The organism is Nocardioides salsibiostraticola (genome assembly GCF_054783655.1).
The window spans coordinates 513,103-628,445 of the sequence record NZ_BAAGQD010000026.1 but is presented as its reverse complement, the minus strand read 5'-3'; the positions used below and the strand labels follow the sequence as shown (position 1 = coordinate 628,445).

General features: G+C 68.7%; 98 protein-coding genes and 1 tRNA gene (2 of these 99 only partly in view). 49 read left to right on the top strand and 50 right to left on the bottom strand.

The window, feature by feature from the left end:
* From ACYVLV_RS17340 to ACYVLV_RS17325, 4 genes are all read left to right on the top strand, one after another.
* Window positions 1–2,452, top strand: the 3' portion of a protein-coding gene (locus ACYVLV_RS17340) for a hypothetical protein (RefSeq protein WP_460811973.1). The gene continues 149 nt to the left of window position 1, outside the view; the window shows 2,452 of its 2,601 coding nt (coding positions 150–2,601); the start codon falls outside the window, past its left edge; its stop codon occupies window positions 2,450–2,452.
* 186 nt (window positions 2,453–2,638) lie between these two features.
* Window positions 2,639–6,040, top strand: a complete 3,402-nt coding sequence (locus tag ACYVLV_RS17335; protein ID WP_460811971.1) for a (Fe-S)-binding protein — start codon at window positions 2,639–2,641, stop codon at window positions 6,038–6,040.
* A 125-nt stretch (window positions 6,041–6,165) separates the two neighbouring features.
* Complete coding sequence (locus tag ACYVLV_RS17330; protein WP_460811969.1) at window positions 6,166–7,092, top strand: type IV toxin-antitoxin system AbiEi family antitoxin domain-containing protein; 927 nt, start codon at window positions 6,166–6,168, stop codon at window positions 7,090–7,092.
* A 110-nt stretch (window positions 7,093–7,202) separates the two neighbouring features.
* Entirely contained in the window at window positions 7,203–8,408 is a 1,206-nt protein-coding gene (locus tag ACYVLV_RS17325) for a phosphotransferase (protein ID WP_460811967.1), read from the top strand.
* Window positions 8,409–8,426: 18 nt separating this feature from the next.
* On the opposite strand, the gene ACYVLV_RS17320 is transcribed toward ACYVLV_RS17325, so the two are convergent.
* Entirely contained in the window at window positions 8,427–9,581 is a 1,155-nt protein-coding gene (locus ACYVLV_RS17320; RefSeq protein WP_460811964.1) for a GNAT family N-acetyltransferase, read from the bottom strand.
* 258 nt (window positions 9,582–9,839) lie between these two features.
* On the opposite strand from ACYVLV_RS17320, the gene ACYVLV_RS17315 reads away from it, so the two are divergent.
* Complete coding sequence (locus tag ACYVLV_RS17315) at window positions 9,840–11,060, top strand: phosphotransferase (protein WP_460811962.1); 1,221 nt, start codon at window positions 9,840–9,842, stop codon at window positions 11,058–11,060.
* Here ACYVLV_RS17315 and ACYVLV_RS17310 read toward each other — a convergent pair.
* From ACYVLV_RS17310 to dcd, 12 genes are all read right to left on the bottom strand, one after another.
* Entirely contained in the window at window positions 11,041–12,195 is a 1,155-nt protein-coding gene (locus ACYVLV_RS17310; protein ID WP_460811960.1) for a GNAT family N-acetyltransferase, read from the bottom strand. The genes ACYVLV_RS17315 and ACYVLV_RS17310 overlap by 20 nt on opposite strands.
* Before the next feature lie 138 nt (window positions 12,196–12,333).
* The gene (locus tag ACYVLV_RS17305; protein ID WP_460811958.1) at window positions 12,334–13,452 is read right to left on the bottom strand and encodes a glycosyltransferase; all 1,119 of its coding nucleotides are present in this window, start codon (window positions 13,450–13,452) and stop codon (window positions 12,334–12,336) included.
* Window positions 13,445–14,896 carry a hypothetical protein gene (locus tag ACYVLV_RS17300; RefSeq protein ID WP_460811956.1) on the bottom strand — a complete coding sequence of 484 codons (1,452 nt, stop codon included), beginning with the start codon at window positions 14,894–14,896 and terminating at the stop codon, window positions 13,445–13,447. The genes ACYVLV_RS17305 and ACYVLV_RS17300 overlap by 8 nt, the downstream gene beginning before the upstream one ends.
* A 6-nt stretch (window positions 14,897–14,902) precedes the next feature.
* Window positions 14,903–15,994: a beta-galactosidase gene (locus ACYVLV_RS17295; protein ID WP_460811954.1), complete on the bottom strand. Its 1,092-nt coding sequence runs from the start codon at window positions 15,992–15,994 to the stop codon at window positions 14,903–14,905.
* A 215-nt stretch (window positions 15,995–16,209) separates the two neighbouring features.
* Window positions 16,210–17,043: a polysaccharide deacetylase family protein gene (locus ACYVLV_RS17290; RefSeq protein ID WP_460811952.1), complete on the bottom strand. Its 834-nt coding sequence runs from the start codon at window positions 17,041–17,043 to the stop codon at window positions 16,210–16,212.
* Window positions 17,040–18,185 carry a glycosyltransferase family 4 protein gene (locus tag ACYVLV_RS17285; RefSeq protein ID WP_460811950.1) on the bottom strand — a complete coding sequence of 382 codons (1,146 nt, stop codon included), beginning with the start codon at window positions 18,183–18,185 and terminating at the stop codon, window positions 17,040–17,042. The genes ACYVLV_RS17290 and ACYVLV_RS17285 overlap by 4 nt, the downstream gene beginning before the upstream one ends.
* Entirely contained in the window at window positions 18,182–19,315 is a 1,134-nt protein-coding gene (locus tag ACYVLV_RS17280) for a glycosyltransferase family 4 protein (RefSeq protein WP_460811947.1), read from the bottom strand. The genes ACYVLV_RS17285 and ACYVLV_RS17280 overlap by 4 nt, the downstream gene beginning before the upstream one ends.
* Window positions 19,312–20,853, bottom strand: coding sequence for a flippase (locus ACYVLV_RS17275; RefSeq protein ID WP_460811943.1), 1,542 nt, complete (start codon window positions 20,851–20,853; stop codon window positions 19,312–19,314). Before ACYVLV_RS17275 ends, ACYVLV_RS17280 begins: the two co-directional genes overlap by 4 nt.
* A complete protein-coding gene (locus tag ACYVLV_RS17270; RefSeq protein WP_460811940.1) occupies window positions 20,847–21,803 on the bottom strand; it encodes a glycosyltransferase family 4 protein in 957 nt (318 codons plus the stop codon). The genes ACYVLV_RS17275 and ACYVLV_RS17270 overlap by 7 nt, the downstream gene beginning before the upstream one ends.
* Window positions 21,800–23,182, bottom strand: a complete 1,383-nt coding sequence (locus ACYVLV_RS17265; protein ID WP_460811936.1) for a hypothetical protein — start codon at window positions 23,180–23,182, stop codon at window positions 21,800–21,802. The genes ACYVLV_RS17270 and ACYVLV_RS17265 overlap by 4 nt, the downstream gene beginning before the upstream one ends.
* Before the next feature lie 163 nt (window positions 23,183–23,345).
* The gene (locus ACYVLV_RS17260; RefSeq protein WP_460811932.1) at window positions 23,346–24,851 is read right to left on the bottom strand and encodes a sugar transferase; all 1,506 of its coding nucleotides are present in this window, start codon (window positions 24,849–24,851) and stop codon (window positions 23,346–23,348) included.
* 260 nt (window positions 24,852–25,111) lie between these two features.
* Complete coding sequence (gene dcd / locus ACYVLV_RS17255; protein WP_460811929.1) at window positions 25,112–25,687, bottom strand: dCTP deaminase; 576 nt, start codon at window positions 25,685–25,687, stop codon at window positions 25,112–25,114.
* A 122-nt stretch (window positions 25,688–25,809) separates the two neighbouring features.
* Between dcd and ACYVLV_RS17250 the strand changes: the two genes are divergently transcribed.
* Window positions 25,810–26,571 (top strand): SGNH/GDSL hydrolase family protein, encoded by a 762-nt coding sequence (locus ACYVLV_RS17250; protein ID WP_460811926.1) that lies wholly within the window; start codon window positions 25,810–25,812, stop codon window positions 26,569–26,571.
* Between the two features lie 25 nt (window positions 26,572–26,596).
* Here ACYVLV_RS17250 and ACYVLV_RS17245 read toward each other — a convergent pair whose 3' ends face one another.
* A complete protein-coding gene (locus tag ACYVLV_RS17245) occupies window positions 26,597–27,271 on the bottom strand; it encodes an LmeA family phospholipid-binding protein (RefSeq protein WP_460811923.1) in 675 nt (224 codons plus the stop codon).
* A gap of 83 nt (window positions 27,272–27,354) precedes the next feature.
* Here ACYVLV_RS17245 and ACYVLV_RS17240 point away from each other — a divergent pair.
* Both ACYVLV_RS17240 and ACYVLV_RS17235 read left to right on the top strand, forming a co-directional pair.
* Window positions 27,355–27,427: transfer RNA gene (locus ACYVLV_RS17240), tRNA-Gly, on the top strand.
* Window positions 27,428–27,443: 16 nt separating this feature from the next.
* Window positions 27,444–28,094: a DUF2461 domain-containing protein gene (locus ACYVLV_RS17235; protein ID WP_460811919.1), complete on the top strand. Its 651-nt coding sequence runs from the start codon at window positions 27,444–27,446 to the stop codon at window positions 28,092–28,094.
* 25 nt (window positions 28,095–28,119) lie between these two features.
* On the opposite strand, the gene ACYVLV_RS17230 is transcribed toward ACYVLV_RS17235, so the two are convergent.
* A complete protein-coding gene (locus tag ACYVLV_RS17230; RefSeq protein WP_460811917.1) occupies window positions 28,120–28,572 on the bottom strand; it encodes a nuclear transport factor 2 family protein in 453 nt (150 codons plus the stop codon).
* 224 nt (window positions 28,573–28,796) lie between these two features.
* Between ACYVLV_RS17230 and ACYVLV_RS17225 the strand changes: the two genes are divergently transcribed.
* Window positions 28,797–29,483: a hypothetical protein gene (locus ACYVLV_RS17225; RefSeq protein WP_460811914.1), complete on the top strand. Its 687-nt coding sequence runs from the start codon at window positions 28,797–28,799 to the stop codon at window positions 29,481–29,483.
* A 106-nt stretch (window positions 29,484–29,589) separates the two neighbouring features.
* Here the strand turns inward: ACYVLV_RS17225 and ACYVLV_RS17220 are convergent, their stop codons facing one another.
* On the bottom strand, window positions 29,590–30,093 hold the full coding sequence (locus tag ACYVLV_RS17220) for an RrF2 family transcriptional regulator (RefSeq protein ID WP_460811911.1): 504 nt from the start codon (window positions 30,091–30,093) through the stop codon (window positions 29,590–29,592).
* A 223-nt stretch (window positions 30,094–30,316) separates the two neighbouring features.
* Between ACYVLV_RS17220 and ACYVLV_RS17215 the strand changes: the two genes are divergently transcribed.
* Window positions 30,317–32,203, top strand: coding sequence for an acyl-CoA dehydrogenase (locus ACYVLV_RS17215; RefSeq protein ID WP_460811908.1), 1,887 nt, complete (start codon window positions 30,317–30,319; stop codon window positions 32,201–32,203).
* An 89-nt stretch (window positions 32,204–32,292) separates the two neighbouring features.
* On the opposite strand, the gene ACYVLV_RS17210 is transcribed toward ACYVLV_RS17215, so the two are convergent.
* A complete protein-coding gene (locus tag ACYVLV_RS17210; RefSeq protein ID WP_460811906.1) occupies window positions 32,293–33,183 on the bottom strand; it encodes a LysR family transcriptional regulator ArgP in 891 nt (296 codons plus the stop codon).
* A 69-nt stretch (window positions 33,184–33,252) separates the two neighbouring features.
* Between ACYVLV_RS17210 and ACYVLV_RS17205 the strand changes: the two genes are divergently transcribed.
* From ACYVLV_RS17205 to ACYVLV_RS17195, 3 genes are all read left to right on the top strand, one after another.
* A complete protein-coding gene (locus ACYVLV_RS17205; RefSeq protein WP_460811902.1) occupies window positions 33,253–33,852 on the top strand; it encodes a LysE/ArgO family amino acid transporter in 600 nt (199 codons plus the stop codon).
* Window positions 33,853–33,920: 68 nt separating this feature from the next.
* On the top strand, window positions 33,921–34,736 hold the full coding sequence (locus tag ACYVLV_RS17200; RefSeq protein ID WP_460811899.1) for a maleylpyruvate isomerase family mycothiol-dependent enzyme: 816 nt from the start codon (window positions 33,921–33,923) through the stop codon (window positions 34,734–34,736).
* Window positions 34,737–34,803: 67 nt separating this feature from the next.
* Window positions 34,804–35,745, top strand: coding sequence for an oxidoreductase (locus ACYVLV_RS17195; RefSeq protein WP_460811897.1), 942 nt, complete (start codon window positions 34,804–34,806; stop codon window positions 35,743–35,745).
* 40 nt (window positions 35,746–35,785) lie between these two features.
* Here the strand turns inward: ACYVLV_RS17195 and ACYVLV_RS17190 are convergent, their stop codons facing one another.
* The 6 genes from ACYVLV_RS17190 to ACYVLV_RS17165 all read right to left on the bottom strand — a co-directional run bounded on the left by ACYVLV_RS17190 (window position 35,786) and on the right by ACYVLV_RS17165 (window position 44,356).
* Complete coding sequence (locus ACYVLV_RS17190; RefSeq protein WP_460811895.1) at window positions 35,786–37,414, bottom strand: hypothetical protein; 1,629 nt, start codon at window positions 37,412–37,414, stop codon at window positions 35,786–35,788.
* Between the two features lie 8 nt (window positions 37,415–37,422).
* On the bottom strand, window positions 37,423–38,217 hold the full coding sequence (locus ACYVLV_RS17185) for a crotonase/enoyl-CoA hydratase family protein (protein ID WP_460811893.1): 795 nt from the start codon (window positions 38,215–38,217) through the stop codon (window positions 37,423–37,425).
* A 106-nt stretch (window positions 38,218–38,323) separates the two neighbouring features.
* Entirely contained in the window at window positions 38,324–40,768 is a 2,445-nt protein-coding gene (locus tag ACYVLV_RS17180; RefSeq protein ID WP_460811891.1) for a DUF6351 family protein, read from the bottom strand.
* A gap of 61 nt (window positions 40,769–40,829) precedes the next feature.
* The gene (locus tag ACYVLV_RS17175) at window positions 40,830–41,810 is read right to left on the bottom strand and encodes a YihY/virulence factor BrkB family protein (protein WP_460811889.1); all 981 of its coding nucleotides are present in this window, start codon (window positions 41,808–41,810) and stop codon (window positions 40,830–40,832) included.
* A 118-nt stretch (window positions 41,811–41,928) separates the two neighbouring features.
* The gene (locus tag ACYVLV_RS17170) at window positions 41,929–43,149 is read right to left on the bottom strand and encodes a fatty acid desaturase family protein (RefSeq protein ID WP_460811887.1); all 1,221 of its coding nucleotides are present in this window, start codon (window positions 43,147–43,149) and stop codon (window positions 41,929–41,931) included.
* Between the two features lie 70 nt (window positions 43,150–43,219).
* Window positions 43,220–44,356 (bottom strand): ferredoxin reductase, encoded by a 1,137-nt coding sequence (locus tag ACYVLV_RS17165; protein WP_460811885.1) that lies wholly within the window; start codon window positions 44,354–44,356, stop codon window positions 43,220–43,222.
* A gap of 84 nt (window positions 44,357–44,440) precedes the next feature.
* Here ACYVLV_RS17165 and ACYVLV_RS17160 point away from each other — a divergent pair, with 84 nt between their 5' ends.
* From ACYVLV_RS17160 to ACYVLV_RS17150, 3 genes are read left to right on the top strand one after another with little or no spacing between them, the layout of a single operon-like run.
* Window positions 44,441–45,637 carry a PucR family transcriptional regulator gene (locus tag ACYVLV_RS17160; protein ID WP_460811883.1) on the top strand — a complete coding sequence of 399 codons (1,197 nt, stop codon included), beginning with the start codon at window positions 44,441–44,443 and terminating at the stop codon, window positions 45,635–45,637.
* A gap of 58 nt (window positions 45,638–45,695) precedes the next feature.
* Entirely contained in the window at window positions 45,696–46,604 is a 909-nt protein-coding gene (locus ACYVLV_RS17155; RefSeq protein WP_460811881.1) for an SGNH/GDSL hydrolase family protein, read from the top strand.
* A 48-nt stretch (window positions 46,605–46,652) separates the two neighbouring features.
* Window positions 46,653–47,576, top strand: coding sequence for an SGNH/GDSL hydrolase family protein (locus tag ACYVLV_RS17150; protein ID WP_460811879.1), 924 nt, complete (start codon window positions 46,653–46,655; stop codon window positions 47,574–47,576).
* 53 nt (window positions 47,577–47,629) lie between these two features.
* On the opposite strand, the gene ACYVLV_RS17145 is transcribed toward ACYVLV_RS17150, so the two are convergent.
* From ACYVLV_RS17145 to ACYVLV_RS17135, 3 genes are all read right to left on the bottom strand, one after another.
* Complete coding sequence (locus ACYVLV_RS17145) at window positions 47,630–49,201, bottom strand: amidohydrolase (protein ID WP_460811877.1); 1,572 nt, start codon at window positions 49,199–49,201, stop codon at window positions 47,630–47,632.
* 182 nt (window positions 49,202–49,383) lie between these two features.
* Window positions 49,384–51,657, bottom strand: coding sequence for a beta strand repeat-containing protein (locus ACYVLV_RS17140; RefSeq protein WP_460811875.1), 2,274 nt, complete (start codon window positions 51,655–51,657; stop codon window positions 49,384–49,386).
* Window positions 51,658–51,828: 171 nt separating this feature from the next.
* Window positions 51,829–53,511: a hypothetical protein gene (locus tag ACYVLV_RS17135; RefSeq protein ID WP_460811873.1), complete on the bottom strand. Its 1,683-nt coding sequence runs from the start codon at window positions 53,509–53,511 to the stop codon at window positions 51,829–51,831.
* Window positions 53,512–53,790: 279 nt separating this feature from the next.
* On the opposite strand from ACYVLV_RS17135, the gene ACYVLV_RS17130 reads away from it, so the two are divergent.
* From ACYVLV_RS17130 to ACYVLV_RS17120, 3 genes are all read left to right on the top strand, one after another.
* The gene (locus tag ACYVLV_RS17130; protein WP_460811871.1) at window positions 53,791–54,369 is read left to right on the top strand and encodes a sigma-70 family RNA polymerase sigma factor; all 579 of its coding nucleotides are present in this window, start codon (window positions 53,791–53,793) and stop codon (window positions 54,367–54,369) included.
* Window positions 54,366–55,094: a zf-HC2 domain-containing protein gene (locus tag ACYVLV_RS17125; RefSeq protein ID WP_460811869.1), complete on the top strand. Its 729-nt coding sequence runs from the start codon at window positions 54,366–54,368 to the stop codon at window positions 55,092–55,094. Before ACYVLV_RS17130 ends, ACYVLV_RS17125 begins: the two co-directional genes overlap by 4 nt.
* A 113-nt stretch (window positions 55,095–55,207) precedes the next feature.
* Window positions 55,208–56,566: a M1 family metallopeptidase gene (locus ACYVLV_RS17120; RefSeq protein ID WP_460811866.1), complete on the top strand. Its 1,359-nt coding sequence runs from the start codon at window positions 55,208–55,210 to the stop codon at window positions 56,564–56,566.
* A 57-nt stretch (window positions 56,567–56,623) separates the two neighbouring features.
* Here the strand turns inward: ACYVLV_RS17120 and ACYVLV_RS17115 are convergent, their stop codons facing one another.
* A complete protein-coding gene (locus ACYVLV_RS17115) occupies window positions 56,624–57,139 on the bottom strand; it encodes an HTH domain-containing protein (protein WP_460811864.1) in 516 nt (171 codons plus the stop codon).
* A gap of 61 nt (window positions 57,140–57,200) precedes the next feature.
* On the opposite strand from ACYVLV_RS17115, the gene ACYVLV_RS17110 reads away from it, so the two are divergent.
* The 5 genes from ACYVLV_RS17110 to ACYVLV_RS17090 all read left to right on the top strand — a co-directional run bounded on the left by ACYVLV_RS17110 (window position 57,201) and on the right by ACYVLV_RS17090 (window position 62,051).
* Window positions 57,201–57,617 (top strand): DUF6855 family protein, encoded by a 417-nt coding sequence (locus ACYVLV_RS17110; protein ID WP_460811862.1) that lies wholly within the window; start codon window positions 57,201–57,203, stop codon window positions 57,615–57,617.
* Between the two features lie 78 nt (window positions 57,618–57,695).
* Window positions 57,696–59,171, top strand: a complete 1,476-nt coding sequence (locus tag ACYVLV_RS17105; protein WP_460811859.1) for a carboxyl transferase domain-containing protein — start codon at window positions 57,696–57,698, stop codon at window positions 59,169–59,171.
* 29 nt (window positions 59,172–59,200) lie between these two features.
* Entirely contained in the window at window positions 59,201–59,653 is a 453-nt protein-coding gene (locus tag ACYVLV_RS17100; protein ID WP_460811857.1) for a hypothetical protein, read from the top strand.
* A 9-nt stretch (window positions 59,654–59,662) separates the two neighbouring features.
* Complete coding sequence (locus ACYVLV_RS17095) at window positions 59,663–60,640, top strand: exonuclease/endonuclease/phosphatase family protein (RefSeq protein ID WP_460811855.1); 978 nt, start codon at window positions 59,663–59,665, stop codon at window positions 60,638–60,640.
* A 61-nt stretch (window positions 60,641–60,701) separates the two neighbouring features.
* Window positions 60,702–62,051, top strand: a complete 1,350-nt coding sequence (locus ACYVLV_RS17090) for an HNH endonuclease (protein ID WP_460811852.1) — start codon at window positions 60,702–60,704, stop codon at window positions 62,049–62,051.
* Window positions 62,052–62,106: 55 nt separating this feature from the next.
* Here the strand turns inward: ACYVLV_RS17090 and ACYVLV_RS17085 are convergent, their stop codons facing one another.
* Complete coding sequence (locus ACYVLV_RS17085) at window positions 62,107–63,390, bottom strand: serine/threonine-protein kinase (RefSeq protein ID WP_460811850.1); 1,284 nt, start codon at window positions 63,388–63,390, stop codon at window positions 62,107–62,109.
* 120 nt (window positions 63,391–63,510) lie between these two features.
* Here ACYVLV_RS17085 and ACYVLV_RS17080 point away from each other — a divergent pair, with 120 nt between their 5' ends.
* The 5 genes from ACYVLV_RS17080 to ACYVLV_RS17060 all read left to right on the top strand — a co-directional run bounded on the left by ACYVLV_RS17080 (window position 63,511) and on the right by ACYVLV_RS17060 (window position 69,980).
* A complete protein-coding gene (locus ACYVLV_RS17080) occupies window positions 63,511–66,360 on the top strand; it encodes an alpha/beta fold hydrolase (protein WP_460811848.1) in 2,850 nt (949 codons plus the stop codon).
* Window positions 66,357–67,214, top strand: coding sequence for an ABC transporter permease (locus ACYVLV_RS17075; protein WP_460811846.1), 858 nt, complete (start codon window positions 66,357–66,359; stop codon window positions 67,212–67,214). The genes ACYVLV_RS17080 and ACYVLV_RS17075 overlap by 4 nt, the downstream gene beginning before the upstream one ends.
* 89 nt (window positions 67,215–67,303) lie before the next feature.
* Complete coding sequence (locus ACYVLV_RS17070; protein WP_460811843.1) at window positions 67,304–67,600, top strand: hypothetical protein; 297 nt, start codon at window positions 67,304–67,306, stop codon at window positions 67,598–67,600.
* A complete protein-coding gene (locus ACYVLV_RS17065; RefSeq protein WP_460811840.1) occupies window positions 67,597–69,312 on the top strand; it encodes a WXG100 family type VII secretion target in 1,716 nt (571 codons plus the stop codon). Before ACYVLV_RS17070 ends, ACYVLV_RS17065 begins: the two co-directional genes overlap by 4 nt.
* Complete coding sequence (locus ACYVLV_RS17060; protein WP_460811835.1) at window positions 69,309–69,980, top strand: hypothetical protein; 672 nt, start codon at window positions 69,309–69,311, stop codon at window positions 69,978–69,980. The genes ACYVLV_RS17065 and ACYVLV_RS17060 overlap by 4 nt, the downstream gene beginning before the upstream one ends.
* Before the next feature lies 1 nt (window position 69,981).
* Here the strand turns inward: ACYVLV_RS17060 and ACYVLV_RS17055 are convergent, their stop codons facing one another.
* The 3 genes from ACYVLV_RS17055 to ACYVLV_RS17045 are packed head-to-tail and all read right to left on the bottom strand — an operon-like array spanning window position 69,982 to window position 71,498.
* Entirely contained in the window at window positions 69,982–70,287 is a 306-nt protein-coding gene (locus ACYVLV_RS17055) for an AzlD domain-containing protein (protein ID WP_460811832.1), read from the bottom strand.
* Window positions 70,284–70,958, bottom strand: a complete 675-nt coding sequence (locus tag ACYVLV_RS17050) for an AzlC family ABC transporter permease (RefSeq protein ID WP_460811829.1) — start codon at window positions 70,956–70,958, stop codon at window positions 70,284–70,286. The genes ACYVLV_RS17055 and ACYVLV_RS17050 overlap by 4 nt, the downstream gene beginning before the upstream one ends.
* Before the next feature lie 51 nt (window positions 70,959–71,009).
* A complete protein-coding gene (locus ACYVLV_RS17045; RefSeq protein WP_460811827.1) occupies window positions 71,010–71,498 on the bottom strand; it encodes a hypothetical protein in 489 nt (162 codons plus the stop codon).
* Window positions 71,499–71,801: 303 nt separating this feature from the next.
* Between ACYVLV_RS17045 and ACYVLV_RS17040 the strand changes: the two genes are divergently transcribed.
* Window positions 71,802–72,197 (top strand): hypothetical protein, encoded by a 396-nt coding sequence (locus ACYVLV_RS17040; protein ID WP_460811825.1) that lies wholly within the window; start codon window positions 71,802–71,804, stop codon window positions 72,195–72,197.
* Entirely contained in the window at window positions 72,197–73,507 is a 1,311-nt protein-coding gene (locus ACYVLV_RS17035) for a hypothetical protein (RefSeq protein WP_460811822.1), read from the top strand. Before ACYVLV_RS17040 ends, ACYVLV_RS17035 begins: the two co-directional genes overlap by 1 nt.
* Before the next feature lie 14 nt (window positions 73,508–73,521).
* Here ACYVLV_RS17035 and ACYVLV_RS17030 read toward each other — a convergent pair whose 3' ends face one another.
* The 3 genes from ACYVLV_RS17030 to pdhA are packed head-to-tail and all read right to left on the bottom strand — an operon-like array spanning window position 73,522 to window position 77,115.
* The gene (locus ACYVLV_RS17030; RefSeq protein WP_460811819.1) at window positions 73,522–74,970 is read right to left on the bottom strand and encodes a dihydrolipoamide acetyltransferase family protein; all 1,449 of its coding nucleotides are present in this window, start codon (window positions 74,968–74,970) and stop codon (window positions 73,522–73,524) included.
* Window positions 74,971–75,019: 49 nt separating this feature from the next.
* Window positions 75,020–76,003, bottom strand: coding sequence for an alpha-ketoacid dehydrogenase subunit beta (locus ACYVLV_RS17025; protein WP_460811817.1), 984 nt, complete (start codon window positions 76,001–76,003; stop codon window positions 75,020–75,022).
* Complete coding sequence (gene pdhA, locus ACYVLV_RS17020; protein WP_460812243.1) at window positions 76,000–77,115, bottom strand: pyruvate dehydrogenase (acetyl-transferring) E1 component subunit alpha; 1,116 nt, start codon at window positions 77,113–77,115, stop codon at window positions 76,000–76,002. Before pdhA ends, ACYVLV_RS17025 begins: the two co-directional genes overlap by 4 nt.
* 265 nt (window positions 77,116–77,380) lie before the next feature.
* Here pdhA and ACYVLV_RS17015 point away from each other — a divergent pair, with 265 nt between their 5' ends.
* From ACYVLV_RS17015 to ACYVLV_RS17005, 3 genes are all read left to right on the top strand, one after another.
* On the top strand, window positions 77,381–77,827 hold the full coding sequence (locus ACYVLV_RS17015) for an SRPBCC family protein (RefSeq protein WP_460811814.1): 447 nt from the start codon (window positions 77,381–77,383) through the stop codon (window positions 77,825–77,827).
* A gap of 128 nt (window positions 77,828–77,955) precedes the next feature.
* The gene (locus tag ACYVLV_RS17010; protein ID WP_460811812.1) at window positions 77,956–78,168 is read left to right on the top strand and encodes a hypervirulence associated TUDOR domain-containing protein; all 213 of its coding nucleotides are present in this window, start codon (window positions 77,956–77,958) and stop codon (window positions 78,166–78,168) included.
* A 110-nt stretch (window positions 78,169–78,278) separates the two neighbouring features.
* Window positions 78,279–79,412 (top strand): family 43 glycosylhydrolase, encoded by a 1,134-nt coding sequence (locus ACYVLV_RS17005; RefSeq protein ID WP_460811810.1) that lies wholly within the window; start codon window positions 78,279–78,281, stop codon window positions 79,410–79,412.
* An 86-nt stretch (window positions 79,413–79,498) separates the two neighbouring features.
* Here ACYVLV_RS17005 and ACYVLV_RS17000 read toward each other — a convergent pair whose 3' ends face one another.
* From ACYVLV_RS17000 to ACYVLV_RS16975, 6 genes are all read right to left on the bottom strand, one after another.
* On the bottom strand, window positions 79,499–80,614 hold the full coding sequence (locus tag ACYVLV_RS17000; RefSeq protein ID WP_460811807.1) for a hypothetical protein: 1,116 nt from the start codon (window positions 80,612–80,614) through the stop codon (window positions 79,499–79,501).
* A gap of 134 nt (window positions 80,615–80,748) precedes the next feature.
* Entirely contained in the window at window positions 80,749–81,723 is a 975-nt protein-coding gene (locus ACYVLV_RS16995; protein WP_460811804.1) for a glutathione S-transferase C-terminal domain-containing protein, read from the bottom strand.
* A 109-nt stretch (window positions 81,724–81,832) separates the two neighbouring features.
* Entirely contained in the window at window positions 81,833–82,852 is a 1,020-nt protein-coding gene (locus ACYVLV_RS16990; protein WP_460811800.1) for a zinc-binding metallopeptidase family protein, read from the bottom strand.
* 53 nt (window positions 82,853–82,905) lie between these two features.
* Window positions 82,906–83,784 carry a transglutaminase family protein gene (locus ACYVLV_RS16985; RefSeq protein WP_460811798.1) on the bottom strand — a complete coding sequence of 293 codons (879 nt, stop codon included), beginning with the start codon at window positions 83,782–83,784 and terminating at the stop codon, window positions 82,906–82,908.
* Window positions 83,781–86,315, bottom strand: coding sequence for a circularly permuted type 2 ATP-grasp protein (locus ACYVLV_RS16980; RefSeq protein ID WP_460811796.1), 2,535 nt, complete (start codon window positions 86,313–86,315; stop codon window positions 83,781–83,783). Before ACYVLV_RS16980 ends, ACYVLV_RS16985 begins: the two co-directional genes overlap by 4 nt.
* A 79-nt stretch (window positions 86,316–86,394) precedes the next feature.
* On the bottom strand, window positions 86,395–89,691 hold the full coding sequence (locus ACYVLV_RS16975) for a transglutaminase family protein (RefSeq protein ID WP_460811793.1): 3,297 nt from the start codon (window positions 89,689–89,691) through the stop codon (window positions 86,395–86,397).
* Window positions 89,692–89,920: 229 nt separating this feature from the next.
* Here ACYVLV_RS16975 and ACYVLV_RS16970 point away from each other — a divergent pair, with 229 nt between their 5' ends.
* The gene (locus tag ACYVLV_RS16970; protein WP_460811791.1) at window positions 89,921–90,088 is read left to right on the top strand and encodes a hypothetical protein; all 168 of its coding nucleotides are present in this window, start codon (window positions 89,921–89,923) and stop codon (window positions 90,086–90,088) included.
* A 4-nt stretch (window positions 90,089–90,092) separates the two neighbouring features.
* On the opposite strand, the gene hisC is transcribed toward ACYVLV_RS16970, so the two are convergent.
* Window positions 90,093–91,202 carry a histidinol-phosphate transaminase gene (gene hisC, locus ACYVLV_RS16965; protein WP_460811788.1) on the bottom strand — a complete coding sequence of 370 codons (1,110 nt, stop codon included), beginning with the start codon at window positions 91,200–91,202 and terminating at the stop codon, window positions 90,093–90,095.
* Between the two features lie 27 nt (window positions 91,203–91,229).
* Window positions 91,230–91,784, bottom strand: a complete 555-nt coding sequence (locus ACYVLV_RS16960; protein WP_460811784.1) for a VanZ family protein — start codon at window positions 91,782–91,784, stop codon at window positions 91,230–91,232.
* A 132-nt stretch (window positions 91,785–91,916) separates the two neighbouring features.
* Here ACYVLV_RS16960 and ACYVLV_RS16955 point away from each other — a divergent pair, with 132 nt between their 5' ends.
* From ACYVLV_RS16955 to ACYVLV_RS16925, 7 genes are all read left to right on the top strand, one after another.
* Window positions 91,917–92,603: a GntR family transcriptional regulator gene (locus ACYVLV_RS16955; RefSeq protein ID WP_460811782.1), complete on the top strand. Its 687-nt coding sequence runs from the start codon at window positions 91,917–91,919 to the stop codon at window positions 92,601–92,603.
* Between the two features lie 45 nt (window positions 92,604–92,648).
* Entirely contained in the window at window positions 92,649–93,041 is a 393-nt protein-coding gene (locus tag ACYVLV_RS16950) for a phage holin family protein (RefSeq protein ID WP_460811780.1), read from the top strand.
* Entirely contained in the window at window positions 93,038–93,595 is a 558-nt protein-coding gene (locus ACYVLV_RS16945) for a low molecular weight protein-tyrosine-phosphatase (protein ID WP_460811777.1), read from the top strand. Before ACYVLV_RS16950 ends, ACYVLV_RS16945 begins: the two co-directional genes overlap by 4 nt.
* Window positions 93,596–93,663: 68 nt before the next feature.
* Window positions 93,664–94,524, top strand: a complete 861-nt coding sequence (locus tag ACYVLV_RS16940; RefSeq protein ID WP_460811775.1) for a fructosamine kinase family protein — start codon at window positions 93,664–93,666, stop codon at window positions 94,522–94,524.
* A 69-nt stretch (window positions 94,525–94,593) separates the two neighbouring features.
* On the top strand, window positions 94,594–95,298 hold the full coding sequence (locus tag ACYVLV_RS16935) for a response regulator transcription factor (RefSeq protein WP_460811773.1): 705 nt from the start codon (window positions 94,594–94,596) through the stop codon (window positions 95,296–95,298).
* Window positions 95,295–96,755: a sensor histidine kinase gene (locus ACYVLV_RS16930; RefSeq protein WP_460811770.1), complete on the top strand. Its 1,461-nt coding sequence runs from the start codon at window positions 95,295–95,297 to the stop codon at window positions 96,753–96,755. Before ACYVLV_RS16935 ends, ACYVLV_RS16930 begins: the two co-directional genes overlap by 4 nt.
* Complete coding sequence (locus ACYVLV_RS16925; RefSeq protein WP_460811768.1) at window positions 96,748–97,329, top strand: DUF3558 family protein; 582 nt, start codon at window positions 96,748–96,750, stop codon at window positions 97,327–97,329. Before ACYVLV_RS16930 ends, ACYVLV_RS16925 begins: the two co-directional genes overlap by 8 nt.
* Here the strand turns inward: ACYVLV_RS16925 and ACYVLV_RS16920 are convergent.
* From ACYVLV_RS16920 to ACYVLV_RS16895, 6 genes are all read right to left on the bottom strand, one after another.
* Window positions 97,326–98,591 (bottom strand): anthranilate synthase component I family protein, encoded by a 1,266-nt coding sequence (locus tag ACYVLV_RS16920; RefSeq protein WP_460811764.1) that lies wholly within the window; start codon window positions 98,589–98,591, stop codon window positions 97,326–97,328. The two genes, ACYVLV_RS16925 and ACYVLV_RS16920, sit on opposite strands and share 4 nt — an antisense overlap.
* Complete coding sequence (locus tag ACYVLV_RS16915; RefSeq protein ID WP_460811760.1) at window positions 98,588–99,211, bottom strand: anthranilate synthase component II; 624 nt, start codon at window positions 99,209–99,211, stop codon at window positions 98,588–98,590. Before ACYVLV_RS16915 ends, ACYVLV_RS16920 begins: the two co-directional genes overlap by 4 nt.
* A 17-nt stretch (window positions 99,212–99,228) precedes the next feature.
* Window positions 99,229–101,190, bottom strand: coding sequence for an anthranilate synthase family protein (locus ACYVLV_RS16910; protein WP_460811758.1), 1,962 nt, complete (start codon window positions 101,188–101,190; stop codon window positions 99,229–99,231).
* Between the two features lie 140 nt (window positions 101,191–101,330).
* Window positions 101,331–102,782 (bottom strand): aromatic amino acid lyase, encoded by a 1,452-nt coding sequence (locus tag ACYVLV_RS16905; protein ID WP_460811756.1) that lies wholly within the window; start codon window positions 102,780–102,782, stop codon window positions 101,331–101,333.
* A 153-nt stretch (window positions 102,783–102,935) separates the two neighbouring features.
* Window positions 102,936–105,134 (bottom strand): HelD family protein, encoded by a 2,199-nt coding sequence (locus tag ACYVLV_RS16900; RefSeq protein WP_460811754.1) that lies wholly within the window; start codon window positions 105,132–105,134, stop codon window positions 102,936–102,938.
* A 133-nt stretch (window positions 105,135–105,267) separates the two neighbouring features.
* Window positions 105,268–106,089 (bottom strand): enoyl-CoA hydratase family protein, encoded by an 822-nt coding sequence (locus tag ACYVLV_RS16895; RefSeq protein WP_460811752.1) that lies wholly within the window; start codon window positions 106,087–106,089, stop codon window positions 105,268–105,270.
* A gap of 96 nt (window positions 106,090–106,185) precedes the next feature.
* Between ACYVLV_RS16895 and ACYVLV_RS16890 the strand changes: the two genes are divergently transcribed.
* The 7 genes from ACYVLV_RS16890 (at window position 106,186) to ACYVLV_RS16860 (ending at window position 114,685) form a co-directional block, all read left to right on the top strand.
* Window positions 106,186–107,943 carry a molybdopterin-dependent oxidoreductase gene (locus tag ACYVLV_RS16890; RefSeq protein ID WP_460811749.1) on the top strand — a complete coding sequence of 586 codons (1,758 nt, stop codon included), beginning with the start codon at window positions 106,186–106,188 and terminating at the stop codon, window positions 107,941–107,943.
* Window positions 107,944–108,052: 109 nt separating this feature from the next.
* Window positions 108,053–108,703 carry a fasciclin domain-containing protein gene (locus ACYVLV_RS16885; protein WP_460811745.1) on the top strand — a complete coding sequence of 217 codons (651 nt, stop codon included), beginning with the start codon at window positions 108,053–108,055 and terminating at the stop codon, window positions 108,701–108,703.
* A gap of 103 nt (window positions 108,704–108,806) precedes the next feature.
* Window positions 108,807–109,367, top strand: a complete 561-nt coding sequence (gene sigK / locus ACYVLV_RS16880; RefSeq protein ID WP_460811742.1) for an ECF RNA polymerase sigma factor SigK — start codon at window positions 108,807–108,809, stop codon at window positions 109,365–109,367.
* Window positions 109,364–110,080, top strand: coding sequence for an anti-sigma factor (locus tag ACYVLV_RS16875; protein WP_460811740.1), 717 nt, complete (start codon window positions 109,364–109,366; stop codon window positions 110,078–110,080). Before sigK ends, ACYVLV_RS16875 begins: the two co-directional genes overlap by 4 nt.
* Window positions 110,080–112,113 (top strand): DUF1365 family protein, encoded by a 2,034-nt coding sequence (locus ACYVLV_RS16870; protein WP_460811737.1) that lies wholly within the window; start codon window positions 110,080–110,082, stop codon window positions 112,111–112,113. Before ACYVLV_RS16875 ends, ACYVLV_RS16870 begins: the two co-directional genes overlap by 1 nt.
* Complete coding sequence (locus tag ACYVLV_RS16865; protein WP_460811735.1) at window positions 112,110–113,378, top strand: class I SAM-dependent methyltransferase; 1,269 nt, start codon at window positions 112,110–112,112, stop codon at window positions 113,376–113,378. The genes ACYVLV_RS16870 and ACYVLV_RS16865 overlap by 4 nt, the downstream gene beginning before the upstream one ends.
* Entirely contained in the window at window positions 113,378–114,685 is a 1,308-nt protein-coding gene (locus tag ACYVLV_RS16860) for a class I SAM-dependent methyltransferase (RefSeq protein ID WP_460811732.1), read from the top strand. The genes ACYVLV_RS16865 and ACYVLV_RS16860 overlap by 1 nt, the downstream gene beginning before the upstream one ends.
* Before the next feature lie 16 nt (window positions 114,686–114,701).
* On the opposite strand, the gene ACYVLV_RS16855 is transcribed toward ACYVLV_RS16860, so the two are convergent.
* Entirely contained in the window at window positions 114,702–115,310 is a 609-nt protein-coding gene (locus ACYVLV_RS16855; protein WP_460811728.1) for an ACT domain-containing protein, read from the bottom strand.
* A gap of 9 nt (window positions 115,311–115,319) precedes the next feature.
* A protein-coding gene (gene recD / locus ACYVLV_RS16850) for an exodeoxyribonuclease V subunit alpha (RefSeq protein ID WP_460811726.1) crosses the window boundary here: on the bottom strand, window positions 115,320–115,343 show its final stretch. 1,800 nt of this gene lie beyond the right edge of the window; the window shows 24 of its 1,824 coding nt (coding positions 1,801–1,824); its start codon lies beyond the right edge, outside the window — the gene reads right to left on this strand; its stop codon occupies window positions 115,320–115,322.

Genomic DNA, 115,343 nt, shown 5'->3' with positions numbered 1-115,343 from the left:
GACGGCGGCCAACGAGAAGGAGAAGGCCGACCTCGGCCTTCCCCACACCGACCCGGTCGGCGTCGGCGAGCACGACCACGGCGATCCGGCCACCAAGAACGCCCTGGCCCGCGGAGCCGACTCGGCCGAGACCGTCGACCCCACCACCGCCGCCCAGCGAAGCAAGAGCGCGGCGTACGTCGCCCGCGAACGTCGCCGCAAGGAACCCCAACTCACCACCGCACCCCTGACCACACCGCGGGCCTTCCACCCGGAGAATCGGTACGCGATGGCCAACGGCTGCTACACCCTGCGCTCCCCGTCGGGGGCCTACCTCAAGCGGGACCGCCGCGAACTCTCGCTGCAGCGGGTGGTCCGCGGGAAGGCGACGCGCTACACCTTCAAGGCCACCGATCTGGGCAGCTACCTGCTCTACGCCAAGCACAAGAGCTTCATGTCCGGGGCCGACGACGTGTCGCTGGCCAAGGAACCCTCCCCCGCCACCGATTGGATCGTGCGCAAGGCCGGCAAGCGGACCTTCACCTTCGCGCTGGTGAACGGCCTGTTCCTGGCCGAGACCTCCAACGGCCAGGACGTGACCTTGTCGCAACGACCCACGAAGTTCGTCCTCGAACGGGTCAAGCCCTGTCGGGCCTTCCCCGAGGCCGGGGTCAACATCGAGGGCGACCCGCACGCCGGCATCACCTCCTTCCAGGAGGTGCGCGGCTTCACCGACACCCACACCCACGGGATGGCTTATGAGTTCCTCGGCGGTCGCGCGCACTGCGGCAAGCCGTGGGACCGCTACGGCGTCCAGTTCGCCCTGGTCGACTGTCCCGACCACAGCGCCACCGGGGGCAAGGGCGCCGCCCTGGAGTCGGTCCTCTCCGGCGAGCCCTCACACGACCCGGTCGGGTGGCCGACCTTCAAGGACTGGCCGGCTCCGCACTCCCTGACCCACGAGGGCACCTACTACAAGTGGATGGAGCGGGCCTGGCGCGGCGGCGAACGGCTCTTCGTCAACCTTTTGGTGGAGAACAACCAGCTCTGCCAGATCTACCCGTTGAAGAAGAACTCCTGCGACGACATGGATTCGATCCGGCTCCAGGCCAAACGGATGTACCAGTTCCAGGACTACATCGACGCGCAGTTCGGGGGCCCCGGCAAGGGCTTCTACCGGATCGTGAAGAACCCGTGGCAGGCCCGGAAGGTGATCAACTCCGGCAAGATGGCGGTGATCATGGGCATCGAGACCAGCGTGCCCTTCGGGTGCACGTTCAAGCAGGTCGCCACCACCGACGTCCCTGCGTGCACCGCCGCCGACGTCGACCGACAACTCACCGAGATGCACAAACTCGGGGTCCGCCAGATGGAGTTGGTCAACAAGTTCGACAACGCCCTCGGCGGAGTCGCGGGCGACACCGGCAGCACCGGCATCGCGGTCAACGGCGCCAACTTCCTGGAGACCGGCACCTTCTGGGACATGAAGACCTGCAACCCCACCGACGGCGAATCCTCCGACCGCACCCAGGTGGCCTTCCCGGACAGCGGAGCCGCCGAACAGGACGCGATCTTCGGGGCCATCGGCCAACTCTTCGGCCCCGTGCTCCCCGCCCTGCCGATCTATCCGCCGCCGCTGCACTGCAACGCCCGCGGACTCACCGGGCTCGGAGCGGCCACGATCGACGGGCTCATCAAGCGGAAGATGGTCTTCGACCCCGACCACCTGTCCGTCAAGGCCCGTCAGGCCGCGGTCGGACTCATCGAACGGCGCGGCTACCACGGCATCATCTCCAGCCACTCCTGGTCGACGCCCGACACCTACCCTCGGATCCTGAAAGCGGGCGGCTTCATCACGCCGTACGCCGGCGACTCCACCGGCTTCGTGGAGAAGTGGCGCCGTCACCTGGGGTGGGCGGACAAGCGGTACTACTTCGGCTTCGGATTCGGCGCCGACATCAACGGCCTCGGCGCTCAGGGCGACCCACGCGGCGCGAACATCTCTAACAAGGTGACCTACCCCTTCAAGGGCATCAACGGAGTGAAGATCAAGCGGCAACGGGCCGGCAAGCGGGTGTGGGACATCAACCGCGACGGCGTGGCGCAGTACGGCCTCTATCCCGACTGGGTGCAGGACCTCACCAAGGTCGCCGGCGGGTCGAACAGTGCGGCCGGCAAGGCCATCTTCGCGGACATGACCCGAGGCCCCGAGGCGTACCTCCAGATGTGGGAACGCGCCGAGGGCATCAAACCCGACTCGTGCCGCAACCCGGGACGCCGCAAGACCACCGCCAAGTTCCGCAAGCTCATCCGTCCCGGCATGAGCACGCTGAAGGTGATGCGGAAGGTCGGCCAACCGCTGACTCGACTGGGTCAGGAGTTCGGCTACTGCACCCGCCAGGGCAAGAAGCGGGTCTTCGTGAAGGTCGACTTCAACCAGCGCGGTCGCGTCACGGCGGTTCGCTCGAGCTGACCGGAACCGGACCCCGTCGAGATCTGGTCGGGGTCCGGTCGACTAGGAAGTTACCCGTAGGTAAGGACGGCGCGGGCCTTGATATCCTCCAGCCGACGAATGTCCGGCCACCAGAGGCAGTTTTGCCCGTAGGCTCTGCGCCGACATCAAGAACACGGCGCTCGCGCCGCAAGGTTGGGAGTGACTGTGTTAGCAGTGGTAATCCTGGGTCTGCTGATCAACGCAATCGCGTTGCCATTGGCGGCGCGTCGGGTGTTCTTCTTGTACAAGCTGATCTCGAGTGGTCAGCCCGCCCCAGACCGGATCGAGGGCGTCACCTCCAAGATGGGCACCGCCCTGAAGCGGCAGGTCGTCGAGGTCTTCGGCCAGAAGAAACTGCTGCAGTGGTCGATCCCCGGGGTCGCGCACTTCTTCGTGTTCTGGGCCTTCATCATCCTCGGCAGCGTGTACGCCGAGGCCTACGGTTCGCTGATCGAGCGCATCTTCCACATCGGCGAGACGCTCCCTGAGGGCTTCACCGACTGGTCGATTCCGATCATCGGGCAGTGGGCAGTGGTCGGCTTCGTCCAGGACTTCATCGCCGTCATGTGCCTGCTCGGCATCTGGGCCTTCGCCCAGATCCGGCTCAAGAACGCGCCCTCCAAGCTCGGTCGTGACTCGCGGTTCTCCGGCTCGCACCTCTCAGGCGCCTGGATCACCCTGTTCATGATCTTCAACGTCATCTGGACGTTGTTCCTCTTCCGCGGCGCCTCCTCGGCGCTGGGACGTTTCCCCTATGAGAACGGCGCCTTCGTCTCCATCGGCCTGGGCAAGCTGCTCGACGGCTTCGGCGAAACGACCCTCGAGGTCATCGAGGGCATCGGCCTGCTGCTCCACATCGGCGTCATGCTGGTGTTCTTGATCTTCGTGCTGAACTCCAAGCACCTGCACATCTTCCTCGCTCCGCTCAACGTGCTGTTCGGTCGCGAGCCCAAGGCCCTCGGCGCCGTCAAGCCCCTGATGATCGACGGCAAGCCGGTCTCCCTGGAGGACATCGACGACCTCGACGAGGACTCCACGCTGGGCGTGGGGCAGGTCGAGGACTTCTCCTGGAAGGGCATCCTCGACTTCAACACCTGCACCGAGTGCGGCCGTTGCCAGGACCAGTGCCCGGCCTGGAACACCGAGAAGCCCCTGTCGCCCAAGCTGCTCATCATGGCGCTGCGTGACTCGACCCTGGCCCGGGCGCCGTACAGCCTGGCCGACGAGGCGGACCGCGAGAAGGTACTCGCCGCTGGTGGGGAGACGCTGACCAAGGAGGTCGAGCGGCCCCTGGTCGCCAAGACCCCGCTCGACTACTTCTACATGCCCGAGGACGGCAGCGGCGTCATCGACCCTGACGTGCTCTGGTCCTGTGTGACCTGTGGCGCCTGTGTCGAGCAGTGCCCGGTCGACATCGAACACGTCGATCACATCATCGACATGCGCCGCTACCAGGTGCTGGTGGAGAACAACTTCCCCGCCGAGCTCAACCAGCTCTTCAAGGGCATGGAGGGCAAGGGCAACCCCTGGAACATGTCGCCCACCGGTCGGATGGACTGGGCCAAGGACCTCGACTTCGAGGTCAAGGTCGTCGGCGAGACGATCGAGTCCCTCGACGAGGTCGAGTGGCTCTTCTGGGTCGGCTGTGCCGGTGCCTACGAGGACCGCGCCAAGAAGACCACCCGCGCGGTGGCCGAGCTGCTCAACATCGCCGACGTCTCCTTCGGGGTCCTCGGCAACGGAGAGACCTGCACCGGCGACCAGGCCCGACGGGCCGGCAACGAGTTCATCTTCCAGGGCCTGGCCATGGAGAACGTCGAGACCTTCAAGCAGTACAAGGTCAAGAAGGTCGTCTCGACCTGCGCCCACTGCTTCAACACCTTGAAGAACGAGTACTCCGAGTTCGGCGTCGAGCTCGAGGTCGTGCACCACACCCAGCTGCTCAACCGCCTCGTGCGCGAGGGCAAGCTGACCCCGGTCAAGGACGGCGAGGGCGCCCACAAGCGCTCGATCACCTACCACGACCCCTGCTACGTCGGCCGCCACAACGGCGTCTACTCCCCGCCGCGTGAGCTGCTCGAGATCCTGCCTGGTGCGTCGTACGTCGAGATGCCCCGCAACTCCGAGCGGTCCTTCTGCTGTGGTGCCGGTGGCGCCCGGATGTGGATGGAAGAGACGATCGGTTCGCGGATCAACGAGAACCGCTCCAACGAGGCCATCGAGACCGGCGCCGACCAGATTGCCGTGGGCTGCCCCTTCTGCCGGGTCATGCTCTCGGACGGTCTGACCTCCGCCCAGGACAAGGGTTCAGCCCGCGAAGAGGTCGAGGTCCTCGACGTCGCGCAGATGCTGTTGGCCTCGGTCAAGGGCGTGTCCGCCACGAAGATCCTGCCCGGCGGGGGCGAGCCCGCCGCGCGGGCCGCGTCCAACGGTGCGGCGGTGAAGGCCGAGCCCGAGGCGGGCGACGTGACCATCACCGAGGACACCGTGACCGAGACCGCGGACGCCGGTCCGGCCGCCAAGGCCTCCGGCGGGTCCTCGCTCTTCGACACCCCGGCCGAGGAGCCCTCCGGAGCCGACACCGAAACCGCTGCACCCGAGAAGTCGGTGGCGCAGGAGGCCCAGGCCGCGAAGCCAGCGTCCTCCGGTGGGTCCCTGTTCGACGTCGGTGGCGACGAGCCCGAAGCCGCCCCGGCGGCGAAGGCCGAGCCGGAATCGGAGCCCGTTGCGGCCCCCGAGGCCTCGGATGCCCCCGACGACTCCACCGACCTGGGCGCTGGCGGGTCGCTGTTCGACGTGGGCGGTGACGAGCCCGAAGCCGCCCCGGCCGCGAAGTCGGAGCCGGCTGCGGCTCCCGCGACCGAGGCTCCCGCTGCCGAGTCGAAGCCGGCTGCGGCCGAAGACTCGACCGCCGCACCGGCCGAAGTGGATCTGGGCGCTGGCGGATCGTTGTTCGACGTCGTCGCCGAGGAGCCCGCGGCTGCTCCGGCAGCCAAGGCCGCGGAGCCCGAGGCTCCCTCCACGGAGCCCGAGGTTGCCGTTGCAGAGCCTGCCGCTGAAGAGCCCGCCGCTGAGGCCCCCGAGCCGAAGAAGGAGTCTGCTCCGGCTGCTGCCACTGCTGCTCCATCGGCGGAGATCCCCGACGGTGGTTCGCTCTTCGACATCGCCGCCCCCGAGGCGGCTGCGCCTGCCGCCAAGCCTGCTCCGGCGGAATCGACGGAATCGGTAGAGGCAGCGGACTCCACGGAGTCTGCGGACTCTGTGGAGTCGGCGGCTCCCGTCGAGGACGACTCGATGCCGCAGGCCGCAGTGGCCGAGGCAGAGATCCTCGAGGCCGAGGGCACCGCCGAGCCGACTGAGGAAGCCGGCGAGCCGGCCGCTCCCGAGGAGAGCCCGGCGGACGACGCTTCCGCCGCGGCCACCGAAGCAGCACCCGAGGAGGCACCTGAGGTCGAGTCGGCCCCTGAGCCCGCCGCCGAGGAGAAGCCGAAGCCGACCAGCTCCGGCGAGGCCCACACCCCGAAGACGGACGTCGATCTCGACGGCGGATCGCTCTTCGACCTGTAGGTCACCTGGTTCACCGTCACGTGGTGGGTTCGATGCGGCAGACGCATCGGACCCACCACGTTGGTTTTCCACAGGCAGCCACGAACACGGTTCCCATCCCATCCCTCTTTGGCGATGCTGACCTGATGGACCAGATCGCCGAACTGCTCAGTGCCCAGGCGGGCGTCGTCGCCCGGCGCCAACTCTTCGAGGCCGGCATGACCACCGACGACCTGGCCCGCGCCGTACGCCGCGAGGAGCTCAGCCCGCTGCTGCGGGGGGTCTACCTGCGCCGCACGGGTCCTCCGACCTGGCACCAACGAGCCTGGGCGGCCGTGCTGTACGCCTGGCCGGCCGCGCTGACGCATTCCTCGGCCCTTCGGGCCGCGGAGGGCCCCGGTCGGCGCGACCAGGACGAGTCCTCGATCGAGGTACTCGTCGACTCGCGACGTCACCTGATGGGACAGCCGGGTCTGCGCATCATCCGATCTCGAGGCTTCGACCGGCGCGTCGTGTGGAGCGCTGGCCCGCCCCGAACGAGTTGCGCCGAAGCCACCCTCGACCTCGCGACCGATACTCCCGACCGGGCGACCGTCCTGACCGCTCTCCTCGAAGCCTGCGGCGGCCGTCGCACCACCGCCGCTCGACTGCTGGTCTGCGCCGAGGCTCGAACGCAACTGTCCGATCGAGGATGGATCAGCGCGGTCCTCGCAGATCTCGCCCACGGAACGTGCGTCGTACTCGAGGACGGCTACCGACACCTGGTGCAGCGACCCCACGGGCTGCCCGACGGCGCTCCCCCGGCGTTCGGTCCACCGCGGGTGTTCAGTGGTCAGAGCGTCATCGAGCACGCGGAGTACGGACTGACCATCTCGCTCGACGGACGCTCCCTACCCGCTGCGATGGCAGCTCTCGCGACCACCGAGAGCAGACACCTGCCTCCGATCGGCTTCCACGACGTCTTCGACGACCCCTGCGGAACGGCGGCGCGCGTGGGTGAGGTGTTGATCCGGGGCGGCTGGTCAGGGCAGACGGCCCGGTGTCCGCGGTGCCGGAAACGACAGGTCGCCTGATCCGCCCGCCTGATCAACCCGTCTAATCCACCCGCGTGACCCCTCGCTCCCGGTGGCGTGGTCTGCTCAAAACGGTCACGACGGACGTCGCAAGACTCTAGACTTGGCACGTGGTCAGCGGCGCGGGAACGGGATACGAGCGCCCCGACGCCATCCACGATCCGGATGATTTCATGGCCCAGGTCACCTGGGCCGACCTGATCGACGTCGACCCGGACCACCACGTTCTGCTCATCGACAACGGCCAGCACCGTGCGCTCCCCAGCCTGCGGAGTCGGACCGATCATGTGCACACCAACAGTCCTGCTGCACTGCCCGATTCGGAACCGGGGGTCGTCTACGACGTCATCTGCATCGATCAAGTCCGCATCAAGGGCCAGGAGCTTCGTGCGCTGGAGCAGCGGCTCCGTCCCGGCGGCCGACTCGTGCTGACCCTCGACAACTTCCTCAGCCCGCTGCGCGCATTGGACCGTTCGCGGACCGCCTCGGCCAGTGCCGGCCGCTGGAGTCAACGTCGTTGGTGTCGGGAGATCGAGGCAGCCGGGTTCGAGGTCGAACAGGCCTTCGGGCTCCTGCGCTCCTCCGCCGCACCGGTCACCGCGTTCGACCTGCGGGCCCCTTCGAGTGTGGGCGCGGTCGTGAAGGCTTCGCTCAATCACGTCGGTGGGCGCCGAGGAGCGTTACTGCGCCGGCTCCCCACCCTGCGACCCGCCACCGTGGCTCGTCTCTCACCGGGATGGCTCATCGTCGCTCGCAACGGCGCGGCCGCCCCCGATCCTTTGCGAGTGGTCGGCAAGGTCTCCAATCGGGACAGCGATGAGGTCAAGCTGATTCGTGGGGAGCCACCGGCGGTGCTGGAACGGTGCTTCGTGACCGGCAAACCGGAGGCCGCGGCCGCCGCGCTGGGCGAATTGGCCGAGGTCGGTTTCGATCTCGTCCCCCGCCTCGTCGGAACTCCGAGCGTCCATCGGTTCGGCGTGAGCTGGGTCGAGGGTGACCCGTTGGAGGTCGACCGACTGTCGCCGGACGAACTGGTCACCTGGGTCGGACGCACGGCCGTGGCCCTGGAGCGGATGCAACGCCTGACCCGACATCCGGACGGGACGGTGCTCGTGCACGGCGACCTCTGGCTGGGGAACCTGCTCGTCTCGGGCGATCGGATCACCGCCATCATCGATTGGCCCTTCGCCCGTCGAGGAGCGCCCACCATCGACGCGACGTTCCTCGTCGAGAGTCTCAGGGACCATCAGTCGGTGACGGCGGCAGTCCTGATCCAGCTCATCAACGCCCGCGACCAAGGTCTTGCCCAGGCGTAATCGGCCTGAAGGAACCGATCAGGATCGGCTTCTGATCCGATCGACCACGCGGTGAACGCGGTCCGCCGCCTGCACCGCTTGCCGCGTGACGGCGATGGCCGCGGGGGTGCCGGACACGATCTCCAGGGTGTCGTAGGAGTCGGTGGCCCACTGACGTTTGTACTGCGACATCCCCAGCAGTTGGTCGACACAGGTCCGCCCCTGCTCGGCCGTCCACCCGAAGATGGCCCGGGTCAGGAGGTGGCCGGGATTGAATCGCGAGACCTCGGGGTCGAAGCGCGGGATCAGGATCGACAGCGTGGTCGGACTAAGCAAGGTGATGTTGAAGCACACCGGGCGCTCGTCGAGGTAGCCGACGAAGACCGCGGCCTCACCACGCGGGACGCTGCCCCGGAGGAAGTCCAGGGTGAAGCCCTCGTAGGGCGGCTGCAGGAAATGCAGACGCGGGTTGGCCTCCTCGGCGGCGTCGAAGATCCGGCGTACGTCGGGGAGCGCTGCCTCCAGAGCGGCCGCGTCCTGAGCCACTGTGAAGGAGAACGTGTGGCCGTCGGCCGCAGTGCGCTTGTCCGCCACGGTCAGAGCTCGCCGCAGGTTCTTGTTGCCCTCACGGCGGATCACGTCCAGTCCGTCTCCGGAGACCTCCGTGGTGGGGCAGCAGTCGTGCACCGTGGTGGTGAGGGTCCGTCCGGGTTGTCCGCCGACCTCGGTCAACGCATCGAGACCCGGCCCGCCGGCGCGGGTTTCGACCAACTCCAGGACGCGACGCCGCTTGGCCAGGCCCTGCCACAGCAGTGTTGCGGCCTCTTCGTGACCGGGGGCCACGAGGATCTGGGCGATCGTGCCGATCCCGTGACCGAGCCAGCGGGCGGCCCACACGGGTCCGACCCTGCGCTCGTGCAACGGGGCGAGAGCGACCAGGTCGTCGCCGCGGCGTACCACCGCAATCAGCAGGCGCCCCTTGCCCAGGTTGTTCCACCAGGACAGCGCGTAGTCGGGCCGCGCGAAGGTCGTCGCCGCGCACGCCTCAGCGAGGGCTTCCCACTCCCGGACCAGGCCCGGCGCCGCAGCTACGTCGCGAATCTCCGTGTAGGTCAGAGCGGTGCCACCGGTCGTCGCCGCGGCTGGCGTTGCGACGGTCGGAGCAGGGCTGTTCGCATCATCGCGCAAGTGCATGTTGTTCTCCCATGGACCAGAGGTGGAGCCGGATGGCCGTTCCCGAACTGGACTATGCCCATTGTGTCGAACGATCGGCGACAAGGCGGGAACACCTCGCCCACGGTCCAGCCACAACCCTCCACGAAGTTCGCCAAATGGCCCTTCGAGATCCTCATGACTGCTTCCGGGTGGTATCTCGCGGCCCCATCTGGCGAACTTCGAGGTCCCATTTGGCGAACTTCGTGGGGATGACGAGCAAGCACCTAGGATCGCGGGGTGGGAACAGCGGATGAGGTAGATCAGGTGGATGGATCGGACCAACAGGACGCAGAGCTCGGGCCGTTCACCTGGGTGGACCTGATCGATGTCCGGGCCGGTGCACGGGTGCTGCTGATTGACTCCGGAAACCGGCGCGCCGAGGCCTCGCTGCTCGCCACCCGTGGACAGGTCACCACGGCTACGCCGAAGACCTGGCGTCGAGAGGTCGGTCGATCCTTCGACCTGATCTGTCTGGACGGGGTGGGGATTCCCCCTAGCGATTCGCTGCGACAGATGCGGGAGATTCTGGCCCCCGAGGGACGCATGGTCCTTTGCCTGGACAACCGGACGAGCCCTCTGCGGGCCGCAGATCGACGACGGAACGGCTCGGACATCTCCGCCCCCGAAGCCGGGGTCGGGCTCCGCCCAGCACTGCGGTCGCTGAGTGGGGCCGACCTGCAGGTGCGCCAGCGATTCGTCCTCCTCAGGTCCTCGAACAGCCCGGCCACCGCCTTCGACCTGATGTCCCGCTCATCGGTCCGGGCCGTGGCTACCGCCACCCTGAGCCACGTCGGAGGCCTCCGCGGACGGCTAGTCGGCGCGTTGCCGCGGATGCCCTCCACTCTGATCGACAGGCTCGCACCCGCGTGGTTGATCATCGCCGACCGAGGCGTCGGCGGACCCGACCCCGACCGGATCATCGGCAAGGTCGCCAACCGAGACAGCGAGGAGGTGAAGCTGATCCGGGGTGACCCCCCGAGCGTGCTGGAACGCTGCTACCTGCGGCGTACGCCGGAGACGGCGGCCGAGGTCTCCGCTCTCACCGCGGCCGAGAAGGCCGGGTTCTCGCTCGCGCCTCGCATCGTCGGCACGTCCCAGGAGACCAGGGTCGCGGTGACCTACCTGACCGGCACTCCCCTGGTCGCCGCGTCGCTGAGCGACGCGGAGGTGCTGCACTGGATCGGTCGCGCCGCGCGAGCGCTCGGAACCCTGCAGCGGTCGACCCGCGAGGCGGATGGCACGGTGCTGGTGCACGGTGATCTCTGGTTGGGCAATCTGCTGGTCTCCGGCGCCGAGATCACGGGCATCGTCGACTGGACCTCAGCCCGCCGAGGCGCCGCTGACATCGACCAACGGTTCCTGATCGAGAGCCTGGATCACCACCGGGAGGTGTCCGACGCCATGAGAGAGCGGATCGAAGCGACCCTGGCCGCAGGACTCAGGCAGGGTCAGGCCTGACCTTGCCCCCGCGTAGTCGTGCCTTGCCAGCACCCGCCAACTCAGCGGCGCGCACAGCCGTCGCGGCGATCCGCAGTGCCGCTGGAGAACCGCAGGTGATCTCACGGGTTTCGTAGGTCCCTGTCGCCCACTGCATCTTGGCCTTCGAGTCACCCAGGAGCTGATCGACCAGGTCCCAGCCGTTCTCGGCGCTCCACGCGAAGACCGCACGGGTCAGCAGGTGTCCCGGGCTGAGCGACGCCACTTCGGGGTCGAAGCGCGAGAGCCACAGCGACACCGTCGAACCGGTGAGGAAGGCGACGTTGAAACTCACCGGCACCTCGTCGATGTAGCCGATGATCACCGCCGACTCACCCTTGGCGGAGGTGCGCCTCATGAGCTCGACCGTGAAGTCTTCGTAGGGATCCTCCAGAAAGTGTTGTCGAGGGAAGTCCGCCTCGGCGACGTCGAAGACCCTTCGCATGTCGGGCAGTAGTCGTTCGAAGCTCTCGGGATCATCGGCGACGACGGTCGTGAACTCCGAGCCCTCCGCCAGCAACCGCCGGTCGGCGACGGAGAGGGTACGGCGCAACCTGCGGCTGGTGCTCCCTGTCCGACGCAGCACATCGAGGCCGTCCCCGCTCACCGGAGTCGTGGGACAGAGGTCCCGAACCGACTCCCGGTAGAGCTTGTCCGGGAGCGATCCACGGGCCCGCAGCGCCGACAGCCCAGGGCCCTCGGCGTTCGTCTCCACAAGTTCGAGCACCCGGGAGCGGCACATCAACCCGGACCACAGGGTGATGGCAACATCCTCGTGGCCGGGCCGAATCAGGATCTCTGCAATGGTCCCGAGACCGTGACCCAGCCACCGGGTCACCCAGACGGGCCCCACCCGACGCTCGTGCAGCGGGGCGAGTGCAACGAGTTCTTCGCCACGGCGTACGACCGCCAGGAGGAGACGCCCCTTGCCGAGATGCCGCCACCAGCCCAGGGCATAGTCGGGGCGGGCGAAGGGCCCGGCCCCGGACGATTCGGCCAGTTCCTCCCACTCCTCGATCAGGCCACGAGCCTCGAGGGCGTCGGTGATCTCCGAGTAGGTCGGCGCTGCAAGCGGCGACGCGGCCGCTGACCCGCTCGCGATTACTCCGGCGTCCATGCCCCGCAAGGTTCCTCCTCGGCCACGGGGACACCCAGACGCGCAGCCCCCGCCTTGCGCCCCTCCATCCTCGCGAACCGTCGGTGACGGCAGATCCACACCCGGGGAACCATCCGGACACAAACAGTCCGGCGAGGCTCAGAGGACCGAGGTGACGACGTCGTACATCTGCTCGCGGAAGCGCTCCTGGGCGAAGGTCTCCGCGTGCGCGCGGACCTTCTCGGGTTCGAAGGCGGCGTCGTCGAAGGACGTCAGCGCCTCCGCGAACGCGGCCGCGTGCCCGGAACGATCGGGTCGGTCGGGGTGGACGAGCACCCCGCTGAGGCCTTCGATCACCGTGTCCAGGGCACCACCGACAGCCAGAGCCACCACGGGGGTCCCGCAAGCCATGGCCTCCACCGGGATGATCCCGAAGTCCTCCTCGCCCGGGAACACCAGGGCGCGAGCCCGACGCATCAGGTCCAACATCGCTGCGTCATCCACGCGGCCGACGAACTCGGTCTCGGGACCGGCCACTGCCTCACAGGCCTCCCGCGAACGACCATCGCCGACCACGACCAGCCGGACCCCCGCCCGTCGGGCGGCCTCGACAGCCACCTCTGGCCGCTTGTAGGGCACCAGTCGGCCGCACAGCAGGAAGAAGTCGCCGCGCTCGGCGGTCGGGTCCGGGGTGAACAGGTCGGTGCGCACCGGCGGGTGCACCACAGTGCTCTCCCTGCCCCACCACTGGGCGATCCGGTCGGCCACAGTGGAGGAGTTGGCCACGATGCGGTCCGGTCGGGCCGCCGCACGTCGGTCGAACCCACGCTGTGAGGCTGCGAAGGCGCCCAGGAGTCGTTCCCCGGCGGCGCCGCCGACCTCGCCCGAGCGCATCTCCTTCTCCCACATCCAACGCGCTGGGGAGTGGACGTAGCTGACCATCGCCACTCCTGGCGCGGGTCGTACCCGTTGGGAGAACGCGTGGTGGGAGGTGATCACGACGTCGGGTCGCCCCAGATCGGTTCGGGACATCGCCAGGGGCAACAGCGGCAGCAGGTGTGCGTAGCGGCCGTCCCCGCGGTACAGGCGCTGGAGCGGGCTGGTCCTGACCGGCGTTTCCTCCAGGCCCTCCGGAAGCCCGGACTCCCCCGCCACGGGGGCGAACACCGAGGCCCCGGGGAAGGTCTTGACGAGTTGCTCGACGACACGTTCGGATCCGCCGAGTTCGGTGAAGCGCTCGTGGACGACGACCGCGCGCACTGCGCCGGCCTCAGGCACGGGAGTCGGCGGTGGTTCGTGGCCCGCGGTAGGTGTGACGAAGCTGACGTTGCTCGCGGCGTACGGCGACCGCTGCGGCACCGGACTGCACGGTGATCGCGACGACCTCCACGCCCAGACCGGTCAGGGCCGACATCTGCTTGCGCAGGTGCTTGCGGGTCATCGAGCCGGGTTCGACGTCGAGCACCACCGGCCCCTGGAGGCGGATCAGCACCGGGATGAGTTGATCGATCCGCGAGACCGACGCGGCAATGATCACGCGTCCGTAGGCCCCCGAGGTGGCGATGCGGTCGAGTTGCTCGGCGTCGACCGGGCCCTCGCTACTGCCGGCAGCCAGGATGTCGAGCCGGTCCACGGGAGAGCGGGTCGACAAGGACGCCCGCAACTCCAACGGGTCGGCAGGCAGGTCCGCGGCGGCGGGCGCGTCCGAGAGCCCCGGCGAGGCAGGGGTGCCGAACTCTTGGTGTACGGCGGGGTTGCGGGCTCCGGCGTCGACGAGTAGCACGCGGTCGTCGTACCCCGCGAGCAACTCGGCCAGCAGGCTCGCCGCGTGGGCGCTGGGTCTGGCTCCCTGCTGAATCACCAGAACTGTCGAGGCTCCCCCGACCTGTGGGAGCAGTGCGGCCAGCGAGGCCGGGCCGTCAGTGGGTCCAATGGCCACCGAGGGCAGGCCGGTGACCTCACCCGCGTCGCGGGCCGGATCACGCAACGACAACTCACCACGCCAGGAGCGACGGATGACCACGATCTCGGCCATCACGATGGCCGCCAGCAGGAAGGCCAACAAAGCGTCGCGCAGGGGTTGAGGGGCGATCGGGCTCGATGGCTCATCCGCGGTCTCCACGGTCACCAGTTGCCAGGCCGACTTGCTCGACGCGGTCCGCAGCGAGGACAGCAGCGCCTCGCTCTCGCGCACGAGTGCGGCCCGTTGCACCGTTTCGCTCTCCGGCAGGTTGACGCGTTCCTGGCCCACTTCGGCCAGGGCCAGACGCAGCGCCTCGCGCTCGGTCTCGAGGTCGTCGGCTTGGTTCTGGGCGATCACCGCGCCCAGGGCCTCCGCGACCTCGTCGGCCAGACCGGCGGCGGTCTCGGGGCTGGTGCCTGAGGCGGTGACGGTGACGAAGCCGGGCTCGGAGCCCGCTTCCGCGGTGATCTTGTCGATCGCGTCCGCGACGGCGTCGGTGCGGTTGGCCGCGGCCAGAGCCGTGGTCACGACCCCGCGGTTGGTCGCCAACGCGATCACCGTGCGCGCGTAGTAGTCCACCTGGGTCGAGGGGTCGCTGACGTCGGAGGTGGGCACTCGCACCTGCATGGTGGTGGTGGCGGAGTACTCGTCCGGGAGCGAGGAGCGCCAGAAGAGCACGGCGGCCGCGGCGATCAGAGCGATGCCGAGCACGTAGAAGCGTCGGCGCCAGACACCGGCGAGTTGTTCCAGGAGATCCACGAAGATTCAGTTCTTTCGATTGGTGGTCCGCAGGGCGCGGGCAAGTGAGTAGTAGGACGGCTTGCGGGTTCCGTTCTTGCGAACGATGCCAAAGTTGGACTCGAGATCGAACGGTGCCCTGGCCGTGTCCCGGTAGGAGTAGAAGTAGATGGGGCCGAGGTAGCTCACCGAACGGGCGAGGCGTTGCCCCATCACCAGCATCCGGCCCTGTTCCTTGGCCGTGACGGCGCGGGAGTGTTTGCCGGTGGGGGCGCCGTACTCGGTGAGCCAGATCCGCTGCCGTCCGGCACCAGCAGCGCGCATGACCTGGCGCATCTCGATCAGGCGGCGGAAGGTGTTCCACTCCTGACCACCCGACGGGAGGGCCGGGTAGGAGTAGGGGTGCACCGAGATCGCATCCACCGCGCGTCGGCGTTTGCTCGCGGCGTAGAAGCGGGCCAAGAAGGTCACCGGCGAGACCTGCGAGCCGTCGCCTGCGTTGGTACCCGGCGAGAGGGCTCCGGCGAGCACGGTGGCGCTCGGGTCGCGCTTCTGCAGGACCGGAGCCACCTTGTCGACCAGGGCGGCATACGCCTTGGCGTCCGGGCCGGAGGGCCAGAAGCGTTTCAGGTTCGGCTCGTTCCAGATCTCCCACGCCTCGACCATGGGGGCATAGCGACGGGCGGCCCGGCCGGCGAACCGGGCGAACGCCTTCGGGTTCACCGGGCGGCGGGCGCCCTCAGCGTCATACCGTCGCGCCCAATCGGGCTCGTAGCTGAGGAGAGCGAGAACCTTCAGGCCCTCGGCGCGGGCGGCTTTGAAGACCCGGTCGGTGTCCGTCCAGTCGTAGGTCCCCCTCCGGGGTTGGATCCGGGCCCAACTCAGGTCGATCCGGATCCGACGAGCACCGACCTTCCGCATTCCACGCAGGTCACGTCGCAGGGCCGCCGGGGAGAGGTCGATGATGCTGAATCCGGGGGAGAAGCCGATGCGGGAGCGTCCCGACCCCGTCCGTCGGGACGCCGACGACTCCGCGGCGACCACGGCCGGAGCCCAGGTGGCGGCCGTCAGGACCCCGGCACTCACGTCGCGGGCCCGAGGCCCCTGCCCGGCGGGCACGACCGTAGCGATACTGAGGGCCAAAGTCGCCACCACAAGAGCAGCGAAAAAAGCAATCGTTCGCGGAAGGAGGGCGCGAACGCGTGGGGGGGTGTCGATCTCTACCCCCTTGATCTCATCTGCTCGTGGCGACCTTCCTGGCCGATTGCCCCCAGTATCGCATCCGGGCGTCTGCGGCGCCGGGGTTCTGGGCACGGGGTTAGGGGCCTGGCTGGCTACGTGATCTCGCCTCTGATGACCCCGCCGGCGACCTCTCCGACGACCTTGTCGTGTTGGTGGTCCGGCCACGACGAGGCCGAGCGGGCCAGGTGATACATCAACCGGGCGGGACCGTGATGCGCCCCCATGGTGAAGCGGGGCAACTTGAACGGGTCCTCGCTCCCGCGGATCCGGCCGTTGAGAAACGTGTAGCCCGCGAGGTAGCCCGCGGCCCGGGCCTCGGCCCGCACTCGCTCGTCATGGTGACCGAAGGGGTAGGCCACCAGGTCCACGGTGCGACCCAGCAGGCTCTCGAGATCGACCTTGGCCCCGGCCAGTTCGGCAGCCAACTGCCCGTCCTGGAGCGTGGGCAGCGATGCGTGGGTCCTGGTGTGGGCGATCACGTCGAGCCCTGCCTCCACCGTGTCCAGGAGCTCCGGGGCAGTCATCGTGGGCCCTGAGCCGGGCCACCACACCGGTCGTTGACCCATCATCGTGCTGACCACGGCCAGGCTGGCCGGCACGTCCAACTCCCGCAGTACGTCGACCCCGTGGTGGGCCACTCCGGCCAGGGCGTCGTCGAAGACGACCGCGGCGAGCCGGTCCACCGACTCTCCAGCGAGCACCCGGCGGCTGAGCTCGGCCACAGACACGAACCGGAAACCCATGCGCCGGGTCAGGGAGAGGTGGCGCCGCAGCGCTGGGGCGCTGACGGTCAGACCCTCTGCCTGCGCGTCGGTCGCCACCACGTCGTGATAGCCCAGGACCACGGCGGCGCCGCGAGCGGCGCGTCCGGTCACCCCCCGCAATCCGGCCGTAGCGGGTCCCACCAATGCGGCGGCCCTGCTCATGACCCACTCCGGTCCGAGCTCCGGGTGGCGTGCAGCCCCCGGGCCTCGCGCAGGACCTCGATGAGCTGAGGGGTGGACACCCTGGCGTCGTAGGTCTCGAGAAACCGTTGGCGACCCGCGGCGCCCATCCGCTGCCGCAGCTCGGGTTGCTCGATCAGATCGAGCAACGCTCTCAGTAGACCGGCGTCGTCCTCGGGGGCGAGCAGCCGACCACCCTCGGGAGGCACCATCTGCGGCATCGCGGCCACCGTCAACCCGACCACCGGAAGCCCTGCCGCCATGGCTTCGATGACGACGTTGGGAGCCTGGTCGATCGTGCTCGGGAAGACGAAGACAGCGCCCTCGCGCAGCACCTCCCACAGCCGCCCCGAGCCCACGGTCACGTCGTGTACGGCACGGACGTTGCGGCCCGGGGGCACCGACTCCGGGGTGACGATCACCAACTCGCACAGGTCGGCGAGGTGCTTCTGGTGAAGCCGGTGAAGCCGCAGGGCGCCCTTGCGCTCGAGTTGTCGACCCACGAACACCAGCTGAGGCAGCTTCGTCGACGATGCGTGCGTGCCGGGTGCGGGGCCGGGTCCGAAGTCCGGGGCCAGGATGCCGTAGGGCATCGTCCGGAGTTTCTCATCACCGACGCCGTAGTCCTCACGCAGCGAACCCGCGATCCATTCGGTGTTGGCCACCACCAGGGTGGCCGCCTCGTAGACCGGTCGTTCGAACCGTTGGGACATGCGGATCGCCATGGGGGTGTGCCGCGTCGGTTCACGGCCGGGCAGTCGGTAGCCGTTGGTCGCGTTGGTGGCGTCGGTGGCCACCACCGACGGCATCGACGACAGGAGCTCAGGAATCCTCAACGCCGCGTTGCCGGTGTAGACGTGCAGCACGTCGGCCTGGCGGACCCGTTCCCGGATCGATCGGGCGACCCACCGGCTCAACGCCAGCTGAGCCCGTAACGCCTGGAAGTCGAGGTCGAGGTGAGCCAGGCCGGGCAGCCGGGAGCCCGCCATCCGACGCAATCGCGCCGGTGTGGGGACGTCGACGAAGTCGGCGACGACCTCGGGGTGAGCCTGCAGCGCACGACGCAGATGGGCGTGCACGTTGGCGTGACCGCCGATGTTCTCGTTGACGAACAGGACCTTCACCGGGACACCTCCAGGGCGGACGCAGCGGTGCGGTCGAGCAGATCGAGGAGAACCCCCGTCTGGGCAGCCTGCTGATGATGAGACTGCACTCGGTCCCGACCTGCGGCTCCATCCCGGCGCCGCAACTCCGGATCATCGACGAGCCGGTTGACCGCCGCAGCGAGAGCCAGCGGGTCCCCCGGTGGCACCAGGTGCCCGTGCCCCGCCAGGACCTCGGGCGAACCCCCGTGGTCCGAGGCCACGACCGGCAGCCCAAGGCTCATTGCCTCGAGCACCGACAACGGGCAGGCCTCGGGATCGGTGCTGGCGCTGACCGCGATCGTCCAGCCGCGCATCTGCTGCAGCGGGTCGGCCACGTGACCCAGGACCCTGACTCGGCCCGAGCCCTCGGTCTGGGCGCGTGAGCGTACGCCGTCGGCGTACTCGCCGTCCTTGACCAGCCGCCCACCCATCAGCTCGATGTGAACGCGTGAATCCAGGTGGGGCAGGGCGTCGAGCAGGACGTGGTGCCCCTTCCAGGACGTCATCAACCCGTTCAGGCCCACCACGACCGGCGTGGTCGAGGAGTCGGCGTCGGTGTCAGTGCCAGAGGAACTCGGCGCGGCAGGGACGGGCCAGGTGACCCCGTTGTGGACGACCTCGACCCAGGGCCGACCGCCGCGCAGTTTGCGGGCCACTGCCTCGGAGACCCCGATCACCCCGGTCAGCGACGGGCGGCACCAGCGGTAGAGCCGCATCCGGTCCGGGCGTACGACCACGTCGTGGGCCAGCCAGACCACCGGTGGTCTGGGTCGGGCCAGGCGTACGACGGGGAGCGCCATCAGAGCGTTCACCAGCACGACGTCCGCCCCGGTCGAGGCACGCCGTACGATGCGGGCGGCCTGGGCCCAGGCTTTCAGGGTGCGGGCGACGGCGACCGGCTTGGACCCCTCGGCGAGGCCCAACTCGGGCAGGGCGACATGGTCGATCCCCAGAGCCGCCAGTTCGCGGCGGAGGTCTCCGTCGGGGGCGGCGCAGGTGACCTGCCAGCCGGCGTCCTTCGCCTGGGCGAGGACCCGGATCAGGACGCGTTCGGCGCCAGAGACCTGACCGGTGCTGGTCAGGGCCATCAGGCGGGGGTTCTGGGTCATCGCTTCCTTCCTGCAAGCACTGGAGGTAGGTGGATTCCAGCACACTTCGTCAGTCCGAGCGCCGTAACGAGGCCGAGATAGGTGATCGAAGCGATGGTGGCCGCCACGACCCACGGCATCACCAGGTCCGCCGACCATCCGACGGCGACGGCGCCGACGACCGAGACGGGGGCGACGACCAGTCGTCCGAGGCCGATCGGGAGGACCCCATCGATGCGGGTGACGAAGAAGACGAGCACCCCGGTGACGAACACGTTGCTGATCAGCGTCGCTACTCCGGCGCCGTGGTAGGAGTACATCGGGATGAGGATGAAGTTCAGACCCACGTTGAAGATCAACCCGCAGAGCATGACCAGGGGGTAGCCCCGGTTGCGGTCCACGGCGACCAGACAGATCATCGCGAGCGCGGCGGCGAAGGTGAACATCTCGGCGATCACCAACACCTGGGTGGTGACGGCCCCGGGCGTGTAGTCCGATCCATAGAGGGTGTCGGTCAAGGGTCGGGCGAAGCCGAGCAACCCGACACAGGCCAGGCCGCCGAAGAGACCGAGCAGCATGGCGCCGCGGCGCATCACGTCTCGGAACTGCGGCAGGTCGTCGGGCCAGGAGCGGACCAGCAGGGTCAGCAGCGGGACCGTGACCGCCGTTGATACGAAGTGGACGACGTCGATGAAACGATAGGAGACGCCGTAGATCCCGACCGCGCCGAAGCCGTCGATCTTCGACAACATCAAGGCGTCGACCCGTGAGTAGACCGTGGCCAGACCGAACCCGATGGACAGCGGCAACGCCTCCCGCAACAGCGAGCGCCAGACCGGGAAGTCGATTCGGGGACGGATCGCGATCAGTCGTCGGGCGGCCGGGATCTTGCGGGCCAGCACCACGATCTCGAACAGCACCGCCGGGATGGTGAACAGCAGCACGGTGCCGACACCCGCGGCAGCGATCGCCGCGGTCAGGGCGAACTGGGCGGTGATCCCCACGGCCTCGGCTGCCCCGACGGTGCCCATTCGCATCCGGGACTGGAAGACGACGTCGAGCGCCGCTGAGGGTGTGGCCAGCAGCACGATCGTGCCGGCCACCGCCATGGCCACGACGACCTCTCGCGGATAGCCGGCGACGATCACCACCAGCAGCGCCAGCAGATAGCCGATGATGCCCAGGCTCGACCGCAGGGCGATGTAGGTGCCGGCGAAGGTCTCGACGTCCGCCTTTCCCTCGCCGAGCATGCCGCGCACCGCGATCCGGCCGATGCCCAGGTCGGTGACGATCGACATCAGACCCAGGACCGTGAAGATGACCGTGAAGCGGCCGAACTCCTCCAGGGACAGGGTCCGGGCGATCAGCAGGGTCCCGGACCAACCCAGCACCGCCTGGATGAGGCGACTGCCCAGCAGCGCCCCCACGTTGCCGACCAGACCACGCGGTTCGGACTCCTTGTTGTGGTCATCCGCCCCGGAGGCGGAGGCACCCGTCGGGGCATCCTTCGGGGCATCTTTCGGGGCATCCGGTTCGGGTACGTCGGGTGGAGTCAACACGGCACACCGAGGCCTCGATAGACCTCGAGCGTGATGCCCGCGGTGGCGGCCCAGGTCGATCGGGCTGCGGCCGCGACCCCGGCCGTGCGAAGTTCTGCGTTCCGGTCGGTGTCGTGGGCAACCTCGTGCAGGGCGTCGCTCAATGCGTTCTCGTCGTCCACGGCCACGAGCACCGCGCCGTCTCCCACGGCGTCGGGCAGTCCACCGACCCGGGTGGTGACGACCGCAGCGCCGCAGGCCATGGCCTCCAGGGGAGGCAGACCGAAGCCCTCGTAGCAGGAGGCGTAGGCCACGACCGTCGCTGCGGCGTACAACGCCGGGAGGTCCTCGAAGGGGACGTACCCCAGGTGTCGAGCCGAGGAGGGGACCTCCTGACCCTCAGCGATCCCGCCGGCCACCAACAGGGGGAGCCCGGCCCGTTCGCAGGCCAGGGCCAGCATCGCGACCCGCTTGCGGGGCTCGACGGTCCCCACCACCAGCACGGCGCGCTCCGGGATCTCGTAGCGCTCGGTCACCTCGGCCACCTGCTCCGGAGTTGCCGGGACCAGGCCAGGAGCCGGCGCCAGAGCGGTGACCGTGGATTCCTTCCCGAACAGGTCGCGCACACGTTCCGCGGTGAAGGCACTGACCGATACCACCGCGTCGGCCCGGCCTACGGAGCGACGGATGAGGGCTCTCTCGCCCCGGGCCCGGAAGCCGCTGTGCGCCCACGGAACGTCGAAGACCGAGAGGTCGTGGACCGTGGTGACCGTCGGACCGTCGTGGCGCAGCGGGAGGTCGATGTCCAGACCGTGCAGCAGCCCGGCGTCGGGCCGCATCCTCAGACTCGTGACCGCGCGGCGTACGCCGGAGGACACGGGGTAGGTGCGTGCGAGAACTCCCGGGGGCAACTCGTCGACGGTGTCGGCCTGGACGTGCGCGGTGAGCGTGGCGTCGGTGGCGCCGCTCATGGCGTTGAGGAGCTCCCGGATGTAGGTCTGAACGCCACTGCCTCCGGGACGGAGGGCGAGAGCGTTGAATCCGACGGCCGGTCGTAACACAGGAGAACCCCTAATAAGAGCCAGAAGAAGAAGTCGAGCGGGAAGATCTCTAGATAGGTCGCGACGACCGAGGCAGCTGCAGCTGCGACCACGGAGGCCGCGATCCCCTCGGCCAACGCCCGGTCGCTCCCGGTCGTGGCCCGGGCCGATTTGAGAGCGGCGCCGATGGCGGCGGCTCCGATGAGCAGCAACAACCACAGGCCCACGGGACCCAGCTCGAGAGTGGTCTTCACGAACTGATTGTCGGGCAGATAACTCTCCCCCTTGAGGAGAATGATCTCGGACGGTTTGGCGCCGAGTTCGAGTGCCTTCTCGGCGGCGGCTCCGGTTCGCCCGACGCCGTTTCCCAACGGGGCACCGACCACCAGATCCCGGATGTCCGACCAGCCGCTGGTGCGTTGGCCCAGGCTGCTCGAGGAGAAGAAGGCCGCCAGCACGCCCGGAGGGACCAGGAAGAGCGCCAGCGGGGCCGGGACGAGGATGTGCAGCATCCCGCGGAAACGGAGGATGGCGAGGAACAACAGTCCCGCTCCGAGCGCCAGGTAGGCCCCTCGCACCACCGAGGACGCAAGGCCGGCGAGTAGCACCGGGGTGAGCAGCAGGAAGACCCGGTTGCGGGTACGCCGGGTGTCGGAGAGGGCGACGGGCATGCAGACCAGGAGGACCAGGGTGATGAACAGACCGAAGGAGAAGGGCTGGGTGAAGCTCGAGAACGACCGGAGCAGTCCCCCGCTGAAGCGAATCGCGGAGTTGTACTCATAGCCCAGGGCGTTGAGCCCGGCGCCGCCGATGAGTTGCTGCACCAAACCGTAGGCCGCCGTGATCGCCCCCGTGGCCATCAGGATCGTCACCAGGTGATCGCGGTCCCTCACCGTGAACGGGCAACGCCACACCACCAGGGGCACCAGGATGTAGAACCAGGCGATCTTCATCCCCCAGAAGCCGACCACGCCACCGACCAGGACCGCGGAGATCAGGCTGAGGACGAGCATGACCACAGCCGCCGGGATCCAGGCGTAGGTCAGCGGCAGCCCGTTACGCAGCGACGCTCTCGGCGCGACGAGCGTCGCGGCCAGAACGACGATCAACAGCACTTCCTTCCAGGCCGCGACCGCCTCGCCACCCGGGATGATCAGCAGCAGACCGTCCAACGGCACCAGTGCGGCCATGAGGAGCAGGCCGCGTTGGGGTCGCTCGATGATCAGCGCGCCGCCGTGGAGCACCACGACCAGGGCGATCCCGATCAGCGCCAAGGGGGCGAGACCAGGGGTCGTGACCAAGGTTTGCATGTGATGACCCCCGCTCAGGACCTAGTTCGGGCGCGCATCGCACGAGCCACCTGCGCGGAGGATACCGCCGCAGGGGTGGTCCGGGTCTCTCATTCGCAGACCCACAGGCCACCCTCAGGGTCCCGGGTCGCTGTCGTTGCCTGCGGCGACCGGGACCCGTCGTTCACGAACCCCGTCGCAGCAGAACGGTCGAGACGGTGCGAGCGATGATCTTCAGGTCCAGCCACAGGGACCAGTTCTGGATGTAGTAGTTGTCGAAGCGGGCACGTTCCTCGATGGAGGTGTCTCCGCGCAGGCCGTTGACCTGGGCCCAACCGGTCAGACCGGCCGGGGCACGGTGACGCTCGGTGTAGCGCGGAATGACCTTGGTGAACTCGGCGACGAAGTGCTCACGCTCGGGACGGGGTCCCACGATGCTCATCTCGCCCCGCAGGACGTTGAGGAGCTGAGGCAGCTCGTCGAGGGAGGCCGCACGCAGGATGCGGCTGATCTTGCCCAGTCGCATGTCGCCGTTGACCGACCAACGCGGCTGCTCGTCGCTCATGCCGAGGTCTGAGGGTCGGACCGAACGGAACTTCAGCAGGGTGAAGGGGTGGCCGTCCAAGCCCACGCGGACCTGACGGAAGAGCACACCGGGTCCGTTCTCGATCCGCACGGCGAGGGCGATCAGCACCATCAGCGGGGCCAGGACCGTCAACATGCTGCCGGCGACGAAGAGGTCGAAGAGACGCTTGATGCGCCAGGTGCGGCTGCGCCAGGTGGCCCGGCGTACACGGACCAGAGAGATCCCCCAGAGCTCGTCCATGTCACGGCTGCGGTGGTGCAGTTCGAAGAATCGGGGGACGCAGAAGATCTCACAATCCAGGCGGTCGCACTCACGCACGGTCTGCACCAGGTTGGCGTCGTTGCCGGACCCGTCCGCGGACGGGGTGCCGAACGCGATCAGGACCTCGCTCACGCCCTCACGCCGAATGGTCGCGGCCAGGTCGTCGTACCCGCCCAACAGCGGGACGGACAGGCTGTCGAGGCCGTCGCGAGGGACGTCGCCGAGGAACCCGACCGGGGTGAGGCCGAACTCGGGGTGAGCCAACATCGCGTCGGCCAACTGCTGTCCGACCACGCCGGTCCCGAGGATCAGGGCGGGGTGCTCGACCAACTTGCGGCGACGGGCCTCACGGACGATGGCGTAGGAGACGGCGCGGAACACCGTAAGCGCGACGATCAGGGTCGTCATCGAGCGAGCGACGCCGAACAGGGTCGGGGTGCTGCCGACCACAACGGCCCGCAGCGCGATCTGGGCCACCTCGCCGACCACGACAGCGCCGACGATCAGGGGCAGGTCGTCGAGAAGCGACAGGGTCAGGCGGGCGCGGTAGGCGCCCCACATCTGCAGGCTGAGACCGATGACGGCGTACATCGCGACCGTGGCCGAGGCGAACGCCCCGGGGATCAGGGCCAGCCCCACGGTGATCGCGACGATGTCGGCTCCGATGAGCAGCACGAACATGCGTTCACGCCAACTGCCGCTCGGCATCGGACCAGTAGCGACCCGACGCTCGAAGTCGCTGGCCGAGGTCACCCGCAGGTGGCGGTCATGGGCAGGCGTCTTCTCGGTCGTGGTGCTGTGGTCCGGCTCCGTCGCCACGTTGGCGTACGTCTCGGTGCTCATCTGGTTCCCCCTAGTCGGCGGGGAGCCCCAGATCGTCACGATCCGAGCCCCCCCGGCCTCGGTAGAATCCTGTCGCACTCGCAGTCTTACCCGGTCAACGCGACGGTAAACATGTCCCCACAAATTCCTCTCATTCGGCCTCAATGTGAGGCGCCTCACGAGATTTAGTCCCTCACAAGCGGAATACGGGCCCGATCGGGTCCGGAAGTCATCGACCGGGTGCGTCCGGCGAAAGAGGCCGGGCCGCTCGGCGGCGAGGGTCAGATGACGGTGCGGTGAAAACTCTGGAAGCTGCGCGACGGCGTCGGGCCGCGCTGCCCCTGGTACCGCGAGCCGTACTTCTCCGAGCCGTAAGGGTGCTCCGAGGGCGAGGAGAGCCGGAAGAAACAGAACTGACCGATCTTCATCCCCGGATAGAGCTTGATGGGCAGGGTTGCGACGTTGGCCAACTCGAGGGTCACGTGCCCGGAGAATCCGGGGTCGACGAAACCGGCGGTGGCGTGGGTGAGTAGGCCCAGCCGACCCAACGACGACTTGCCCTCGACCCGGGCAGCGACGTCGTCGGGCAGCGAGATCACCTCGTAGGTCGAACCCAGCACGAACTCGCCCGGGTGCAGGATGAACGCCTCGTCACCCGGCGCCTCGATCTCGCGGGTCAGATCGGCCTGATCCGCAGCCGGGTCGATGTGGGGGTAGCGGTGGTTCTCGAAGACCCGGAAGAAACGGTCCAGACGTACGTCGATCGAGGACGGCTGCAGCATGGTCGGGTCCCACGGGTCCATGGCGATCCGACCCTGGTCGATCTCCGCGAGGATGTCGCGGTCTGAGAGCAGCACGGTGGCACCCTACCCACGATCCCGACCGCGCGGTCGGACTCACCCAGCAGGCGGGCCGGTCGAACCGGTCGGTCGGACGGGCCGAGGACCGGTGCGTCAGGGTGCCTGCGGACAATGGGCACGTGGGATACCAACGCTTCGTCGCTCTGGGCGACTCCTTCACCGAGGGCCTCGGTGACCCGGACCTCGCTCGCCCCAACGGACTGCGCGGCTGGGCCGACCGGGTCGCGGAGGTGCTGTCGGCCAGCGATCCCGACTTCGGCTACGCCAACCTGGCCATCCGGGGTCGGAAGCTGGGCGGCATCCTCGACGAACAGGTCGACCCGGCGATCGCTCTGAAACCGGACCTGGTCACCATCTACGCCGGCGCCAACGACATCATCCGTCCGGCGGTCGACCTCGACCGACTCTGGGAGTCCTACGACCAGGCACTGGGTCGGCTGGCCGCCACCGGCGCCCGGATTCTGGTGTGGACGGCGTTCGACCCGGGCCACTCCTCCACCTACCAACTGCTACGCGGACGCTTCGCCGTCTACAACGAGATGGTGCGCGAGAGCGCAGACCGGCACGGCGCCACCGTGGTCGACTTCTGGCGGATGCGCGAGTACCGCGACTGGGGCATGTGGGACCCGGACCGGATGCACATGGGTCCCGCCGGGCATCAGCGGATGGCGGCCGAGGTTCTCGACATCCTGGGTGCTCCGCACACCCTCGTGCCCGTGGCGCCCCGTCTCCTGCCGACGCTGAGTCGGCGCCAGGCCCTGGCCGAGCACGCGGGGTGGTTCCGGACCTCCGCCGCTCCCTGGGTGCACCGCCGGATCACCGGGCGGTCGTCCGGGGACGGTGTGCAGCCCCGCCATCCCGGGTTCACTCACCTGGCCTGACGGGGTTGGTTCAGCGATCGCCGGATCAGGAGGGTGCGACGTACTCCAGGTTGGCTCCGCTCAGGACCAACACCACGCCACGGGGCTCGACCCGCACGTCGTCGAGCGTGATGTCGAAGGGAATCCCTTGCAACGGCACGGTGGTCCCGAAGATCTCGTTGAGGGTCTCTGTCACCACCGCACCCGCGACGCCCAGCGAGTTGACGGTGGGTTCACCGAAACCCAGCGCCCCGTCCACGATCTCGGGCCGGACAGTGATCGTGGGCGACACCGTCTCGCCCAGCACCTCGAAGGTGCGGCTGGCGCGAACTTCCCCGTCGCTGTCGAACGCCAGGTCGATGCCCAGGAGGTCGCCCAACTCGTCGTACCCGACGACCGCGGTGGCCCTGGCCCGAGCGACCTGAAAGCTCTCGAAGTCCCGGGAGGTGACGACGTCACCCAGCACCACCCGCAACCGGTTCAGCGTCAGACCGCCGTCCAGCGCGATACCCGTGGCCACGACGTCGATCTCGTCGAACTCCCGCGTGGCCACCTGGGTCAGGAAGGGGAACCCGCCGATCGACACCTCCGGTCGGTTGGCCAAGCCCTGGGACTCCTGGAGGCTCGCCTCCGACGCCTGCTCGGCAATCAGATCCCCTCCCCGGTCCACGGCGAGAACAAGGATCAACAGCACCAGCAGCGTGCCCAGAAGTTTCCTCACGCCACGATCCTGTCAGGACGGCCCTGATCGCGAGCCGACCCCGGAAGCGGGTAACATCACCGCAGTCCGGTCCGCCGGGCGCTGCGGACGTAGCTCAGTTGGTAGAGCGCGACCTTCCCAAGGTCGATGTCGCGAGTTCGAATCTCGTCGTCCGCTCCCTAGACTCCCCGTCATGGCCGACTCCCCGTTCACCGGTTTCCCCGTGGCCGCCTTCGACTTCTACGACGACCTCGAGGTCGACAACACCAAGTCGTTCTGGGCCGCCCACAAGTCGATCTACGACGACGCCGTGAAGGCCCCGATGACGGCGCTGTGCGCTGCTCTCGCCCCCGAGTTCGGGGAGGCCAAGATCTTCCGTCCGCACCGGGACGTGCGGTTCTCGAAAGACAAGACCCCCTACAAGACCGGGCAGGGCGCCTTCGTGGCCGCCGGCCCCAGCACCGGCTACTACGTCCAGATCGCGGCCCGCGGCTTCATGGTGGGTGGCGGGTTCTACGAGGCCTCCGGTGAGCGATTGGGAGCCATTCGCGACGCCATGGCCCACGACAAGACCGGACCGACGCTCAAGCGCACCCTGACCACCGCCGAGAAGGCGGGATTCGAGGTGGGTGGGGAGCGACTGAAGACGACACCGCGCGGGTACGACGCCAACCACCCTCGGATCGACCTGTTGCGTCACAAGCAACTGATCGTCAGCAAGTCCTACGGGTTCGAGAAGTTCATCCACACCGATGAGCTCGTCGACCACGTCCGCGCCGATTGGCAGGCCGTGCGTCCGCTGGTGAACTGGCTCGATCGCGCCCAGGCCGGCGTACCGGGTTGATTCGTCTGACTCGGGTCGAGGTCGCCTAGGCCGAGGTGAAGGACGCCATCGTCCGCTCGGGTTCCCAGAACGCCCGCATCGAGGTCACCCGGCCCTCGTCGTCAACCACGTAGACCATGATCAGTTCGGTCGTGGTGTGGCTGCCGTCGGCGAACGCCGTCTTGATGCTGCCGAGGTTGGCGCACGTGTTGCTGCCGGGATTGGCGAACGATTCGTTGATCGTGAACACGAAGCTGTCGATCGGGACGATGGCCTGCTTCCAGAACGCCGAGATGCCCTCGTGCCCGCGGTGCCCGTGACCCTCGGGGTCGAACATCGACGGCCCGACCGGGTCCTCGAGGACGGCATCCTCGGCGTACACCGTCAGCCACTGCGCCAGATCCTTCGCGACCACCGCGGCGTAGGAACGCTGCGAGGCCCGCCGGGCCGGGTGATCGTCGTCGGTAGCGTTCCAGATGATGGCGTCGGTCGAAGTCATCTCCGCAGCCTAGGGCCAAACTGGAACACGTTCTAGTGCCGAGTCGGCGTTACTCAACGCCCGTACGGCGCCCAGTCGGCGCTACTTGTTCAAGACGCGCCGACTCGGGCCGATCTCAGCGTCAACAGGCGCCGAGTCGGCGGTCACGCGTTGTTCACCTGCTCGACGTACCAACGCCGCACGGGAGGCACCCCCGGGCCACCGACCCCTGTGAGCCTCGAGGCATGGGTAAGCGCAAAGTCTTCCTGCACATCGGATCCGCCGGCGGTTCCGGCGACGTCATCGAGACCGCGGTGCATCACCACCGGCACGCCTTGGCCGAACTCGGCGTCCGTACGCCGGTGCCGACGCCTGACGACGGGTTCCGGGCCGCGATCGAGATCACCCGGCAGCACAAGGCCTGGGGTTACAAGCGCAAGGAGGTCGAAGGGGCCTGGGCGAAGATCTGCCGCCGACTTCTGAAGACCCCCGGCAAGGACGTGCACGTCGTCAGCCAACCTCTGCTGGGTGTGGCCACCGCCGAACAGATCGACCTCCTGCTCGATCAACTCCCCGGCACCCAGAGACACGTCGTGATCACCGGCCCCGCTCTAGCCGACGACACCTCCTGGCCCATCCTGGTCGAGCGTTGGACCGCAGGACTGGGCAAGCCCGAGCGGGTGCACACCATCGCGGGCGACCTCTCCGAGGAAGAGGTCTGGCGCGAGTTCGGTCGGATCGTCGGATTCGGTACGACCTCGCTCCCCGTCACCGGACTCGTCCGCCAGCGGCCGACCGACCTGACCGCCGCCCTGCGCGAGGTCGAGCGACTGGCCCGACGCAACGACTCGTTGGTGCACGAGATCTCCGACCTTCGCGAGCGTTCGGAGAAGCGGAAGCGCAAACTGCTCCGTCGCAACTCCGCCGCCTGACCCGAGTCGACGCAATCTGACACTGGGAGTGGAGTGAGTCGGCGCTAGTTTTCGAAGATGCGCCGAGTCAGCGGGTTTTGGGCGTCAAGATGCGCCGACTCGCGGGTCAGTGGGATTGCCAGGCGTCATCGTCGTCGGTGCGCGACGTGACGGCGTCCGGCAGTTCCCCGTCGGCGAGTTGCTGGATGGAGACCTGCTCGAACACGTCGCGCAGCGAGCGCCGGGCGGCGATCCAGACGTGCTGGAGGACCTGGGCGTTCTCGTTGTAGCTGACCATCTCCGGCCGTAGGCCGTAGACCGACACCAACGGTCCGTCGACGGCCCGGATCACGTCGGCCACGGACACGGTGGAGGCCGGGCGCGCCATCCGCCATCCTCCGGCCTGTCCGCGTTGCGACAGAACGATGCCGGCCCGGCGTAGATCCGCGAGGATCGCCTGGAGGAACCCATGTGGGATGTCCTGCAACTTGCCGAGCTCCTCGGCGCTGATGGCCGGCGGGGTGGCGGCCTTCGAATCGCCGCCCGAAGGGCTGTCCGGGCGACCGTCCTGCCGAGTGGTCATCTCGATCAGGGCCCGCAGGGCGTAGTCGGCCTTGGTGGAGACGCGCATACCGGCCAGTCAATCAGATCGAGATCCCGGTCACTCCAGGCGCCCGGATCGGCCCGGAACCGCGGGAATTTCGCGCTACACACCGACACGGCGGGGGCCGGGATGCCACATTCTCTTGCGCGAGCCCTGCGGCCCTCATATCATGATGTTACCGGCCAGTAGCACCGATGAGTAACGTTCATACCCGGGCCGGCTTCCCGAGACGAAGGATCAGGCGAGAGCAGTGAGCCACTACCACAGCAACCTGCGCGACATCGAGTTCAACCTCTTCGAGGTCCTCGGTCGCGACAAGGTCCTCGGCACCGGCCCGTTCGCCGAGGTCGACGCCGACACCACCCGCGAGATCCTCGCGCAGGTCGACGTCCTCGCCCGCGGCGAGCTGGCGGCATCGTTCGCCGACAGCGACCAGAACCCGCCCGTGTTCGACCCCGCGACCCACACGGCTCCCGTGCCGGCGTCGTTCAAGAAGAGCTACGACGCCTGGATGGAGTCGGAGTTCTGGCGCCTGCAGATCCCCGAGTCGATCGGTGGCACGCAGGCCCCCTCCTCGGTCAACTGGGCCATCGGCGAGATGGTGCTCGGTGCCAACCCCGCCGTCCACATGTACGCCGCGGGTCCGTCCTTCGCCGGGGTCGTGGACCGCAACGGCAACGAGCGCGACAAGCGCATCGCCCAGATCATGGTCGAGAAGATGTGGGGCTGCACGATGGTCCTCACCGAAGCCGATGCTGGCTCCGACGTCGGCGCCGGTCGGGCCAAGGCCACCGCCAACGACGACGGGTCCTGGAACATCGAGGGCGTCAAGCGCTTCATCACCTCGGCCGAGTCGGACCTGCAGGAAAATATCATGCACCTCGTGCTGGCCCGTCCGGTCGGCGTCGAGGGTGTCGGTGGCCCCGGCACCAAGGGCCTGAGCCTGTTCCTGGTCCCCAAGATCCACTTCGACCACGAGACCGGCGAGCTGACCGGTGAGCGCAACGGCGCCTACGTCACCAACGTCGAGCACAAGATGGGCCTGAAGGTCTCCAACACCTGCGAGGTCACCTTCGGTGACGCTGGTGTCGGCGGCGGCGAACCGGCCAAGGGCTGGCTCCTCGGCGAGGTCCACAACGGCATCGCCCAGATGTTCCAGGTCATCGAGAACGCCCGGATGATGGTGGGCACCAAGGCCATCGCCACCCTGTCCGCCGGTTACCTCAGCGCCCTGGACTACGCCAAGACCCGGGTCCAGGGTTCCGACCTCACCGAGGCCGCCAACAAGACGGCTCCCCGCGTCACGATCACCCACCACCCCGACGTACGCCGCTCGCTGATGACCCAGAAGTCGTTCGCCGAGGCGATGCGGGCCCTGGTGCTCTACACCGCTTCGTGGCAGGACGACGTCATGGTCGCCGAGCACAACGGCGAGGAGCACGGCCTCGCCGCAGCGGTCAACGACCTGCTGCTGCCGATCGTCAAGGGCTACGGCTCGGAGCGCTCCTGGGTCCTGCTGGGCACCGAGTCCCTCCAGACACTGGGCGGGTCGGGCTTCCTGAGCGAGTACCCCATCGAGCAGTACGTCCGCGACGCCAAGATCGACACCCTCTACGAAGGCACCACCGCCATCCAGGGCCAGGACTTCTTCTTCCGGAAGATCGTCAAGGACCAGGGCAAGGCGCTGGGGCACCTCGCCTCCGAGATCGAGTCCTTCATCGCCTCCGAGGCCGGAAACGGTCGCCTCAAGGTCGAACGCGAACTGTTGGCCAAGGGCCTCGAGGACGCCAACGCGATGGTCGGTCACATGATCAACGACCTGATGTCGGCCGACGCCTCCTCCGAGGGCGGGGATCTGCGCAACATCTACAAGGTGGGTCTCAACACCACCCGCCTGCTGATGGCGCTCGGCGACGTCGTGTGCTCCTGGCTGCTGCTGCGTCAGGCGGAGGTCGCTCTGGCGGCTCTCTCGTCTGGAGACACCGGCCCGAATGACAAGGACAAGTCGTTCTACGAGGGCAAGGTCGCTGCGGCTCAGTTCTTCGCCCAGACGAACCTGCCGAAGATCACCGCCGAGCTGGCCATCGCCCAGGCGACCGACCTCTCGGTGATGGATCTCGACGAGGCTGCGTTCTGATCGCAGACTGACTCGTCCCACTGGACAACGAAGCCCCGCCCGGCGATCCCGGGCGGGGTTTCGTCATTATGCCGAGCTGTGGCGAGCGGTCACCGGCGCAGGGCGATCTGGGCCGACCGGCGTACGACGTCGTCCAGTCGGTCCAAGGTTGAGGACTCCAGTCGCCACCGTTGCCAGTAGAGCGACACCGAACGCCACTCTCGCCCGAGGCGAACCAGACGGCCGTCGGCCACGTCGGGTGCCAGCTGCGGTTCCGGGATCATCCCCCAACCGAGACCCCGCCTCACGGCTGCGTGAAAGTCGGCGCTGGTCGGAACCTGGTGCACCACTGGTGGGCGCTGACCCGGCACGCCCAGATGCCGTTCGAGGTGGGCGTCCTGAAGGTCGTCCTTGTCGTTGAAGACGACCAACGGCATCGACGCCCACGCCACGCGACGCGGCGTCCCCTCCCACCACCTCGCAACGAAATCAGGCGATGCGGCAGCGGAGTACCGCATCGAACCCAGCCGTTCGACAGAGCACCCCTGGACGGCGACCGGGTCCGACGTCACCGCGGCGAGCACCTCCCCGCGACGGAGGAGGTCGGTTGAGTGCGCCTGATCCTCGACCGACAGACGCAGGGACACCTCGTCCCAGCCCGCCACCTCACCCAGCACACCCCGGAACCAGGTGGCGAGAGAGTCGGCGCTGACGACCACGGGGACCACGACCGACCCTGCCAGATCCTGGCCCAGGGCCGAGCTTGCCTCGGCGTACGACAGGGCTGTCTGGCGAGCAAGTCTCAGCACCACCTGTCCGGCCGAGGTGGCCACGCAGGGGGACGCGCGACGAACGAGCACCTGCCCACACTCCGATTCCAGCGCACGGATACGTTGGCTGATCGCACTGGCGGTCACATGCAGGCTTCGGGCGGCGGCTTCGAAGGTGCCGCAATCGACGACGGCGACGAGTGCGGCGAGTTGCGCGGGGTGAGGCTGCATGAAGCAACTCTAATGATCATCCAGTTTATGTCGCTTCCCTCAGGTCGAACGTCGCTCTAGATTCTGCTCATGCTCATCGCGCTCCTGACCGGTCTGGTCACCGGCCTCACCCTGATCGTGGCCATCGGGGCGCAGAACGCCTTCGTTCTACGGCAGGGGTTGCTGCGCGAACACGTGCTCGAGGTGGTCGTCATCTGCGCCCTCTCCGACCTGACCCTGATCCTCGCGGGAGTCGGCGGTGTGGGGGTGCTGATCGAGCGGGCGCCTGCGGCCGTGGAGACGGTCCGATGGGCGGGCGTCGCCTTCCTCGTCTGGTACGGCGTCAGCACGCTGCTGCGGGCCCGTCGCCCCGGCACCCTCGACGCCGCCCGCGGCAACGGATCGAGTCGTCGTGGCGCGGCGATCAAGGCCCTGGCCCTGACCTGGCTCAACCCGCACGTCTACCTGGACACCGTGCTCTTCCTCGGCTCCATCGGGAACAGCCAGGGCGGTGATCGGTGGTCCTTCGCCGTGGGGGCGTGCACGGCCAGCATCGTGTGGTTCACGGTCCTCGGTTTCGGCGCCCACCGGGCCGCCGGACTCCTGGCAACCCCACGCGCCTGGCGGATCCTGGACGTCGCCATCGGGACGGTCATGATGCTGATCGCCCTCCGTCTGGCGCTCAACTGACCCCTTGGGCACCCCGGGGCGGCGTACGGCCTCCCCAACCGGGCCGACACCAACTACTGTGACTCGCTATGGACGCCCAGGCCCGCCTCGCGGAGTACGTGGAGGTGTGGTGGAGCGCGATCGGCGACCTGCTCACCCTTCTCGAGCAGTTGGAAGACGACGAGTGGTCGATCCCCACGGACCTGGCCGGGTGGGACGTGCGGGCCGTCGCCTCCCATGTCGCGCACCTCGAGTCGATCCTGGCCGGCGGGCCGGAGGAGACGGCCGAGGTCGGGGAGCCGGCACACGTCGGCGGCCTGATGGGGCTGTACACCGAGATCGGCGTGGTCAACCGTCGGCAGAGCACCCCAGGCGACCTCATCGACGAAATCCGATCCGTCACCACCAGGCGTCACGAGGCCCTCGCGGCCGATCCACCGGTTGATCCCACGGCCAGCCCGACCAACGTCTTCGGAGGCGTGCCCTGGAACTGGGGAACCCTCCTGCGCAACCGCCCTCTGGACATCTGGATGCACGAGCAGGACATCCGGCGCGCCACCAACCGACCCGGCAACCTCGACAGCCCGGCCGCCCAACACACCACCGACTACCTGATCGAGAGCTTCGGCTACGTGCTCGCCAAGAAGGCGGGGATGCCCTCAGGCATCCGCGCGGTACTGGAGGTGGCCAGCAGCGAGGTCGTCGCCTACACCGTGACCGATGCTCATCGCGGAGAGCGGCTCGCCAGCGTGCCCACCGACCCCGACGTCCACCTGCGCATGGACCGCGAGACCTTCCTCCTCCTCGCCGGTGGGCGGCGGGCGATCGGCCCGGAAACGGTGAAGATCGACGGTGACGCCACCCTGGGTGAGCAGATCCTGGCCGCCATGGCCACCACCCCATAGCCAGCCCTCCTTTCCCCATCGAACGCTCCCCGCGAACCGCCGACCGTCTTCTACTACCGGAACCCTTATGCCTCTTGCTGCTGTTGACACCTGGACCCTTACCGACATCCCCGACCAGACCGGGCGGACCATCCTGGTCACCGGCACCAGTCTCGGGGGCCTGGGCCACCACACCTCCCTCGAGCTGAGTCGGCGCGGCGCCCGGGTGATCCTCGCGGGACGCAACCAGAGCAAGCTCGAGGAGACCGACCGCTCCATTCGGGGCGAGCACCCCGCTGCGAATCTCGACCAACTCGTCGTCGACCTCTCCGATCTGGGATCGATCCGTCGGGCGGCAGAGCACGCGGGCCACTTCGGACCCATCGACGTCCTGATCAACAATGCGGGCGTGATGGGCACGCCCTTACGTCGTACCGCCGACGGGCTGGAGCTTCAGATGGCCACCAACCACTTCGGACCGTTCCTGCTCACCGGACTGCTGCTGCCCCAACTGATCGCCAGCGAAGCGGGCACCGTGGTCGCGGTCTCCTCTCAGGCCCACCGAATGGCACGCAGTGCACCACTGGGCGACCCCCGATCCCAGCGGGGCCGCTACGCCAAGTGGCCGACGTACGCCGCCTCGAAGCTGGCGAATCTGATGTTCACCTACGAGCTCGACCGCCGCTGCCGGGACGCGGGGATCCCGGTGAAGGCCACCGCCGCACACCCCGGCTTCGCCGGCACCCACCTCGCCGCCAACGGGGTCCTTCGTGGCGCCGCGGGTGCCGTCTCCTCCATCCTGGATGCCGCCGTCCGAGCCGTGTCCCAGAGCGCCGCCGCGGGATCCTGGCCGACGCTCATGGCCGCCACCGCCGACCTCCCCGGCGGGACGTACTGCGGGCCCAACGGCCTCTCGGAGATGTCGGGAGCCCCGCAGGTGACCACGAGTACGGCGCTATCGCGTGATGCATCCGCACTTCGGGGAATGTGGGAGCTCAGCGAACGTACGACGGGGATCCGGTACCCCTGACCGCACGGGCCGGTGACGGTCGAGGTTGCATGCTGAGCAATCAGGAGTACTGCCGGTCCCGGACCCTGACCAGACCCGCCAGGGTGCCGACGTACGCCGAAGCTCCGGGGCCGATGAGGATCGAGGATCCGTGAGGGTCGAACAGCGTGCCGATGCCGGTGCGCACCGACCAGATGCGTCGGCCTGTCCGGGCGTCCATCGCGGTGAGATACCACGCGTTGACGCCCCACAGATTCGGCCGCTTGGTCGTCGCGTAGAGCAGGCCGGTGGCCAAGGAGAGCTTCGGGACCGAACCCGAGGCGACCTCCGAGTTGGTCCACGTGGTGGCGCATCCGCCGTCCGTCACGTCCACTCGGGCCAGACCGCCCGACGGTGCTCGGCCCAGGAGGGTGCTGCGACGTCCGGTGTCGCCCGCGCTGTTCCGCACGACCACGGAGCCCGACCCGACAGCGGTCAGGGAACTGTCGGTCGCGCTCGAACCGTCCTCGAAGACGGATTCCTGGCAGACCAGCCGGCCGTTGTCGGCGCGGTAGAACTGCACGTGCATCCGCGGTTCGGCGTTGTCGGTGATCGCGATCAATCCTGCAGGGAGCACGGTCGGGGTCGTCCCACTTCCCTGAGTGGCCTGACCGCTCTTCTGGCCCGTCCCCGCGTCGTAGATCGTGCGCCAGTCCACCACCGGTCGAGCGGCGGCATCCACCGCCATCCGGTGTAGGGCGCGGGTGGTGGCGACGTAGACCCCACCCGAACGGTCGACACTCATCGAGTTCGCGATCTCGTCCCCGAGGTCGAGGGCGCGCAGGCGGCCGGTGTCGGGTTCCAGGAAGCCGATCCGACCGTTCTGCGTGGCCCACCAGATTCGTCCCGCCCAGTCGGGCGATACCGCGACCAGGCAGTCGTCCGGCTCCACCTCCTGGCCCAGGTCGTAGGTCGCCTCCACCGTGAGGTCTGCCTCGCCCCTCCCATCCTGGCTCTCGACGATCAGCACCGTGCGGTCGGCGGCTCCGAGGACGAGGCGTCCCGCCTGATCGACGAAGTATCCGGCTCCGCACAACTCGCTCATGCCCTCACCCGCGCGGGTCAGGTCGAGGCTGGCCAGGGATCGCATCGACTCGGGTTCGATGACCCGGAGGGTCGAACCGCGAGCGGTGTCGCACCGCGCCACCAGGCGATCCGCGGCGTCGAGCACCAACTGTCCACACTGCGTCAGCCCGAACCAGGCCGTGTCCACGGTGGGCGACTCCCCGAGCGGTGCGGGAGTGTCGAAGGTGTCGGAGGACCAGGTGTCGTTGTGCATGGCGCCGGTTCCGTTGGTGGCCAGCGAAGGATTTTGCGGGACGGCCAACGAGATCGGTTGCGGGATCGCCGGACGCCCCAGGTAGCGGGGTGTCACCAGGGCTCCCACACCCGGAGGGACGGGAAGGACACCGTCGGGCAGGACCGCGATTCCCGCCCCGAGGCCCAGCACGGAGACCGCGCCGATGGCGGTGGCCCGCCACGTCGGCAGGCCGGGGTCGAGGTGGCGGTGTACCTGTCGACGTACCACCGGGGCCGCCAGGGCCAGGCCCGCGACGAGCACGATGAGCGGCCCGGCGGCCCAGACCAGCGCGAGCAGGGCAAGCAGTGCCGCGGGCGCGCGCCAGTGTGCGGCCACCCATCGGCGAAGCATCAGGTGGGCTACCGCGGCCGTGGGCCGTAGTCCGGGTCGGCCTTCTTGAAGGCGGCCTGTCGGGCGGCCTTTGTGTTGGCCGCGAACAGGAGGAACAACTGCTCGACGCGTTCGCGGGCGAAGGTACGCCGCGGACCCGCGGTCCAGGTCTGGTTGAAGATCCGCTTCGTAGCAGCCAGTTGGTCCGGCGAACGCTGCTTGAGCCGTTCGGCCAGCTCGAAGGCCGCCGCCACCGGTGCCGAGTCGATGTCGGTGACCAGGCCGAGGTCGTGGGCCTCCTTGCCGGAGACGAGGTCCGCGGTCATCGTGAGTCGCTTCGCGGTGTCGATGCCGACCAGCTCGGCCAGGCTGCGCACGCCGGTCATGTCGGGGATGATCCCCCACTTGCCCTCCAACACCGACCAGGTCGAGTCGGGGGTGGCGATGCGGAAGTCGGCGGCCAGGGCGATCTGCAGCCCGCCGCCGAGACAGTGCCCGTGGACGGCGGCAATGACCGGAACCGGCACCCGCCGCCAGGCCCAGCAGGCCTCCTGGAAGGCGTTGGTGCCCGTGAGGGGGTTGGGGATGAAGCTGCGCACGATCTTCGCGGGCTGCTTCATCACATGCGCGAAGTCGAGGCCCGCACAGAAGGCGTCGCCCTCACCGGAGATGATCACCGCACGCAGGTGCTTGTCGCGGCGCAGGGTCCGCGCGGTGCCGGCGAGATCCTTCAGCGTCTGAAGGGTCAGCGCGTTCATCTTCTCGGGCCGGGACAACTGGACGTGGGCGATCCCGTCCTCGATCGTGCAGGTCACGTTGCTCATGGGGCGGATTCTAGGCGCATCACGCGTTGTCGGGTCGTCGGTGAGTGAGAGGTGGAATGGGAGGGCGGGACAACGTCCTACTCACCGCCGCCCCTACCACCCCGCCCTACTGGTAGATCGTGCCGCGGAAGGACCGCGAGCCCCAGCCTTCGGCGGAGAACGGTGCTGGTTGCGGGAGGTTGCGCCCGCCGATCGTCACGCCCGCAGCCATGGCGCCGCCGCTTCCGGCGTAGGTCAACCACGTCTCCGCGCCTCGTTGGCCGAAGCCCGGTTCGGAGTAGTCGCAGATCCCTTGGGGGAAGACGCCCTGCAGGGTCGCCCACTGGGCGTCGGTCAGCGGCGGCAGGAGGAAGTCGAACTCGCTACGCACCAACGGCTTGAGCTGGCAGGCGACACGGTCGTTGAACGCGTCGTCACCGGCAACCTGGCGTGGGGTGGTCAGGCGAAGTTGGGCGGACTCGGGAATGACGCACTTGACCTCGCCGTCGGGACCGGTGGTCGCCCCCACGCCGGGCACGTTGGAGCAGCGGTCGGTCACATCGGCGGGTTTGCGGTCGATGATCTTCTGGGCCAGCGGCTTCTTGCTGCGGTCCTTCTCGACCGCGGCCAACCATCGGTCGATGGCCACCAGGGACTCGTTGGCCCAGTTCAGGTCGCCGATCAGCGGGGTGACGCCGAACCACATCACCCGGTTGTCGGTGTGACCCTGGGCGCGCTGCATCCGGTCCTCGGTCCAGAAGGCGTGGGCGTAGTCGTGGGCGATACCGGGGTCGGGGCCTCCGGCGTTGATGATCGCCACCTGGTCCATGTTGTTGGCCTCGTTGATCAGACCGGTCCGGTAGGCGTTGGCGATCGAGAGCGGGTCGCCGGGCGTCCGACCGTCCATGCGGCGGGAGTCGACGTCGAGGCCGCCGAGTTTGAGGTTCAGGTCCACGAACTGGGCGGCGGTGATCTGGCCCGACTTCAAGGTGTTGAGGCCGTACATGATGCCGGTGTTGGCGAACGGTACGCCCGCGAAGCCGCGGCCGGCCGCCTTCTCCTCGGCGCCCCAGACCGAGGGCGGGCGGGGCCCGATGTTCTTGATCATGATGTCCAGCACCGAGCACCGGATCCCGGCCGGGTTGATGTCCGAGTCGTAGCGGGTCTTCGGGTCACCGGCCACCGGGTCAGGGGTCCCCGAGCAGTCGGATTCGGGATTCAGCGCGGTCTTGAACAGCAGTTCGTCGGCGGCGATCGAGTTGAGCGGGCTGAGGTGTCCCTCGACCTGACCCACGGTGACGGGATCCCAGACCACGCCGGGTGCCCATCGGCTGGGGTCCTCGAAGTACTGACGCATCAGGTTGTAGTCGGCGAACTGGGCGCCCGCGGTCAGGGTGTCCGGGTAGGAGCAGGAGGTGATCAGCCCCTGGTAGATGCCGGGGTAGGCGTTGGCCACCGTGTGCTGGGCGATCGAGCCGCCGGAGCAGCCGGTGCCGATGGTGTAGCGGAGGTTGCCGTACTGCTCGACCAGGCGCTCCTTGGCCATCATCACCGACTCGGCGTTCATGGCCACGTTGCAGTTGTGTCCGGTGTTGTTCAGGGCCGTCGCGATGACCGCGAACCCTCGACTCAGGCCCGTGATGTAGGACTGCGTGACACCGGGAACCCCATCGGGAATGGTGCCCGAGTAGTCGGTCAGCCGCGGGTCGCCCGGGGCGTACGACGCGCCGCAGTTGCCGCCGTGGGTGACGAGGACCTTGTTGTTCCACTGCCGCTGGGGCTTGAAGCGGGTCCACTTCTTGGTGGGCTGCCACAGGACCAGGATCGAGTAGCGGTCCCGGTCCTGGAACCCGTCCTCACGACGCACGATGAAGGGCACCGTGCGGCCCTGGTCAGTGGTCGTCATCGCCACGTCGGAGGGTGGGTTCGACCGGTCGTAGGGCTCGAGGTCGGTCTTGAACGGGCTGGTGGACCGGTAGAGGAAGGTGTACGTCGGCGGCTCGTTGCACTGAGCGTCGACGGCGGTGTCCTGGCACTGGTAGTAGGGGAACTGAGGGCCGGAGAAGAGCGGACCACCGTTCGGATGGTTGGTGAGGATGAGACGTCCCCGGTGCTTGCCCGGCGCCATCACCCGCAGGATGTTGCGTCCCACCTTCAGACCGGTGAGGTAGGCCTCGAAGCGTCCGCCGCGACGGGAGGAGAACCGATCGGTGACCTTGCGCCCGTTGAGGAACGCCTTGATCTTGCGGTTCTTGATCCCCTTGATCGGTTTGATCGAGATGCGGACGTCACCCCCCGAGACCAGATCGTTGCGGGTGGACATCGTCCGGATGACGATCTTCTTCTTCGCCCGTCGTTGCGCCGGTGCCGCGACGGGAGTGGCGGCGGGCCCGGTCATCGGCGACACGGCCGGCACCGCGGAGGCGGCAGGTGCGGCAGATGCGACAGGTGCGACGGGGGCGGTCGCCGAGGTGGCGGCTCCGACCCCCGCGGGCAGCAGGGCCAACGGGAGTGAGATCGCGGCCAGCGCGAGCGGAAGACGGGCGGTGCGGCGTACGCGAGAAACGGTCATGGGTGTGATGCCTCCTGGGGCTACTACACCCTTAACGCGTGACCGGCGTCTCGGATACGGGTCAATCCGTCCGGAATTGCCGATCGTCGGCCCGGCGATGGGGCCACATCCGCTCAATCTCGGCGTTCAGTTCGGCTCCGAGGAGGACAGCGAACGCGGTGACGTAGAGCCACAGGACCACCGCGATCGGGGTGCCGAGCTGGCTGTAGACCGCGTCGTCGCCCACACTCACCGCGATGTACTGGCGCAGCGCCGCTGAGGCCAGCAACCACAGGGCCATGGCCAGAACCGCGCCGGGCAGGTCCCGTCGCCACGGGGTCCTCCAGGGGACGCCGATGTGGTATCCGGTGGCGAGCGCCGCCACCACGACCAGGCCGAACGCCGGCCAGTACAGCGCGCCCACCGCGTTGAGCGTGGCCTGCGCGGCATTGTCCGGTCCCAAGGCCTCGAGGAGACGCGGACCCAACACCAACAGGGGCAGCACGACGATCGCGGCCAGGAGGCCGCCCAGCGTCAGCCCGAGAGCGATGAGGCGCCGTTTCCAGGCGACCCGTGGTTCCAGGTCATAGGCGATGGTGATCGTCTCGAGGTACCGGTTGACCGCGCGCGATCCGGTCCAGAGGCTGAGCAGGGCTCCGAAGGAGATGACGTCGGCGCGGCCTTGTTCGAGAACGCCGGCCGCGAGATCGGCGTACGACGCGTAGGTCCGGTCGGTGAGGAACGACCGGGGCAGGTCGAAGACGATCCGCTGCAGCTCCGCCGAGCCCTCGGGGCCGAGTTGCTCGGCGACGTACCCCAGCGAGCCCAGCACCACCAGCAGGAGCGCCGGGAGCGAGATGAGGGTGAACAGCGCCACCTCGGCTGCCATCCCGGGGACGCGATCCTCGACCGTCTCCTGCCCGGTACGCCGGATCAGGCGCCAGGACTGTTGGACCGGTCCGGGGGCGCGTTCCAGGGTTCGCACCGCCCTGCGCCGGGCGTCGGCTCGGGCCCGAGGCACCACTCGCAGGAGCTTGGAGCCACGGCCGTCCTCGTCACTCACGGTCGTCCTGGGAATGCCATCGGTTCGACCCTACGGGCTCGCCGCTCGCTCCATGACAAACGGCGAGCCCTCCCGGACCGCAGGGTCGGGAGGGCTCGCCGTCGGATGCGGGGCCGGATCAGGCCGCGCGCACCATCGCGTCGATCTTGTTCTGCTCGGCCTTGCGGACCTTGCGGCCGCCGGTGACCATCCGGAACAGTCGAGCCGCCTGTTGGGGGGTGTTGCTCGGCTTGGTCGCAGCCAGGAAGCCGTTGGGCAGCGAGAGCCGCACGACCTTGTGCCAGGCCGAGTAGACCTGCTGGGGCAGCGGCGCCTCGTGGTAGTTCAGGTCGTACTTCTTGAACAGCGCCTTGACCTGGGGGGCGATCTCGGCGTACCGGTTGCTGGGCAGGTCGGGGTAGAGGTGGTGCTCGACCTGGTGGGAGAGGTTGCCGGTCATGAAGTGCATGGCCTTGCCACCGGAGATGTTGGCCGACCCGAGCATCTGGCGGAGGTACCACTCGCCGCGGGTCTCCCCCTCGATCGAGGTCTTCTCGAAGGTCTCGACGCCCTCGGGGAAGTGGCCGCACATGATGACCGAGTGGGTCCACACGTTGCGGACCACGTTGGCGGTGAAGTTGGCGGCCAGGGTGGGCAGGAAGGAACCGGTGGGGATCGACAGGGCCGGGTTGACCAGGTAGTCCTTGGTGGCCTGCTTGCGGATCTTGTTCAGGGTCTTCTTGTACTCCGACTTGAACTTCGGGGCGTTGCGGCGCTTCTCGCTGGCCAGGTTCTTGCCGAGCTCGAGGTCGTAGGCCGCGATGCCGTACTCGAAGAAGCAGGCGTTGATGAAGTTCCACAGGGGCTGGGCGAGGTACATCGGGATCCAGCGCTGGTCCTCGTCGACCCGCATGATGCCGTAACCGAGGTCGTTGTCCTTGCCGATGACGTTGGTGTAGGTGTGGTGGAGCTCGTTGTGGGAGTGCTTCCACTGCTCGGAGGGGGTGGCGTTGTCCCACTCCCACGTCGTGGAGTGGATCTTCGGGTCACGCATCCAGTCCCACTGGCCGTGCATGATGTTGTGGCCGATCTCCATGTTGTCGATGATCTTGGCGACCGACAGGCCAGCGGTGCCGAGCACCCAGGCCGGCGGGAAGATGCTGGCGAGCAGCACGGTGCGGCTGGCGAGCTCGAGCTTGCGCTGGGCGTCGATGACCTTGCGGATGTACGCCGCGTCATCAGCGCCGCGGTCGTCGACGATGGACTTGCGGATCGCGTCGAGTTCCTGGCCGAGGGTTTCGATGTCCTCGTCGCTCAGGTGGGCGGTGGGGTTGTGCGCCTGGTTCTGGATCGTGGTCATGTGGTGCCTCCCGCTGGTTGAGGTGCGAGCGAAGCGAGCCTCGAAACCGAGGTCGCCTCTACTCAAAAGGTCAGTGGTCGATGTCGCAGGCGCCGGCAGCGGCGCTGATGCAGGTCTGGATGTTCACTCCGTCGCCCGGCTGGGCGACGGTGATGTCGCCGCTGCGCAGGTCGCGCACCGCGCCTTCGCGCAGCGGCAGGACGCAGCCGAAGCAGACACCCATCCGGCAGCCGCTGGGCATCAGGACGCCCGCGGCTTCGGCGGCGTCGAGAATCGAGGTGGCGCCGTCGGCCTCGACGGGGGTGTCGAAGGAGGTGAAGGAGAGCGTGCCGCCCTCACCGCCGCCCGCCATGACGGGCGCTCGGAAGCGCTCGACGAACAGGTCGAGCCCGGCCGCTTCGTGGTGGGCCTCGAGCGCGTCGAGGAGTCCGGCCGGACCACAGGCGTACGTCGCCCGCTCGGCCAGGTCGGGGATCCGGGCGGCCAGGCCGCGCTCGGCGTCGTCGACGACCAGCATGCCGTCGACATCGGTGTGGAGTTCGACCAGTCGCAGACGCCCCTCGGCGGCGTACTGGCGGATCTCGTCACCGAAGATGACCTCGGAGCGGGAGAGCGCGGAGTGCAGGAGCACGATGTCGGTCTCGACCCGCTCAGCGCGGGAGAACAGGTTCCGCAGCATCCCGATCACGGGGGTGATTCCGGAGCCCGCGGTCACGAGCAGCAGTTTGGCGGGCATCGGGTCGCCGAGGACGAAGTCCCCGGCCGCCTGACCGAGTTGGATCATCTCGCCGGCGCGGGCGTGGTGCACCAGGTGGTTGGAGACGACCCCGTCGGGGATCGCCTTGACCGTGATCGAGATGTTGCGGTCGCCGCGGACGCCGTGAGTCAGGGAGTAGGTGCGCCACAGGCGGACCCCGTCGACGTCGACGCCGAGGCGGACGTACTGACCCGGCACGTGGCCGGCCCAGTCCTTCCCGGGACGGATCAGGATGGTGGCGGAGTCGGCCGTCTCGGCGGTCACCGAGACGATGCGGCCGCGCAGGTCGGTCCCGGAGCGGAGAGGGGCGAAGATGTCGAGGACCTCGCTGGGCACGAGCGGGGTGACCGCGGCCTCGGCGAGGAGCGACACGCGGCGGCTCAGGCCGGCTCGCGCGCTGCGGCGGGGAGGGCTGGCCTCGGCGATACGCAGAAGAGTAGTGGTGGTCATGGGTGCAACTATCCTCGTTCGAGGGGTTATATTCATGACCAGACAGCGTGAATAAGTTGCAACCTTTTGTGCGCAGGGAACAAATTGACCATTCCAGAGCCCACCGAGCCGATGAACCTCGCTCTCCCGCGCGAGGCGACGGCGCAGATCCGGGTCGCCCTCCCGCAGGTCGCCACCGCCGTGGTCACCGCCATCGTGGCCGAGGTGCCCAGTTACGAGAGCGCGCTGAGCGACTCGATGGGCGAGACCATCCGCAATGCGGTGCAGTTGGCGCTCGGGGGCTTCCTCTCCCTCGCCACCGATTCGGATGAGTCCGACCCCCGCACCCCGACCGCGCCGGCGGTTCGGGGCGCCTATCAGCTCGGCCGCGGGGAGGCCCGCAGTGGCCGCACCACCGATGCGCTGCTGTCGGCGTTCCGGATCGGCGCCCGGGTCTCCTGGCGGGAGATGGCCGCGATCGGGGTCAGCGCCGGTCTGCCCGCCGCGAGGGTGGCCTCGTTCGCCGAACTCGTCTTCGCCTACATCGACGAACTCTCCGCAGCCAGCGTGGCCGGGCACGCCGACGAGCTGGCGACCAGCGGCCGGGTCCGCGAGCGTCTGCTGGAACGGATCGCCCGGCCCCTGCTCGACCGGGCCCCGGCCGAGGCCGTGCTCGCCGCCGCCGAACGCGCCGACTGGACGCCTCCCACGACGCTGACCGCCGTCATCGTGCCCGAGTCGCAGGTCCGTCCGGTGCTGGGCGAGGTCTCGGCGGCCGCTCTCGTGCTTCCCGACCCGGCCGAACTGGAGGGCGCCGCGGTGGTGCTCGTGCCCGACGCCCACGGCCGCGCCCGAGAGACACTGCTACATCGACTACGCAATCGCGACTGCCTGGCCGGGCCGCCACAACCGTGGCTCGACGTACGCGATTCCTTCGATCGGGCGCTGCGGGCTCGGGCGCTCGGGCTCACGACCGACACCGAACAGCACCTGGCCCGGCTGGTCCTGTCCGCCGATCCCCTGGCCCTCACCGACCTCCAGATCCGCGTTCTGGCCCCCCTGGCTGACCTGAAACCCGCCTCCGCGGAGAAGCTGACCGAGACCCTGCGGGCCTGGCTTCTGCACCAGGGACGCCGCGAGGACGTGGCCGAAGCCCTGTTCGTCCACCCCCAGACCGTGCGCTATCGCATGGGGCAGTTGCGCGAACTGTTCGGCGACCGTCTGGAGGACCCCGAAGCGGTGCTGGAGCTGACCGTCGCCTTGGCTCACGACCCCAGAGGGTCGGGCACGCCTCAGCAGTAAGTCCGGGAGATTGCCCAGGAGCAGGACCGAGACGGTGGTGCGAGATAGATTGTGGCCCATGCGCAGCCTCTCGGACCACCTGCCCTCCGGGCGGCGTCTGCTCAGACTGTTCCTCGTAGTGACGATCGGCGCGCTCATCACGTTCGTGACCACCCGTGTGGGCGACCAGGACTCGGAGCCCACTCTGCCTCCGATCGAGTATGTCGCGCTCGGTGACTCCTACACCTCTGCGCCGTACGTCCCCCCGCAGACACCGGACGACCCCTGCTTGCAGTCCGGTGGCAACTACCCGCACCTGCTGGCGGCGGAAATCCCCGCCCTGCAACTCACCGACGTCAGCTGTGGTGCAGCGACGACCACCAACATGATCGAACCCCAGGTGCTCGGTGAGGATCAGCTTCCCCCGCAGTTCGACGCACTGTCCGCCCAGACCGATCTGGTGACTATCGGGATCGGAGCGAACGATTCTGCCGTGTTCGCCTCACTGATCTACGCCTGCTTCCCCGGCGTCCGCACCGGCGCGATCTGCCACGGCGACTCTCCTCGGGGCACGGCGCTCCAGCTGATCATCGATCAGATCCAAGACAACGTCCAGGGAGTGCTGACCGCGATCCTGACCCGCTCACCGAGCGCTGACGTCATCGTGGTGCCGTACCCCCAGATCATCGCCGCCGACACCCGCTGCCCGGACCTCATCCCGTTCGAGGCCGAGGACTCGGCGTACATCGCTGATGTCAACCGTCGAATCTCCCAGGCCCTTATCGACGCAGCGATCGAAGTGGGGGTGGAGTACGTCGACGTACTGGCAGCCAGTGCGGGCCACGACATCTGCGCCGCGGACCCCTGGGTGATGGGAAGTCGCACTGACATCGAGGTGGCCGCCTCCTTCCACCCCCTGCCGGTCGAGCAGCGGGCGGTCGCCGATCTCGTACGGGAGCGCCTGTGCGACCTGGTCATCCCCTGTTGATGTTCCCCTTATTTCCCCGGATCGGGCTGAGCCATTTATCCTGACCCCATGACGCATGGGGTGAGGGCCGGGGTATCACTGCGCGCTCTCGCGAGCGCGGGTGCTGCCGTCCTGGTCGCGGCCCTCGGAGCCTGCACCCCGGCCGATGGCATCGCCGGGGAGAACGACGCCTCGACGGTCGCTGCCGAGACCAGCATGCGCTACGTCGCGATGGGTGACTCCTACACCTCTGCGCCCGGCATTGCCGGGGAGAACAGCCCCGATGGGTGCCTGCGATCGCCGCGAAACTATCCGGCCATGGTCGCCGCCGCTCTGGAGGTCGATGAACTGGTCGACGTCAGCTGCTCAGGGGCACAGACGTTGCAGATGACCCGGACCCACGTGACCGACTCGTCGGTGAAGCCTCCCCAGCTCGATGCGCTGGACGAGGGCACCGACCTGGTCACCCTCAGTATCGGCGCGAACGACTACGGGCTCTTCTCCACCCTGGTCAACCGCTGCACCGCGTTGGCCGCCAAGGATCCGAAGGGATCCCCGTGCGCCGACCACCTCGGCTCGGGGGCCTGGGACCAGCCCACGATGCAGATCGCCCGGATCCGCGATCGGGTCGCCGGGGTCGTGGCGGACATCCAGAGCCGCGCTCCCCGGGCCCGGGTCATCGTCGTGGGCTATCCGCAACTGATTCCCGCCAAGGGTCGGTGCGACGCCCGCATCCCGCTCGCCACCGGTGACTACGCCTACGTGCGCAGCCACCTCGCGGGTCTCTCCGAGTCCATCCAGGCGGGCGCCGAGTTCGCGGGCGCCGAGTTCGTCGACCTGATCGCCGCCAGCGACGGGCACGACGTGTGCTCCAAGCGACCGTGGATGAACGGCGCCGTCGAGAAGCCGGACCGCGCCTCGCCGTACCACCCCTATCCGGTGGAGCAACGCGCCGTCGCCGACCTCATCGTCAGCCGAGTCGGCGCATCTTGACGCTCGAATCGGTTTGACCCGGCGCGTTTTTTCGGACTAGCACCGACTCGGTGTCACAGCGTGGAGTGCACGATCGCACCGTCGACGACGGTGAGGGCAACCTGCATGGAGCGCAGGTGCTTCGCGATGGCGGCGGTGTCGCGGACGGCGGTGCGGGAGTCGACCGGGTCAAGGGGCGGCCCGGGTTCCGCCGCCAGGGGATCGTGGTCCAACAGGACGAGATCGCCCCGAGATCCGAGGTGCACCGTGTGCTGCCCGTCGACCGAGGCGGCGAGAGTCTCCTGGGTGGTGAGTGAGTGCTCGGGGTACCACGCCTCCCGATCGTCGTCGCTACGGTGCACCGCAGCGGCCATGGCCAACCACGGGTCCAGGGCGGCGACCGGCGCATCGGAGCCCAACACCATCTCGACGCCCTCGTCCAGCATCCACCGGAACGCGAAGCAACGGTCACCCCGGCCGGGCCAGATGAGCTCGGTCAGGTCACGATCGTCGAGCAGATGGGACGGCTGCACGCTGGCGCGCAGGCCCAGTTGGTGGATGCGTCGCAGGTCGGCGCGTTTGATGAGTTGGGCGTGCTCGATGGACCCGCGTGCCCCCGTGGCGGCATAGGCGTCCAACGCGGCACTGGCGGCCGCATCGCCGATCGCGTGGGTCGCGACCTCGAGACCGCGCATGTGGGCTCGTGCCAGGAGGTTGCGCAGTTCGTGGGCCGGCAGGTTCGCCGCCCCCGAGGGAGCAGACAGGTTGTCGCCGTCGGCGTAGGGCTGACAACACCAGGCCGTGCGTGTGTTCAGCGACCCGTCGCTGATGATCTTCAGCGGCCCCATCGTCAGACGCGGGTCACCGTCGATGAGTGGGTCGCCGTACCGAAGACCGCGCTCGATGACGTCGTCGAGCCCCTCGGCGTACGTCGCCCTCCTGATCCGGATCAGGTCGCAGCCCTGGGCCCAGCGTTCCACCCAGTCGTCCACACCGCCCACGAACTCGAAGTCGACCATCCCGACGACCCCCTGTGAGGCCGCGGTCTTGATCGTGTCGCGGTACGCCGCGGGGGAGGTCCCGTCCCCGTCGACGAGTTCCCCGAGGACGGCGTAGGCCTCGAACCACTCGTTCTCCCGGACCACGTCCTCCCGGGGCGCCAGCATCAACGCGGCGAGAGCGGAGCTGTTGAGCCAGGCGTGGTGGCAGTCGCCCGCGATCAGGACCACCGGGGTGATGCCCGTGACGGCATCGAGCTCCGACACGGTGGGTTCACGCGCCCACACCCCGGGCCGGTGGCCCAGCGCGATCACCGGGCGGCCCGGCTCGCCCTCGACATGAGCAGCGACGATCGCCAGAACTTCCTCGGGGGACCGGGTGCCGGACAGGTCCAGCCGCTTCCTCGCGAGGGTCCACTGTCCGAGGTGCACGTGCTGGTCCCAGATCCCGGGCATCAGCCAGCGGCCGTCGGCCTGGATCTCCTCGGCATCGGGTCGGTGCAGATCCGCCCCGATATCGATCACCAGGCCATCGGAGACGATGACATCGACGGGGTGCAGGGGGGCCGAGGAGAGGGGCGAGAGGGGAACGATTCGCGCATCACGGATCAGCAGATCCTGGTGCCTGTTGCCGCCCGCCGTACTCATCAGTGCAACGGTAGTGGTCGGACCCAGCGGGGTTCGTGGGGAGGGTGACCTCGCGGCCCCATTTGGCGAACTTCGCGGGCCCATTTGGCGAACTTCGTGGGAGAAGCAGACGTCCCCGGGAGGCGCGGTGGCCGCCCGGGGACGTCTGGTGTTACTGAGTGTCAGTCAGTCGTGCTGGTGGATCACGGACCGACGGGGATGCCGGTTCCGGGAGCGACCACGGTGCCGTTGACCGTCATGACGCCGCCACCCTCTTCGTTGTAGGCGTCATCGCCCTCGCCCTCGGTGCCGGCCGCGTTGGCCGGGGGTCCGAAGGTGATGCCGGTGGCGGTGAAGACGCCGTTCCCGTTCCAGAGCCCGCCACCGTCCTTGGCCGCGGTGTTCCCGGAGACGGTGCCACCGGTGTAGGTCACGTTGGCCGTGCCGCCGGCGTGGATGGCTCCACCGTTCCCCGGGTTCGCGCCCGTGGTGTTGTTGGTGAAGTCCACGTCGGTCAGGACGCTCGAGCTGCCCGTCGCGTTCTCGATGCCGCCACCGGCGCGCTTGGAGGTGTTGGCGTCGAAGTCGGAACCCGACACGGTCAGGTCACCCTTGGTCAGGATGCCGCCACCGGAACCGGCAGCGCCGGTCGCCGAGTTGCCGTCGATCTGGGCGTCGGTGACCGTCAGCGTGCCGCCATCGTCATACAGAGCGCCACCGCCCTGGTCGGCGTCCGCACCGGTCGCGGTGTTGCCCGTGAACGAGGTCCCGTCGACGGTCATGTCGCCGGCCGCCGAGTTCCAGAGGCCACCACCCTCGACGGCGGTGTTGTTGGTGACTGCGCCGTCGGTGATCGTGGCGGTGCTGGCTCCACCGAGGTGCAGGCCGCCACCGTTGCCGGGGGCAGTTCCGACGGAGTTCCCGTCGAGGATCACGTCGGTCAACGTGGCGCCACTCGCTGCCCCTTCGAGGGCAGCAAGTTCGATGCCGCCACCCGCGCGGTTCGCGGTGTTGTTCGACACCGTCGTCTCGTCGACGATCAGTGCGCCGCCCCCCTGGTTGAGGATGCCGCCACCGGAACCGGCAGCCCCGGTGGCGGTGTTCCCGTCGATCTCGCCGCGTAGGACGCCCAGTTCGCCGTCGTTGTAGATGCCGCCGCCGCCACTGTCAGCGGCCGCTCCCCGGGCCTCGTTGTCGGTGATCGACGAGTCAGACACGCCCATCTGACCGGTGGCGGAGTTCCACAGGCCGCCACCCTCGTTGATCGCGACGTTGCCCGACACCTGCGAATCGGCGACACCGACGGTTCCCGCACCGGTGAGGTGCAGCCCGCCACCGTTGCCGGGAGCCGAACCGGTCCCGTTGTTGTTCAGCTTGACGCCGGACAGTGCGGTGGTGCCAGCCAGGGCCTCGATGCCGCCACCGGCGCGCACGGCGTCGTTGTCATTGACCTCGGAGAGACCGCGAACCGTCAGGGCGCCACCGTTGTTGAAGAGTCCGCCACCGGATCCGGCGGACCCGGTTGCGGCGTTCTCGGAGACGATCGACTTGCTCTGCACGAACAGGCTGCCGCCGTCGTTGTAGATGCCGCCGCCGCCCTGGTCCGCGTCGTTGCCGCCTGCGACGTTCAGAGTCACGGTGGAGTCGTTGACGCCCATGGCACCGGTCAAGGAGTTCCAGAGACCGCCGCCCTCGGCGGCGGCGAAGTTGCCGGAGATCGTGGAGCCCTTGAGGACCACGGTGCCGTCACCGGTCGTGTGGATCGCGCCACCGTTGCCGGGCGCGAGACCCGCGTCGTTGCCGGACAGCGTGGACTTCACGACGGCCACGCGACCGCCGTTGGTCTCGATGGCGCCACCGGCGCGCGAGGAGCGGTTGTCGGTCAGCGACGAACGCTTGACCTTCACCTTGCCGTCGTAGTTCACGATCGCGCCGCCGGAGGCACCGTCACCGGTGACCATGCTGTCGCGGATCACGACGTTCTTGAGGACCAACTCACCGGCGTTCCGGATGGCTCCGCCGTCCTCACCGTTGGCGGGCTGGCCCTTCTTCAGGGTTGCGTCCTTGATGACGACCCGGTTGTCGGGTCGGACGTCGAAGATCCGGTCGATGTTCTGACCGTTGATCGTCTTGCCGTTGCCCTCGATCACGAGGTCGTCGAAGACGTCGACGTCGGGGCTGCGGCCCTTCTTGGGGAAGACCACGTTGCCGGTCAGGACGATCTTGTCCTTCCCACCGGAGCGGTTGGCCCGCCGTACGGCCCGGTTCAACTGAGCCAGGTTCTTGACCTCGAAGGTCTTCTTGGGAGGCTGCGCGGCGGCCACGGCAGCGGAGGCCGCGACCGTGGTGGGGACGGCGGAGGCGGCTGCGCCTGCCGCACTCGCCTGAGGGGCGGCGACGGCGAGAGCCGACAGGGTCAACGCCCCAGCCGCTCCTCCCGTCAGGAAACGGACCCGTCGGGTCCTCGGTGTCGTCATCTGTACGTGCCTTTCGATCGCTGCGCCGAGGCGTCATACCCCGGACTGACCATGTGGTCACCTGACGGTGGGTCGCAGGTGTCTACGCGGCTGCCCTGCGCCACGTTCAACGGTCGCTCAAAAAATGTGGAACAGATCACAACGGGCCGATGGGTCCGGATGCGAGCGGGGTCAGTTGCCACTGCCAGGAGCGATGAGGACGCCATTGACCGTCATCACCCCGAAGCCGCCGCCCTGGTTGAACGAGGTGGGACCGGTGGGCGCCGCGTTCCCCGCGAGGCCGATGTCGGAGGCGGTGAAGGTCCCGGTGTTGCTGTTCCAGAAGGCGCCGCCCTCGTTGGCCGCGACGTTGTTCCTGGTGGTGCCGCGGTCATAGGTGACCCGACCGGCGCCGGTGACGTGCACGGCCCCGCCGTTCCCGGGGGCGGACCCCACACCGTTGGCGAGGAAGTCGGTGGCCTCCATCGAGACCTCACCGGCGTTGGTCTCCAGGCCGCCGCCCGCGCGGCGCGCGATGTTGCCCCGGAAGTTGGTGGCGAACAGATCGACCGTTCCCGAGTTGTTCAAGATGCCGCCACCCGATCCGGCAGCGCCCGGAGCGCGGTTCTTCCGGAACGACGTCTTGGTCACGATCAACTCTCCACCGTCGTTGTAGAGCCCACCGCCGCCCTGGTCGGCCGCGTTTCCGTTGGCCCGGTTGTTGTCGATCGTGCTGGAGTCGAGTTCGAAGGTTCCGGTGGAGGAGTTCCACAGGGCCCCACCCTCGGCCGAGGCGAGGTTGCGCCGGAAGTTGGTCGACTCGATGCGGACGTTCCCGGCGCCGGTGAGGTGGAGCGCTCCGCCGTTCCCGGGGTTGGTGCCGGTGCGGTTGCGGAGGAAATCGGAGTCGAGGACGTAGGTGTCGCCCACGTTGACCTCGATCGCCCCGCCGGCCCGGTTCGCGGTGTTCCGCTTCAGTACGGTGTCGGCGACTCGCAGGCTGCCGTCGTTGTTGAAGACCGCGCCGCCCGATCCCGCCGCACCGGTCGCCGCGTTGTCGATCGCGCGCGAGTTCGTCAGGCGCAGCGAACCCCCGTTGTTGTAGACCGCGCCGCCGCCGTTGTCCGCGTCCGATCCACCTGCCCGGTTGTCGAGGAGACGGGTGCGCTGGATGAGGAACCGGCCGTTGGTGGAGTTCCACACTCCGCCGCCGTCGGCCGAGGCAGCATTGGCCTGGACCAGCGAGTCCTTGAGTCGGACCCGTCCGGTGCCGAGGTTGGCGATGGCGCCTCCCGACGCGCCCGGGCCGCGTACGGAGTTGCGGATGATCGTGGACTTCAGCACGATCAGCCGCCCCTTGTTCCGGACCGCGCCACCGCTCTGGTTTCGGGCTGGCTTGCCGTTGGTCAGCGTGACCCGCTTGAGGACCAGTCGGGCCCCGGAGGTGACGTCGAAGACACGGTCGACGTTGTTGGCGCCGATCGTTCGGCCGCGGCCCTCGATCACGAGGTCGTCGGTGATGTCGAGATCGCCTTCGGTGGCGGGCCCCGAGGCACGCCGGCCAGGGTTGAACCGCACGTTGCGGAGCAGTTGGATGCGGTCGGTGCCCTTCCGGTTGTTCGCGCGGACCACCGCACGGCGCAACTGGGAGATGGTGGACACCCGCACTGTCAGGCCAGCAGCGGAGGCCGCGGGGGCCGATGCGACAGCGAGGTTCGCGACGCTCTTCGCGCTCGACGTGGCGGGGCCGGCGGCAGCCGAGGAGGGACTCAGGCCCAGACCGGAGAGGGTCGCTGCCCCCAGAGCTGCTGCGGTGCCCCCGGCGATGAGTCGGGAACGGCCACTCTGGGAGGAGGCATTGTCGAAACGGGTCATCTGGGTCAAACCTCTCGTCGAAACCTGATCGAGCCATGTCGCGCGTCAACTCAGTGTCTCAGCAGACAGACACCGCGCGGTGGGTGTCTGTACGGTCCCGGGTGTCATGACGTTCACGCATACTGGACCGGGCTAGCCAGCCCGGTTCGACTCCGACAGTCTTTGTCGCACCCATCACCGGGTCATTCGGGATAGGTGAACGCCGGACGATCCGGGGACGTACACACTGCCATGGTCGACGTGGCGTTGCATCCGATTGCGCGAAGGGAGCCACCGCCGATGGACGATGCGGCTCCGCGTACGTCGCCCACCTCCGATAACACCCCAGTCGCCGCAGGACTCGCGTCCGAGGAGCAGGTCCATGCGGCCTACCTGCAGCACGGCCCCGAGTTGTACCGCTTCGTCCTGCGCGGGCTCGGCGAACCCGGTGCGGCTCAGGACGTCATCCAGGAGACGTTCCTCAAGGCGTGGCGTTTCGCCGACCGCTACGACCCCGAGCTGTCCTCCTTGAGGGTCTGGCTTTTCGGCATCGCCCGCAACGCGATGATCGACCACGCCCGCTCGGCCAAGGTCCGGCCGTGGCAGGGCGACGTGGTCGACCCACAGGGTGCCCGTGCCCTCAACGAATCCGTCGAGGACACCACCGACTCGTTGTTGACCGGGTGGTTGGTCGAGGAGGCTCTGCGCAGGGTCTCCGAACAGCACCGGGTCGCGCTGGTCCAGACTCACCTGTTGGAACGGCCCTATGACGAGGTCGCCGCCGAACTCGGCGTACCGGTCGGGACACTGCGCAGCCGCGTGTTCTACGGCTTGAAGGCTCTCCGCTCCGCTATGGACGAGATGGGAGTCATGTCGTGACCGACCGCAATCACTACGACCTCCAGCACCAAACGCTGCGCCAGATGCTCGGCTCCTACGCTCTCGGACACCTCAGCGCCTCGGAGCGAGACATGGTCGGCGCGCACCTCGACGGCTGCCCCGACTGCCGCGCGGAACTCGAGGACATCGCCGTCCTCGCGCCGCTGCTGACCCCCATCGACCCGACCCGCTTCACCACCGCGGCGGCACCGGACCCCGGTCTGGGTGACCAGATCCGGGCGGCTCTGGCCCAGGAGACGCGGAACCGCCAGACCGACGAACTGACCCGGCTTCGCGATTCCCGGGACAACCGGCGCAAGCGCTGGACCCGCCTCGGCGTGGTCGCCGCCGCCCTGGTGCTCATCGCCGGGATCGGTGGTGTCGCGATCGGTCGCGCCACGGCTCCCGAGCCCGCCGCGATCCCGAAGGAGCAGATCTCGCTGACCGTGGCGAAGAGTTCCGACGTGCAGATCGACGATGCGTTCCTCGTAGCCCACACCTGGGGTCTCGAACTGCGGATCGCCGCCTCGGGGTTCGAGCAGGGCGCCGCCTACCAGGCCGCCTTCCGCAGCGACACCGGCGAGATGACTCCCGCGGGCGAGTTCATCGGCACCGGAGCCAACCCGATGACGTGCAACCTGCAGTCCGCGATCCTGCGCGACGACGTCAACTCGGTAGTGATCACCGACGCGGCCGGCCGCGTGGTCCTGACCAGCGACCTGTGATGCGGTTTCGTTCTTCTACGGCAGTGGCCGGGGTGCTCTCCTTGGCCGTGCTGACGGCCTGCACAGCGGGCGACGAGAGTTCCGCAGAGTCCACGAGCGAGTCAATCGGTTCCGTGCCATCGCCCAGCGGGGCGCCGTCGAGCGCCGACCTCGAGGTGGCGGTCAACGACCCGCGTGAAGACTCGCTCTACCCCGACGTCGGCGACCCGGGCGTCGACGCCCTGAGCTACGACCTGGACCTGATCTGGGATCCGCAGGAGCGACTGCTGGAAGCCACCGAGACGCTGGTCTTCCGCTCCACCGAGACCGACGAGGGGTTCCAGCTCGATCTCGCGGAGACCCTGCGAGTCGAAGGCGTCACCGTCGACGGGTCCGACGCGGGCTTCGACCACACCGGGAAGGATCTGGTGGTCTCCTCCCCCGTGGAGGAGGACGGACGCTACGAGGTCGAGATCAGGTACGCCGGCACCCCCGAACCCGTGCCGAGCCCGACCGCGCGCAGCGACTTCAACAGCACCGGGTGGAGGATCACCGATGAAGGTGAGACCTGGACGATGCAGGAGCCGTTCGGCGCCTACAGCTGGTACGCCGTGAACGACCACCCCTCCGACAAGGCGCTCTACGACTTCACCCTCACGGTCAACGGTCCGATGGTCGGGGTCGCCAACGGCGAACTGATATCCCGCGACAGCGCCGACGGGCAGACCACGACCCGATGGAGCCTGGTCGACCCCGCGGCGTCGTACCTGGTGACGGTGGCGTTCGGCGAGTTCGAGGTCAGTGACTACACCTCCACGTCCGGGGTTCCCATCACCACCTGGCTCCCCGCCGACCGGGCCGACTCGATCACCGGCCCCGAGACCGCGCCGGCGGCCATGGACTGGCTGGAGGACAAGCTCGGTCCGTACCCCTTCGACACCTTCGGGCTCGTGGTCGTCGACTCCACGAGCGGGATGGAGACCCAGACCATGGTCACCCTCGGGGACTCCTCCTACATCACCTCCCCCGCGGTCGTCCTCCACGAACTGGCCCACCACTGGTACGGCAACACCGTGACGCCCAACGACTGGCGCGACGTGTGGATGAACGAGGGGATGGCGATGTATCTCCAGGGGTGGTGGGAGGCCGAGGACGACGGCATCACCGTTCAGCAGCAGATGGACTTCTGGGCCACCTTCGAGGACGAGGAGCGGCGTTTCGCCGGCCCTCCGGCCGACGCCGACATCGACAAGTTCGGTGCCGGGAACGTCTACTACAGCGCTGCACTGATGTGGCACGAGTTGCGGTCCCTGCTCGGCGAGGAGGCCTTCCTCGACCTCATCCGAGCCTGGCCGGCTGAGCGGGAGAACACCACCTCCGACCGCGACGACTTCCTGGGCTTCATCGAGGAACGCACCGGCGAGGAGCTCAGCGACTTCTTCGACGCCTGGCTACTGGGCAAGAAGACCCCGCCTCGCCCCTCCGCCGGCTGAGCGTCGGTTCCGCTCTGAGCGGACATGCTTGCCCGACCTGCTGGCCGCCTGGCGAAGTCAGCCCTCGGCGTAGAGTTCCGCGCTGCGGCGCGTCCGGTCCGCGACCATGCCGCGCAGGCGTGCAGGCTCCAGCACCTCCACGTGCGGGGCCAACGACAACAGATCCACCACGGCTGCCTCTACTGAGTGCACGCGGAAGGTGGCCTGCCTCCACCCATGGGTGTCGGGCTCCACCGCGCGCCGTACGCGCAATGGCTGCAGCACACCGGTGACCGCCGCCAACCGACGTCCCTCCTCGGAGATCCGGACCAGCGCCCGCACCGGTCGTCCGGGCCCTCGTCGCTCCGGGTCCCACTGCTCGGGGCCGGGCAGGATCGCGGTCGGTCCGAGCAGCTGGAAACCGCCGGCACGCCCCCGAACGGCGTACACGGGAACGCCCGCGCCGGAGAGCTCGTCGAGGTCACGCAGGATCGTGCGCTCGCTGACCTCCAGCTCCCGAGCGAGCTCGCCCGCAGTGACGCGGCCGCGCCGTTGAAGGATCAACATCACGCTCACCAGTCGTCCCGCCCGCATGCAGCCAGTCTCCCAGGAAACACGACATGAGATGTCACCTTTGACTGGTTGACTCATCCCCATGACCTCATCCACCGAAGGCAGCGGCACCCCCGACGATCCCTGGATCCTCACCACCCCTCCCGGCAAGTCCGAGTTCGAGGCCTACCGCGATCCCCAGGCCGACCCACCGGCCCTCGTCGTGCAGGTCGGCACCACTCAACTGCGCTACCACCTGTGCTGCCTCGACGATCTGCCCGCGATGCTGGCCGAGCGGGGCGACTGGGTTCCTCTCGGCAATGCCGACGAGCAGAAACCCGCCGCCGAGGGCACCGTCGAGGCCTGGGGTCGCGACCAGAACAACCCCGTGGGCGGGTGGTACGGCCTGAAGAAGGGTCTACGCGGACGGTTCGGCAACTACGTGCCACCGGTCCTCGAGGTGCTCGGCCTCGCCGAGGTCGAGCACAACGCCCGCAACAACCGGATGCGCGCGCTCTGATCGCGCCGTTCGGTTGCCTAGCGACCAGACCCTGACTTGCGTGTTACCCGGCGTACGCCGAACCACTAACCTGCGCTGGTGAACCAACGCCCCTCCGCGCACGACCTGATCACCCTCGTCCTGGACCCCGATTCCTGGACGTCGTGGGACTCGGCTCCCGAGCGCGGCCCGATCAGCGACGAGTACGCCGCCGAACTGGCTGCGGCTGCCGAGACGAGCGGTGTCGATGAGTCCGTACTGACCGGCGAGGGCCTGATGAAGGGCCGCCGGGTCGCCGTGCTCCTCGGGGAGTTCGGGTTCCTGGCCGGCTCCATCGGGCGAGCGTCGGCCGACCGGCTCGTGGCGTCCATCCAGCGTGCCACCGAGCAGGGGCTCCCGCTGCTGGCCGCCCCGGTGAGCGGCGGCACCCGCATGCAGGAGGGCACCCCGGCCTTCGTGCAGATGGTCCGGATCTCCCAGGCTGTCGCGGCCCACAAGGCGGCCGGCTTCCCCTATCTGGTCTACCTCCGTCACCCGACCACCGGCGGCGTGATGGCCTCGTGGGGCTCGTTGGGTCACGTGACCGTGGCCGAACCCGGTGCCCTGGTCGGCTTCCTGGGCCCACGGGTCTACTCCGCGTTGTACGGCGAGGACTTCCCGCCCGACATCCAGACCTCCGAGAACCTGCACGCCCGCGGGATCATCGACGGCGTCGTGGCCCCCGAGGACATCCAGGACATCCTCGATCGTGCCCTGACCATCCTGCTGGCACCCCGCCAGCAACTGGCGCCGGTGGTCGACCCGCCTCAGGAGCCACTCGCGGATGTCGAGACCTGGGACGCGATCGTCCGCTCCCGGCGGCCCGACCGGCCCGGCGTACGCCGACTGCTGAAGTACGCCGCCTCCGACGTCGTCCCCCTCAACGGCACCGGACAGGGCGAGCAGGATCCCGGCCTGCTGATCGCGCTGGTCCGGTTCGGGGACGCCCCGTGTGTGTTCCTCGGCCAGGACCGCCGCGGCCAGACCCCCGACCACGCCATGGGGCCTGAGGCGCTGCGCGAGGCCCGCCGCGGGTTCCGGCTGGCCTCCGAGCTGGGGCTGCCCCTGGTGACCGTCATCGACACCCAGGGCGCCGCACTCTCCCCGGAGGCCGAGAACGGCGGACTCGCCGGGGAGATCGCGCGCTGCCTGGCCGAGTTGGTGACGCTGCCCGCCCCGACGGTGTGCCTGATGCTCGGGGAGGGGAACGGCGGTGGCGCGTTGGCCTTCCTGCCCGCCGACCGGGTGATCGCCGCCCAGCACGCGTGGCTCTCGCCGCTTCCCCCCGAGGGCGCCAGTGCCATCGTCCACCGCGACCTCGATCACGCCCCCGAGATGGCCCGCGCCCAACAGGTCCGCGCGCAGGACCTGCACGCCCTGGGGATCGTGGATCGGATCGTCGCCGAGTTCCCGGACGCCGCCGACGAGCCCGAGGACTTCTGCCGAAGGGTCGGGTCGGTGTTGGAGTACGAGCTCTCCGCCCTGCTCTCCTCGGGTCCGGGTCGACCCGAGGATCGCGCCAAGCGTTACGGCTGAGCCACCCGTTCATCGGACATCATGGAGGCGTGACCGTCCCGCACTCGCCGCTGATCTCCGCCCACACCGCCTCGACCGGCTTCATGGCCGGGATGATCTGGACCATTCAACGGGTGCACTACCCGCTGTTCGACCGGGTCGGGGTCGACGCCTTCCCCGAGTACGCCGCCGAGCACCAGCAGCGCATCACGTGGATGCTGGCCCTGCCCTGGGCGGTCGAGGGTCTGACCTCGCTGGCTCTGGCGGCCGACCCGCCGGCGGGCGTCGGTCGGGCGCTCCCCCTGGCGGGGTTGGCCGCAGCCGGCGTGGCGGTTGCGACGACGGTCGGTCTGTCGGTGCCCGAGCACACCCGGCTCAGTGACGGGTACGATGCGGACGCCGTACGTCGCCTGGTCCGGACCAACTGGCTGCGCACCGCCGCGTGGTCGGCCCACGCCGGGATCGCGGTGTTGATCGCGGCCCGAGCTCGCCGGCGACCGTAGGGTCACCCCATGTCTCGACGGATCCGTTCGGCCCTGGCCCTCGTCGCCGTCGTCGCTCTCGCCACGGCGGGCGCCGTTCTGACCCTGAACGACGATGAGGCTGCCTCCCCTCCGGGACCGGTCGCGGCGCCCGGCAGCGGACCGGTGGTCGCGCCGGTCCTGCGTTCGCAGGGACGCAACCGACCGGTCGCGGCCACCTTCGGGGTCGCTTCGGCCAACTCCTACCGCTTCCTCGACCTAGAGGACGCCACCGCCGACTGGAATCGACTGACCTCACGACCCGGACTCGACCTGATCGGCTGGCAGGAATCGAAGTCTGCGGAGTTCCGGGAGCTCTACCCGCAGTACCGCGAGCGCGGTTGGGACACCTGGTTCTGGTCCGACCCGCACAGCGGCCCCATCTCGCTCGCGTTCAGCTGGCGCACTGCGACCTTCGACCTCGTCGACGTCGAGACGCAGCGGATGCACAAGGGTGGCTACCCCCGCGAGACCACGCACCCGTTCCCCGCGCGGTGGCTGGTCAAGGCCACGCTGCGGCACCGAGACACCGGACGGACCGTTGTCCTGCTCAACACCCACATCAACTACCACATCGAGACCGGGCAGGGCTTCGAGGACAACCTGAACGCCCGGCGCGCGAAGACCCACCTCAAGAAGCTGGCGGGTGTCTTCGCCGAGACCGCCGCCGATCCGTCGGTCACCGTGATCGGGACCGGTGACTACAACTTCGACTACGCCGACGACTCGACAGCTCGACCGAGCGGCGGCATCACCGATCGCTTCGACGGCATCGCCACCTCGTCGTACGCCGCCCTCGGCCTCGACGGGGTCGCTCCGACGCTTCGCTCCAGGTGGATCGACTACGTGTTCCTGGCCGACGCCTCGGCCGAGCGAGCACAGTTCGCCCAGCACCGTTCCCTACCAGGCAGCCGCTCCGACCACTCGCCACTGGTGGCCCGGATCCGGCTCTACGAGAACGCCGAATAGTTCTCCACAGATTGCCTTGACCCCCTTGCGGTCGAACACATGTTCTACGACAATTGACGGTATGACCCTGGCTCTCGGAACCCTTCAAACGTGGCACCGCCACGCGATGGAGTCCCCGTTGCCGGAAGGCCGCGACGGTGTCACCGACGCCGAACGGGTCGCGATGTTGGAGACGTTGGAGGATCTGAAGAACACGATCTCCGCCCTCCAGGGTGACCTCGCCGTCGACCTCGACACCTCCCAACGAGCTCAGCAGGCAGCGGCCGGGGAACCCGCACGACGGCAGGGACGCGGGGTGGCCCACCAGGTCGCCCTGGCTCGCCGGGAGTCCCCGCACCGGGGGCAGGTGTTCCTCGCCGTCGCCAAAACCCTGCGGGCCGAGATGCCCCACACCGCGGATGCGTTACACACCGGCCGGCTCTCGGAGTACGCCGCGATGCTGATGGTCCGCGAAACCAGTTGCCTCACCGCCGAGGACCGCCGGTGGGTCGATGAGGTGATGTGCGCCGACGAAACCGTGCTGGAAGGGGTCGGGACCCGCCGACTGGTCGGGATGCTCCGATCCCACGCAGCCCGGTTGGACCCGGCCGCGGTGGTCCGTCGGAACCGGAAAGCCGAATCCGAACGCACCGTGTCCTTGCGGCCGGCCCCGGACACGATGTCCTACCTCACCGGGGCACTCCCCGCCACCCAGGGAATCGCCTGCTGGGCGGCGCTCCAGCACGCGGTCGCAGCAGCGAAAGCAGCCGGCGACGAACGGTCCAAGGGCCAGATCATGGCCGACACCCTGGTGGCCCGCCTGACCGGACAGGAACAAGCCGACGAGGCACCGATCACCGTGAACGTGGTCATGTCCGACACCAGTCTCTTCGGCGGCGGACACGAACCCGCCGACGTCCCCGGATACGGACCCGTCCCCGCCGAGATCGCCCGTCACCTGATCGCGAACTCCATGGACTCCGAGGCCGCCCAGACGTTTATCCGGGGCCTGTACGCCGACCCCCACGGCCGCCTGGTCGCGATGACGACCAAACAACGCCTCCACACCGAAACCATTGCCGAGTTCCTGCGCCTACGCGACCAGGGGATCTGCCGCACCCCGTGGTGCGACGCCCCCATCGCCCAGTCCGACCACATCCACCCCGCAAACAACGGCGGTGAGACCTCCGCAGAGAACGGTCAAGGTCTCTGCGAGGCCTGCAACCACGCCAAACAGGCCCCCGGATGGACCCAGACCACCAACCCCCACAGCCGCCGACATCGAGTCGAAACCATCACCCCAACCGGCCACCGTTACACCTCCACCGCACCCAGAGCACCCACACCCGCCAGAGGCCACCCACCACACACCCCCGCCGAACGCGTCGTCGTCGACATCATCCGCGGCTACGAGCTGGTCCTCGGCGCCTGAGCGCCATTCCGGCCCATCACCGAGATGGAGCCCCGTCACATCGCGCAACACCCGGTCAGTCCCGGGTGCAGGCCGCCACGGCGTCGAGGGCATCAGCACGAGTCTCCGGCGACATCTGCTCCTCTTGGAGGTCGATGAAGTCCAGGTCCTCGTCGAAGTGCCCCTCCTCGATCAGGACCTGCAGTCCGGATCGGGCGATCCACTCGTCGGCCACGCAGTCGGCCTCGACCACGTCGCGCGGCAGAGTGGCCGCGATGACTGCGGCCATGTTGTCCCGCGCCCGCTGCCGATCCGGTTCGCTCAACCGGGCCCGCACCGCTGAGGAGTCCTCGGGGCGACCGTCGAGATACCGATCCACGGCGAGGTAGCCACCACCCGCGAGCAGAGCAGCGGCCAGCACTCCCCCGACGACTCGCCACCGCCGGCGCGGCCGGCGCAGAGGCGGCCCACCAGAGAGTCGGGTGGCCGCCACCAGTGGATGCACCGGCCCGGACAGTCGGGCCGCGGCGATCAGATCGGACCGCATCTGCGCCACATCCGGGTAGCGGTCCTCGGGCCGCTTGGCCAGGGCGCGGCGCAGGATGCGGTTGACCTCGTCGACGGCCGGCCCGTCGGGCGCCAGTTGGGGGATCGGCGACTCCACGTGAGCCCGGATCATCTCGTAGTCGGAGGTGCCGGCGTACGGCGGAACTCCGGTCAGCGTCACCCACAGCAGGCAGCCCAGCGAGTACAGGTCACTCGCCGGTCCGGCCACCCCGCCGGTGTGCAGTTCAGGGGCCATGAACCTCGGGGTGCCGACGGTGCCCCCGACGACCGTCAGTCCCGGATCGCGCCCCACCCGCCGGGCGATTCCGAAGTCCGCGAGGTAGGCGTGGAACGCAGAGCCCTGCCGGCGGAGCAGCACGTTGGCCGGCTTCAGATCGCGGTGGATCACGCCGGCTTCGTGCGCCGCGGCCAACCCGTCGGCGATCTGGGCGACGAGGTCGATCCCCGTCGCCATCGGGGGTGGTCCGTGGCGAGCGATGAGCGCGCCCAAATCACCGTCGGGCACGAGCTGGGTGGCGATGTAGAGCCGTCCGTCGACCTCACCGTGCGCGAAGACGGCGACCACGTGCGGTGAGTCCAGGGACGCCTGGCCCTGCGCTTCGGCTCGGAAGCGGGCCCGGAAGGTCGCGTCCCCGTCGATGGCGCGTGAGATCACCTTCAGCGCGACCGAACGGTCCAGGGTGGTGTCGACCGCCTCGAACACCACGCCCATCCCGCCGGTCCCCAGGCGCCGTCCGATGCGGTACGCACCGAACATCTCCCCGGGTGCGGGGTAGTCAGCCTGCGTGGTCACGTGAGTCCTGCCCGAGTTGACGACAACGACCGCCTCCGCGCTCACACTCGGGGAGGCCCGACCACTATAGGAGCCGCACCGTTTTCGCCCCCGTCACCAAGGGTCGGCTTGAATGGACCGATGCAGCCCCGCCGGATCAGTCTGATCCTTCTCGGCCTGATCGTTCCGGCTCTCACCGTGGGTCTCTCCGTCTCCGCACCAATCGCGCCCGCCGCGCAGGCGGCCGAGAACGCCCCTGCCCCGCAGGAGGCGCGGGTGACGGTCGGTCCCGAGGCCGACGGCGCCGAGGTCGAACTCGACACCACCACCTTCCTCCCCGTCGGCGATGGGGAGCACCCGGCGGTCCTGTTGACCCACGGCTTCGGCGGCTCCAAGGACGACGTCGTCGACCAGGCCACCGACCTCGCCGACGCGGGGTACGTCGTGTTGACCTACTCCGCCCGCGGCTTCGGCGCCTCCGACGGTCTGGTGCACGTGGCCGACCCGGACTACGAGATCGCCGACTCCCGAGCCCTGATCGACGTGCTCGCCGAGCGGGACGACGTCGTGATGGACTCCGACGGCGACCCGCTGGTGGGGCTGGTCGGGGCGTCGTACGGCGGCGCCATCGCGTTGATGACCGGGGCCACCGACGATCGGGTCGACACCGTCGCGGCGGCGATCACCTGGAACGACCTTGCCGATGCCTTCTTCCCGCAGAACGTGCTCGCCCAGGACCCCGGGGCCACCGGCGCGCCCGCCGAGGTCGACCCGATCGACGTCACCGGTCCGTTGAAGCAGTCGTGGACCTCGCGGTTCTTCCTCGGCACCGCCGCCCAGGGTGCGTCGGCCGGCCAGCCCGGAGGGACCGGCAACCCCGTCTGCGGTCGCTTCGCCCCCGAGGTCTGTGAGCCGTTCCTCAAGGCCGCCGACACCGGACGGCCCAACGCGAAACTGCTCGAACTGCTTGCGGCCCACAGCCCGGCCCCGCTGCTCGAGGGCCTCACCGCGCCGACGTACCTCATCCAGGGCATGGCCGACTCCCTCTTCGGGGTCGAGCAGGCCGACGCCACCGCCCGCACCCTGGCCGACCAAGGGACCCCCGTCGCCGTGCGGTGGATGGACGGCGGGCACGACGGAATCAGCAGCACCGCCGACGACGACCTGGCGTCCGTGGAGACCTGGTTGGCGGCGTACCTGGATCCCGCTGCCGACCCCGACTTCGAAGCTGCCGCGGTCGATCTCCCCCTGCCCCCGTTCGTGTTCGCCGAGACCCGCAGCCCCCGTCAGGACTCGGCCGATCTGGCGCGCACCGATGAGTACGTCGACACCGCCACCTGGGAGTCCGTCGAGATCGACGACGCGTCCCAACCGGTGTTGAATCCTCCCGGCGGGCAGCCCTCGTCGATCACCACGGTCCCGGGCATCGGCGGGTCGCTCGGCGACTTCTCCGACCTGCTGTCCACCTACGCGCTGGCCGCTCTTCCGGGCCAGTCGGCCGCCTTCGACACCCCCGCCTTCGAGGACTCCGAGACCTACGTCGGCACTCCGCGCGTCACTCTCTCGGTCACCTCGACCAATCCGTCGGCCACGTTGTTCCTCAGCCTCTGGCAACTCCCCGGGGGTCCCGGCTCCGACCAGGCCGAACTGCCACGCCGCGTGGTCTCCCCGATCACCGTCCCCACCACCCCCGGCGAGGCCACGGAGGTCGAGGTCGCCCTGCCTGGCGGCACCTGGGAGGTCTCGTCCGGGGAGTCGCTGCGGGTGCTGGTCACCAGCACCGACCAGACCTTCGCCGCACCCCGCCAGGCCCGGGCCGACCTGGTCTCTCTGACCGATCTGCGGATGCCCACCGTCGAGTCCACGCCGATCCCCGGAGCCGGGAGCGGCAACCGCGACACCGAGAGCATCGTGGTCCTCACCGCGATGGGGCTGCTGGCTCTCGGCCTCCTCGTCGCCGCGGCGCTGCGTCGCCGCCGCCGTCGCCTGACACCCCGCGACGAGTCCCTGGCCGACGTACCCCTCGTGATCGACTCACTGGTCAAGACCTACTCCGACGGCCACCGCGCGGTCGACAACGTGTCCTGGCGCGCCGAGCGTGGGCAGGTCGTCGGCCTCCTGGGTCCGAACGGGGCCGGCAAGACCACCACGCTGCGGATGGTGATGGGCCTGATCCGTCCCGACTCCGGCGCCGCGCACGTCCTCGGCGACCGGGTCGAGGCCGGATCACCCGTCTTGGCTCGCGTGGGTGCCCTCATCGAGGGTCCCGGCTTCCTGCCCCACATGACGGGCATGGACAACCTGCGCGCCTACTGGTCCGCGACCGGCCGATCCGACGCGGAGGCGGGGTACGACGAGGTGCTCGAGGTCGCGGCCCTCGGCGGCGCGGTCGACCGACCGGTGCGCACCTACAGCCACGGGATGCGGCAACGGCTGGGCATCGCCCAGGCGATGCTAGGGCTGCCGGAGGTGCTCGTACTCGACGAACCCACCAACGGCCTCGACCCGCCGCAGATCGCTGGACTACGACCCATCCTGGCGCGGTACGCCGCCGCCGGGCGCACCGTCGTGGTGTCCAGCCACCTGCTCTCGGAGGTGGAGCTGACCTGCACCCACGTGGTCGTCATGCACGCCGGTCGGGTCGTCACCACCGGGACGGTTGCGGAACTCGTCGACAACGCCGACACCACGGTGATCACGCTCGACGCGGGCTCCGAGGCCGAGCGGGCCGCCACGACACTTCGCTCCATCGCCGGGATCGACGAGGTCGAAGCGGTCGAGGACCCCACCGAACCGCATGTGGTGGTCACCTCCTCGCTGGCCCGGGCCGAGGTGGTCCGTGAGGCCGCCGACGCCGGCCTACCCATCGTCGGAGTGTCCAGCCGACGTCACCTCGAAGAGGTCTTCCTCGGGGTGATCGCCGCCGCCGCCACCGGCGACGGGCCCCCCGGTGCGGGCCGCTCTGACCTACGACAGGTGCGTTCGCGATGACCCATCTCCAGACCCCTCCCACGACCACCTCGACGAAGACACACACCGCGTTGTCCTGGCGGGCCGAGGCACGTCGCCAACTGAGCCGGCGACGAACGCTGTGGTCCTTCGTCCTGATCGTGGCCCTGCCGCTCATCATCGTCGGGGCCTTCGCGATCGGTGACGGCAACAACGACGGCGGCGAGGACCGGTTCGTGTCCCTGGCCACCTCGGGTGCCGCCAACTTCACCGTCTTCTCGTTGGCCGTTTCTTCCTCGTTCCTGCTCGTTGTCCTCGCCGCCCTGTTCGTCGGGGACTCGGTGCCCTCCGAGGCGTCCTGGTCGACGTTGCGCTACTTGCTGCTCGCGCCCGTGCCCCGCAACCGGTTGCTCACCAGCAAACTCGTGGTCGGCCTGGCGACGATGGCGCTCGCGGTGGTGACCCTGGTCCTCTGGTCGCTGTTGGTGGGGTGGGTCTTCTACGGGTCCACCTCGTTCACCAGCCTGTCCGGGGGGACGATCGATTGGGGTTCGATGGCGCCACGGCTACTCGGGGTCACGGCGTACGTCGTGGTCTCGCTACTCCCCGTCGGCGCGATCGCCTTCGCCCTGGGAGTCCGTACCGATGCGCCGCTCGCCGCGGTGGGTGGTGCGGTGATGGTGACGATCGTGGCCTCGATCCTGGGTCAGATCGGCAACCTCGGCGCGATCCGCAGCGGGCTCCCGCTCTTCTACTCCAGCGCCTGGTTCGACCTGCTCCGCCCCGCGATCGACTACACCGACCTGCGCCACGGGGTGCTGTGGTCGTTGCTCTACACCGGCACCTTCGTCAGCCTCGGCTACACCCTGTTCCGCCGCAAGGACATCCTCAGCTGAAACGAGTCGACCTGGGACACGTTTACGATGGTGGAGTTGCGGGAATTCCTACTGAGTGCCACATGCGTCCAGGTCGAGAGGTTGAACGGATGAGTGACCTCCGGGTCTCAGCCGAGGCGCTGCGGACCTTTGCGAACGCCGGACGAGACGTCGACGACGAGGTGTCGGACCTGATCGCCACGGCGCTCGGGGCCGAGTTGAGTTCCGCCCTCGACGGGTCGCAGACCGGGGTCACCGCAACCGGTATCGGCGGCACCGGTCGTGAAGCCCTCTCCGCCGTGGGTGGTCGCTTCGCCACCATCGCCGATCGGGTGACCAGCGCGGCCGAGGACTACTCCACCACCGACGACCACGTCGGCACCCGATTCGGGCTCGGCCCTCGATGACGCTGACGCTCTCCCAGATCCAGTCATGGCGTCCGGAGTCGATGCGGGAGGTGGCCTCGACCCTCGACGCCCGTTTGGATCGTCTGGAACAGCGCTTACGTCGCGCGGAGCAGGACCTCGACGAGGTCACCTCGTCGTGGGACGGCCACGCCTCGGAGGCCATGAGCGGGCAGGTGCAACGCGAGATCCGAAGTGGACGGCGAGTCCAGTACCGCGGGGAGGACATCGCCGATGCGCTGCGTTCCGGGGCCGGTCGGTTGCAGTCGGTGCGCGATCACCTGTTGGCCCGGGTCGGCGACGCCCGAGGCGCTGGGTTCACGGTGAGCGACACCTGGGAGGTCCGCGATCCGCGGAAGTACCAGCTCCTGACCGACCTCGCCGAGCGTGTGGGGAATGCGGGCCTGGTCGCCGCTCACGCCGAGTCGATCGGTCGGGCTCTTCAGCAGGTCTACGACGAAGATCATCAGGTCTCGTTCGCCGTCGACAGCGCGTTGGACGAGTGGCGGGCCACCGGCATCGATGCCGCCACGGGTGAGGACTACGCGCCACCAGCGGTGGGGTCGCTGGACGACGACGAAGCGGCAGCGCTGTTCGCCTCCGACGACTTCCGGCGTTGGACCGAACGGCATCCCGACGCGGCCAAGTCCTACCTCGATCGAGCCGTGGACCAGGGGCGCCTGGATCCGCACAGTCCGCTCTACACCCGCTTCATCGACGACTACTGGGACGGCGTGGCGCTGGAGGCCGCAGGGATCGAGGCGGGGACCTGGGACGTCACCCGTGGCGCGGCATACAACTCCGAGACCATCACCGCGGTCTACGAGTACTACGGCAACCTGTTCCTGGAGAACCCCGAGATGACCTGGGCCGGGATGGCGAACCTGATCGGACCCAGCTTCGCCGGCGGCTTCTACGACCTGGACATGGTCCGCTCCTGGGCCCAGTCGGTAGAGGGCGGGATCGACCGGGTGCCGGACCTGCCTGGATCGGTGGACGACGATCTCAGGGAACGACTCGGTGGGTTGGCCTCACTGAGCGATGAGGACCTCAACTACTACCAGACGACCCTGCTGGCGATGCAGAAGGAGATCTTCCTCGACCAGGCCTCCATGCACGAGGCCTACTTGCTGGGGGGCACCGCCGAGATCGACCGGATGACCGACGCAGGCCTGCTCGACGCCGGCACCCGGAACGCCTGGCGCGACATCGACGAGGGCCAACGGACCGGCGATCAGGAGCTGATCGACCGAGGCAACAAGCAGTTGCTCTACCGCGAACAGTGGGACATCATCGCCGACGACTACGACCGGATGCGTGATCACAGTCCGACCGGGGACCTGGTCACGTGGGGAATCACCGCGGTGGGAGCACCGTCCATCCCCGAAGCCCAGGGGTACGCCGACGTCTTCCCCGAGGTGATCGACCTCGGCGACACCCCGCGAAACATCGGTCCTCTACTTCTTCCGAGCACGAGTCTCGGCGAGGTGGTGACCCCACTGCCGGACGGCAACATCGCCAACGCCGAACAGCGCTGGAATCTGATCGAGGAGGACACCCTGCCCGCGTATCTCGACCTGGTCCACGACGATCCCGACCGACTGCGGGATCTGGTCGCCTCGGACTTCGACGAACGCGTCGAGCAGTCCCGTCCCTCCAACAACATCGGCGATATCGCCGAGGACTTCCTCACCGACTGGCAGTACCGCCGATGAGGATCTGGAAGGCCCTTCGCGCGAAGCTGTCCGTGCTGACGGTCGTAGTCTTGATGGCCACGAGTTGCACCTCGCAGGAGCCCACGACCGACCCGACCTCTGGAGCCGATCCCTTGTCCGACACCCAGTCCCGTCTCGATGACGACGGCATCGCCGCCATCAAGGCTTCCGGCGCCGCCCGACTCGATCTGCAGGACCACTCCATCGAAGCGAGCGAGGTCGGGATCGAGGCCGGCCGGATGGGTCCGATCATCGGTACGGCCGGCGGGCCGGTGATCGACCTGACGCTCATCGGACCCCAGGGCGAGGACACCATCGAGACCTCGGTCTTCGGGGTCCAGTTCGACACCGACGGTTCGGGACTCTCCGTCACGTGGATCACGTCCTACGAGTCGGGTGAGGGCCTCGCCGCGCTACGCGAGGAACGCCGCCGCTGGGGCCTGCGCGAGGCGGACCTTCAGTTCCTGGCCGAGGAGGTCGAGCTGGGAGGCGAGTTCGACCGAGTCCTGGGACCGGGGGTGGCCGAGACCGGCCTGGTCATGTCGACCACCGCCCAGTTCGGCCAGCGCGACGTGGTGAAGTTCGAGGTCATGCTCGCCGACGGGTACTACACCCCGGAGGCGCTGGCCCAGATCGAACGCGGGGAGATCCCGGACCTGCCCCGCTGACTCACCCCATCGCGCGCAGACCGGCGGTGACCACGGCCGCCGCGAGCACGGCGACGAGCACCGGGGCGCGCTTCCACAGCAACAACCCACCGACAGCGACCCCCACGGTGGTCGCGTCCACGGTCAGACGATCGCCGTCGGCCAGGGCGGAGGTCACCACCAGCGCCGCCAACACCGCCGCGGGCATCACGACGATCACCCCGTTGAACCGGGGCGGAAGTGCCCGACCGCCGAGGACCACCGGTCCGACCGCCTTGATGGCGGCCGTCAACACCGCCACGACAGCGATGAGAATCCAGAACGTCATCGCGGCCCTCCCCTGGCCAGTCCGAGCAGGGCGGTCACGGCCGCGGCGAGAACGGGGATTCCGGGAGGGGTGAAGGGAACCAGAGCCAGCGCGATCACCGAGCCCCCGAGTGCGATGACTCGCATCCGCCGATCACGCAACTCAGCGATCAGCAGGGCTAGGAAGAACGTCGGATAGATCGCGTCGAAACCCCACCGATCAGTGTCGCCGAGTAGTTGACCACCCAACGCCCCGGCCATTGTGCCGACCACCCACCCGACGTACAGCGGCAGGGTGGCTCCGAACAGCACCCACCGGTCGAAGGTCCCGTCGCCGCGGTTGGCCATCACCCACGACGGATCGACCACGGTCTGGCCCTGGAGCCCGCGACGGACCGCACGCCCCGGAAGGGACGGCGCCAAGGCGATCCCCATGGCCAGGAAGCGGCTGTTCATCAGTCCCGCAGCGGCCACGGCGGGCACCAGTCCGCCGCCGGCTCCCAGGATGGCCACGGAGGCGAACTGGGCCGATCCGGCGTGGACCACGGCCGACATGACGATGGCCTGGAGCGGGGAGAGGCCGGCATCGACGGCCACCACCCCGAAGGACATGGCCAGCAGAAAACTCACCAGCGAGAACGACAGGCCCAGGCCCACCCCGCGTCGGAATCTCCTGCGGTGGTCCTCGGTCACTCCGCAACGCTAGTGCGAGCGGGTTCGTCTTGTGCACCGGGTCCTCGCGAGTCAGCGCAACTCCATCGTCGACAGCACCGACTCCACCACCGCGCGGCGTTCCTTGGCCGGGGTCGTCCGCTCCTGGAAGATGAACTTGATCTGGTAGACGTAGTCCTCGGTCTGCACCCCGAAGCCCTCCAGCCACGCAACGCTGTCGATCATCCCAGCGACGTGGAACATCTTGACCCCTGCGACGGTGACGGGCTTCAGCGTTTTGGGACGGATGACGAACCCGTTGTCAGCATAGAAATACCCCCTGGTCTCTGCCAGCGGATCGGCCCCACTGGCCACTGGTATTGCCGACATCGCAAGTTCTCGGAAGTCGTCTACCGTGTCGCGGGAGTTGAACCCATCCTTCTCGTCGATCGACAATTGGTAGGTCTTCGGGATGTGAACGGTGAAACCCTCGACGCTCGTGATCTCCTTCATCCCCGCAGCAACCGACGGCGGCGCGGAGGCCGTCGCCGACAAGGAGTCCGAAGGCGCCGGATCACTCACGGTGGCCGACTCGGTGGGCTCCGGTTCGCCAGCGGAGGGGGACGAGTCGCCCGAGCAACCCACCGACAACGCAGCCACTGCCATGTTCGAAATCACGATCGTCCCGAGACGTCGTCCCACCAACATTCCATCTCCTTTGATGTGCGCGATCCTCCGGTGCGGACCCGTGATGCATCCTAAAGGCCCTCAATTGACGTGCCGATCAATTGGCCCTCACCCCAAGGTCGATCTAGGTTTGGAAACGAGGGGCTCGGGGCATAGTGCCTCTTGGACAGCTCAACCACTTCTCAGGGGATCAACGACATGGTCATTCCGATCGGAATCGCTGCGGGTGCCGTCATCGGTGGCATCGGCAATGCGCTGAAGAACTTCGGGCTCGACGACGACACCATCGACCCCATCATCACCTTCCTGACCGAAGGACTCAACGATCTGCCCGAGGCCCCTGCGGACGTCAAGCCCGGAGAGTTCGGCAACTTGGTCACCGGACAGCAGATGGCCTATCACACCGCCAACGCCCGACAGTTCATGCTCGAGACCTACGAGGACATGCGCCAGATCCTCAGTAGTCGGGCCGAGGACGTCGAGGCGTTCGCCCGAGACACCGAGGACGTTGACCTCGGCACCTCGATCAATCTGCTGCGACTTCGCACGGCCGTCACCGAGCACGGCGCGGGCTCCGACAGGGGGGACGCCTGATGGGGATCAGACAGGCCCGACTGACCGAGGCCGTTACCCAGGCTAAGTCCCAGACGGTCGATGCCGCCGCGACAGACTGGAGCGACGGTTCCGACCGGCTCGCCAAGGTGGCCTCCCGACTACGGCAAGCCGCCCAGTTGGCCGCCGACGGCATCGACGGCGACACCGGCCCCGCGATGGCTGCACGCTTCACCGAGGCAGTCGACCTGTTGAATGAGCGCTCACGGCAGATGAGGGCCGGGGCCGATGCGTTACGACAGACCAAGTCAGCTATCGATATCGCGGTCGACGAACACGCCAAGATCGCCACCTCCGAAATCACGCCCCAGTCCTACCGGCAGCCGGACGGCTGGTCGGACATGACCGAGATGCAGAAGAAGGCGGACCGCGACGCCCACGACCGCGGGCAGGCTTCCGCGATGGCGGACGAGGAAGCCAAGCGTGAAGAACAAGCTCGCATCGTGACCGAGAGTTTCGAGCGGCGCTACGAGACGCCCATCGAGACGATGAAGAACATCTACGGCTACCAAGAACCCCCTCCGCCGCCAACCGGTGGTGGCGGGAGCGGAGGTTCTTCGTCCGGCGGTAGTTACACGCCACCCACCGGCGGCTCGACCGGGGTCCCCACCCTCCACGGGTCAGGCGGCACCATCGGTCATTATCCGCAGACCGACCACGATGGTTCCTCGCAGACGGACACTCCGACGGATCCCGATTCGACGGGCGGCGACTCGCACGATCCCTCGCTGCTCACGGGCTCCTCTACGCAATCTGTCCCCACGACACCTACCTCGGGTGCCAACGGCGAGGCGATCCCGCCGGTGTCGACCAGCGGACCGGGCGGCGGAGTCTCGCCCGGAGTGCTCGGTGGCGTGGTCGGCGGTATCGCCGGAGGCGCTGCCCTGGGTGCGATCGCCCGCAACGGTGGGATGTCTGGACTGCTCGGCAAGGGCTCGTTGAGCAGCCGGGGAGTGGCGCCGATCGGTGGCTCCTCCAAGGGGTCCTCCGGAGTCCTGGGTCGTTCCGGCGCCGGCACGGGAGCCGCTGGTCGCGGAGCTGGCTCGGCCGGTCGCGGCGCCGGTGGCGCCGGTGGTGCCGGACGTGGTGCCGGGGCTGCGGGCCGAGGCGCAGCTGCCTCCGGTCGCGGCGCGGGTGGCCGTGGAGCCGGTGCCGGTCGCGGCGGCGCAGCCGGAGCGGGCGGACGTGGAGGCACGTCCAAGGACCAGAAGAAGGGATCCGACCAGGACCGCTTCGACGACGGCCAGGACTGGCTCGACGACGACGGGGTCGGTCCCGCCGTCCTCGACTGACCGCTGGCCGCGCCCTAGAACAGCAGCGCCGAGGCGGGGTCCTCCAGGATCCCGGCCACGTCGGCCAGGAAACGTGAGCCCAGCTCACCGTCGACGTGCCGGTGGTCGAAGGACAGGGCCAACGTGGTCACGTCCCGCGGGACGATCTGCTCGACCCCGTCACGCGTGACCACCCAGGGCTGGCGTTTGATCGCTCCGAAACAGAGGATCGCGGACTCACCGGGATTGATGATCGGAGTTCCGGCGTCGACCCCGAACACCCCGACGTTGGTGATGGTGAAGGTGCCGTCGGACATGTCGGCTGGTTGGGTCTTCCCCTCCCTAGCGGTGGCGGTCAGGTCACCCAGCGCCCCGGCCAGCTCGAGCAACGACAGGTCCTGGGCGTCCTTGACGTTGGGCACGACCAGTCCGCGTGGGGTCGCCGCGGCGATCCCGAGGTTCACGTAGTGCTTGTAGACGACCTCCTCGGCGTGGGCGTCCCAGAAGGAGTTGATCTCGGGGGTACGCCGCAGCGCGAGCATGACCGCCCGGGCCAGCACCAGCAGGGGCGAGACCTTGACGTCGCGGAACTCCCGACGCTTCTTGAGCCGCTCGACGAACTCGGTGGTAGCGGTTGCGTCGATGGTCACCCACTCGGTGACGTGCGGGGCGGTGAACGCCGAGGAGACCATCGCGTTCGCCATCATCTTGCGGACACCCTTGATGGGCTCGCGCGTCTCGCGCTCACCCGAACTCGCCGAGGCACGCGGCGCCGCGGCACCTCGGGCCGGGGCGGAGCCGGCGGAAGACTTGCCCGCCTTCTCGACGTCGGCGCGGGTCACGGTGCCGTTCGGTCCCGTGGCGGTGACCGAGGCCAGGTCCACCCCGAGGTCCTTGGCCAGCTTGCGCACCGGCGGTTTGGCCAGCGCCCGGATCTCCTGGGGTGAGGTGGCGGTGGCGGGGACGAATTCCGAGGGCGGTGTCGACTCGGGCGCCGGTCGGGCGTCCTGAGCGGGCACGGCGTCCTCGTCGCTCTCCACCACGTCCTGCGACTGGGCCCCACCGGGAGCGAAGGCGCCCTGCAACTGCATCTGAGTGGCGGCCGCCGACTCGGACTTCGGCGAGGCCGAACCCTTCCGAGCCCGACGCATCGGGCCTCGATCGGCCTTGTTGCGACCCACGAGGCTCTCGCCCTCCCCACCCCCACTGGCGGCGGGGTTGGACAGGTCCAACTCGGGTGGGGCCGCCGAGGCGTCGCCCACGGTGATGATCGGGGTCCCGACCGCCACCATCTCGCCCTCCGCGACGTGCAACGCGGTCACGGTGCCGGCGTACGGCGAGGGCAGCTCCACCAACGACTTGGCGGTCTCGATCTCGACCACGATGTCGTTGATGGCGATCTCGTCGCCCACCTTGACCATCCAGGTGACGATCTCGGCCTCGGTCAGGCCCTCGCCCACGTCGGGCAGCTTGTAGTCCGGCATCGGTTCTCCTCGGGAGTGGTCGCGCCGAGCGCGACCGACGGATCGGGGGTCAGTAGTCCAGGCTGCGGTCGACGGCGTCCAGCACCCGATCGAGATCGGGCAGGAAGTCCTCCTCGATCCGCGACGGCGGGTAGGGGGTGTCGAACCCACCGACCCTCAGCACGGGCGCTTCGAGGGAGTAGAAGCACTCCTCGGTGATCCGGGCCGACAGTTCCGAGCCGAGGCCCAGGTTGACGTGGGCCTCGTGGACCACGACCGCACGACCGGTGCGGCGCACCGACTCGAAGACCGGGCCCATGTCCAGCGGTGACAGGGTGCGCAGGTCGATCACCTCGATCGAGCGTCCCTCTTCCTCGGCTGCCTGGGCGGTGGCCATCGCGGTCTTCACCGTGGGTCCGTAGGCCAGCAGGGTCAGGTCGTTGCCCTGCCGCACCACGCGGGAGGTGAACAGCGGATCGGGAGTGACCGACTCGTCGAGCTCGGCCTTGTCTGCGTGATACTGACGCTTGGGCTCGAGGAAGATCACCGGGTCGTCGCTGGCGATGGCCTGCTGGATCATCCAGTAGCCGTCGACGGGGTTCGAGCACGCCACCACCTTCAGCCCCGGGGTGTGCGCGAACTGCGCTTCGGGGGATTCGCTGTGGTGTTCGACCGCGCCGATCCCGCCACCGAACGGGATCCGGATGACCATCGGCATCGGGATCCGGCCCTGGCTTCGGAATCGGATCTTGGCGACCTGGCACACGATCTGGTCGTAGGCCGGGTAGACGAAGCCGTCGAACTGGATCTCGACCACCGGGCGGTAGCCGCGCATGGCCATGCCGATCGCGGTGCCGACGATGCCGGACTCGGCCAGCGGCGAGTCGATGACCCGGTCCTCGCCGAAGTCCTTCTGCAGTCCGTCGGTGATCCGGAAGACCCCGCCGAGCTTGCCGACGTCCTCGCCCATCACCAGGACCTTGGGGTCATCCTCCATCGCCGCGCGCAGGCCCATGTTGAGACCCTTGGCGAGCGTGATCTTCTGCGTGCTCATCGTGCCCCCTCGAAGGTGTCGAGGTACGCCGCGTACTCCGCGCGCTGGGCGGCCAGCTCGGGCGGGGTCTCGGCGTACACGTGGTCGAACAGGCTCAACGGCTCCGGGTCAGGCATCGAGGAGCAGCCCTCGCGCAGGCGGGCGCCCAACTCGTCGGCCTCGGCCGCGACGCCGTCGTAGAACTCCTTGTCGGCCAGACCGTTGCGGTCCAACCACACCTTCACCCGGGCGATCGGGTCCTTCAGCTTCCATCGCTCGACGTCATCGGAGAGCCGGTAGCGGGTCGGGTCGTCGGTCGTGGTGTGGGCGCCCATCCGGTAGGTGTAGGCCTCCACCAGGGTCGGCCCCTGACCGTCCCGGGCCCGCTGGAGCGCGGCCTGCGTGACGGCGTACGTCGCCAAGACGTCGTTGCCGTCGACCCGCACGCCGGGGAAGCCGAACCCGAGGGCGCGTTGGTAGAGCGGGATCCGCGTCTGACGCTCGATCGGCTCGGAGATCGCCCACTGGTTGTTCTGGCAGAAGAAGACCACCGGCGCGTTGTAGGAGGCTGCGAAGATGAACGCCTCGTTCACGTCGCCCTGGCTGCTGGCGCCGTCCCCGAAGTGGGCGATCACCGCGGCGTCCCGATCGGGTTCACCGGTGCCGATGACCCCGTCGCGCTGCATCCCCATCGCGTACCCGGTGGCGTGCAGGGTCTGGGCGCCGATGACGATCGTGTAGAGCCCGAAGTTGAACTCGTTGGGATCCCAGCCGCCCTGGTCGACGCCCCGGAAGAGTCCGAGGATCTTCAGGGGATCGAGGCCGCGACACCAGGCGACGCCGTGCTCCCGATAGGTCGGGAAGACGAAGTCCTGCGTGCGCAGCGCGCGGCCGGCGCCGATCTGAGCGGCCTCCTGGCCGAGCAGTTGCGTCCAGATCCCGAGTTCACCGTGACGCTGCAGAGCGGTGGCCTCGGTGTCGATCCGCCGGGTCAGCACCATGTCGCTGTAGAACCCGCGCAACTTCTCGGCGGAGAAGTCCATGTCGAAGTCGGGGTGGTGCACCCGCTCGCCCTCGGGCGAGAGCAACTGGATCAGATCGGGGCCACCGTCGCGATAGGAGGGGCCGAACACGTCCGCGACCTCGGGGCCGAAGCCGCGGCCGTTCTTCACCTCGGATCCGCCCTGGGATGCCTCGGTGGGTTCAACATGGAATGGTGAGTCGGTCACGCGCGCTCCTTGTCCTGGCCCTGTGCGGGATTGCCGCCGAGCGGGGTGGGTTGCTTGTGCCCCGTGGGGCACAGTCGCGATGGTGGTGGGACTGTGACCTGGGCCACGCTGACACCGTAGCGCCCCGACGCGCGGAGTCCAATCTGGCCCACCGACATAGGGTTCGACCATGGCTGACCGCAACGCATCTGCAAGCACCACCATCCAGGCTCCGGCGAGCACGATCTTCGCGATCCTCACCGACCCCTCCCAACACCCGCGTATCGACGGCTCCGGCACCGTGCGCGGTTCGGTCTCCGGGGACACCGACCTGAAGTTGGGGTCGCAGTTCCGGATGGACATGAAGATGGGTGCGCCCTACAAGATCAAGAACAAGGTCGTGGAGTTCGAGCCGAACTCGCTGATCGCCTGGCGCCACATGGGTCTGCACCGCTGGCGCTACGAGTTGGCCCCCGCCGCTGACGGCGCCACGTCGGTCACCGAGACCTGGGACGTCTCCCGCTACCCGGGGTTCATCGCCGCGGCGATGTCGAACAGGCTGCGCAGCGGCACCCAGAAGGCCATCGAGAAGACGCTGGTCCGCCTCAAGGACGCCGCCGAGGCCGACGCGCGGTGAAGCCGGGCGGACGACTTCCCCACCCGCCAGTTGCTCCCCATCGCCGGACTCGTGTGCTTCTACAACGAGCAGGTCGATCTCACCGTTGGGGGTGAGGCGCTGGTTCGTCCAGCGACTAAATTCAGCGTATGACGATTCGCGAGGGTACCGAGGTGTCGTGGTCCTGGGGCAACGGCAACGCGTCCGGCAAGGTCAGCGAGATCCATCGGTCCAAGGTGACCCGGAAGCTGGGTGGTTCGGAGATCACCCGCAACGGCTCGGACGACGACCCGGCGTACCTCATCGAGCAGGACGACGGTGCCCAGGTGTTGAAGCTACGCAGCGAGGTCGACCGGGCCTGATCATCCGGGCCTGACCATCCCGGCCTGACCATCCGGGCGCGTTTGCCGGACAGCGGCGAGCTTTCAGGACATGATTCCCCTCGTTCTGATGGTGCTGTGTTGGAGGCTGTGTGCGTGTTGCGACTCGGGTGGGGATCGCCCTTGTTCTCGTTCTGGGGTTGATGGGCCTCACCCCGACCGCTGCGGAGGCGAACCCGTCCGGTGAGGTCCGACCGATCATCGAGAAGCGCAGTTTCCCCGACCCGTCGGTGGCGCGGTTCCGCGAGGGCCTGATCGCCGTCTCCACCGGCCCCCTGGCTCCGCGGGCCTGGCTGCCCGGACCGGGCGCCGCCTGGCGGGACATCGGTCCGGCCCTGAAGAAGCGTCCTGCCTGGTCCACGACGGGGAAGATCTGGGCGGCCGACATCGTCAAGGCCAAGGGCCAGTGGCTGCTCTACTACTCCATCACCGTCAAGGGTCTGCACCGTCAGGGCCGATGCATCGGGGTCGCCGTCGCCCCGACGCCCCTGCAACCGTTCGTCAACAAGAGCAAGCACCCGCTGGTCTGCCCCCGTAAAGCCAAGGCACCCCGCGCCCGGGACCTGGCCTCTCCGGAGTTCCCCCGCAAGGGAGTGATCGACCCCTCCGCATTCGTCTCGGCCTCCGGTAAGCGCTACCTGCTCTACAAGACCCAGGGGAAGCCGTCGACGATCCGGATGGTGCGGCTGACCGGATCCGGTCTGCGGAAGATGCCCGGAAAGAAGAGCCGAGAGATCCTCCGGGTGCCGCAGACCATCGAGAATCCCGTGCTCATGCAGCGCCGCCACCGGTTCTTCCTCTTCACCTCCGAGGGCGACTACACCCACTGCGGCTACCACACCTCCTGGCGCTCCGCCGGCTCGCTGGGCAGACTGAGCAAGGTCCGACGGCACCGACTCCTCAGTGGCGTCCAGGGTGAGGTCTGCGGCCCCGGTGGCGCCGACATCGTCGACCTGGCCAACGGTCCGGCCGTTTTCTATCACGGTTGGACCTGTTACAGCCGTGACCGCTCGTGCCCCCGGAGCTTCAAGGTGAGTCGCCACTCCAAGATGCGGCCCAAGCGTTCGACGTACGCCGCACCGCTGCGCTGGGTGGGACGCAAACCACGGGCCGGCACCGCCTTCACCTTCAACGGCCCTCCGGAGGAGAGTCCCGAGGAGCCCGACCCTCTGGGCCTGCCGTTGCCCCTGGTGCTGCGACAGTCCCCCGCAGCGCGGTTGTTCTGAATGAGCAGAACTCGACCACACCGCGGGGGACTATCCCCCAAGTTCGATTGCTGGCAGCACCTACCCTGCGGTTGCCAGCCGGTTGCCTACCCGCAGGCCAGGAACGAGCGGGAGGCGGTGAACTTCTTCGGCTTGATGACCGTGCGGATCACCTTGCCGTTGCGCTTCTTCTTCTTCACGATCTTCTTGGTCTTGACCACGACCTTGACCGTGGCGTGAGTGGACGGGTCGATACCGCCCAGCGTCACGGTCTTGTTCTTCGCCGGCTTCTTCACCTTCTCGACCAGCTTGCCGTTGACGTAGAACTTGGCGAACTTCAGCTTCTTCGCGTTGGCCTTCATCGCCGGGGCGATCGAGTTCGTCTCACAGTCGACCGCGTCGGGGACCGAGACGTAACGCTTCCCGGTGCCCTGCAGAGCGGTGCGCGCCTCCCCTGCCGGAGTGAAGGAAGCGGCGAGGTTCAGGGACGTCTCGAAGGCCGTGAGGTCCTCGGCCTTCGCGGTGGCCCCGCGGTTCAGCAACTGCTTGCCGGCCACGTCGCCATAGACGTACACGCCGAAGGAGTACTCCCCCGCCTCCATGAAAAAGCTGCTGGACTCGCTCACCGACCCGCCGGCGACGTACTTGCCGTAGGACTCGACCCCACCCCTTCTCGGCCGCCTCTCGCCGATGTTCAATTCGGCGTAGGCGACGCCGTCCGAAACGAAGTCCCAGGCGATCTTCACCCACCCGTCCTCGGTCAAGTCGAACTCGAACTCCTCCATGACGGTGCCCTGAAGCCGCGCGATGCACCGAGAGCCTTCGGCCGCGGGATCGACCCGCCCCTCGAGCGCTGCGGCGAAGTCGAAGGTCGACCACGACCCGTCGGTCGAGGTCAACCGTGACCCCACCGACGTCGACCCGTGGGCGGTGCGGTCGGCCTGGCCCTCCTCGGTGATGGTGGAGGTGACGTCCAGCGCCTGACTCTGGACCACGCCGTCGTCGATGACCTCGTTCTCGGTCCCGTCGCCGTTGGCGGAGGAGGCACACGCAGGAACTCGCTTGAGGTCACCGAAGGAGTCGTAGACGTCGATATCGATCTCGCTGCCCAGGTAGCCGTCGGTGACGTCCGCCTGAGCCGGAGGGGCCACGACGAGCAGAGCACCGGCGAGAGCGAGTCCGGTCAGGCAACTGATGAGGCGGGGCGCGGGGCGGAAGAGCATGGATCTCCTCGACGAAGGCGATCCCGAGACCCCCGACCGGGCTGATCGAGTCCATTGAGGCTAGGGAAGCCCACCCCAGGTCGCTATAGCCCCAACTGACTAGGCGACCTAGTCATCCAGGTGAGGTAGCGGGTTCAGCCGCGCCCGTGCGCGGTCTTCCACGCCGTCGGATCGGGCCCCTGCGGGACGATCGCGGAGGGATTGATGTCGGTGTGGACCTTGTAGTAGTGGTCCTTGATCTGCTCGAAGTCGACCGTCTCGCCGAAACCGGGCGTCTGGAACAGGTCGCGGGCGTAGCCCCACAGCGCCGGCATCTCGGTGAGCTTGTTGCGGTTGCACTTGAAGTGGTTGTGGTAGACCGCATCGAAGCGGACCAGGGTGGTGAACAGGCGCACGTCGGCCTCGGTGATGGTGTCGCCCATCAGAAAGCGGCGATCGGTCAGTCGCTCCTCGAGCCAGTCCATCGCGACCCAGAGACGTTCGTAGGCCTCGTTGTAGGTCTCCTGCGATCCGGCGAACCCACATCGGTAGACACCGTTGTTGACCTCGGTGAAGATCCGCTTCATGACCTCCTCCATCTCCTCGCGGAACTCCGCGGGCCAGAGGTCGGGTGCGTCGTCTCGGTGGTGGTCGGACCACTCGAAGAAGAGGTCGTGGGTGATCCACGGGAAGTCGTTGGTGACCAACTTGCCCGACTCGACCTCCACCATCGCCGGCACCGTGATGCCACGCGGGTAGTCCGGGAAGCGTTCGAAGTACGCCTCCTGGAGGCGCTCGATGCCCAGCACGGGGTCGCGTCCGTCGGGGTCGAGGTCGAAGGTCCACGATCGCTGGTCGTGGGTGGGACCGGGGGTCCCCATCGAGATCACGTCGTGCAGACCCAGCAGATTCCGCACGATGATGGCGCGGTTGGCCCAGGGACACGCCTTGGCGGCGATGAGCCGGTAACGGCCGGGCTCGACCGGCCACAACTCACCCTCGGTGGGACCGTGCTGCGGCGTGCGGGCACCGGACGTGATGCGATCCGGGACGTAGTTCATGTCCCGATCGAAGGGCTTGCCACCCTTGACGTACGTCGGGGTCAGGTCGTCGCTCTTCGCGTCACTCATACATCCATCTTAGATGAACGATCAACTACTGAACCGGCGAGTCGGCGCCAGTTGAAAGAAACGCGCCGACTCGGTCCTCTCAACGCGTCAATTAGCGCCGACTCAGCGGTTAGTTGGGGCTGGTGAAAGCCGGGGACAACGAGGCTACGAACTCGAGCTTCTCCAACACCGGGGCGGGGATGACGAACGGATAGAGATCGTCCTTGCCCATGCTCCGGTTGATCTGGTTCAGCGCGGTCGAGAGCGGGATCCAGATGCCGGTCACGACGTCGCGGAAGCTCGAGAACGACGACACCTCGCCCACGGTGACTAGGCCGTACTCGCGTGCGGTCTCGATGGTGTCGCAGATGTGCAGGTAATGCGCCCACGTCTCGGCGAAGTCCTCGAAGGGGTGCATCGTGGCGTACATCGAGATGTAGCTCCGCTTCCAGTCCTTCGGCGGCCCCTCGGCGTAGTGCCGGTCGATCTCGCCCTGGTAGTCCAGCGACTCGTCGCCGAACAGCTCCTGGCAGCGGGTCATCCGCTCGTCGCCGCGCACCAGTTGCCACTCGTAGTAGTGGCCGATCTCGTGGCGGAAGTGCCCCAGCATCGTCCGGTAGGGCTCATCGAGGTCGACGCGCACCTTCTCGCGGTAGGCGTCGTCGCCCTCGTCGAGGTCGATGGTGATGATGCCGTTCGCGTGTCCGATGACCACGTTCTCGTCGGTGGTCTTGTTGCTGATCAGGTCGAACCCGAGGCCCTGGTCCTCGTCCTCGGGGATGCTCGGGTCGCGACCGACGACGGGGAAACCCTGCGCCTCCAACTCCACAACGAGCCGGCGCTTGGCCTGCTCGGCCACCGGGTAGGCCGCCAGGCCCTCGAGGTCGGCGTTGTTGGGGCGGGTCCGCGTCAGTTCGCAGCTGAAGCACTGACCGTTGACCTGCTCGGTCAACCAGGTGCAACCCGACAGGTTCAGGTTCTTGCAGATATGCCAGATCTTGCCCGCGGAGTCGATGTACTGACCCTGGGCGTCCACCGGGACGATCGCCTTCTCCTCACGCGAGTAGGCCAGCGAGGTCTTGCACGACACGCACAAGGAGTTCTCGAAGTAGAGGGGGTTGTCGCACACACGGCAGCGGAAGGATCTCACGACCGAACTCTGCCACGGGATCCCTGATCCACCCTCACCCCAAGGGTTGAGGCCTACGTGAGGGGCGCCACGTCGACCGACACGCGAAGGGTCGAACGCTTGGCCTCGGTGAAGATGACGCCCTTGACCGGCGGCACGTCCGCGTAGTCCCGGCCGAAGGCCACGCTGACGTAGCGTTCCCCCGCGAGCTGGTCGTTCGTGGGGTCCAGGGCCAGCCACTCGTTCCCACCGAGCCAGACCTCGACCCAGGCGTGTGACGCATCGGCGCCGAAGACGCGGTCCTTGCCAGGCGGCGGTCGGGTCGCCAGGTAGCCGCTGATGTAGCGGGTGGCGAGCCCGTGGCTCCGCAGCCCGGCCAGGGTGAGGTGGGCGAAGTCCTGGCACACCCCGGCCCGCTTGTCCATGATGTCCGCGACCGTGGAGCTCACCGAGGTGGCGGTCTTGTCGTACTCGAAGTCGGCGAAGATCCGGCTCATCAGCTCGATCGCCGCCTCGGCCAGTGGTCGGCCTTCGGTCAGCGAGATGGCGGCGTACTCGTGTGCGACCGGTTCGTGCCGCACCAGAGGCGAGGCGAGGGCGTACTCGCTGACCTTCCAGGCGTCGGTGTAGCGACAGCTCTGCTGCAGGGGGCGCAGGTCCTCCCACGGGCGAAGCAACGCCTCGGCCGAGTGCACCGGCTCCGACACCTCGACGTGGGTCGTGGCCTCGATCACCAGGTCCTGGTGGGGTTCGGTGACCTGGAAGTACGTCGAGGTGTTGCCGAAGTAGTCCAGGGAATGGGTCAGGTCGCCCGGCTGGGGCGTCACCGAGACCTCCTGCTCCAGCACCTTCTGCCACGGCCGCGTCCGAGGCACGACGTGACAGCTTCCGAAGCTGTCGGTGACCGGGGCGTCGTAGGAGTACGCCGTCTGGTGCCACACGCGGTACTTCACGGCTCGATCCTCTCGATCGAATCGACCATGGTGAGAGCGCTGAACGTCTGCGGCGCGGGGCCGCTCCCGAAGTGCACCTGGGTCACGGCGTTCGACAGTCGGCCGAGTTGGAGGATGAAGTTGTAGAGGAACGACCGCAGGTTCGGGCGTCCCACGCCGCCGATGGCCACCAGGGTGGCGATGTCGGTCTCCGCCAGGAGGTCCGCGAGGTCGGCGACCAGCCGCTCGGGTCGGCTGGAACCGGTGGAGGACGGCAGGGCCTCGAGGTGGCTGCCGATCTCCGCGAGCGCAAAGGCCAGGGACCGCGGGTTCGTCGGATCCATCAGGAGCAGTTCGAGCACCCCGCCGGTGCGCACGTATCCGCGGTAGGTGCGTCGGTGGGTGACCGAGCTCTCCGAGGCGACCAGTACGGCGTTGAGCACCTCGCGGTCGACGTCGATCCCCCGCCGGGTCGTCGTGGTCGCCATCAGGAGGTGGCACAACTGCAGAGACCGCTCGATGGACTGACCGATCCCGATCATGTGCCAACCCGAGTCGCGCATCATGCTCGCCGTCACACCCTGGAGGGACAGGATGCCGCTGAGCATCCGGCCGGCCGAGTCCGCGACCTGCTGACTGCGGTCGGTGGTGCGCAGGTCGTAGGCCGCCCGGTCGGTGGCCCCGAAGACCCGCCAGGTGTCCAGCGACAGCTGGTCGCGCACCCCGGACAGGGAGTCTCGCAGGCCCGCCAGCGCGTGGGCCACCGAACCGGTCCGGGTGCGATCGAGCAGGAGGGAGCGGAACTCCACATCGAGATCCGGGTCGACCGTGCCGGCGAGCCGGTGGGTGCCCGACATCATCACGTTCAGGCTGGCGCCGCCGGTGGAACGCGGCCGGGTGCGGAACTCCTCGGACAGGGTGTGTGCGGTCAACACCATCCGCAACATGTCCTCGGCCCGCTCCGCGTAGCGGCCCACCCAGAACATGTCCTCGAGGATGCGGGGAACCGTGACCATCGAGGACCGGCCCGACGTCATCGGCAGGACCTCGGCGAGACCCTGATCGAGGTCCGCGGGGTCGGCCTTGAGGACCCAGACATCCTTGCTCGAGGTGGACTGACCGTCCTCGACCACGGTGGCCAGACCACCGACCAACGGACGGTACGCCGACCCGTAGCGCAGCGTGAAGGCCCGCAGGGTCAGCGGCCGAGCCACGGCCGAACCCTCGCCGTACCCGCCGCTCGCCTCCTGCCAGGTGGGGGCCTGCGAGAGCGGCAGTCGCTGTTGGACGACGTACCTGTGCGGGGCGTCGAGCACCTGCTTGCGGATCTGGTTGGCACTCAGGTCCGCCTGGGCGGCGCTGGGTCCGTCGATGGTCCGCAGGAGGAACTCCTCATCGGACCCCCACCTGTCGAGCACCTCCTCGAGGGACTCGGGGTCGCCGCACCACCACGTGGGCAGTGATTCCAGGCGCAGCGGCTCACCGAGGAGCCGTTCACACAGAGCCGGCATGAAGGGCAGCAGCCCCGGATTCTCGAGCACCCCGGAGCCCAGGCCGTTGACCACCCGGACCCGCCCGCGGCGTACCGCCTCGACCAGACCGGCCACCCCGAGGCGGCTGTCCCCGCGCAGCTCGAGTGGGTCGGTCCAGTTCGCGTCGACCCGGCGCAGGATGACGTCGACCCGCTCCAGACGACCTCGACCGCCCGGCTCGGGGGAACGCATCTGCACCCACCCGTCCCGCACCACGAGGTCGCTTCCCTGCACCAGGGGGAAGCCGAGCGCCGAGGCGATGAAGGACTGGTCGTAGGCCGTCTCGGAGCTCGAGCCCGGGGACAGGACGACCACGCGCGGGTCGGTCTGATCGGCCGGGGCGGACTGCATCAGGGCCGAGCGCAGCGCCGCGAGGTAGGGCTCCATCCGGTGGATCCCGGCCTCGCGGTAGAGATCCGGCAGCACCCGCGAGATGACCTTGCGGTTCTCCATCGCGTAGCCGATGCCCGAGGGGGCCTGGGTGCGGTCGGCCAGCACCCGCCACTGTCCCTCGGCGTCGCGACCCAGGTCGGTGCCGACGAAGACCAGCGGCCGGGGGTCGGCGATCGCGGCGCGACCCACCGCCCGCGCGAAACCGGAGTGTCCGAGCACCACCGCCGGCGGCAAGATGCCCGAGGACAGCATCCGCTGTGGACCGTAGAGGTCGATCATGAGCGCGTTGAGGAGCTCGGCTCGCTGGGCGAGTCCCACCTCCAGGGTCGCCCAGGAGACGGCGTCGATCAGCAGCGGAACGGAGTCCAGCCGCCAGTCGATCGGCTCGCCTCCGGGTCGGGTGTAGGTGACACCGTCATCGGCGAGGGAGCGAGCGATGTCCTGCTCGACCCGTTGCAGGCCCTTGGCGGAGATACGCATCGCCGTCTCGGCCAGACCCTTCCAGGCCGGGCGCAGGGTGCCGTCGGGACTGACGACCTCGTCGTACCGCACCGGTTCGGGGTCGCCGGAGCTGCTGACCAGCGACGGTTGCATCACTCCAGCGGCGTAGTCACTCAGTAGCGCCATGGGGTCGCTTCACAGCGCCTTCCTGAAAGGAACAGCGACGCACCGTCACCGGAGGTGCCCGGAACGCCCAGGAAACCTGTCACGTCCGTGGTGCTCGCCGCAGGTCCAACGTGTGGGGGTACTCGTCGCTGGCGGCCCGTCGACCCGCCTCGCGCATCGCGGCCACATCCAAGGTGCCGGCGGTGTGCCCACGCGCCTCGAACTTCGTCGCGCGCCGCGACTCCGCCTCGACCGCGTTGACCGGCGGCCGGTCATAGTTGCGGCCACCGGGGTGCACCACGTGGTACGTCGCCCCGCCGAGGCTGGCGGCACTGGCCACGTCGACGACGTCGAAGTGGAGAGGTGCCTGGACCTCGATGCTGGGGTGCAACGCCGACCAGGGCTGCCAGGCACGGAACCGCACCCCGGCGTAGTACTCGCCGGCGCGGCCGGTGGGGGTCAGAGGCACCGGAACACCCTGACAGGTCACCAGGTGCCGGTCCAGATCGATCCCACGGACCGCGATCTGGACCCGCTCGATGCTGGAGTCGACATACCGTGCCGTGCCGCTGCCGGTGGCCTCCTCGCCCAGGACGTGCCAGGGCTCGATGGCCTGCCGCAGCTCGAGCTCCACGCCTGCCCCGGCGCCGGTACCGATCCGGGTCTGACCGATCCGGGGGAACCGGAACTCGGTGAACGGGTCGAGCCAGCTCTCCTCGAAGTCGATGCCATAGGCGCGCAGATCGGCGACGACGGCCGCGATGTCGCGAGCCGCCCCCTGCGGCAACATGTGGTCCTCGTGCAGGGCGGTTCCCCAACGCACCAGCGGCGCGGTGAGGGGGCGCTCCCAGAACATCGCGACGAGGCTGCGCACCAGCAGCGCCTGCACCAGCGCCATCTGCTCGTGGGGCGGCATCTCGAACCCGCGCAGTTCCAGGATGCCGAGGCGTCCTCGGCTGCTGTCGGGGCTGTACATCTTGTCGATGCAGAACTCCGAGCGGTGGGTGTTGCCGGTCAGGTCGGTGAGCAGGTGTCGCAGCGCGCGGTCGACCAGCCACGGTCGGGCCTCGTCCTGGCCCTCGGTGAGCCGGGCGATCTCGGCGAAGGCGATCTCCATCTCGTAGGTCGCCTCGGGGCGTCCCTCATCGAAGCGCGGAGCCTGGCTGGTCGGTCCGATGAACCGTCCGGAGAAGAGGTAGGACAACGACGGGTGCCGCTGCCAGTAGGTGATCAGGCTGACCAGCAGGTCCGGGCGACGCAGCAACGGGGACTGCGCCGGCTCGACGCCACCGAGGGTGAGGTGGTTGCCGCCACCGGTGCCGGTGTGGAGTCCGTCGTGGTCGAACTTCTCGGTCGTCAACCGGGCCTGCCGCGCCTCGGCGTACAGCGTGGTCAGCAGGTCGCGCTGCTCGCCCCAGGACTTGGTCGGCTGGACGTTGACCTCGATGACGCCGGGGTCCGGGGTCACCACCAGCGTGGTCAGTCGGGGGTCCGGCGGCGGGCCGTAGCCCTCGAGGACCAACCTGGTCTGGGTCTTGCGAGCCGCGACCTCGATCAACTTCAGGAGGTCGGCGTAGTCCTCCAACCGCTCGGTCGGTGGCAGGAAGACATGGACGATCCCGTCCCGCGCCTCGAAGGCCAGGGCGGTCAGCGGCTGGTTGGCGGGGTCGACGATGGCCACGCTGCGCACGATCGGGCTCAGCGGCGGGCCCGATTCGAGGTACGACGGCTCCCCGGTGAAGTCGGGGTTCGTCCAGGTGATCGAGTCCAGGGGCAGCCGCAGGCCCACCGGGCTCGTGCCGGGGGCCAGCACCAGGCGGCCCCGACGGAAGGACCAGTCGGAGCTGGTCCACTCGGTCTCGCCGGTGGTGATGGGCAGCACCCAGCCGGTCGGGACGTCGACCTCGGCGTCGAAGTCGGCCAATCCGTGGGCGTCGAGTCGTTCGATCTCCGGGTCGACCTTCTCCCCGGCCGGTTGACGCACCTGGGAGACCAGGACCGCCAGCGGGTCCTCGTAGGCACCCCGCAACTGCGCTTCCGGCAGTCCCAGGACCTTGGTGACCCGACGGGCCAGGGTCTCGGCTGCTTCTTGCGCTGCCGCCTGATCGCCATCTGCGGCGGCGTCGGTCTTCCACGGGTCGTCGAAGAGGGTCGGGTCCTGCCACAGCGGAACGCCGTCGGTGCGCCACTGCAGCGCGATGTTCCAGCGCGGGAGCGGTTCGCCGGGATACCACTTGCCCTGGCCGCGGTGCACGATCCCGCCCTGGGCGTAGATCTCCTGCAGGCGGGCCGCCAGGACGTTGGCGGCCGCACGCTTCTCCGGCCCGTCGGCGTCGGTGTTCCACTGAGGTGTGTCGGAGTTGGTGTCGGTACCGAGCGCCACGAAGGTGGGCTCGCCACCCATGGTGAGGCGGACGTCGCCCTGGGTCAGCCGCTCGTCGACCGACTGGCCCAGCGCATCGATACGACCCCACTGTTCCTCGGTGTAGGGCAGCGTCACCCGCGGGTCCTCGTGGATCCGGCGTACCTCGTTGTGGAAGGAGAAGGTGACCTCGGTGGGGCCGATGGCGCCCTCGATGGGGGCCGCGTTGCGGGGGTGCGGGGTCGCGCTGAGCGGGATGTGGCCCTGCCCGGCGAACAGGCTGCTGGTCGGGTCCATGCCGACCCAGCCGGCGCCGGGGATGAACACCTCGGCCCAGGCATGCAGGTCGGTGAAGTCGGCTGAGGGGCCGTTCGGGCCGTCGAGCGCCTGCTGGTCGGAGGTGAGTTGCACCAGGTAGCCGGAGACGAACCGGGCGGCCAGGCCGTACTGACGCAGCAACGCGACCAGCAGCCAGGCCGAGTCACGACACGACCCGATCCCGATCCGCAAGGTGTCGTCGGGCGTCTGGACACCGGCCTCCATGCGCACCGAGTAGCCGACAGCGCGGTGGACCGCGGCGTTGATGTCACCGAGGAAGTTGACGGTGACCTGACCGTCCTCGGGCAGCGGCGGCAGACTCCGACGGAACGCATCGGCGTCCGCGGAGTCCTCGACGGGTCGCAGGTAGGGCGCCAGGTCCGCGGCGAGAGCCTCGTCGTAGGTGAAGGGGAACCGGCCGGCGTACTCCTCGACGAAGAAGTCGAAGGGGTTGATCGCCATCAGGTCCGCGACCAGACCGACGGTGATGTCCAGCCGGGAGGCCTTCTCGGGGAAGACCAACCGGGCCATCCAGTTGCCGAACGGGTCCTGCTGCCAGTTCAGGAAGTGGTTGGCCGGCTCGACCTTCAGGGAGTAGGCCTCGATCGGCGTGCGCGTATGTGGGGCTGGCCGCAGGCGCACGATGTGCGGGGCTATGTCCACCGGCTCGGCGAAGTCGTAGGTGGTCCGGTGTTCCAAGGCAACCTTGATCGACATGGCCCAAGAGTGCCTGTTGTGCGGTGAGGAGCGAAAGCCGGGGGACGCTTGGATCCCCGGTGAGACCGCGACAACGGTGTCCGTAATTCGTGTCATGCTCTCGCGATCCCCCGGGCATCTGCCTCGAGAGCCTCCCGAAAACCGCCCGTCAACCCTCGACAGAAGGGCATTCGGAGGTCCACACTCGAGAGAAGGGGACCCGTCTACCACCGGACGACAGGCGATCACCATGGAGCAAAAACTTCAGGAGTCGGCGGAGACCTATGCCCAAGCCTTCGTCGAGACCCACGAACCCGTCATGGCTGCCTCGGGCCGCGGGGTTGCCAATCCTCGTCGTACGCGACTGGTGACCCTCTCCTCCGCTGGCGATCGGGGTCCCTCGGCCGCGGCCGACTGAGCCGCTAGGTCCCGACCCCGAAAGCTCCCGCCACCTCGATCAGCCGGTCGTTGGCCTCGGGTTCTCCGATGCTGACCCGCGCCCCTTCCCCGGCGAAGGGTCGTACGACGATCCCGGCGGCCTCCGCAGCGGCAGCGAACTCCGCGGTCCGATCACCGAGGGCCAGCCAGACGAAGTTCCCCTGCGCGTCCGGGATGCTCCACCCGGCTGCGGCCAGAGCGGCGCACACCCTGGCCCGCTCCCCCACGAGCGCATCCACCCGAGCCAGGAGGTGGGTCTCGGCCTCCAGCGAGGCGATGGCCGCGACCTGGGCCACCGTGGAGACCCCGAACGGAAGGGAGACCGCGCGCAGGGCCGCCGCGATCGGAGCCGGGGTGACGGCGTACCCGATCCTGAGGCCGGCCAGACCGTAGGCCTTGGAGAAGGTGCGGAACACCACGACGTTGTCGTGTCGGGCGGAGGTCGCGACGCCGTCGACCGGGTCATCGCTGCGCACGAACTCGACGTAGGCCTCATCCACGACGACGACCACGTGGGAGGGCACCCGGGCCAGGAAGGCGTCGAGTTGGGTTTGAGTGACCGCCGGGCCGGTGGGGTTGTTCGGGGTGCAGACGAGCACGACCTTCGTGCGGTCGGTGATCGCGGCCGCCATCGCGTCGAGGTCGTGGCGACCCTCGGCGGTGACCGGCACCTTGATCGAGACGGCGGCAGCGGCAGCGATCGCGATCGGGTAGGCCTCGAAGGACCGCCATGCGTGGATCACCTCGTCGCCCGGATCGCAGAAGGCCGCGAGCAGTTGGTAGATCAGCGCGACCGACCCGGTGCCGACGGCCAGATGATCGGTGGGGACATCTAACCGCCGCGAGAGGGCCTCGAAGAGCGCCACCGCGCCCATGTCGGGGTAGCGGTTGACCTGGGCGACGGCGTCGTGGGCCGCCTCGAGCACCCCGGGCAGCGGGGGGTAGGGATTCTCGTTCGAGGAGAGCTTGTACGTCGTGTGGCCCTCGCGCGCCACGGGCGGCCGACCAGGCACGTAGGCCGGGATGTCGGCGATGGTGGCGCGTGGTTGCGGGCTCTGGGGGCTCTGGGGGCTCTGCGGCTGAGGGTGGGCCATGGCGCACACGGTAGTCCCCGCCGTCGCTCAATCCGGGCGGTGCCGCCAAGGGCGCAGGGCCAAGGCAACCGGGATGCCGATGGCGACCCCGATGGCGGCACCGGCCGCGTTGTCGACCATGTCGGTCACATCGCAGGCCCGATCCAGTCGAGCCAGGGCGAGTTGGGTGAACTCGATCGCCACGGAGTACGCCGCCAACAGAGTCAGCCCCACCGGCACCGTCACCCACGCGGAACGCCATCGGGCGGCGGCCACGACGAGGAGGACTCCCGAGGGGACGAACACGACCGTGTTGAGCAGGCGCTGACCACCACCGAAGATCCAGAACCCGTCAGGGGCCGGTCCTCCGAGGTCGAAGGAGCACCCCATCAACCGGTCCTCGGCCGCCACGACTCCGGGGGCTCCGTTCGCCGGGACCAGGGTGATGATGGCCAGCACGACCAGCGACCAGAGCAGCAGCGCGAACGCCGCAGCACTCATCACCCCGAGCCGACCCCGCAGTGCGGCGTACAGCAAGAAGAACACCAGTCCCGACACCACAACGCCCGCGAGCATGACGGGCACCCCTCCGAACTCGATCACGCGGCGACCGTACCGACCGATCCTGTGGGGATGCAGCACGAGGTCACCCAGCCGGGTCGTGGATGACTCCAGCTGTAACTCGCGAGCACGGGGCTTCCGCGCAGAAGGCCCATCAGGCTGCACACTGGGGACATGAATCCCCCAGGCCCCGCAGCGAGCCCGTTCGGGACGCTGAACCTGGAGCCCTCCTCGACCACCGAGCGGGCTGCCGAGGAGTTGCGTCGCGCGATCTTCGACGGCGAACTCGAGAGCGGTACGCCGCTGCGTGAGGTGGCCATCGCCGCCTCGCTGGGCATCTCGCGACCGACCGTCCGTGAGGCCCTCACCCGACTCGTCTCCGAGGGCTTGGCCACCCGGGAACCCCACCGCGGGGTGAGTGTGGCGAACATCGACGCCGAGTCCGTGCGCGACGTTTGCCGGGCGCGCTGGATCCTCGAGGGGGCCGGCGTACGCCGCTGGCTGAAGGCCACACCCGCGCAACAGCAACTCGTCCGCACCACGCTGCGGGCCTACACCTCCGCGGTGCACGAGGGCTCCTCCTACCGCGAACTCAACGAACGCCACCTCGCCTTCCACGTCTCCCTGGTCGGCCTGAACGGCAGCCCCCGACTGGTGGCCACGGCCAACGCCCTGGTCGTGGAGCTGAAGCTCGCCCTGGCCCAGGTCGAGCGCATCCGACGCAACGCCCACGACGAGGTCGACACCCACACCGCCCTGGTCACCCTGCTCGAGGCGGGCGAGGTCGACGCGGCCAGCGACTATCTGCGCGATCATCTGGCCCACGCCGAACGCTCGATCATCGACGCGCTGGGTCTGTAGGAGTCGGTAGGAGGCCGGTCGCCGGCCCTGTGGTGGGATGAACAGATGACGAGACTCTTCGCCTGGCTGGCCAGCTACGCCCTCGCCCTCGCCGCCGCGGCGGCCCTCTTCGACGGGATCCGCTTCCGCGGACCCCGCAACGGGATCGAGGAGCTGCAGGAGAAGATCGTCCCGCTGCTGCTGGTCGCGCTGATCCTCGGACTCATCACGTCGTTCGTGAAGCCCATCATCAAGCTGCTGTCGTTCCCGCTCATCATTCTGACCCTCGGGCTGTTCCTGGTCGTCATCAACGCCGTGCTCCTGTTGGCCACCGGCGCCATCGCCAAGGAGGTCGGCATCGCGTTCCGGGTCGACGGCTTCTGGACCGCGGTGGGCGGCGCCATCGTGATCAGCTTCGTGACCTGGCTGGTCGACCGCACGCTCAGCGACGCCGAGTGACCGCGCTGCCCGGGCTGCCCGCGCTGCCCCCGGCGCGAGAGGCCGGGAAGTACGCCGTCGCCCTGGTCTGCCTGGGCAACATCTGCCGCTCACCCACGGCCCACGTCGTACTGGCCCACCGGGTGGCCCAGGCGGGACTCGCCCCGGCGGTCACCGTCTCCTCCTGCGGCACCGCCGGCTGGCACGTGGGCAAGCCGATGGATCCCCGGTCCGCCACCACCCTGAGCGAGGCGGGTTACGACCCCTCGCACCACCGGGCCCGCCAGTTCGACGCCTCCTGGTTGGACACCCACGACCTCGTCCTCACCATGGACGGCCAGAACCTCGCCGACCTCCACGCTCTCGGCGGCCGCGCACCCCAGGTCCGACTCTTCCGGGACTTCGACCCGGTCGACCCCGGAGCGGAGGTGCCCGACCCCTACTACGGCGGGACGGACGGTTTCCACGACGTGCTGGAGATGGTCGAGCGGGCCTCCGATGTCCTGGTCGCGGCGCTCAACGAGTTGCCGGGCGTTCTCGCAGAAGACGAAGTCGTGGAAGCGGACTCCCCCTAGGCACTACGGTAGGAAGGAGCGTTGCCGCCCCACCCAGGCACGGCCCCTCCTAGCGTCAGGACAGTGCGATGACCCGTCAGCCCGTGCTGGCCCGCCGGGCCGAACAGCTCCTGGGCTCTGCGGTCGTGGCGACGGCGCCCGTGGCTGGCGGCGACATCTGCACCGCGACGAAGCTGCGGCTGAGCAACGGCACCACCGCTCTGATGAAAACCCTGTCGACCCCGCCGGCCGGTTTCTTCGCCCGTGAGGCAGCCGGCCTTCGGCGCCTGGGCTCGGTGGAGGGCGGCGTACGAACCCCCGACGTGCTGGCCGTCGACCACGAGGTCCTCATCGTGGCCTGGGTCGAGCCGGCCCGGAACAGCCTGGAGGCCGCGGCCTCCTTCGGCACCGAACTCGCCGTCACCCACCGGACCGGGGCTGCGTCGTACGGCGACGACCAGGACGGCTTCATCGGCCGCCTGCCCCTGCCCAACAAGGCCGCGCCGACCTGGGCGGAGTTCTACGCCGTCCGCCGCCTGCTGCCCTACCTCAAACTGGCCCGCGACCGGGGCGCGGTGACCGCCGGTCAGGGGGCCACCATCGAGTCGGTGGTCTCCCGCCTGACCAGCCTCATCCCCGAGGAGGGTCCGGTGCTGGTGCACGGCGACCTGTGGAACGGCAACGTCCTGTGGGGCCAGGAGGGTCGCGTGTGGGTCATCGACCCCGCGGCGTACGCCGGCCACCGTGAGGTCGACCTCGCCATGCTCGCCATGTTCGGTCTGCCCCACCTGCCGCGAGTGATGGAGGCCTACCACGACGCGCATCCGCTCGCCGATGGCTGGGAGGACCGCGCCGGGTTGCACCAACTGTTCCCGATGCTGGTCCACGCCTGCCTGTTCGGTGGCGGGTACGGCGCCCGCGCCGCCGAGACCGCCGCGCGCTACGTCTGAGAGCGGTCTGCCTGAGAGCGGTCTGGTGACGCTCAGGCGCAATTCAGGCAACCCTGGCAACATTGCCCTGTGACTCCCACTTCCTCCACCGACAAGCCGCGGGTTCTGGTCGTCGACGATGACCGCGCTGTGCGTGAGTCGTTGCGTCGGTCCCTGGAGTTCAACGGGTACGACGTGAGCCTGGCCGGGGACGGTGCCGAGGCCCTGGCCGGGATCGGGTCGGTGAACCCGGACGTCGTGGTGATGGACGTGATGATGCCCCGGCTGGACGGGCTGGAGACGACCCGCGCCCTGCGCACGGCCGGCAACGACGTCCCGATCATCGTGTTGACCGCCCGCGACGCGGTCGGTGACCGGGTCGAGGGGCTCGACGCCGGTGCGGACGACTACCTCACCAAGCCCTTCGCCCTCCAAGAGTTGTTGGCCCGTTTGCGCGCCCTGTTGCGGCGTACCGTCCCGCACGAGGACGAGGAGGAGACCCTCTCCTTCGCCGACCTCACCATGGATCTGGCCAGCCGCGAGGTCACCCGCGACGGTCGTGCGGTGGAGTTGACCCGCACCGAGTTCTCCCTGCTCGAGATGTTCCTGCGTCGGCCTCGACGGGTGCTCGAGCGCTCGTTCATCCTCGAGGAGGTGTGGGGCTACGACTTCCCCACCACCGCCAACTCCCTCGAGGTGTACGTCGGCTACCTGCGCCGCAAGACCGAGGCCGAGAACGAGCCCCGCCTGATCCACACCGTGCGTGGCGTCGGCTACGTCCTGAAGGACTCATGACCCCGAACCGCCCCGCCGAGGAGGTCTCGGCACCGGCCCGGCCCTTGGAGATGCGGTGGCACTACCGCCGATCCCTGGCCAGCCGGGTCATCCTGCTGACCACCATCGCGGTCGGGGTCGCGGTGGCCTTCGTCGCCGCGAGCGCGTTCCTGACCGCCCGGATGCAGATGCAGTCGACCCTGGACGACTCCCTGATCAACCGGGCCAAACAGGCCTCGAAATCCAGCGTCCTGCCCATCGCTCGTGACTACGAACTGCCCTCGTGGGCCCTGGGTGCCGCGGACGTGCGGATCGGTTTCGTGACGCGCGAGCGCACCTACACCGCCGACACCGGACCGGCCCTGAGCCTGGGCAGTCCCGAACTCGATGTGGCCGAGGGTCGCAGCCCGACGAGCATCCGCACCATCGCCGCCGGAGACGTGAACTATCGGGTCGTGGCGGTGCCGACGCCCACCCCCGGCGAGGCCCTGGTGATCGCCCAGCCCCTCGCCTCCCAGGAGAGTGTGCTGGCCAAGTTGGGGGTCGTGCTGTTGATCTTCGGTCTGGCTGGGGTGATCGCGGCCGGGGTGGCCGGCTGGTTCGTGGCCCGCAACGGACTGCGCCCGGTCCGGCGACTCACCACCGCGGTCGAGGGCATCGCTCGCACCGAGGACCTGACCCCGCTGCCCATCGAGGGGGACGACGAGATCGCTCGCCTGGCCAGCGCCTTCAACACGATGCTCACGGCCCTGGACGCCTCCCGGGACCGGCAGCGGCGCCTGGTCGCCGACGCCGGCCACGAGCTGCGCACCCCGCTGACCTCCCTACGGACCAACATCGACCTCCTCACCCAGGCCGGGGAGGGCTCGATGCAGCTCGACCCGCAGTCGCACGCCGAGCTGCTGGCCGACGTACGTGCCCAGATCGTGGAGCTCACCACCCTGATCGGGGACCTGGTCGAGTTGGCCCGCGACGAACCCCTGGCGCGGGTCGTGGAACCCGTCGACCTGGCCGAGGCCCTCGAACACGCGGTGGCCCGGGTGCGGTTGCGAGCCCCGGGTGTGAGCTTCGAGGTGTACGCCGAACCGTGGTGGCTGGTCGGGGAGGCGTCCAGTCTCGAGCGGGCACTGACCAATCTCCTGGACAACGCCGCCAAGTGGTCACCACCCGGTGGCGTCGTCGAGTGCCGCCTCACCCCGACCCCCGGCGCCGAGGCGACCGCGGCCATCCTCACCGTGGACGACCAGGGCCCGGGCATCCCCGAGGAGCACGAGACCCATGTGTTCGACCGCTTCTGGCGCACCGACGAGTCACGGTCCATGCCCGGGTCGGGGCTGGGTCTGTCCATCGTCCGCCAGGCTGTGGAGCGACACTCCGGTCAGGTGACCGCGGGCCGTTCGCCCGGCGGCGGAGCGCGGCTGACGGTGTGTCTCCCGGGCTCGCGCGTGATGCCGGAACTGGAGGTCACCGGTGCGTGAGTCGATGCGGAGTGCCGTGCTGGTCCTGGTCACCGCGAGCACGCTGCTCGCCGGGTGTTCCGGCGACGCGGACCAGCCGACCGACCCGACCAGCCCGACCAGCCCGACCAGCCCGACCAGCACCGCCGAGACAGGGGCAGCCCCGGCGACCTTCAACCCCTGCGACGGGCTGGTGCCCGAGCGGGTCTCCGAGGAGTTGGGCGCCGAGGTGACCATGGACGACGGGTCGGCCGCCTCACCGCGATGCGCGTTCAATCCGGCGGTCGAGGGCGGCCCGGTGCTGGACGCGAACTACTCGCTGTTCCCCGACGGACTCGACGCGGTCTTCTCCTCGATGACCGAACTCGACCCCGAGGCGGTGCAGGAGGTCGACGTTCCCGGAGCGGACGCGGCCCGGATCGTCACCGACTTCGACGACCAGCAACTCTTCCTCAGCGGGTTCGTGCAGAACGGCGACCTGATCCAGACCATCGACCTGGTGGCCCCCCAGCCCTACGACCAGCAGCAGTTGACCCGCGGCGTACGCCTGATCCTGGGAGAGTTCTCGAAGCACGCGCTCACCGACTCGCCCTAGGTGCCGGCGAAGACCGCCAGCAACCGTTCGGCCTTGAGCGCCGATTCGGCCCACTCCTCGTCGAGGTCCGACAACACGGTGATGCCGCCGCCGGTGCCCACGACGTACCGGCCGTTGTCGGTCACCACGGCTGACCGGATGACCACGCCCAGGTCGGCCGCGCCGGAGCCGGAGATCCACCCGAATGCTCCGGAGTAGACCCCGCGCGGGTCCGCCTCCACCTCGTCGATGATCTGCATGGTCCGCAGCTTCGGCGCCCCGGTCATCGAGCCCGCGGGGAAGAGCGAGCGCAGCGCGCCCACGGTGCTCACCTCGGGTCGCAGCCTCCCCCGCACGGTCGAGACGAGTTGATGCACGGTGGCGTAGGACTCGACCTCCATCAGGACCGGCACCTCGACGGTTCCTGGTTCGCAGACCATGGCCAGGTCGTTGCGCAGGAGGTCGACGATCATCAGGTTCTCGGCGCGGAACTTCTGGTCGGTGGCAAGGGTGTGGCGGCGCTCGGCGTCGATCTCGGCGTCGGTCGAACGCGGGAGGGTGCCCTTGATCGGTTTGGTCTCGATCAGGCCGTCCTCGTCGATCAGCGCGTAGCGCTCCGGGGAGGACGACAGCAGGGTGACCGAGGCGGCCGGATGGTCGGGGAGACGGTGCTGCAGATAGCCGGCGTACGGCGCGGGATTGAGTTCACGCAGCCGCAGGTACGCCGCTGCGGGGTCCAGCGTGCTCTCGGTCTGGACGCGGTAGGTCAGGTTCACCTCGTAGGAGTTGCCGGCGTGCAACTCCTCCTGAACCCGGCGGTAGGCCTCGGCGTACGCCGGTGAGGGCTCCTGGGCCCCGGCCGGAGGCACCGCGGCCGCCGTCATCGGAGTCAGATCGGGGGCCGGGTGGCTGAAGGAACGCACGTGCCGGGCGCGCATCCACACCGCGTCGGGCCCGGGACCCGGACGGGCGGGGAGGTCGGGGCGGGCGGCGTACCCGAAGAAGCCGAACCACTGGTCGGTCGCGCGGCCGGCCCCCATCTCCGCTTCGAGGACGGCGAAGACGTCGGTGCCGACGACCATCGACTCCCCGCCCTGGTGGCGGGTCACCTCGCTCGTCGCTGCGTCGAAACTCAACGACACGTCGTCGTCCTCGAGCCACCCGATGATCGACCGGGAGCCGGACCACCCGCGGGCGCCGCCGCCGTCCAGCCAGAAGCACCGGTCGTGGGTGGCGACGACCTCGGTGAACACGTCGGTGACGTCCGTCCCCCCGGCGTTCACGGTGCATCCGTCAGCAGGAAGTTCGTCACGATCGCGGCACCGTGCTCGGAGAGGATCGACTCGGGGTGGAACTGGACGCCGAGCAGCGGCAGGTCCCGGTGTCGCACCGCCATGGTGAGCCCCGATCGTGTGTCGACGGCGGTTCGTTCCAGGCAGTCGGGCAACTCCACGGCTGCCAGGGAGTGATAGCGCACGGCATCGAACCGATCCGGCACACCGGCGAACAGACCCGTGCCGTCGTGCTCGATCTCGGCGACCACTCCGTGGCCGGGGGTCACGTAGTCCACGCGCCCGCCGTACGTCGCGACGAGGCCCTGCATGCCCAGGCACACGCCCAGCACCGGGCGCGTCGCCGCGCGCAGCACCTCGGCTCCGACGGAGAAGTCCTCGGCTCGGTCCGGGCGACCCGGACCGGGTGAGAGCACGACGTACTCGTGCTCCAGCACCTCGGCGGCGGAGACTGCGTCGTGCTGCACCACCCGCGGCAGCGCACCGGTCACCGCGGCGAGGAGGTGGACGAGGTTCCAGGTGTAGGAGTCGTGGTGATCGACCACGATCACGTCACGGCCACGGACCTCAGGGCATAAGAGAACCCGATGAGTCTGGGGGGCAGTCCTCACCGGGTTCATCGGGAACTCTAGCGGCCTTGTGGTGCTGGGGGCGTGGATTCCAAAAGAACGCCGGCGACCAGTTCGTGGACCAGATCGAAGCCCCGCTCGGTGAGGATCGACTCGGCGTGGAACTGCACCCCACGGTAGTGCGGGCCCACGACCGCGTGCACATCACCGGTCGGTGGGTCGGTGAACACGGTGACCCCCTCGGGCAGAGTCGTGTCGTCGGGGACGCGACCCACGAAGGTGTTGTAGAACCCCACCCGCTCGGTGCGGTCGAAGATCGGGACGGCCGACTGGGTGCCCTGGAAGACGATGTCCTTGTAAGCCAGCTCGATGCCGAGGTGGTGGCACAGCGCCTGATGACCCAAGCAGACCGCCAGGAATGGTCTCCGGTCAGCCAGCAGAGCGGCCACCGCCTCCCGCAGGTGGGCCATCTTCGGGTCGTTCCCGTCGCGCGGGTCCCCCGGTCCGGGGCCCACGATCACCAGGTCGTCGCCGTCCAGACAGCCCGGCACATAGTCCTCGTGTCGTACGACGCGGCTGGTCAACCCCATCACGCTCAGCAGATGTCGCAGCATGTTCACGAAGTCGTCCTCGCCGTCGAGGATGACCACCGACTTGCCCGCCAGGCGGGGGTCCGGGTCGCTGCCGCCCTGGTCGGTGAGCCAGAACGTGCTGAGCCGGCGGTTCCGCGCGTTCAGGGCGACCAGGACGTCCTCGTCCCGAGCCAGGTCGGCGATGCCGTCCGGTGGCTGCGAGGCCGCTTCGACCAGGCCGAAGGCGCTGAGGATCCCGCCGGCCTTGGCGTGGGTCTCGGCCACCTCGTAGGCCGCGTCGGAGTCCCGCACCAACGTCGCGCCAGCGGTGACCTTGAGGTTCCCCTCGAGGTCGACGTCGGCGGAGCGGATCACGATCGGACTGTCCGCGGTGGCGACCCCACCGGGGTCGCGCCCGAACAGGGCCAGGGCGGCGCCGTAGTAGCCGCGGCCCTCGGTCTCGTACTTCTTGATCAACCGGCAGGCGTTCTCCACGGGGCTGCCGGTGACCGTGGCGGCGTACATCGTGTCGCGCAGCACCTCACGCACGTCCCGATCGGTGCGGCCGGCGAGGAGGTACTCGGTGTGGATCAGATGGGTCATCGGCTTCAGGAACGGTCCGAGCACCTGGCCGCCCTCGTGGCAGATGTCGCACATCATCTTCAGTTCCTCGTCCACGACCATGAAGAGTTCGTAGATCTCCTTCTCGTCGGCGAGGAACTCCATCAGACGTCCCTTGAGACTGCCCCCACCGTTGGCCTCCCCCTTGACCCGGAAGGTGCCGCTGATCGGATTCATCCGCACATCGCTCAGCCCGGTGTCGCCGACCCCGCGGACACTGACGTGTCGCTCCGGGCTCGCCCCCACGAGGTAGCGCTCGCCGGTGAACATCACGTAGGTCCAGTAGGCGCCGCGCTCGCGCTCCAACAGTCGCCGGAACACGGTGAGTGCGCCGGAGGCGTCCCAGTCGGCGACCTTCGCGCGGTAGTGACGACCGATGACGAGGTTGGCGCCCTCGCCCTGCCCGATCTCGTCGTCGATGATCGTGCGGACCACCTCGGCGTACGCCTCGTCGTCGGTCTCGAAACCACCCCGGTCGAGGAAGTCGATGCCGCCGTCGACGATCGCGTCGAGCACCTCACCGACCGGGACCTCGAGTTCGGTCTCGATGTCGATGACCGTCAGGGGCGTGCCGTCGTCGTGTGCCTCGAAGCCGCGCTCGGCGACCTGTCGGAACGGAATGGCCGCCAGCCGGTCGAACTGCCGGCCCTGCGGCGGGGTCCCCGACTCCAGCGGGATGTCGAGCAGCGACTCCACCACCGAGGTGGTTCCGCCGACGAAGGTCACCGTGTCGAGGGGACCCGCGGCGCCACTGCGCCGGATCATCGCCCACGCCTGATGCCCCTGGAGCGCGGCGATGGCGTCCTGGGCAGCGAGGGTGTCAGGCATGGGCGAAGCGTAGTAGCCGCGCCGGCCCGCCGAGTCGGCGCATCTTGACGCTCAGAACACGCCGAGTCGGCGCGTGTTGAACAACACGCGCCGATTCAGCCCCTTTTCAGCGTCAAGTTGCGCCGACTCGCCGGTTGGGGTCAGTCGAGCGCCGTGTCGGACCCCGTCGGAAGGCCTCGCTCGACGAGCGCGACGGCTCGTTCCACGTCTGCCCCCAGTGGCCGGTCGCTGCGATCGTCGTCCAACACCGCAGCAGCAGCCTCGAACACATCGCGGACGGCGCCGGACGGGAGCCGGTCCGGGTCGGCACGCAACGCCCGGACCGCCGCCACCAGCTCACACGCGAGGACGACCGCCGCGCTGTCGACGACGACCTCGGCCCAGCGCGCGGCCTGGGAGGAGAAGGAGGCATGTTCCTCGAGGCCGAGCGAGACCACGGCGTGGCCGGTCGAGACCGGCGTGGTCATCGTGCGCGCTTGGGCCAACGCGTCCTGGGCGAGGTACTCCAGGATCATCACGCCCGAACTGTCCGCCGGGCCAGAGGCCAAGAACGCCGGGAGGCCACTGAGCGCGGGGTTGGTCAGGGCCGAGAGTCGAGCCGATGACAAGGACACCACCGGGTACGTCGCCTGGCGCAGCGAGTCCAGCGCGGCGCTGAGTCGGGCCGTGACGAAGCCTCCGTGGTGGAGCACCGCGCCCCCGTCGATGACCATCGGGTTCTCGGTCGAATCGTCGATCTCGACCGAGATCGTGTCGCGGGTGCGGAGCAATGCGTCGACGAAGGGCGCATGCACCTGCGGCACCGCCCGGAGGCAGAAGGGGTCTTGGAGCCGGGCCGGGACCCGTTCGGCTCCGTCATCGAGCAGTTCCATCAATCGCGCGGCCACCCGCGCCTGACCCGCGTCGGGGCGCCCGGCGTGCACCCGCGGGTCGTAGGCCTGGAGCGATCCGCGCAGTGCCGCCGAACTGAGCGCGGCGACCCGCTCCGAGGCGATGGACAGGTGCAACAGCCGGTCCATAGCCAGAGCAGAGACGGCAATGGTGAAGGCGTTGGAACTCATGAAGGGCAGTGCGTCGCCGTCACCGATCGGCGCAACCGGGGCGCCACCGGATCGCCACGGACGCTCACCGGCCAGGGTTAGTCCGAGCTCGGCGAGCGGCACCAGGTCACCGGTACCGATCGAGCCGCACCGGTGCAGGTCCGGCACCGCCCGCGCGTGCACCGCCGCGGCAAACGATGCGGCCAGCGCACTGCTGACTCCCGAGCGACCAGACCTCACTTGGTGCAGCCGGATCGCCATACCGGTGAGCACGGTCGGCTCGTCGTAGGTCTCCCCGAAACCACCGGCGTGACTGCGCCACATTCTCAGCGCCGGCGAACCGTCTTCGTCGGAGTAGTCGGCCGGCACCGACTTCAGGGCACCTACGCCGGTGGTGAGGCCGTACACCGCTCCCGACCGGCCCGCGGCGTGGAGCCCCGCTTCGGCGGCGATGATGCGCTCGACCCGGTCCTCGCTCAGGACTCCCGGCGTGGGCCCCGTCCCACGTGCCCACGCCAGCACATCATCGAGCGGGAGGTGTGGAGCAGACACGGAACTCCTCACCTAGTAGCGCCTGGCCGCCGGGGTAGCCGGCGCGGCTGATGTCCCCAGGCTAATGAACGACCCTCGTCGGTGAGTCGGCGCTTGTTGAACAAGACGCGCCGAGTCACCCCCAATCCGGCGTCAAATAGCGCCGACTCGCGGTCAGTCGAGGATGGTGAGCAACTGGGTGGCGCGGGTCAGGACCACGTAGAGCGTGGAGCGGCCGGTGGCGGACTCGTCCTCGATCTCCTGGGGGCGCACGACCAGGATTCCGTCGAACTCCAGTCCCTTGGTGTCCAGGCCGGTCAGTACGACGATCCGGTCCTCTCCGGAGGGCGCCACCGAGGAATCGACGGCGGCCCGGGCACCCCGGGCGTCGTCGGCGAACTCCGGCCAGGACGCCAACCATCCGTTGACCTCCGAGCGCCGAGCGGCGGGTACGACGATCCCCACGGTCCCCTCGACCTCGCTGGCCAGGCGGGCCACTTCGGCTCGAGTAGACGCCTCCAGGTCGGCGACCTCGGCGACCCGACGCGGGCCGATGCCCGTGGACCGCACGGCAGTGGGTAGGTCGGCGTCCAGGCCGACCCGCTGGGCGTACGCCGCGGCGTACTCGTAGATCTCGGAGGAGTTGCGGTAGTTCGTGGACAGGTGGAAGGAGTGCTGCGCCTTCTTGCCCAGCGCCTCGGCCCGGGCTTCGGCGGCCTCGGCCGGAACCGGCCAGGACGACTGGGCGGGGTCTCCGACGATGGTCCAGGACGCGACCTTGCCGCGCCGCCCCACCATCCGCCATTGCATCGGGGTCAGGTCCTGCGCCTCGTCGATGAGGACGTGGGCGAAGTGGTCGTCCTCGATGGAGTGCGTCGGCGGCGTCCACACCCGGCCGGAGGGGGCGTACTCGCGGTCCGAGGCGGTCATCAGTTCCTGCATGTCCACCGTGCCCTCGACCCCGTCGAGCGGGTCGTCGCGTTCGTCGTCGGTCCGGGCCGGCACGTCGCCCAGGGCGTAGCGCAACTCGTCGATCAGCGGGATGTCCTGAACGCTCAGGGCGTCGGTGCGGCCGGGAGCCAGGCCGGTCCAGGCCTTGGTCAGGACCCGTTGCTGCTCCGGCTCGAGCAGTCCGTCGCCGACCTGGGCCAGGACACTCGGGTCGGCCAGCCAGCTCAGCACCGTCGGGGCGTCCAGGGGCGGCCACCAGGCGATGGCGAAGTCGAGGAAGTCGTCGTTGGAGAGCAGGTCGTCGTTGAAGTACTCCCGACCCCGCTCACGCCCGCGCTCGCTGCGGACCTGACGCCACATGACATCCAACAACGCGTGGGCGACCCGGGTCACCTGACGGTTGCGTCGCCCCTGGCCCATCAGCTGGCGTCGCACCCGACCCAGCACCCGCTTGTCGAGGACGATCGAGTTGTCGTACCAGAAGATCCGGAACTCCTCCGGGCTCCCGACGGCCTGGTGGCGAGCCGCCCGTCGCATGACCTCGGCCATCGCGGCGCTGCCCTTGATGTCGGCCACCGCCGGTTCGTCGTGGCGGGTGGCCCGCATCCCGTCGACCACCTCACCGAGGGAACGCAGGGCCATCGCGGTCTCACCGAGGCTGGGCAGGACCCGCTCGATGTAGCGCATGAAGACGCCGGACGGACCGACGATGAGCACGCCACCGGTCTCGTAGCGGCGCCGGTCGTTGTAGAGGAGGTACGCCGCGCGGTGCAGCGCCACCACGGTCTTGCCGGTCCCGGGGCCGCCCGAGATCGACACCACTCCGCGACCCGGAGCCCGGATCGCCTTGTCCTGCTCGGCCTGGATCGTGGCCACGATGGAGTGCATCGACCGGTCCCGGGCGCGGGAGAGCTGCGCCATCAGCGCGCCCTCACCGACGATCGGCAGGTCATCGGCCCCGGTGCCTTCGGGGTCGAGCAGTTCGTCCTCGACGGTCAGGACCTTGGCGCCGACACAGCGCAGCACCCGACGGCGTACGACATCGAGGGGGGTGGCCGCGGTCGCCTGGTAGAACACCGCCGCGGCGGGCGCCCGCCAGTCGATGAGCATCGACTCGTGGGCATCGTCGCGCAGACCGAGCCGGCCGACGTAGCGAGGTTGGGCATCGACGTCGCGGGACAGGTCGAGCCGACCGAAGACCAGCCCCTCGTGGGCGGCGTTGAGCTGAGCGATCCGCCGAGCCGCCTGGAAGACCATGGCGTCCCGTTCGACCAGACCACCCTCGTGGCCCAGGCTCCCCCGGTCGTGACCCTCGCGGGCCAGCCGTTGCGCAGCGAGGCCAGCCTTCTCGAGCTGTTGGTACACCCGGTCGACGAACTCCTGCTCGTGAGAGATCTCCCTCTCCACCAGCTCTTCTGACACCGATTCTCCTCAGCGGGTCGCCCCGAAAGCCCGAAAATGCGCCTTCCCCGTGCGGAGAAAACGGCAAGAGAGTCACTTTATAGGCGTCGAGGCCATGGCGGAACCACGCATCCCGCAATTGCTTCGAGTGGGACTACTTCTTCCGCGAGAGAAAGGCTGTCATCGCCTCACGAGCCGCATCGGACCCGAAGAGTCGAGCACTGAGCTGCGCCATCTCGTCGGTGTGGGCATCGATCCGAGCCAGCAGATCGCGGTTCAGCAGTTTCTTGGTCTCCCGCAGGCCCTGCGCCGCCCCGGTCGCCAGGGACGCGCAGGTGGCGACGACCTCGTCGTCCAGATCCGCTGCGGGTACGGCGCGGGTGACCAAGCCCATAGCGGCGGCGGCCCGCCCGTCGAAGACCTCACCGCGCAGAAAGGTCTCGCCCGCAGACCGGGAGGTCATCCGCGGCAGCACGGTCAGCGAGATGACCGCCGGTGTCAGTCCGAGCTTGACCTCGGTCAGCGCGAAGGTGGCCGACTCCTCCGCGATCGCGATGTCCGCGGCGGCCACGATGCCCAGTCCGCCGGCGCGGACCGCACCCTGGAGTCGCACCACGACCGGTTGCGGCAGCGCCACGATGCGCCGCTGCATCTCCACCATCGCGCGGGCCCCCTCCTCCATGCTGCCGGCTCGGGCCTCGGACAGGTCGGCGCCGGAGCAGAAGACCCTGCCCTCGGCGCGGATCACCACCACCTTCACGCCCTCGTCGGCAGCGGCCCGGTCCAGGGCGTCGAACAGGCCCTGCACCAGACGCTGGGACAGGGCGTTGCGGTTGTGGGGCGAATCCAGGGTGACGCTCGCCACCTCGTCGACGACGTCGTACCGCACCAGATCGACGGCGGGATCGGGCGTGGAGGGATCCACGGTGGCCTGGTCAGTGCTCTGAGCAGGGGTTTCGGCGGTTTCTTTGGTCATCCGCCCATCCTGCCCCACCGAACGGTCGACCCTTCCGGATCCCACCCGGTATGCCGGGCCCCCCATCCAAGTGTGGCTGCGCTCCGAAACACTGTCATGGCTAAACGACTCCCCTATGCCCTGATCGGGCTCATCTCGACCATCGTCGGAATGGCGGCGGGTCACTTCGTGGCTTCGCTGCTCAACCCGGCCGCCTCACCCGTGCTGGCGGTGGGCTCCACGGTGATCGACCTGACCCCCGTCTCGCTGAAACAGTTCGCCATCGAGACCTTCGAGAGTGACGGATTCGGCTTCGGACCCATCCAGTTCCCCGCCCAGAACTACGACAAGGTCGTCCTGGTCGGCTCGGTGGTCCTCGCCGTGCTCGCCCTGGCCGCCATCGCCGGGATAGCGACCCGGCGGAGTTTCCGACTGGGCGCCGGGATGATCCTGGGCCTGGTGGCCATCGCCGGGCTGCTGGCGATGCTTCGCCCCTCCGCCGAGGTCATCGACCTGGTACCCGCCCTGGTCACCGCCGCGGTCGGGTACGCCGCCCTGTGGTGGCTGGACCGGACCGCCAAGGGAGCACCGCTCCTGGCGGCCCCCGGTCACGGCACGCCAGAGAAGGCAACCGAGAAGAAGCGCGTCATCCTCACCAGCGACTCCACCGACGGCGTGCCCGGAGGACGGGCGACCCCCACCACCGAGAACAGCGACGCCGTGGCCCACGACGAGGGCAAGGTGCGCCTGGTCGTCGACCCCGACGGCACCGACGGTGACGCCGATGGGTCAGCCGGCAAACACTCGGCTCTGGGCACCAACCGACGCGGCGTGCTGATCGGCATGGGCGTCCTGGCCGTCGCCAGCACCGCTCTGGGCACCGCCGGCCGCGCGATCGGTCGCTACCGCTCGAAGATCGGCAACATCGTGTTCCCCGCGGCCGCCGAGCCCGCCGCTCCGCTGCCGATGGGCATCGAGGGCACCTACCCCAACATCACGCCCTTCCGCGTACCCAACGCCGACTTCTACCGCGTCGACACCCGTCTGGACACCCCGATCGTCGACATCGATTCCTGGACGCTGAAGATCGACGGCGACGTCGAGAACGAGCTCGAGTTCACCTTCGACGAGATCATGGAGATGCCGTTGATCGAACGCGACATCACCTTGACCTGTGTCAGCAACTCGGTCGGCGGCAAGTACGTCGGCGGGACCCGCTGGCTCGGGGTCCGCCTGACCGATCTGCTCGACAAGGCCGGCGTCGGCACGAACTCCAACCAGCTCCTGATGACCGACTTCGACGGCATGACCATCGGCGCCCCGCTCGACCAGGCCACCGATGGACGTGACGCCATGCTGGCCATCGCCATGAACGGTGAGCCCCTGCCCCGTGAGCATGGCTTCCCGGCTCGGATGGTCATCCCGGGTCTCTACGGCTTCATCAGCGCCACCAAGTGGATCACCAAGATCACCCTGACCACCTACGAGGACGACGTGTCCTACTGGACCGATCGCGACTGGGCCAAGGACGCCCCGATCAAGATCTCGACCCGCATCGACACCCCGCGCGCCCTGGAGAAGGTCACGGTCGGCAAGACCGTCATCGGCGGGGTCGCCTGGGCCCAGCAGAAGGGCGGCATCGCCAAGGTCGAGGTCAAGGTCGACGGCGGCGCCTGGCAGGAGGCCGAGCTCGGTCCCGATGGCGGCAACGACTACTGGCGCCAATGGGCCTACCAGTGGGACGCCACCAAGGGCAGCCACAACATCTCGGCCCGCTGCGTCGACGGGAACGGCAACGTCCAGAGCGACGTGCGCGCCGAACCCTTCCCCGAGGGCTCCAGCGGCATCCAGAGCCTGATCATCAACGTCGGTTGACCCACGAAAGTGGCCTGAACCACACCAAAAACTTTCCATCCGGCCAATCCGGATGGGGACCTGGATCGAACTCCCCATGTCAGTCACACACAATGAAAGGCCTCACCTCATGAAGCTCCACACCCTCCGCCGCAACGCCGGTATCGCCACCGCCGCCGTCGCGCTCTCCGTCTCCCTCGCCGCGTGCAGCTCCGACGAGGAGCCCACCACGAGTGGCAGCGACACCACCTCCGAAGAGGCCCCCACCGAAGAGGCCCCCTCTGAGGACGCCGCCGGCGACGACGCCGAGGCCCAGACCTTCGGTGACGCCTGTGGCGAGGTTCCCGCCGACGGCGCCGGTTCCTTCAACGGCATGGTCCAGGACCCGGTTGCCACCGCCGCCAGCAACAACCCGCTGCTGTCGACGCTCGTCGCCGCCGTGGGCGCCGCTGGCCTGGGTGACACCCTGAACACCGCCGAGGGCCTGACCGTCTTCGCGCCGTACAACCCGGCCTTCGAAGCCATCCCGGCCGATGACCTGAACGCCCTGCTCGAAGACCCCGAGACCCTCGGCAACATCCTCACCAACCACGTCGTCGCGGGTCAGCTTGACCCCGAGGCCGTCGTCGGCGAGCAGGAGGCCCTCAACGGCGGCACCCTGGACGTCAAGGGCGACACCGACGGCATGACCGTCAACGGCGCCACCGTGCTGTGTGGAAACGTCCCCACCGCCAACGCCACCGTCTACATCATCGACACGGTCCTCGAGGCCAACAACTGATCTAGGTAGAAACTACCTAGATCAGCCAGTAAAGAGTCAGAATCAGGTCATGGAACCCCTCAGACCTGTATCCGCCGACGTCCCCTCAGCTGAGGGGACGTCGGTGGAGCCTGGTTCCACAGCACACTTCAACGATCTCCTCAAGCGTTCTGCACGGGGTGACAGCGATGCGTTCGCCGTCCTGTACGACGCCACCGCCTCGCGGGTCTTCGGACTCGCCGTCAGGGTCGTGCGCGATCCCGCGCAGGCCGAGGAGATCGCCCAGGAAGCTTTCCTGGAGATCTGGCGGGGGTCGGCACGCTTCGACTCCACCAAGGGCAGCGCCCTGTCCTGGATGTTGACCATCGTCCACCGCAAGGCGGTCGACCGGGTCCGCTCCGCGCAGGCGTCCACCCGCCGTGACACCACGTTCCACCAGCAGAATCCGGATGTCGAGCACGACGTGACAGCCGATGCAGCACACGCCTCGATGGAGGCCCGCCGGGTGCGTAGCGCCATGGAGAGCCTCACCGTCGTCCAACGCGAAGCAATCGAGTTGGCGTTCTTCGGGGGATACACACACACAGAAGTGGCAGCGATGCTCGACCTCCCGGTCGGCACTGCCAAAACGCGTATCCGGGACGGCCTGATCCGGTTGCGTGACACGATGGGAGTTGGCTCATGAACGATGTGCACGCGCTGTCCGGCGCTTACGCCGTCGACGCGGTCGACGACATCGAACGCGCTCAGTTCGAACGGCACCTCACTGATTGCGAGGACTGCCGCGCCGAAGTGAGCAGTCTCCAGGAAGCTGCCGCCCTGCTGGCCTTCGCCGTCCCCTACGTCCCCTCGACCGAGATGCGGGACCGCATCCTCGCCGACGTCGCAACCGTCCGACCGTTGCCTCCCGTGGTCCAGGCCTCCGCCCACCGCGGGTCCACCGGCCGACGCCGGTTCCCCGCCCTGGTCGCCGCCGCCGCCGTGGTTCTCGCCTTCGGTGCCGGCACCGCCGTCATCCAGCCCTGGAACGACGACCGACCCGACCAGACCATCTCGGCCACCGAGCGCGTCTTCTCCGCCAGTGACGCCGAGTCGTTCGCCAAGATCGACAAGGAGGGCGTCAGCGTCGCGGTCGCTCGATCGGCCTCGCTGAACACCGCCGCCATCCGCACCTCCGGTATGCCGGAACTCAGCGACGACGAGGTCTACCAGCTCTGGTTCCAGAAGGGCGCCAAGCTCGTCAGCGCCGGTCTGATGGACGAGGGCAACGGCGACTACATCCTCGACGGGGACGCCAGTGACGCCTCCCAGGTGCTGATCTCCCAGGAGGCCGCCGGTGGAGAGATCCAGCCGAAGGGCTCCGTCGTGGCCCGCATCGAATTCAAGCAGTCGACCTGATGCGCCGCATTGCTGTCGTCGGATCCGGCGTCGCCGGGCTGACGGCCTCCTACGTCGCGTCCAAAACCGCTGAGGTCACCCTCTACGAAGCCGATGATCGGCTCGGCGGTCACGCCGACACCCACCTGGTCCCCGAGGGCGAACGCACCCTCGCCATGGACACCGGGTTCATCGTGCACAACCCCCGGACCTACCCCGTCCTCCTGCGCATGTTCGCCGAGCTCGGCGTCGCCACCCAGGAGTCGGAGATGTCGATGTCCATCCGCGACGACGCCACCGGCCTCGAATGGGCCGGAGCCCTGGGTCGCAAGGGACTCTTCCCCACCTCCGAGAACGTCCGCAACCCGCGCTATCTGGCGATGCTCGTCGAGATCCCCCGTTTTCACCGGCGGGCGAAGAAAGTGGTCGAGGCAAGCACCGAGGCCGGTGCTGTCGCCGGGGCCACCTACGAGCGGACCGACGACATCACCCTGCGCGAGTTCCTCGCCGAGGGTCACTTCTCGAAGTACTTCATCCGGCACTTCATGGAGCCCCTCGTCGCGGCCGTCTGGTCCTGCGACCCCGAGGTGTCCCTGGACTACCCCGCTCGCTACCTCTTCTCGTTCCTCCAGCACCACGGGATGCTCGGCATCTTCGGCTCGCCCCAGTGGCGCACCGTCAGCGGCGGCTCCCACGAATACGTTCAACGCGTAGCCAAGCACGTCGGCGACATCCGCACCTCCAGCGCGGTGACCTCGATCCGCGAGCTGCCCGACGGTGTCGAGATCACCGACGTCACCGGCGCCATCGAGACCTACGACGCCGTGGTCATCGCCGCCCACCCCCGCCACGCGCTGGCCATGCTGGCCGAGCCGACCGCGCTGCACACCGAGTTGCTCTCGGCGATGCCCTACTCCCCCAACACCGCGATCCTGCACACCGACACCTCCCTCCTGCCCGACGCGAACCAGGCCTGGGCCAGCTGGAACTTCCGACGCCCCGAGCAGACCGACGACGGCGTCATCGTCACCTACGACCTGACCCGTCTTCAACGCCTCGACACCGACATCCACTACCTCGTCACCCTCGGCGGTGAGCACCTGATCGACCCGGGCACGGTCATCGATCGGATGGAGTACGAGCACCCCCTCTACAACCCGACCTCGCTCGACGCGCAGGGTCGACTTCCCCAGATCGACACCGATCGCGTCGCATTCGCCGGCGCGTACCACGGATGGGGTTTCCACGAGGACGGTGCGCGTTCGGGCCTGGCAGCGGTCGAGCGGCTGGGTCTGACCTGGCCCACCGAGCAACGGGCCAGCACCGACCCGCGACACCGTGACCCCGAACGGGATCTGCGCGGCACCGGTCGGATCTACGACACCACCGTTCGCCACACGCGACGCAAGCCGTTCAAGCGTGCGTTCACCCATCGCACCCACACCTGGCTCGTCGACCTCGACGACCTGCCCGACCACGGACTGTTGGGTCGGTTCGAGGCGCGCGACCACCTCGGTGAGCCGGACCGGTCCATCCGGCGCAACGTCGAGACGTTCTTGGACCTCCGCGGCATCGACGTACGAGCAGGCCGCATCGAGATGGCCACGAACGCACGGGCCTTCGGCTACTGCTTCAACCCGATCACCGTGTTCTGGTGCTGGGACGCCCAGGGCGAGTTGGCCGCGACCGTGGTCGAGGTCCACAACACCTACGGCGACCGACACGCCTACCTGGTCCACCCCGACGAGCAGGGCCGCGCCACGACCGACAAGGCCATGTACGTCTCGCCCTTCCACGGCACCGACGGCACCTACGACCTCACCGTCCCGGTGCCCGGCGACGACCTGACCATCGTGGTCAACCTGACCACCGACGACGGGGAGCGATTCAACGCCTCCCTCACCGGGCACCACCACGACACCAGCCCTCTGCGTGCCGCTCCCGCGGCCCTTCGAGGGTCCATCTTGATCCGCGTCCACGGCATCTGGCTGTGGCTCCGACGTCTGCCGGTGCGCAAGCGCCCGCAGCACCACCAGGAAGGAGTGACGTCATGACCGTCGCCCCCACCCGACAGGCCGCCAACTACTGGCCCGGCCTCGATGTTCTCCCCTCCGGTCCCAAGTCCGTGGTCGCGGCCAAGATCGCCCGCCGACTGTTCCTCACCGCGATCAACCGTCTGCACGTCACCGTGCGGATCGACGGAAAGACCTACGGCAAGGGTGGTCCCGCGGCCACCATTCACCGTCCCGACGAGTTCTTCGCCCGGATCGGTGACGCGCAGTTGATCGGCTTCGGCGAGGCCTACCTCACCGGCGCCATCGACACCGAGTCCCCCGAGGAACTCGGTGAGTTCCTCACCGTGCTCGCCGCCGAGATCCAGGACCTCGTTCCCCGCAGCCTCCAGAAGGCGCGCAAGCTCGTGGTGGCCCGCCCGCCCCGCGAGCACAAGAACGAGGAGAAGAACACCCAGGACAACATCGCCCATCACTACGATCTGTCCAACGACCTGTTCGACCTGTTCCTCGACCCCACCCTGAGCTACTCCTGCGCCCTGTTCGATCGCACGGAGTCCGAGCTCGGCGAGGTCACCCGCGATGAGTTCGAGGAGGCACAGGGCGCCAAGATAGAGCGTCTGCTGGACCAGGCCCTGGTCGCCCAGGGTCATCACATCCTCGAGATCGGTTCCGGCTGGGGGGAGTTGGCCATCCGGGCCGCTCGCCGTGGCGCCCGGGTCACCACGATCACCCTGTCGGTGGAGCAGAAGGCATTGGCCGACGAGCGCATCGCCGCCGCTGGCTATGCCGACATGGTCTCGGTCGAGTTGTGCGACTACCGCGCCGTGCAGGGCGAGTACGACGCCGTGCTGTCCGTCGAGATGATCGAGGCGGTCGGCTGGGAGTACTGGCAGACCTACTTCGAGACCATCGACCGGGTCCTCAAGCCCGGCGGTCGCGCCTCGATCCAGGCGATCACCATGCCCCACGACCGGATGCTCGCGACCAGGCGCACGTACACCTGGATCAACAAGTACATCTTCCCCGGCGGGTTCCTGCCCTCGGTGAAGGTCATCGACGACATCTGCTGTGAGCACACGGCGCTGCGCCTGACGGACCGCAACTCGATGGGGCTGCACTACGCCCAGACCCTGCGCCTGTGGGACGAGGCGTTCCTCGCCGCCAAGGAGCAGGTCCTGAGCCTCGGTTTCGACGAGACCTTCCTGCGGATGTGGCACTTCTATCTGGAGTACTCCCGCGCCGGGTTCGCCTCGCGCTACATTGACGTCAACCAGCTCACGTTCACCAAGGCGGGCGCACGCTGATGAGTACGCCACTCGCTGTGGCGGCCCGACCCGGCACCGAAGGCGGCATCGCCGCCGAGTTGTCGGCCGCTCTCGAACCCTTCCTCAACGGGCCCCTTCCGGTGCGCCTGCGCGCCTGGGACGACTCCGAGGCGGGGCCGATCGACGGACCCCTGGTGGTGCTGCGCACCCCCGACGTCCTCACCCGTCTGCTGTGGCACCCCGGCGAGTTGGGGGCGGCCCAGGCCTATGTCCTGGGGGAACTCGATGTCCCCGAGGTCAACGGCTGGGACCTCGACAAGGCCCTCACCTACGCGTTCACGGTCGCCCGCGACCGCGGGCTGAGCGGTGGACGACCGAATCCCAAGGCGTTGGCGCGCGCTGTGCGTACCGTCGTGGGGCTGGGTGCCCTCGGTCGTCCACCCGCTCCCCCAGCCTCCCAGGCCCGAATCCGCGGACGGTTGCACAGCAAGCTGCGCGACGTAGCCTCGATCAGCCACCACTACGACCTGTCCAACGAGTTCTACTCCCTGATCCTCGAGCCGAACATGGCCTACTCCTCGGGCTACCACTCCTCACCGGATCAGCCGCTCGAGGAAGCACAGGCCGCGAAGCTGTCGCTCGTCTGCACCAAGCTCGGCCTCGAACCCGGGATGACCCTGCTCGACGTGGGCTGCGGTTGGGGTTCGATGTCGTTGCACGCCGCCGAGCATTTCGGGGCCAGGGTCGTCGGCGTCACGATCGCTGCGGAGCAGAAGAAGTTCATCGACGAACGGATCCGTGAGCGCGGCCTGGAGGATCGGGTCGAGATCCGGCTCCAGGACTACCGCGACGTCCCCGAGCGCGGCACCTTCGACGCGGTGTCCTCGATCGAGATGGGCGAACACGTCGGTCAGAAGAACTACGCGACGTACGCCGAGGTGTTGCACCGATCGGTCAAGCCCGGTGGGCGGGTCCTGATCCAGCAGATGTCCCGGACGGGCAAGTGGCCCGGCGGTGGCCCCTTCATCGAGTCCTTCATCGCTCCGGACATGACGATGCGACCGGTCGGCGAGACCGTCGCGTTCCTCGAACGCAGCGGACTCGAGGTCCGCGACGTGCACGCCATGCGCGAGCACTACGTACACACCGTGGCCGGGTGGTTGGAGAACTTCGACGCCAACATCGACCGGCTGACCGAACTCGTGGGCGACGAGGTCATCCGCGTCTGGCGGCTCTACCTCGTCGGTGGCGCCATGGCGTTCCGCGACGGCCGGATGGGCGTGGACCAGATCCTGATGGTCCGCCCCGACGGACCCCACGATCTGCCGGACATCCGCACCTTCTGATCGTTGGTGGCGCGGCTCAGATGCGGGCGATCTGAGCGGCCACCCCGCACAGGTGCCCGAGCCGCGCGACCTCACTGTCCACGAACTCCGGACCGCCGCGGCGACCCACGATGATGATCTGGTTGCCGTCGAGTCGGGCGGCGGCGTACACCGCCACGTCACCGTCGACGGCGTCCAAGCGCTTGGCCCGGGTGATCTCGGTGAACTCCAGGTCGCTGGGGGCGGCGTCGGTGGCGTAGACGACCCCCGTGGACCGGTGCACGTGGGCGGCCCAGTGGACGCGGAAGATGTCCGGCAGCAGGTCGACCAGGCGGGTCAAAGCCTCGGTCGGTGCCAGGGTCAACTCCTCCACCCCCTCCAGATCCAGCACGAGGTTCGCGCCCGCGGCGTAGCGGCTGACCCAAACCACGTGCACCCCGTCGAGGGCCTGGCACGCCGAGACCACGGAGTCGGGCAGGGTGCCGGGGGCCAGTTTGAACATCACGTCGTCCAGCACGGTGCCGTCCGGCCGCTTCTCGACGATCTCGATCGCCTCGATGTCCCCGCCGACCTCGCCGATCGCCGAGGCGAGTCGCCCTAGGGATCCGGGCACGTTGGGGAGTTCCACTCGCAGCAGGAAAGACACCCTGTCAGGTTAGCCCGCGGAGGTTTCGGGCTG

Excerpts from the sequence above, each read along its gene's own strand:
- ACYVLV_RS17330 (WP_460811969.1), top strand. The coding sequence starts at position 6,166 with ATGGACCAGATCGCCGAACTGCTCAGTGCCCAGGCGGGCGTCGTCGCC.
- ACYVLV_RS17320 (WP_460811964.1), bottom strand. The coding sequence starts at position 9,581 with ATGCACTTGCGCGATGATGCGAACAGCCCTGCTCCGACCGTCGCAACG.
- ACYVLV_RS17310 (WP_460811960.1), bottom strand. The coding sequence starts at position 12,195 with ATGGACGCCGGAGTAATCGCGAGCGGGTCAGCGGCCGCGTCGCCGCTT.
- ACYVLV_RS17290 (WP_460811952.1), bottom strand. The coding sequence starts at position 17,043 with ATGAGCAGGGCCGCCGCATTGGTGGGACCCGCTACGGCCGGATTGCGG.
- ACYVLV_RS17280 (WP_460811947.1), bottom strand. The coding sequence starts at position 19,315 with ATGACCCAGAACCCCCGCCTGATGGCCCTGACCAGCACCGGTCAGGTC.
- ACYVLV_RS17270 (WP_460811940.1), bottom strand. The coding sequence starts at position 21,803 with ATGAGCGGCGCCACCGACGCCACGCTCACCGCGCACGTCCAGGCCGAC.
- ACYVLV_RS17265 (WP_460811936.1), bottom strand. The coding sequence starts at position 23,182 with ATGCAAACCTTGGTCACGACCCCTGGTCTCGCCCCCTTGGCGCTGATC.
- ACYVLV_RS17260 (WP_460811932.1), bottom strand. The coding sequence starts at position 24,851 with ATGAGCACCGAGACGTACGCCAACGTGGCGACGGAGCCGGACCACAGC.
- ACYVLV_RS17235 (WP_460811919.1), top strand. The coding sequence starts at position 27,444 with ATGGCCGACTCCCCGTTCACCGGTTTCCCCGTGGCCGCCTTCGACTTC.
- ACYVLV_RS17230 (WP_460811917.1), bottom strand. The coding sequence starts at position 28,572 with ATGACTTCGACCGACGCCATCATCTGGAACGCTACCGACGACGATCAC.
- ACYVLV_RS17225 (WP_460811914.1), top strand. The coding sequence starts at position 28,797 with ATGGGTAAGCGCAAAGTCTTCCTGCACATCGGATCCGCCGGCGGTTCC.
- ACYVLV_RS17220 (WP_460811911.1), bottom strand. The coding sequence starts at position 30,093 with ATGCGCGTCTCCACCAAGGCCGACTACGCCCTGCGGGCCCTGATCGAG.
- ACYVLV_RS17210 (WP_460811906.1), bottom strand. The coding sequence starts at position 33,183 with ATGCAGCCTCACCCCGCGCAACTCGCCGCACTCGTCGCCGTCGTCGAT.
- ACYVLV_RS17205 (WP_460811902.1), top strand. The coding sequence starts at position 33,253 with ATGCTCATCGCGCTCCTGACCGGTCTGGTCACCGGCCTCACCCTGATC.
- ACYVLV_RS17200 (WP_460811899.1), top strand. The coding sequence starts at position 33,921 with ATGGACGCCCAGGCCCGCCTCGCGGAGTACGTGGAGGTGTGGTGGAGC.
- ACYVLV_RS17195 (WP_460811897.1), top strand. The coding sequence starts at position 34,804 with ATGCCTCTTGCTGCTGTTGACACCTGGACCCTTACCGACATCCCCGAC.
- ACYVLV_RS17190 (WP_460811895.1), bottom strand. The coding sequence starts at position 37,414 with ATGCTTCGCCGATGGGTGGCCGCACACTGGCGCGCGCCCGCGGCACTG.
- ACYVLV_RS17185 (WP_460811893.1), bottom strand. The coding sequence starts at position 38,217 with ATGAGCAACGTGACCTGCACGATCGAGGACGGGATCGCCCACGTCCAG.
- ACYVLV_RS17180 (WP_460811891.1), bottom strand. The coding sequence starts at position 40,768 with ATGACCGTTTCTCGCGTACGCCGCACCGCCCGTCTTCCGCTCGCGCTG.
- ACYVLV_RS17170 (WP_460811887.1), bottom strand. The coding sequence starts at position 43,149 with ATGACCACGATCCAGAACCAGGCGCACAACCCCACCGCCCACCTGAGC.
- ACYVLV_RS17165 (WP_460811885.1), bottom strand. The coding sequence starts at position 44,356 with ATGACCACCACTACTCTTCTGCGTATCGCCGAGGCCAGCCCTCCCCGC.
- ACYVLV_RS17155 (WP_460811881.1), top strand. The coding sequence starts at position 45,696 with ATGCGCAGCCTCTCGGACCACCTGCCCTCCGGGCGGCGTCTGCTCAGA.
- ACYVLV_RS17150 (WP_460811879.1), top strand. The coding sequence starts at position 46,653 with ATGACGCATGGGGTGAGGGCCGGGGTATCACTGCGCGCTCTCGCGAGC.
- ACYVLV_RS17145 (WP_460811877.1), bottom strand. The coding sequence starts at position 49,201 with ATGAGTACGGCGGGCGGCAACAGGCACCAGGATCTGCTGATCCGTGAT.
- ACYVLV_RS17140 (WP_460811875.1), bottom strand. The coding sequence starts at position 51,657 with ATGACGACACCGAGGACCCGACGGGTCCGTTTCCTGACGGGAGGAGCG.
- ACYVLV_RS17135 (WP_460811873.1), bottom strand. The coding sequence starts at position 53,511 with ATGACCCGTTTCGACAATGCCTCCTCCCAGAGTGGCCGTTCCCGACTC.
- ACYVLV_RS17130 (WP_460811871.1), top strand. The coding sequence starts at position 53,791 with ATGGACGATGCGGCTCCGCGTACGTCGCCCACCTCCGATAACACCCCA.
- ACYVLV_RS17115 (WP_460811864.1), bottom strand. The coding sequence starts at position 57,139 with ATGCGGGCGGGACGACTGGTGAGCGTGATGTTGATCCTTCAACGGCGC.
- ACYVLV_RS17110 (WP_460811862.1), top strand. The coding sequence starts at position 57,201 with ATGACCTCATCCACCGAAGGCAGCGGCACCCCCGACGATCCCTGGATC.
- ACYVLV_RS17095 (WP_460811855.1), top strand. The coding sequence starts at position 59,663 with ATGTCTCGACGGATCCGTTCGGCCCTGGCCCTCGTCGCCGTCGTCGCT.
- ACYVLV_RS17090 (WP_460811852.1), top strand. The coding sequence starts at position 60,702 with ATGACCCTGGCTCTCGGAACCCTTCAAACGTGGCACCGCCACGCGATG.
- ACYVLV_RS17080 (WP_460811848.1), top strand. The coding sequence starts at position 63,511 with ATGCAGCCCCGCCGGATCAGTCTGATCCTTCTCGGCCTGATCGTTCCG.
- ACYVLV_RS17075 (WP_460811846.1), top strand. The coding sequence starts at position 66,357 with ATGACCCATCTCCAGACCCCTCCCACGACCACCTCGACGAAGACACAC.
- ACYVLV_RS17070 (WP_460811843.1), top strand. The coding sequence starts at position 67,304 with ATGAGTGACCTCCGGGTCTCAGCCGAGGCGCTGCGGACCTTTGCGAAC.
- ACYVLV_RS17065 (WP_460811840.1), top strand. The coding sequence starts at position 67,597 with ATGACGCTGACGCTCTCCCAGATCCAGTCATGGCGTCCGGAGTCGATG.
- ACYVLV_RS17060 (WP_460811835.1), top strand. The coding sequence starts at position 69,309 with ATGAGGATCTGGAAGGCCCTTCGCGCGAAGCTGTCCGTGCTGACGGTC.
- ACYVLV_RS17055 (WP_460811832.1), bottom strand. The coding sequence starts at position 70,287 with ATGACGTTCTGGATTCTCATCGCTGTCGTGGCGGTGTTGACGGCCGCC.
- ACYVLV_RS17040 (WP_460811825.1), top strand. The coding sequence starts at position 71,802 with ATGGTCATTCCGATCGGAATCGCTGCGGGTGCCGTCATCGGTGGCATC.
- ACYVLV_RS17035 (WP_460811822.1), top strand. The coding sequence starts at position 72,197 with ATGGGGATCAGACAGGCCCGACTGACCGAGGCCGTTACCCAGGCTAAG.
- ACYVLV_RS17030 (WP_460811819.1), bottom strand. The coding sequence starts at position 74,970 with ATGCCGGACTACAAGCTGCCCGACGTGGGCGAGGGCCTGACCGAGGCC.
- ACYVLV_RS17025 (WP_460811817.1), bottom strand. The coding sequence starts at position 76,003 with ATGAGCACGCAGAAGATCACGCTCGCCAAGGGTCTCAACATGGGCCTG.
- ACYVLV_RS17015 (WP_460811814.1), top strand. The coding sequence starts at position 77,381 with ATGGCTGACCGCAACGCATCTGCAAGCACCACCATCCAGGCTCCGGCG.
- ACYVLV_RS17010 (WP_460811812.1), top strand. The coding sequence starts at position 77,956 with ATGACGATTCGCGAGGGTACCGAGGTGTCGTGGTCCTGGGGCAACGGC.
- ACYVLV_RS17000 (WP_460811807.1), bottom strand. The coding sequence starts at position 80,614 with ATGCTCTTCCGCCCCGCGCCCCGCCTCATCAGTTGCCTGACCGGACTC.
- ACYVLV_RS16995 (WP_460811804.1), bottom strand. The coding sequence starts at position 81,723 with ATGAGTGACGCGAAGAGCGACGACCTGACCCCGACGTACGTCAAGGGT.
- ACYVLV_RS16980 (WP_460811796.1), bottom strand. The coding sequence starts at position 86,315 with ATGGCGCTACTGAGTGACTACGCCGCTGGAGTGATGCAACCGTCGCTG.
- ACYVLV_RS16975 (WP_460811793.1), bottom strand. The coding sequence starts at position 89,691 with ATGTCGATCAAGGTTGCCTTGGAACACCGGACCACCTACGACTTCGCC.
- ACYVLV_RS16970 (WP_460811791.1), top strand. The coding sequence starts at position 89,921 with ATGGAGCAAAAACTTCAGGAGTCGGCGGAGACCTATGCCCAAGCCTTC.
- hisC (WP_460811788.1), bottom strand. The coding sequence starts at position 91,202 with ATGGCCCACCCTCAGCCGCAGAGCCCCCAGAGCCCCCAGAGCCCGCAA.
- ACYVLV_RS16955 (WP_460811782.1), top strand. The coding sequence starts at position 91,917 with ATGAATCCCCCAGGCCCCGCAGCGAGCCCGTTCGGGACGCTGAACCTG.
- ACYVLV_RS16950 (WP_460811780.1), top strand. The coding sequence starts at position 92,649 with ATGACGAGACTCTTCGCCTGGCTGGCCAGCTACGCCCTCGCCCTCGCC.
- ACYVLV_RS16940 (WP_460811775.1), top strand. The coding sequence starts at position 93,664 with ATGACCCGTCAGCCCGTGCTGGCCCGCCGGGCCGAACAGCTCCTGGGC.
- ACYVLV_RS16930 (WP_460811770.1), top strand. The coding sequence starts at position 95,295 with ATGACCCCGAACCGCCCCGCCGAGGAGGTCTCGGCACCGGCCCGGCCC.
- ACYVLV_RS16910 (WP_460811758.1), bottom strand. The coding sequence starts at position 101,190 with ATGCCTGACACCCTCGCTGCCCAGGACGCCATCGCCGCGCTCCAGGGG.
- ACYVLV_RS16895 (WP_460811752.1), bottom strand. The coding sequence starts at position 106,089 with ATGACCAAAGAAACCGCCGAAACCCCTGCTCAGAGCACTGACCAGGCC.
- ACYVLV_RS16890 (WP_460811749.1), top strand. The coding sequence starts at position 106,186 with ATGGCTAAACGACTCCCCTATGCCCTGATCGGGCTCATCTCGACCATC.
- ACYVLV_RS16885 (WP_460811745.1), top strand. The coding sequence starts at position 108,053 with ATGAAGCTCCACACCCTCCGCCGCAACGCCGGTATCGCCACCGCCGCC.
- ACYVLV_RS16875 (WP_460811740.1), top strand. The coding sequence starts at position 109,364 with ATGAACGATGTGCACGCGCTGTCCGGCGCTTACGCCGTCGACGCGGTC.
- ACYVLV_RS16870 (WP_460811737.1), top strand. The coding sequence starts at position 110,080 with ATGCGCCGCATTGCTGTCGTCGGATCCGGCGTCGCCGGGCTGACGGCC.
- ACYVLV_RS16865 (WP_460811735.1), top strand. The coding sequence starts at position 112,110 with ATGACCGTCGCCCCCACCCGACAGGCCGCCAACTACTGGCCCGGCCTC.
- ACYVLV_RS16860 (WP_460811732.1), top strand. The coding sequence starts at position 113,378 with ATGAGTACGCCACTCGCTGTGGCGGCCCGACCCGGCACCGAAGGCGGC.